The sequence below is a fragment of the Streptomyces glaucus genome (assembly GCF_039533365.1).
Lineage (GTDB): Bacteria > Actinomycetota > Actinomycetes > Streptomycetales > Streptomycetaceae > Streptomyces > Streptomyces glaucus.
In genome coordinates this window covers 1-109,834 of the sequence record NZ_BAAATK010000009.1, presented here as the reverse complement: position 1 = coordinate 109,834, position 109,834 = coordinate 1, and the positions used below count along the sequence as shown (strand labels likewise).

At 72.9% G+C, this 109,834-nt stretch carries 116 protein-coding genes, 1 tRNA gene, 1 rRNA gene and 1 pseudogene (1 of these 119 cut by a window edge); 63 read left to right on the top strand and 56 right to left on the bottom strand.

Going from position 1 to position 109,834, the window contains the following annotated elements:
* Positions 1-370 carry the 3' portion of a flavin reductase family protein gene (locus tag ABD363_RS09650; RefSeq protein WP_344601825.1) on the top strand. 185 nt of this gene lie to the left of the window's left edge, so the window shows 370 of its 555 coding nt (coding positions 186-555); its start codon lies off the left edge, out of view; the stop codon is at positions 368-370.
* Positions 371-396: 26 nt separating this feature from the next.
* On the opposite strand, the gene arfB is transcribed toward ABD363_RS09650, so the two are convergent.
* Positions 397-849, bottom strand: a complete 453-nt coding sequence (arfB, locus tag ABD363_RS09645; RefSeq protein WP_344601685.1) for an alternative ribosome rescue aminoacyl-tRNA hydrolase ArfB — start codon at positions 847-849, stop codon at positions 397-399.
* A gap of 161 nt (positions 850-1,010) precedes the next feature.
* Between arfB and ABD363_RS09640 the strand changes: the two genes are divergently transcribed.
* Positions 1,011-1,586: a TerD family protein gene (locus ABD363_RS09640; protein WP_344601683.1), complete on the top strand. Its 576-nt coding sequence runs from the start codon at positions 1,011-1,013 to the stop codon at positions 1,584-1,586.
* A gap of 154 nt (positions 1,587-1,740) precedes the next feature.
* Here the strand turns inward: ABD363_RS09640 and ABD363_RS09635 are convergent, their stop codons facing one another.
* Complete coding sequence (locus ABD363_RS09635) at positions 1,741-3,198, bottom strand: M1 family metallopeptidase (RefSeq protein WP_344601681.1); 1,458 nt, start codon at positions 3,196-3,198, stop codon at positions 1,741-1,743.
* A gap of 6 nt (positions 3,199-3,204) precedes the next feature.
* Here ABD363_RS09635 and ABD363_RS09630 point away from each other — a divergent pair, with 6 nt between their 5' ends.
* Complete coding sequence (locus tag ABD363_RS09630) at positions 3,205-3,705, top strand: hypothetical protein (RefSeq protein WP_344601679.1); 501 nt, start codon at positions 3,205-3,207, stop codon at positions 3,703-3,705.
* 21 nt (positions 3,706-3,726) lie between these two features.
* On the opposite strand, the gene ABD363_RS09625 is transcribed toward ABD363_RS09630, so the two are convergent.
* A complete protein-coding gene (locus ABD363_RS09625; protein ID WP_344601677.1) occupies positions 3,727-4,404 on the bottom strand; it encodes a pentapeptide repeat-containing protein in 678 nt (225 codons plus the stop codon).
* Between the two features lie 138 nt (positions 4,405-4,542).
* Between ABD363_RS09625 and ABD363_RS09620 the strand changes: the two genes are divergently transcribed.
* Positions 4,543-5,703: an FAD-dependent oxidoreductase gene (locus ABD363_RS09620; RefSeq protein WP_344601675.1), complete on the top strand. Its 1,161-nt coding sequence runs from the start codon at positions 4,543-4,545 to the stop codon at positions 5,701-5,703.
* Positions 5,704-5,765: 62 nt separating this feature from the next.
* Entirely contained in the window at positions 5,766-6,749 is a 984-nt protein-coding gene (locus tag ABD363_RS09615) for a zinc-binding dehydrogenase (protein ID WP_344601673.1), read from the top strand.
* Between the two features lie 589 nt (positions 6,750-7,338).
* On the opposite strand, the gene ABD363_RS09610 is transcribed toward ABD363_RS09615, so the two are convergent.
* The 3 genes from ABD363_RS09610 to ABD363_RS09600 all read right to left on the bottom strand — a co-directional run bounded on the left by ABD363_RS09610 (position 7,339) and on the right by ABD363_RS09600 (position 8,929).
* Entirely contained in the window at positions 7,339-7,749 is a 411-nt protein-coding gene (locus ABD363_RS09610) for a VOC family protein (protein ID WP_344601671.1), read from the bottom strand.
* 76 nt (positions 7,750-7,825) lie between these two features.
* A complete protein-coding gene (locus ABD363_RS09605; protein WP_344601669.1) occupies positions 7,826-8,185 on the bottom strand; it encodes a helix-turn-helix domain-containing protein in 360 nt (119 codons plus the stop codon).
* A gap of 357 nt (positions 8,186-8,542) precedes the next feature.
* Positions 8,543-8,929: a hypothetical protein gene (locus ABD363_RS09600; protein WP_344601667.1), complete on the bottom strand. Its 387-nt coding sequence runs from the start codon at positions 8,927-8,929 to the stop codon at positions 8,543-8,545.
* Positions 8,930-10,349: 1,420 nt separating this feature from the next.
* On the opposite strand from ABD363_RS09600, the pseudogene ABD363_RS32755 reads away from it, so the two are divergent.
* A pseudogene (locus ABD363_RS32755) lies at positions 10,350-10,730 on the top strand (tyrosine-type recombinase/integrase); the annotation flags it as partial.
* Positions 10,731-10,973: 243 nt separating this feature from the next.
* Here the strand turns inward: ABD363_RS32755 and ABD363_RS09590 are convergent.
* Together ABD363_RS09590 and ABD363_RS09585 are read right to left on the bottom strand one after the other, a co-directional pair.
* Positions 10,974-11,639 carry a YdcF family protein gene (locus tag ABD363_RS09590; protein ID WP_344601665.1) on the bottom strand — a complete coding sequence of 222 codons (666 nt, stop codon included), beginning with the start codon at positions 11,637-11,639 and terminating at the stop codon, positions 10,974-10,976.
* A complete protein-coding gene (locus ABD363_RS09585; protein WP_344601664.1) occupies positions 11,636-12,430 on the bottom strand; it encodes a GntR family transcriptional regulator in 795 nt (264 codons plus the stop codon). Before ABD363_RS09585 ends, ABD363_RS09590 begins: the two co-directional genes overlap by 4 nt.
* 434 nt (positions 12,431-12,864) lie before the next feature.
* Between ABD363_RS09585 and ABD363_RS09580 the strand changes: the two genes are divergently transcribed.
* The 9 genes from ABD363_RS09580 (at position 12,865) to ABD363_RS09540 (ending at position 18,785) form a co-directional block, all read left to right on the top strand.
* On the top strand, positions 12,865-13,134 hold the full coding sequence (locus ABD363_RS09580; RefSeq protein WP_344601663.1) for a DUF6284 family protein: 270 nt from the start codon (positions 12,865-12,867) through the stop codon (positions 13,132-13,134).
* Entirely contained in the window at positions 13,131-13,448 is a 318-nt protein-coding gene (locus ABD363_RS09575; RefSeq protein WP_344601661.1) for a hypothetical protein, read from the top strand. The genes ABD363_RS09580 and ABD363_RS09575 overlap by 4 nt, the downstream gene beginning before the upstream one ends.
* Positions 13,445-13,891, top strand: a complete 447-nt coding sequence (locus tag ABD363_RS09570) for a Pycsar system effector family protein (RefSeq protein ID WP_344601659.1) — start codon at positions 13,445-13,447, stop codon at positions 13,889-13,891. The genes ABD363_RS09575 and ABD363_RS09570 overlap by 4 nt, the downstream gene beginning before the upstream one ends.
* The gene (locus tag ABD363_RS09565) at positions 13,888-15,015 is read left to right on the top strand and encodes a conjugal transfer protein (protein WP_344601657.1); all 1,128 of its coding nucleotides are present in this window, start codon (positions 13,888-13,890) and stop codon (positions 15,013-15,015) included. The genes ABD363_RS09570 and ABD363_RS09565 overlap by 4 nt, the downstream gene beginning before the upstream one ends.
* Positions 15,015-15,362, top strand: coding sequence for an RRQRL motif-containing zinc-binding protein (locus ABD363_RS09560; RefSeq protein WP_344601655.1), 348 nt, complete (start codon positions 15,015-15,017; stop codon positions 15,360-15,362). The genes ABD363_RS09565 and ABD363_RS09560 overlap by 1 nt, the downstream gene beginning before the upstream one ends.
* A complete protein-coding gene (locus ABD363_RS09555) occupies positions 15,363-15,680 on the top strand; it encodes a hypothetical protein (protein ID WP_344601653.1) in 318 nt (105 codons plus the stop codon).
* Positions 15,674-15,883, top strand: a complete 210-nt coding sequence (locus ABD363_RS09550; RefSeq protein ID WP_344601651.1) for a hypothetical protein — start codon at positions 15,674-15,676, stop codon at positions 15,881-15,883. Before ABD363_RS09555 ends, ABD363_RS09550 begins: the two co-directional genes overlap by 7 nt.
* A gap of 109 nt (positions 15,884-15,992) precedes the next feature.
* Positions 15,993-18,119 carry an ATP-binding protein gene (locus ABD363_RS09545; RefSeq protein ID WP_344601649.1) on the top strand — a complete coding sequence of 709 codons (2,127 nt, stop codon included), beginning with the start codon at positions 15,993-15,995 and terminating at the stop codon, positions 18,117-18,119.
* A 204-nt stretch (positions 18,120-18,323) separates the two neighbouring features.
* Positions 18,324-18,785: a hypothetical protein gene (locus ABD363_RS09540; RefSeq protein ID WP_344601647.1), complete on the top strand. Its 462-nt coding sequence runs from the start codon at positions 18,324-18,326 to the stop codon at positions 18,783-18,785.
* 4 nt (positions 18,786-18,789) lie between these two features.
* Here the strand turns inward: ABD363_RS09540 and ABD363_RS09535 are convergent, their stop codons facing one another.
* Positions 18,790-19,725 carry an HNH endonuclease gene (locus ABD363_RS09535; RefSeq protein ID WP_344601646.1) on the bottom strand — a complete coding sequence of 312 codons (936 nt, stop codon included), beginning with the start codon at positions 19,723-19,725 and terminating at the stop codon, positions 18,790-18,792.
* A 101-nt stretch (positions 19,726-19,826) separates the two neighbouring features.
* Between ABD363_RS09535 and ABD363_RS09530 the strand changes: the two genes are divergently transcribed.
* The 7 genes from ABD363_RS09530 (at position 19,827) to ABD363_RS09500 (ending at position 25,100) form a co-directional block, all read left to right on the top strand.
* Positions 19,827-20,522: a class I SAM-dependent methyltransferase gene (locus tag ABD363_RS09530; protein ID WP_344601645.1), complete on the top strand. Its 696-nt coding sequence runs from the start codon at positions 19,827-19,829 to the stop codon at positions 20,520-20,522.
* The gene (locus ABD363_RS09525) at positions 20,519-21,169 is read left to right on the top strand and encodes a class I SAM-dependent methyltransferase (RefSeq protein WP_344601644.1); all 651 of its coding nucleotides are present in this window, start codon (positions 20,519-20,521) and stop codon (positions 21,167-21,169) included. Before ABD363_RS09530 ends, ABD363_RS09525 begins: the two co-directional genes overlap by 4 nt.
* Complete coding sequence (locus ABD363_RS09520) at positions 21,166-22,089, top strand: bifunctional DNA primase/polymerase (RefSeq protein ID WP_344601642.1); 924 nt, start codon at positions 21,166-21,168, stop codon at positions 22,087-22,089. Before ABD363_RS09525 ends, ABD363_RS09520 begins: the two co-directional genes overlap by 4 nt.
* Before the next feature lie 161 nt (positions 22,090-22,250).
* Entirely contained in the window at positions 22,251-22,433 is a 183-nt protein-coding gene (locus ABD363_RS09515; protein ID WP_344601641.1) for a hypothetical protein, read from the top strand.
* Positions 22,430-23,575: a DUF3631 domain-containing protein gene (locus tag ABD363_RS09510; RefSeq protein ID WP_344601640.1), complete on the top strand. Its 1,146-nt coding sequence runs from the start codon at positions 22,430-22,432 to the stop codon at positions 23,573-23,575. Before ABD363_RS09515 ends, ABD363_RS09510 begins: the two co-directional genes overlap by 4 nt.
* A 185-nt stretch (positions 23,576-23,760) precedes the next feature.
* Complete coding sequence (locus ABD363_RS09505; protein WP_344601638.1) at positions 23,761-23,961, top strand: helix-turn-helix domain-containing protein; 201 nt, start codon at positions 23,761-23,763, stop codon at positions 23,959-23,961.
* On the top strand, positions 23,961-25,100 hold the full coding sequence (locus tag ABD363_RS09500) for a site-specific integrase (RefSeq protein WP_344601636.1): 1,140 nt from the start codon (positions 23,961-23,963) through the stop codon (positions 25,098-25,100). The genes ABD363_RS09505 and ABD363_RS09500 overlap by 1 nt, the downstream gene beginning before the upstream one ends.
* Positions 25,101-25,178: 78 nt before the next feature.
* Here the strand turns inward: ABD363_RS09500 and ABD363_RS09495 are convergent.
* Together ABD363_RS09495 and ABD363_RS09490 are read right to left on the bottom strand one after the other, a co-directional pair.
* A tRNA-Thr gene (locus ABD363_RS09495) sits at positions 25,179-25,252 on the bottom strand.
* A gap of 59 nt (positions 25,253-25,311) precedes the next feature.
* A complete protein-coding gene (locus ABD363_RS09490) occupies positions 25,312-25,761 on the bottom strand; it encodes a DUF3224 domain-containing protein (protein ID WP_344601634.1) in 450 nt (149 codons plus the stop codon).
* A gap of 138 nt (positions 25,762-25,899) precedes the next feature.
* Between ABD363_RS09490 and ABD363_RS09485 the strand changes: the two genes are divergently transcribed.
* The 4 genes from ABD363_RS09485 (at position 25,900) to ABD363_RS09470 (ending at position 29,690) form a co-directional block, all read left to right on the top strand.
* Positions 25,900-26,979 carry a helix-turn-helix transcriptional regulator gene (locus tag ABD363_RS09485; RefSeq protein WP_344601632.1) on the top strand — a complete coding sequence of 360 codons (1,080 nt, stop codon included), beginning with the start codon at positions 25,900-25,902 and terminating at the stop codon, positions 26,977-26,979.
* 110 nt (positions 26,980-27,089) lie between these two features.
* Entirely contained in the window at positions 27,090-28,178 is a 1,089-nt protein-coding gene (locus ABD363_RS09480) for an ABC transporter ATP-binding protein (RefSeq protein WP_344601630.1), read from the top strand.
* Between the two features lie 242 nt (positions 28,179-28,420).
* Positions 28,421-28,876: a hypothetical protein gene (locus tag ABD363_RS09475; RefSeq protein WP_344601629.1), complete on the top strand. Its 456-nt coding sequence runs from the start codon at positions 28,421-28,423 to the stop codon at positions 28,874-28,876.
* Between the two features lie 82 nt (positions 28,877-28,958).
* Entirely contained in the window at positions 28,959-29,690 is a 732-nt protein-coding gene (locus tag ABD363_RS09470; protein ID WP_344601627.1) for a nucleotidyltransferase family protein, read from the top strand.
* Positions 29,691-29,789: 99 nt separating this feature from the next.
* Here the strand turns inward: ABD363_RS09470 and ABD363_RS09465 are convergent, their stop codons facing one another.
* From ABD363_RS09465 to ABD363_RS09440, 6 genes are all read right to left on the bottom strand, one after another.
* Positions 29,790-31,484 carry a DoxX family membrane protein gene (locus ABD363_RS09465; RefSeq protein WP_344601625.1) on the bottom strand — a complete coding sequence of 565 codons (1,695 nt, stop codon included), beginning with the start codon at positions 31,482-31,484 and terminating at the stop codon, positions 29,790-29,792.
* A gap of 118 nt (positions 31,485-31,602) precedes the next feature.
* Positions 31,603-32,544: a 23S rRNA (guanosine(2251)-2'-O)-methyltransferase RlmB gene (gene rlmB, locus ABD363_RS09460; protein ID WP_344601623.1), complete on the bottom strand. Its 942-nt coding sequence runs from the start codon at positions 32,542-32,544 to the stop codon at positions 31,603-31,605.
* Positions 32,545-32,651: 107 nt separating this feature from the next.
* On the bottom strand, positions 32,652-34,049 hold the full coding sequence (gene cysS / locus ABD363_RS09455) for a cysteine--tRNA ligase (RefSeq protein WP_344601621.1): 1,398 nt from the start codon (positions 34,047-34,049) through the stop codon (positions 32,652-32,654).
* Positions 34,050-34,168: 119 nt separating this feature from the next.
* Positions 34,169-34,663, bottom strand: coding sequence for a 2-C-methyl-D-erythritol 2,4-cyclodiphosphate synthase (gene ispF / locus ABD363_RS09450; protein WP_344601619.1), 495 nt, complete (start codon positions 34,661-34,663; stop codon positions 34,169-34,171).
* Positions 34,653-35,405 carry a 2-C-methyl-D-erythritol 4-phosphate cytidylyltransferase gene (gene ispD / locus ABD363_RS09445; protein ID WP_344601617.1) on the bottom strand — a complete coding sequence of 251 codons (753 nt, stop codon included), beginning with the start codon at positions 35,403-35,405 and terminating at the stop codon, positions 34,653-34,655. Before ispD ends, ispF begins: the two co-directional genes overlap by 11 nt.
* 330 nt (positions 35,406-35,735) lie before the next feature.
* Positions 35,736-36,218, bottom strand: a complete 483-nt coding sequence (locus tag ABD363_RS09440) for a CarD family transcriptional regulator (RefSeq protein WP_003953493.1) — start codon at positions 36,216-36,218, stop codon at positions 35,736-35,738.
* A gap of 623 nt (positions 36,219-36,841) precedes the next feature.
* Between ABD363_RS09440 and ABD363_RS09435 the strand changes: the two genes are divergently transcribed.
* Positions 36,842-37,510, top strand: coding sequence for a copper chaperone PCu(A)C domain-containing protein (locus ABD363_RS09435; protein WP_344601615.1), 669 nt, complete (start codon positions 36,842-36,844; stop codon positions 37,508-37,510).
* A 77-nt stretch (positions 37,511-37,587) separates the two neighbouring features.
* Here the strand turns inward: ABD363_RS09435 and phoP are convergent, their stop codons facing one another.
* On the bottom strand, positions 37,588-38,268 hold the full coding sequence (gene phoP, locus ABD363_RS09430; protein WP_344601613.1) for a two-component system response regulator PhoP: 681 nt from the start codon (positions 38,266-38,268) through the stop codon (positions 37,588-37,590).
* Positions 38,265-39,596 (bottom strand): two-component system sensor histidine kinase PhoR, encoded by a 1,332-nt coding sequence (gene phoR / locus ABD363_RS09425; RefSeq protein ID WP_344601611.1) that lies wholly within the window; start codon positions 39,594-39,596, stop codon positions 38,265-38,267. The genes phoP and phoR overlap by 4 nt, the downstream gene beginning before the upstream one ends.
* Before the next feature lie 301 nt (positions 39,597-39,897).
* Between phoR and phoU the strand changes: the two genes are divergently transcribed.
* The 4 genes from phoU (at position 39,898) to ABD363_RS09405 (ending at position 43,920) form a co-directional block, all read left to right on the top strand.
* Positions 39,898-40,587 (top strand): phosphate signaling complex protein PhoU, encoded by a 690-nt coding sequence (gene phoU, locus ABD363_RS09420; protein ID WP_344601609.1) that lies wholly within the window; start codon positions 39,898-39,900, stop codon positions 40,585-40,587.
* 145 nt (positions 40,588-40,732) lie between these two features.
* Positions 40,733-40,888, top strand: a complete 156-nt coding sequence (locus tag ABD363_RS09415) for a hypothetical protein (RefSeq protein ID WP_344601607.1) — start codon at positions 40,733-40,735, stop codon at positions 40,886-40,888.
* A 293-nt stretch (positions 40,889-41,181) separates the two neighbouring features.
* Positions 41,182-43,509, top strand: a complete 2,328-nt coding sequence (locus ABD363_RS09410) for a hypothetical protein (protein ID WP_344601605.1) — start codon at positions 41,182-41,184, stop codon at positions 43,507-43,509.
* Positions 43,510-43,518: 9 nt separating this feature from the next.
* Positions 43,519-43,920, top strand: coding sequence for a DUF5955 family protein (locus tag ABD363_RS09405; protein ID WP_344601603.1), 402 nt, complete (start codon positions 43,519-43,521; stop codon positions 43,918-43,920).
* Between the two features lie 536 nt (positions 43,921-44,456).
* On the opposite strand, the gene ABD363_RS09400 is transcribed toward ABD363_RS09405, so the two are convergent.
* Positions 44,457-44,921 (bottom strand): hypothetical protein, encoded by a 465-nt coding sequence (locus tag ABD363_RS09400; RefSeq protein WP_344601601.1) that lies wholly within the window; start codon positions 44,919-44,921, stop codon positions 44,457-44,459.
* Positions 44,922-45,352: 431 nt separating this feature from the next.
* The gene (locus tag ABD363_RS09395) at positions 45,353-46,114 is read right to left on the bottom strand and encodes a phosphoglyceromutase (protein WP_344601600.1); all 762 of its coding nucleotides are present in this window, start codon (positions 46,112-46,114) and stop codon (positions 45,353-45,355) included.
* 189 nt (positions 46,115-46,303) lie between these two features.
* On the opposite strand from ABD363_RS09395, the gene ABD363_RS09390 reads away from it, so the two are divergent.
* The gene (locus ABD363_RS09390) at positions 46,304-47,626 is read left to right on the top strand and encodes an MDR family MFS transporter (RefSeq protein WP_344601598.1); all 1,323 of its coding nucleotides are present in this window, start codon (positions 46,304-46,306) and stop codon (positions 47,624-47,626) included.
* Between the two features lie 41 nt (positions 47,627-47,667).
* On the opposite strand, the gene ABD363_RS09385 is transcribed toward ABD363_RS09390, so the two are convergent.
* Positions 47,668-48,099 carry a DUF2000 family protein gene (locus ABD363_RS09385; protein WP_344601596.1) on the bottom strand — a complete coding sequence of 144 codons (432 nt, stop codon included), beginning with the start codon at positions 48,097-48,099 and terminating at the stop codon, positions 47,668-47,670.
* 50 nt (positions 48,100-48,149) lie between these two features.
* Between ABD363_RS09385 and ABD363_RS09380 the strand changes: the two genes are divergently transcribed.
* Together ABD363_RS09380 and ABD363_RS09375 are read left to right on the top strand one after the other, a co-directional pair.
* The gene (locus ABD363_RS09380) at positions 48,150-48,968 is read left to right on the top strand and encodes a helix-turn-helix transcriptional regulator (protein WP_344601594.1); all 819 of its coding nucleotides are present in this window, start codon (positions 48,150-48,152) and stop codon (positions 48,966-48,968) included.
* Between the two features lie 56 nt (positions 48,969-49,024).
* Positions 49,025-49,534, top strand: a complete 510-nt coding sequence (locus tag ABD363_RS09375) for a hypothetical protein (protein WP_344601592.1) — start codon at positions 49,025-49,027, stop codon at positions 49,532-49,534.
* 143 nt (positions 49,535-49,677) lie between these two features.
* On the opposite strand, the gene ABD363_RS09370 is transcribed toward ABD363_RS09375, so the two are convergent.
* A complete protein-coding gene (locus tag ABD363_RS09370) occupies positions 49,678-50,196 on the bottom strand; it encodes a type III secretion system chaperone family protein (protein WP_344601590.1) in 519 nt (172 codons plus the stop codon).
* Complete coding sequence (gene mshA / locus ABD363_RS09365; RefSeq protein ID WP_344601588.1) at positions 50,189-51,526, bottom strand: D-inositol-3-phosphate glycosyltransferase; 1,338 nt, start codon at positions 51,524-51,526, stop codon at positions 50,189-50,191. The genes ABD363_RS09370 and mshA overlap by 8 nt, the downstream gene beginning before the upstream one ends.
* A gap of 351 nt (positions 51,527-51,877) precedes the next feature.
* Between mshA and ABD363_RS09360 the strand changes: the two genes are divergently transcribed.
* From ABD363_RS09360 to ABD363_RS09350, 3 genes are all read left to right on the top strand, one after another.
* The gene (locus tag ABD363_RS09360; RefSeq protein WP_344601823.1) at positions 51,878-52,663 is read left to right on the top strand and encodes a class I SAM-dependent methyltransferase; all 786 of its coding nucleotides are present in this window, start codon (positions 51,878-51,880) and stop codon (positions 52,661-52,663) included.
* Positions 52,664-52,943: 280 nt separating this feature from the next.
* On the top strand, positions 52,944-54,026 hold the full coding sequence (locus ABD363_RS09355) for a C40 family peptidase (protein WP_344601587.1): 1,083 nt from the start codon (positions 52,944-52,946) through the stop codon (positions 54,024-54,026).
* A 399-nt stretch (positions 54,027-54,425) separates the two neighbouring features.
* Complete coding sequence (locus ABD363_RS09350) at positions 54,426-55,763, top strand: PP2C family protein-serine/threonine phosphatase (RefSeq protein ID WP_344601585.1); 1,338 nt, start codon at positions 54,426-54,428, stop codon at positions 55,761-55,763.
* Between the two features lie 108 nt (positions 55,764-55,871).
* On the opposite strand, the gene ABD363_RS09345 is transcribed toward ABD363_RS09350, so the two are convergent.
* The 5 genes from ABD363_RS09345 to ABD363_RS09325 form a co-directional block, all read right to left on the bottom strand.
* A complete protein-coding gene (locus ABD363_RS09345; protein WP_344601821.1) occupies positions 55,872-56,204 on the bottom strand; it encodes a DUF2516 family protein in 333 nt (110 codons plus the stop codon).
* A 129-nt stretch (positions 56,205-56,333) separates the two neighbouring features.
* Complete coding sequence (locus tag ABD363_RS09340; RefSeq protein WP_344601583.1) at positions 56,334-57,017, bottom strand: hypothetical protein; 684 nt, start codon at positions 57,015-57,017, stop codon at positions 56,334-56,336.
* 69 nt (positions 57,018-57,086) lie between these two features.
* Positions 57,087-57,737 (bottom strand): helix-turn-helix domain-containing protein, encoded by a 651-nt coding sequence (locus tag ABD363_RS09335; RefSeq protein WP_344601581.1) that lies wholly within the window; start codon positions 57,735-57,737, stop codon positions 57,087-57,089.
* Positions 57,738-57,930: 193 nt separating this feature from the next.
* Positions 57,931-58,083: a hypothetical protein gene (locus ABD363_RS09330; protein ID WP_344601579.1), complete on the bottom strand. Its 153-nt coding sequence runs from the start codon at positions 58,081-58,083 to the stop codon at positions 57,931-57,933.
* Positions 58,084-58,150: 67 nt separating this feature from the next.
* On the bottom strand, positions 58,151-58,882 hold the full coding sequence (locus tag ABD363_RS09325) for a DUF4097 family beta strand repeat-containing protein (RefSeq protein ID WP_344601578.1): 732 nt from the start codon (positions 58,880-58,882) through the stop codon (positions 58,151-58,153).
* A gap of 558 nt (positions 58,883-59,440) precedes the next feature.
* Here ABD363_RS09325 and ABD363_RS09320 point away from each other — a divergent pair.
* Positions 59,441-60,019: a TetR/AcrR family transcriptional regulator gene (locus ABD363_RS09320; protein ID WP_344601576.1), complete on the top strand. Its 579-nt coding sequence runs from the start codon at positions 59,441-59,443 to the stop codon at positions 60,017-60,019.
* A gap of 292 nt (positions 60,020-60,311) precedes the next feature.
* On the opposite strand, the gene ABD363_RS09315 is transcribed toward ABD363_RS09320, so the two are convergent.
* The gene (locus ABD363_RS09315; protein WP_344601574.1) at positions 60,312-60,665 is read right to left on the bottom strand and encodes a winged helix-turn-helix transcriptional regulator; all 354 of its coding nucleotides are present in this window, start codon (positions 60,663-60,665) and stop codon (positions 60,312-60,314) included.
* A 50-nt stretch (positions 60,666-60,715) separates the two neighbouring features.
* Between ABD363_RS09315 and ABD363_RS09310 the strand changes: the two genes are divergently transcribed.
* Entirely contained in the window at positions 60,716-61,603 is an 888-nt protein-coding gene (locus tag ABD363_RS09310) for an NAD(P)-dependent oxidoreductase (protein ID WP_344601572.1), read from the top strand.
* A 19-nt stretch (positions 61,604-61,622) separates the two neighbouring features.
* Here ABD363_RS09310 and ABD363_RS09305 read toward each other — a convergent pair whose 3' ends face one another.
* The 4 genes from ABD363_RS09305 to ABD363_RS09290 all read right to left on the bottom strand — a co-directional run bounded on the left by ABD363_RS09305 (position 61,623) and on the right by ABD363_RS09290 (position 66,759).
* Entirely contained in the window at positions 61,623-63,683 is a 2,061-nt protein-coding gene (locus tag ABD363_RS09305) for a HelD family protein (RefSeq protein ID WP_344601570.1), read from the bottom strand.
* A gap of 48 nt (positions 63,684-63,731) precedes the next feature.
* Positions 63,732-64,346 (bottom strand): TetR family transcriptional regulator, encoded by a 615-nt coding sequence (locus ABD363_RS09300; RefSeq protein WP_344601568.1) that lies wholly within the window; start codon positions 64,344-64,346, stop codon positions 63,732-63,734.
* A gap of 310 nt (positions 64,347-64,656) precedes the next feature.
* Complete coding sequence (locus ABD363_RS09295; RefSeq protein ID WP_344601566.1) at positions 64,657-65,913, bottom strand: GNAT family N-acetyltransferase; 1,257 nt, start codon at positions 65,911-65,913, stop codon at positions 64,657-64,659.
* Between the two features lie 195 nt (positions 65,914-66,108).
* A complete protein-coding gene (locus ABD363_RS09290) occupies positions 66,109-66,759 on the bottom strand; it encodes an RsiG family protein (RefSeq protein WP_344601564.1) in 651 nt (216 codons plus the stop codon).
* A 179-nt stretch (positions 66,760-66,938) separates the two neighbouring features.
* Between ABD363_RS09290 and dtd the strand changes: the two genes are divergently transcribed.
* Positions 66,939-67,364 (top strand): D-aminoacyl-tRNA deacylase, encoded by a 426-nt coding sequence (gene dtd, locus ABD363_RS09285; RefSeq protein WP_344601562.1) that lies wholly within the window; start codon positions 66,939-66,941, stop codon positions 67,362-67,364.
* 4 nt (positions 67,365-67,368) lie between these two features.
* On the opposite strand, the gene ygfZ is transcribed toward dtd, so the two are convergent.
* Genes ygfZ through ABD363_RS09270 form a run of 3 tightly spaced genes read right to left on the bottom strand, consistent with a single transcriptional unit; the run spans position 67,369 to position 69,388 of the window.
* Positions 67,369-68,334 carry a CAF17-like 4Fe-4S cluster assembly/insertion protein YgfZ gene (gene ygfZ / locus ABD363_RS09280; RefSeq protein WP_344601560.1) on the bottom strand — a complete coding sequence of 322 codons (966 nt, stop codon included), beginning with the start codon at positions 68,332-68,334 and terminating at the stop codon, positions 67,369-67,371.
* A 9-nt stretch (positions 68,335-68,343) separates the two neighbouring features.
* Entirely contained in the window at positions 68,344-68,781 is a 438-nt protein-coding gene (locus ABD363_RS09275) for a Fur family transcriptional regulator (protein WP_344601558.1), read from the bottom strand.
* Between the two features lie 31 nt (positions 68,782-68,812).
* On the bottom strand, positions 68,813-69,388 hold the full coding sequence (locus tag ABD363_RS09270; protein ID WP_344601556.1) for a heme-binding beta-barrel domain-containing protein: 576 nt from the start codon (positions 69,386-69,388) through the stop codon (positions 68,813-68,815).
* A 261-nt stretch (positions 69,389-69,649) separates the two neighbouring features.
* Between ABD363_RS09270 and ABD363_RS09265 the strand changes: the two genes are divergently transcribed.
* The gene (locus ABD363_RS09265; RefSeq protein ID WP_344601554.1) at positions 69,650-70,012 is read left to right on the top strand and encodes a DsrE family protein; all 363 of its coding nucleotides are present in this window, start codon (positions 69,650-69,652) and stop codon (positions 70,010-70,012) included.
* Between the two features lie 140 nt (positions 70,013-70,152).
* On the opposite strand, the gene ABD363_RS09260 is transcribed toward ABD363_RS09265, so the two are convergent.
* The 8 genes from ABD363_RS09260 to ABD363_RS09230 all read right to left on the bottom strand — a co-directional run bounded on the left by ABD363_RS09260 (position 70,153) and on the right by ABD363_RS09230 (position 75,698).
* Positions 70,153-70,410 carry a DUF3099 domain-containing protein gene (locus ABD363_RS09260; protein ID WP_344601552.1) on the bottom strand — a complete coding sequence of 86 codons (258 nt, stop codon included), beginning with the start codon at positions 70,408-70,410 and terminating at the stop codon, positions 70,153-70,155.
* Positions 70,411-70,556: 146 nt separating this feature from the next.
* Positions 70,557-70,844, bottom strand: coding sequence for a DUF1416 domain-containing protein (locus ABD363_RS09255; protein WP_028421436.1), 288 nt, complete (start codon positions 70,842-70,844; stop codon positions 70,557-70,559).
* A 46-nt stretch (positions 70,845-70,890) separates the two neighbouring features.
* On the bottom strand, positions 70,891-71,730 hold the full coding sequence (locus tag ABD363_RS09250; RefSeq protein ID WP_344601550.1) for a sulfurtransferase: 840 nt from the start codon (positions 71,728-71,730) through the stop codon (positions 70,891-70,893).
* 116 nt (positions 71,731-71,846) lie between these two features.
* A complete protein-coding gene (locus ABD363_RS32600; protein ID WP_425577959.1) occupies positions 71,847-71,927 on the bottom strand; it encodes a putative leader peptide in 81 nt (26 codons plus the stop codon).
* Positions 71,928-72,195: 268 nt separating this feature from the next.
* A complete protein-coding gene (locus tag ABD363_RS09245; RefSeq protein ID WP_344601549.1) occupies positions 72,196-72,936 on the bottom strand; it encodes an LmeA family phospholipid-binding protein in 741 nt (246 codons plus the stop codon).
* 126 nt (positions 72,937-73,062) lie between these two features.
* Positions 73,063-74,505, bottom strand: a complete 1,443-nt coding sequence (locus ABD363_RS09240; RefSeq protein WP_344601547.1) for a hypothetical protein — start codon at positions 74,503-74,505, stop codon at positions 73,063-73,065.
* 3 nt (positions 74,506-74,508) lie between these two features.
* Positions 74,509-74,763: a MoaD/ThiS family protein gene (locus ABD363_RS09235; RefSeq protein WP_344601545.1), complete on the bottom strand. Its 255-nt coding sequence runs from the start codon at positions 74,761-74,763 to the stop codon at positions 74,509-74,511.
* 38 nt (positions 74,764-74,801) lie between these two features.
* Positions 74,802-75,698 carry an alpha/beta hydrolase gene (locus ABD363_RS09230; protein WP_344601543.1) on the bottom strand — a complete coding sequence of 299 codons (897 nt, stop codon included), beginning with the start codon at positions 75,696-75,698 and terminating at the stop codon, positions 74,802-74,804.
* Positions 75,699-75,969: 271 nt separating this feature from the next.
* Here ABD363_RS09230 and ABD363_RS09225 point away from each other — a divergent pair, with 271 nt between their 5' ends.
* From ABD363_RS09225 to ABD363_RS09205, 5 genes are all read left to right on the top strand, one after another.
* The gene (locus tag ABD363_RS09225; protein WP_344601541.1) at positions 75,970-76,749 is read left to right on the top strand and encodes a response regulator transcription factor; all 780 of its coding nucleotides are present in this window, start codon (positions 75,970-75,972) and stop codon (positions 76,747-76,749) included.
* Between the two features lie 51 nt (positions 76,750-76,800).
* Positions 76,801-77,823 (top strand): LacI family DNA-binding transcriptional regulator, encoded by a 1,023-nt coding sequence (locus ABD363_RS09220; RefSeq protein ID WP_344601539.1) that lies wholly within the window; start codon positions 76,801-76,803, stop codon positions 77,821-77,823.
* Positions 77,824-78,032: 209 nt separating this feature from the next.
* Entirely contained in the window at positions 78,033-79,145 is a 1,113-nt protein-coding gene (locus ABD363_RS09215; RefSeq protein WP_344601537.1) for a S1C family serine protease, read from the top strand.
* 152 nt (positions 79,146-79,297) lie between these two features.
* Entirely contained in the window at positions 79,298-80,032 is a 735-nt protein-coding gene (locus tag ABD363_RS09210) for a response regulator transcription factor (protein ID WP_344601535.1), read from the top strand.
* A complete protein-coding gene (locus ABD363_RS09205) occupies positions 80,029-81,486 on the top strand; it encodes a sensor histidine kinase (RefSeq protein ID WP_344601533.1) in 1,458 nt (485 codons plus the stop codon). The genes ABD363_RS09210 and ABD363_RS09205 overlap by 4 nt, the downstream gene beginning before the upstream one ends.
* 10 nt (positions 81,487-81,496) lie before the next feature.
* Here ABD363_RS09205 and ABD363_RS09200 read toward each other — a convergent pair whose 3' ends face one another.
* Together ABD363_RS09200 and ABD363_RS09195 are read right to left on the bottom strand one after the other, a co-directional pair.
* A complete protein-coding gene (locus ABD363_RS09200) occupies positions 81,497-81,718 on the bottom strand; it encodes a DUF397 domain-containing protein (RefSeq protein WP_344601531.1) in 222 nt (73 codons plus the stop codon).
* Entirely contained in the window at positions 81,702-82,541 is an 840-nt protein-coding gene (locus ABD363_RS09195; RefSeq protein ID WP_344601529.1) for a helix-turn-helix domain-containing protein, read from the bottom strand. Before ABD363_RS09195 ends, ABD363_RS09200 begins: the two co-directional genes overlap by 17 nt.
* A 137-nt stretch (positions 82,542-82,678) precedes the next feature.
* Here ABD363_RS09195 and ABD363_RS09190 point away from each other — a divergent pair, with 137 nt between their 5' ends.
* Complete coding sequence (locus tag ABD363_RS09190) at positions 82,679-82,939, top strand: hypothetical protein (protein WP_344601528.1); 261 nt, start codon at positions 82,679-82,681, stop codon at positions 82,937-82,939.
* Positions 82,936-83,229: a hypothetical protein gene (locus ABD363_RS09185; protein ID WP_344601526.1), complete on the top strand. Its 294-nt coding sequence runs from the start codon at positions 82,936-82,938 to the stop codon at positions 83,227-83,229. Before ABD363_RS09190 ends, ABD363_RS09185 begins: the two co-directional genes overlap by 4 nt.
* A gap of 188 nt (positions 83,230-83,417) precedes the next feature.
* Here the strand turns inward: ABD363_RS09185 and ABD363_RS09180 are convergent, their stop codons facing one another.
* Complete coding sequence (locus ABD363_RS09180) at positions 83,418-85,229, bottom strand: bifunctional metallophosphatase/5'-nucleotidase (RefSeq protein WP_344601524.1); 1,812 nt, start codon at positions 85,227-85,229, stop codon at positions 83,418-83,420.
* Between the two features lie 142 nt (positions 85,230-85,371).
* Between ABD363_RS09180 and mshD the strand changes: the two genes are divergently transcribed.
* The 8 genes from mshD to pstB all read left to right on the top strand — a co-directional run bounded on the left by mshD (position 85,372) and on the right by pstB (position 94,872).
* The gene (mshD, locus tag ABD363_RS09175) at positions 85,372-86,301 is read left to right on the top strand and encodes a mycothiol synthase (protein ID WP_344601522.1); all 930 of its coding nucleotides are present in this window, start codon (positions 85,372-85,374) and stop codon (positions 86,299-86,301) included.
* A 274-nt stretch (positions 86,302-86,575) separates the two neighbouring features.
* Positions 86,576-88,942 carry an RNA degradosome polyphosphate kinase gene (locus ABD363_RS09170; protein ID WP_425577957.1) on the top strand — a complete coding sequence of 789 codons (2,367 nt, stop codon included), beginning with the start codon at positions 86,576-86,578 and terminating at the stop codon, positions 88,940-88,942.
* The gene (locus tag ABD363_RS09165) at positions 88,923-90,017 is read left to right on the top strand and encodes a CHAD domain-containing protein (protein WP_344601519.1); all 1,095 of its coding nucleotides are present in this window, start codon (positions 88,923-88,925) and stop codon (positions 90,015-90,017) included. The genes ABD363_RS09170 and ABD363_RS09165 overlap by 20 nt, the downstream gene beginning before the upstream one ends.
* Positions 90,014-90,469, top strand: coding sequence for an NUDIX hydrolase (locus ABD363_RS09160; RefSeq protein ID WP_344601517.1), 456 nt, complete (start codon positions 90,014-90,016; stop codon positions 90,467-90,469). Before ABD363_RS09165 ends, ABD363_RS09160 begins: the two co-directional genes overlap by 4 nt.
* Positions 90,470-90,708: 239 nt before the next feature.
* Positions 90,709-91,836, top strand: coding sequence for a phosphate ABC transporter substrate-binding protein PstS (gene pstS, locus ABD363_RS09155; protein WP_344601515.1), 1,128 nt, complete (start codon positions 90,709-90,711; stop codon positions 91,834-91,836).
* Between the two features lie 133 nt (positions 91,837-91,969).
* Positions 91,970-92,974, top strand: a complete 1,005-nt coding sequence (gene pstC, locus ABD363_RS09150; protein WP_344601513.1) for a phosphate ABC transporter permease subunit PstC — start codon at positions 91,970-91,972, stop codon at positions 92,972-92,974.
* Entirely contained in the window at positions 92,971-94,044 is a 1,074-nt protein-coding gene (gene pstA / locus ABD363_RS09145) for a phosphate ABC transporter permease PstA (RefSeq protein ID WP_344601511.1), read from the top strand. The genes pstC and pstA overlap by 4 nt, the downstream gene beginning before the upstream one ends.
* A gap of 51 nt (positions 94,045-94,095) precedes the next feature.
* Positions 94,096-94,872, top strand: coding sequence for a phosphate ABC transporter ATP-binding protein PstB (gene pstB / locus ABD363_RS09140; RefSeq protein ID WP_344601509.1), 777 nt, complete (start codon positions 94,096-94,098; stop codon positions 94,870-94,872).
* Positions 94,873-95,190: 318 nt separating this feature from the next.
* Here pstB and ABD363_RS09135 read toward each other — a convergent pair whose 3' ends face one another.
* Both ABD363_RS09135 and ABD363_RS09130 read right to left on the bottom strand, forming a co-directional pair.
* Positions 95,191-96,189, bottom strand: a complete 999-nt coding sequence (locus tag ABD363_RS09135) for an inorganic phosphate transporter (RefSeq protein ID WP_344601507.1) — start codon at positions 96,187-96,189, stop codon at positions 95,191-95,193.
* Between the two features lie 9 nt (positions 96,190-96,198).
* Complete coding sequence (locus ABD363_RS09130; protein WP_029382179.1) at positions 96,199-96,819, bottom strand: DUF47 domain-containing protein; 621 nt, start codon at positions 96,817-96,819, stop codon at positions 96,199-96,201.
* Positions 96,820-97,058: 239 nt separating this feature from the next.
* Here ABD363_RS09130 and ABD363_RS09125 point away from each other — a divergent pair, with 239 nt between their 5' ends.
* The gene (locus tag ABD363_RS09125; RefSeq protein WP_344601503.1) at positions 97,059-97,427 is read left to right on the top strand and encodes a metal-sensitive transcriptional regulator; all 369 of its coding nucleotides are present in this window, start codon (positions 97,059-97,061) and stop codon (positions 97,425-97,427) included.
* A 3-nt stretch (positions 97,428-97,430) separates the two neighbouring features.
* On the opposite strand, the gene ABD363_RS09120 is transcribed toward ABD363_RS09125, so the two are convergent.
* The 4 genes from ABD363_RS09120 to ABD363_RS09100 form a co-directional block, all read right to left on the bottom strand.
* Positions 97,431-97,607 (bottom strand): hypothetical protein, encoded by a 177-nt coding sequence (locus ABD363_RS09120; protein WP_344601501.1) that lies wholly within the window; start codon positions 97,605-97,607, stop codon positions 97,431-97,433.
* Between the two features lie 110 nt (positions 97,608-97,717).
* Positions 97,718-98,557, bottom strand: a complete 840-nt coding sequence (locus ABD363_RS09115) for an SCO4651 family lipoprotein (RefSeq protein ID WP_344601499.1) — start codon at positions 98,555-98,557, stop codon at positions 97,718-97,720.
* Between the two features lie 466 nt (positions 98,558-99,023).
* Positions 99,024-99,731, bottom strand: a complete 708-nt coding sequence (locus ABD363_RS09105) for a phosphatase PAP2 family protein (RefSeq protein ID WP_344601495.1) — start codon at positions 99,729-99,731, stop codon at positions 99,024-99,026.
* A 222-nt stretch (positions 99,732-99,953) separates the two neighbouring features.
* Positions 99,954-100,955: a C40 family peptidase gene (locus ABD363_RS09100; protein WP_344601493.1), complete on the bottom strand. Its 1,002-nt coding sequence runs from the start codon at positions 100,953-100,955 to the stop codon at positions 99,954-99,956.
* 693 nt (positions 100,956-101,648) lie between these two features.
* Here ABD363_RS09100 and ABD363_RS09095 point away from each other — a divergent pair.
* From ABD363_RS09095 to ABD363_RS09070, 6 genes are all read left to right on the top strand, one after another.
* Complete coding sequence (locus ABD363_RS09095; protein WP_266399602.1) at positions 101,649-101,957, top strand: hypothetical protein; 309 nt, start codon at positions 101,649-101,651, stop codon at positions 101,955-101,957.
* 242 nt (positions 101,958-102,199) lie between these two features.
* Positions 102,200-103,030, top strand: a complete 831-nt coding sequence (locus tag ABD363_RS09090; RefSeq protein ID WP_344601489.1) for a DUF8175 domain-containg protein — start codon at positions 102,200-102,202, stop codon at positions 103,028-103,030.
* Positions 103,020-104,348: a hypothetical protein gene (locus ABD363_RS09085; RefSeq protein WP_344601487.1), complete on the top strand. Its 1,329-nt coding sequence runs from the start codon at positions 103,020-103,022 to the stop codon at positions 104,346-104,348. Before ABD363_RS09090 ends, ABD363_RS09085 begins: the two co-directional genes overlap by 11 nt.
* The gene (locus ABD363_RS09080) at positions 104,345-105,901 is read left to right on the top strand and encodes an SCO6880 family protein (RefSeq protein ID WP_344601486.1); all 1,557 of its coding nucleotides are present in this window, start codon (positions 104,345-104,347) and stop codon (positions 105,899-105,901) included. Before ABD363_RS09085 ends, ABD363_RS09080 begins: the two co-directional genes overlap by 4 nt.
* Positions 105,902-105,914: 13 nt before the next feature.
* Entirely contained in the window at positions 105,915-107,324 is a 1,410-nt protein-coding gene (locus ABD363_RS09075) for an ATP-binding protein (RefSeq protein WP_344601484.1), read from the top strand.
* Positions 107,325-107,337: 13 nt separating this feature from the next.
* Positions 107,338-108,819: a type IV secretory system conjugative DNA transfer family protein gene (locus tag ABD363_RS09070; protein WP_344601482.1), complete on the top strand. Its 1,482-nt coding sequence runs from the start codon at positions 107,338-107,340 to the stop codon at positions 108,817-108,819.
* A gap of 90 nt (positions 108,820-108,909) precedes the next feature.
* Here ABD363_RS09070 and ABD363_RS09065 read toward each other — a convergent pair whose 3' ends face one another.
* Positions 108,910-109,455 carry a GNAT family N-acetyltransferase gene (locus ABD363_RS09065; RefSeq protein WP_344601480.1) on the bottom strand — a complete coding sequence of 182 codons (546 nt, stop codon included), beginning with the start codon at positions 109,453-109,455 and terminating at the stop codon, positions 108,910-108,912.
* Positions 109,456-109,622: 167 nt separating this feature from the next.
* Positions 109,623-109,739 (bottom strand): 5S ribosomal RNA (gene rrf, locus ABD363_RS09060).
* Between the last annotated feature and the right edge of the window lie 95 nt (positions 109,740-109,834).

Here is a 109,834-nt window from a genome sequence, read left to right as displayed (position 1 = left end):
GTCCCTCGATCCGCCGCTGGTGCTGGTCGGCCTGCGCGAGGGCTCCCGCATGGACGACCTGCTCGCCGAGCAGCCGCTGTGGGCGGTCTCCGTGCTCTCCGAGGGCCAGCGGCACATCGCCGGCCGCTTCGCCATGAAGGGCCGCGTCAGCGACCGCCTGCTGTTCCAGGACCTCGGGTACGTCCGCGGCGGGCACACCGGCGCCCCCCTGGTGGACGGCGCCCTGGCGACCCTGGAGTGCCGCACCGAGCAGCGGGTGCCGGCCGGGGACCACACGCTGGTGATCGGCCGTGTCCTGGCGGCCCGCACACCGAGCGCGGACGCGGGGCCGCTGACGTACTTCCGGGGGCGGTACCGGCACCTGGCGTGAGCCGGCCGAAGCGGCCGGGGGCGGCCCTAACCGGGGTCGCGGCGGGTCCAGTCGCGGCCGGAGCGGCCCCGCTTGGTCTCCGCGCGCTGCTTCTTCTCCCGCAGCCGGCGCTCGTTGATGCCGCGCGGGACGCGGGTCGGCCTGCGCGGCTTCGGCGGGGGCGCGGTGGCCTCGGCGAGGAGCGCGGCGAGCCGGACGGCGGCGGCCTCGCGGTTGCGCCACTGCGAGCGGTGCTCGGAGGCGCGGACGGTGACGACCCCGTCCACCAGGCGCCCGGCCAGCCGCTCCAGCGCCCGCCGCTTCCACGCCTCGGGCAGCGCCTCGGTGCGCGCCAGGTCGAAGCCCAGCTCCACCTGGGTGTCGCTGGTGTTGACGTGCTGGCCGCCGGGCCCCGACGACCGCGAGAAACGCCACCTGAGCTCGGCCTCGGGCAGGACGACGGAACCGCGGATGAGGTAGGGACCGGACATGGGGTCCATGTTCCCGGCTCCGGCCGGTGCGCGTCACCCCGATTGTCGCCGGGCCGGGAAAGCCGGGTAAAGAAAGTAAAGGGACCCGGAACCCCGTGCGCCCCCCGGTGCGTTCCTAGGGGTAGCTGTAGCTTCTTGCCATACGCACACGAGGGAAGGGACTCCCGACAATGGCTGTAAGCCTGTCCAAGGGTGGCAACGTCTCGCTCACCAAGGAGGCTCCGGGCCTGACCGCCGTCACCGTGGGCCTCGGCTGGGACGTCCGCACCACCACCGGAACCGACTTCGACCTCGACGCCTCCGCGATCGCGGTCAACGCCCAGGGCAGGGTCTACTCGGACGCCCACTTCGTCTTCTTCAACAACAAGCAGAGCCCGGACAACACGATCGTCCACACCGGCGACAACCGCACCGGCGAGGGCTCCGGCGACGACGAGGCGATCAACGTCGACCTCGCCGCGCTGCCCGCCGACATCGACAAGGTCGTCTTCCCGGTCTCCATCTACGACGCCGAGAACCGCGGCCAGAACTTCGGCCAGGTCCGCAACGCCTACATCCGCATCGTCAACCAGGCCGGCGGCACCGAGATCGCCCGCTACGACCTGTCCGAGGACGCGGCGACGGAGACGGCGATGGTCTTCGGCGAGCTGTACCGCAACGGCGCCGAGTGGAAGTTCCGCGCGGTCGGCCAGGGCTACGCCTCGGGCCTGGCGGGCATCGCCCAGGACTTCGGCGTGAACGTCTGACGGACCCCGGCACCTCGAGGAGCCCCCGGCCGGCCGGGCCGGGGGCTCCTCGCCCTGCGCGCGGGGCCGCGCACGGGGCGGTGCGGCACCGCCGTCCCGGCAGCGGCGGGCGGGCCCGGCCGGACGCGGCCGCCCGGCCCCGCCCCGGGGCCGGTCACGGCAGCTTCGGCCTGCCCTCCCCGTACAGCCACTCCTCCCAGATCGCGCCGAAGTCCTCGCCCGGCGCGCTTTTCTCGACGTAGGCCGTGAAGTCGCCGGTGTCCGCGTTGCCGTGGCGGTGCTCGGCGGCCCAGCCGCGCAGCAGGGCGCGGAAGGCGTCGTCGCCGACCGCCTGGCGGATCCTGTGCAGGACCATCGCGCCGCGCTGGTAGACGGGCGGGTCGAACAGGTGCGCGGCGCCGGCCGGGCGCGCGGGCGGGAACGCCCAGATCCGGTCGCCGGGCGCCGCGTACAGCGCGTCGAAGATCTCCTGCGCGGTGTCGCCGCCGTGGTCCTCCTCCCACAGCCACTCCGCGTACGTGGCGAAGCCCTCGTTGAGCCACGTGTCCCGCCACGTCCGGGGGGTGACGGAGTTGCCGTACCACTGATGGGCGAGTTCGTGGACCAGGAGCCGCGGGCCGGGCGCGCCGGGGAAGAAGGGCCGGTCCCGGGTCTCCAGGGCGTATCCGGCGTCGCCCGCGCGGTCGACGATCGCGCCCGTGGAGGAGAAGGGGTAGGGGCCGAAGAGATCCTCCGCCCACTCCACGACGTCCGGGATCCGCGCGAGCACGGCCCGGGCGGCGGCCGCCTGCCGCGGATCGACGGCGACGTACACGGGCAGTCCCTCGCCGGTCGTGGTGCGGCGGACGGCGAAGTCGCCGATCGCGACCGTGGCGGCGTAGCTCGCCATCGGCTCGGCCGCCCGCCAGCGGAAGGTGGTGCGGCCCCGGGCGCTCGTCTCGCCCCGCGGCTCCCCGTTGGACACGGCCCGCAGGCCCCGCGGCACGGTGACGGAGATGTCGTACGACGCCTTGTCGGACGGGTGGTGGTTGCCGGGGAACCACGCCATCGAGCCCGTCGGCTCGCCCAGCGCCAGCGCCCCGTCCGCGGTGGGCAGCCAGCCCTCCGCGGAGCCGTCCGGGTCGGTGATCGTCTCCGGGACCCCGGAGTAGCGGACGGTCACCCGGAAGGTGCGGCCCTCGCCGAGGTCGTCGGCGGGGCGGACGGTCAGTTCCTGGCCGGCGCGGTTCCACCGGGCCTCCCGGCCGTCGACGGTGACCCGCCCGACGTCCAGGCCCTTCAGGTCGAGGCTGAGGGCGGACAGGTCCCGCGTGGCGCGGGCGGTGAGGGTCGCCGTGCCGGTGAGGCGGCGGCTGCCGGGGGTGTAGGAGAGGTCCAGGGCGTAGTGGGCGACGTCGTAGCCGCCGTTGCCCGCCTTCGGGAAGTACGGGTCGCGCACGCCGGTGCCGCCGGGGGTGCCGTCGACACCGCCACCGCCGCCGCACGCCGTCAGCGCGCACACCAGCAGGACGCGGACGGCGGCCAGGCGCGGGAGCCGGAAGGGGGCGGACTCGGCCGGGACGAGGGGCGCGGATCGGGACACGGTCGCGATCCTAGGCGGGCGTGACACCATCACTACGTGCTCGACATCGGCTACGCCCTCTCCACCCGCTTCCCGGACCCCCCGCAGACGGACTACCGCCGCGCGGACGTCCACGCCCTGCGCCACGACCTGTTCTGCGGCGACGTGTACCTCGCCGACACCGAGACGGACCGGGAGATCTCCACCGCCTGGGGGTGGGTGCCGGTGCTGGACTTCGCCTGGGCCCTGTGCGACATCGTGGAGCACCTCGACCGCGACCCGGCCGGCTCCCGCGCCGCCCGGCCGCGCCACGCGGAGCTGGACTTCACCGAGTCCACCGACCGCCTGCTGTTCGAGCGCCGCTTCGGCTGGGTGGACATCGAGGCGGAGTGGCTGCCGCCGGCCGAACCGCCCCTGACGTTCTCCCACGGGGAGCTGCGCCGCGAGGCCCGCGACTTCCTGCACGACCTGCTCGCCGACCTGATCGACCTGCACGAGGACCTGGGCGAGAACCCGGCGGTCTGGACCCTCCAGGCCCGCTTCCCGCGCGTGCCGTGAGCGCCCCGCCCGCCGGCGCCCTCACCCCTCCACCCGCACCCCCAGCGCCGCCGCGAACACCGGTGCCAGATCCACCAGCTGGGCCGGGCTGATCACCGCTCCCGCCAGCCGGTCCACGCCCCGCGCGAGGTCCAGCGCGGCGGCGCCGCGCAGGTCGACGTCGGTCAGGGTCGCCGCGTGGAAGTCGGCGCCCCTGAGCGTGCAGCCGGCGAACCCGACCCGCTCCAGGCGGGCGCCGCCGAAGTCCGGCTCCACCAGGACGCAGTCCTCGAAGACGACGTCCGTCAGACGGGCCGCGCGCAGGTTCACGTAGTCGATCCGGCCGCCGCGGATCAGCACGCGCTCCAGCGCGGCGCCGTGCAGCCGGGTGCCGCCGAGGCGGGCGTCGGCCAGTTCGACGTCCCGCAGCGTCGCCTCGGCGAGGTCGGTGCCGACCCCGCGCACGCCGGTGAGGACCGAGTCCAGCAGGCGGGCGCGCGGCAGCCGCGTCCCGTCCAGCGCGCACCCCGTCAGCGCGCAGTCCAGGAAGCGGGCGCCCGCGCCGTCCTGCCCGGTGAGGTTCGCCCGGCCGAAGTCCAGCCCGTCGTAGTCCCCGTCCGGCTCCAGTCCCCCGTCGTACGGCCGGAGCGGGGGCAGCCGCAGCTCCGGCCGCCGCGCCGCCCGCACACCCCTGCCGCCCGCCGCCGCTCTCCTCATCATGGCCCCATGCTGCACCCCGCCTCCGGCCATCCCCGCCGGCCCGCGCGAAACCGGCCGTGTCACGTTCCGCGCGGCCGGACCGTCGTCCCGACGAAACAGGAAACCCGAGGCGACCAGCACGACAGGAGGACTTCCGCCATGCCTCACCTCACCGTCGTCGGCGGCGGTTTCGCCGGGCTCACCGCCGCCATCGCCGCCGCGGAGGCGGGCGCCGCGGTCACCGTCCACGAGGCCCACCACACCCTGGGCGGACGGGCGCGCACCGCCGACGGCCCGTACCGGACGAACGAGGGCCCGCACGCCCTCTACAGCGGCGGCCCGCACTGGACCTGGCTCAGGCGGCGCGGCCTGATCGGGCCGCTCGCGCCTCTGCCCCCGTGGGCGGTGGCCCGGTTCCGGCTCCGGCACCGCGGCGTCCTGCGCCGCACCCCGCCCCTGGCGATGCTCCGGCTGCTGCGCCGCGGGACCGGGCCGGCCCCCGTCGACGCCGACTTCCTCACCTGGGCCGCCGGCGTCGCCGACGAGGAGGGCGCCCGGGCGGCCGCGCACTACGCGGCCGTCGCCCTCTTCCACCACGACCCCGGGTCGCTGTCCGCCGCGTTCGTGCAGGAGCGGCTGCGGCGCGCGACCAGGCTGCCGCCCGAGGCGCGCTACCCGCGCGGCGGCTGGGGCGCCCTCGTCGGCCGGATGGCCGCCCACGCCCGGAACCTGGGTGTCCGCATCGAGACCCGGTCCCGGGTCGACGCCCTCCCCGCCGGCGCCCCGGTCGTCGTCGCCACCTCCCTGGACGCCGCCCGCCGCCTGCTCCAGGACGCCTCCCTGACCTGGCCGAGCGGCCGGGCCGCCCTGGTCGACCTCGCCGTGCGCACCCGGCGCGGGGACGCCTTCGTCGTCTCCGACCTGGACGCGCCGGGCTGGCTGGAACGGTTCACCGCGCAGGACCGCACCCTCGCCCCGGCCGGCGAGCAACTGGTCCAGGGACAGATCCCGCTCGCCCCGCACGAGTCGGGCGCCGACGGGACCGCCCGCGCCGAGCAGCTGCTGGACCTGGGCTTCCCGGGCTGGCACGAGCGCGTGACCTGGCGGCGCGAGGCCGTCGCGAACGGCCGCACCGGCGCCGTCGACCCGCCCGGCGCCACCTGGCGCGACCGGCCCGCCGTCGACCGCGGCGACGGCGTCTACCTCGCCGGCGACCAGGTCGCGGCCCCCGGTGTGCTGTCGGAGGTCTCCTTCAACAGCGCCCTGACCGCGGTGTCCCTCGCGCTGGGCCGCAGCGCCCTTGACCTCAAGCGGACTTGAGGAAGAAGAATGGCGCACGCACACCACGCAGACCGCACACGGCGCACTTCCGGGGGGACCCCATGCACGCCATCCGCCTGCACGCCTTCGGCCCGGCCGAGAACCTCGCCTACGAGGAGGTGCCGGACCCGCGGCCGGGCCCCGGCCAGGTCCGCGTCGCCGTCCGCGCGGCCGGCGTCCACTTGCTGGACACCGCCCTGCGCCAGGGGTTCCGGGGCCCCCTGCCCGAACTGCCCGCCCTGCCCACCGTTCCCGGCCGGGAGGTGGCGGGCGTCGTCGAGTCCCTCGGCGAGGGCGTGGCCGGCCACTGGCTCGGCCGGCGCGTCGTCGCCCACCTCGGCCTCGCCCCCGGCGGCTACGCCGAACTCGCCGTCACCGACGCCGGCCGCCTGCACGAGATCCCGGCCGGCCTGGACTTCGCCGCCGCCGTCGCCATGATCGGCACGGGCCGTACGGCGATGGGGATCGTGCAGTTCGCCGAGCTGGGCCCGGACGCGGTGGCCGTCGTCCTGGCCGCGGCGGGCGGCCTCGGCACCCTCCTGGTGCAGTACGCCAAGAACGCCGGCGCCACCGTCGTCGGCCTGGCCGGCGGCCCGGAGAAGACCGCCCGCGTGCGGGCCAACGGCGCCGACCTCGCCGTCGACTACCGGGACCCCGACTGGCCGGACAAGGTCCGCGCCCACCTCGGCGGCCGGGCCGCCACCGTGGTCTTCGACGGCGTCGGCGGCCGAAGCGCCCGCGAGGCCGTCGCCCTGCTCGGGCCCGACGGCAGGCACCTCGTCTTCGGCTGGTCCAGCCAGGGCATCCGCGACGAGGGGCGGCCCCACCTCGTCGAGGGCGTCTCCCAGCAGGTCCTCGGCCCCGTGATGCTGGAGAGGGCCGGCGGGCCCGACCCGATGCGCACCCTGGAGCTGCGCGCCCTCACCGAGGCCGCCGAGGGCCGCCTCACCCCGGCCGTGCAGCGTTTCCCGCTCGCCGAGGCCGCCGCCGCCCACCGCGCGCTGGAAACCCGGGGCACCACCGGAAAGGTCGTCCTGGAACCCTGACCCGGCACGCTCGGCGCCGCCCGGCCACCCGGCCACCCGGACCGCAGGCCGGGCCGCCCGCGCGGCCCCGCCCGCCGGTCCGCCGGCCGGCGGGCACCGTCCGGGCCGGGCACGCCCGGCCGGCGCGGCCGGGCCGCCGACGGTGAGGAACAGCGCCGAGACGGCGGTCGCCGGCCCGGCCGTGAGGAGGTTCTTCCCGCGGTTCATCTCTGCCCCCGTGAGCTCGCCTCCGTGTGCGCCCGCCCTCCCGGTGAAGGGCCGCGCGCCGGCCGCCCCCGGTGAAGGGCGCGGGAGCCGGGGCGGGAACCCGGACATCCGAGGGTGGCCGCGGCGGCGGAGAAAAGCCCAGGCCGGAAGCGGGTCCGGTCTGGGCTGTGGCCGAGCCCCCTGTCGGATGCGAACCGACGACCTTCGCTCTACGCGTTCGACCTGTCCGGGCCGACTCGTTCCGGGGACGGAGTCGGCTCCTGCCCCACCACGACGGCGGGCCCCACGGCCGACCAGGCGGGCGCGCACCGCTGTAGGCCCATGAGGCCGTGCACCTCTGTCGTCCGTTGCCGAACGGGTGCAGTCAAGTGCCGGAGTGTTCTCAGACCTTCGGCTGGGTGAAGCGGATGCGGTTGCCGAAGGGGTCGCGCAGACCGCAATCGATCCCGTACGGACGCTCGGTGGGTTCCTCGGTGAACTCCACCCCCTTCTCGAGCAGCGTCTCGTAGGTCTTGCGGCAGTCGTCCGTGGTGAAGATGAGCCAGCCGCCCATGGCTCCCTTGGTCACCAGTTCACGCACCTGCTCCGCCGTCTCCTCCGACATCGCCGGCGCGCCCGGCTTCTCCAGAAGGATCTGTCGCTCGGGGTGGCCGGGGACGCTGACGGTCAGCCAGCGCATGAATCCCATGTCGACGTCCGCAGTGACCTCCAGGCCGAGCTTGCCGACGTAGAAGTCGATGGCCTCGTCCTGGTCGAGGACGTATATCTGTGATTGCGTGATGGCGTTGAACATGACACCGACCCTAACGATCGGCCAGGTTGGAAACTTATCCAAAACTGCTCGGTTGCCAGGGCGTTCTGTCGGCCGGTCAGGTATGCGGACGGGCCCATGCCATCGTGAAGCACGTCGGTACGCCCGCGGCGACCGCTTCCTTGCGGTACGCCCGCGGCGACCGGCCGACGATGTCGCGGAACGTGCGGCTGAAGGTGCCCGGGCTGGTGAAACCGACCTCGAAGCTGATGTCCGTCACGCTGTGGTCGGTCTCCCGCAGCAGGAACATCGCCCGTTCCACGCGGCGGCGCTGCAGGTAGCGGTGTGGTGTCTCGCCGAACGTGGCCCGGAAGGTCCGCGTGAAATGCGCCGGTGACACATGTGCGATGCGGGCCAGGGCCGGGACGTCCAGCGGCTGCGCGTAGTCACGGTCCATCACGTCACGCGCTCGGAGCATACGGCGATTGGTCTCTTCCACGGCGCGGCTCACGGCACCATCTCATCACGGTCCACCCGGGCAGGCCCCGGGTGGCGGACCTTCCGGCACTCCCCCGTGCGCACCACGGCGGACCCGCGCCCGGGAACGGCGCTCTCCACATCCCGGTGCCGGCCGATCCCCCGTCGGAGGCACCGTTCCAACCCCGGCCGTATCGCCTTGGCCCAGCCCCGGCCTGGTCCTCGCCTCCTCACGGGCGCGTGCGGGCGGCGGCGCGCGGCCCCGGTGACGGGGGCGAGGAGGGGCGGTCCGGCGCCTTCGATCTCCGGTGGACCGTTCTCGTTCCTCACCACGCGTCGGCGTGAGGTTGGAAAGCGTTCACTGGATCAGGTCGGTGTGCGGATGCTCCGGAGACGTCGGACAGTCCGCGTACGAGCTGTCCACACCGACATCGGCTGCCTGCCATCTGTCCCAGTCCCCCCGTAGCTGCCGCACTTCCGCGCTCAGATCGAGGATCCTGGGGTACTCGGTGATCCGCTCCGGCGCGAGCAGGCACGGCTCCGGCACGTAGCCGTCGCAGGCCGTCTCATACGGTTCCGGTGGTGGGGCGAGGACGTCGACGACCGCGGCGGCGGACCGCCGGAACAGCGCGGTCGCGGGCTTGCGATCCGGTTCGTGGTCGTAGGGGCACCAGAGAACCTGGAACAGATCGCTCCGGCCGGGCGGACGCAGCAGGGGTATGTCGCGCAGATACAGCTGGGCCACCGGCAGCATGGGGACGGGGCACTCCGCGGGCCACGGGGGCCGGCCTCAAGGCGCTCCATGAACACCGCGTCGTTTCGCTCCCTGATCGCTTCCTCCTCGGGCGTGTACCGAGGACCATGGGGATCACGATGCAGTCGGGCCCGCCTGCGCCGCTCCAGCCTTACTGCCGCAGGGGACGTGGATGTACCACTGTCCAGGTGCGAGCCGTCGCAGTGCGGCACGGCTCGTCAGCGGGCCACAGCAACGGCCCCCCAACCGAACTCTCGAACACCGAAGGCGACCCGGCACGGGGATGCAGTTGAATCGCCGCCCGCGCCAACGGAGCCAACTCAGGGAAAACCGCGGCGACATCGACCGGCCGCGGCGGAGTGGTGCGAACAAAGTTCATGCCGGCGATCCTGCCACCGGCCACCGACAGCCCCGGCCGCCTCAACCGGCCCCACCGCGAGGATCCGCGCCCCTGTCAAGCAGGCCATCGCCACCCTCGAGTCCTGGCGGCTCCGCAAACCGCGGTGCTCGACCACCCGCGTCACGAGCCTCGCCCAAGCCGTCCTCTGCCTGCATCTGGCCGGCTCGGACCGAGGGTGGAAAGCCCTTCTCGGCTGATCGCCCGTCGCCGTTCGGCGGTGGTCGGCGCTGCCCGCACCTGTTGGTGTCAGCCGGCCGGCTCCCTCTCGACGGGCCTGCTGCCAGTTCTTCCGAAGTGGTGACCCGATTCGCTCATGTGCGGCCAGTCACCGTAGCCGACCGTGTGACCTGCGTGAACGCCGCGACCAGTGGTCCTCGTCCGTCAACGTCGGTCCGCCTCGGACGACCCGGAGACCGCCCAGGACGGGGGGAAGCTCCGGCACTCGCCCGCCGCCGCTTCCGAAGGCGATGCCTGTGCGCCGTTCCCGCGGGTTCAGCACTGCTTCTTCAGCACTTCGTAGAAGTCGTCGGCAAACTCCTCGTTCGTTTCCGCTGACTGGTGCGTGGGAACTTCAATGGGGTGCTGCGGGTCGTGCTTGCTGTAGGCATCGCAGTACGCCCGGCGTTGCTCCGGGGTGCTCGTGTGCCAAGCTGCCTCCGCCGCCGACCTCGTGGGGTGTGTCGGCTCGGGCTCTCCCTGGGCGCACGCTGCGAGCAGGGCAGCCGACAAGAGAGTCACGGCGGTCACGGGCAGGCGTCTCACACGTTCTCCTGAGGTCGAGGCCGGCGGAGCGGCTTCGGGCTGAAGCGCTCCGGGGCGAGTAATCATGGCCCGTAAGTCTCCAACGCGTCGGGCAGTCCGTGGACCTGCCCGGTAGAACACGGCGTCGGGGCCATGATCTCAGAGACCCGTCCCGAAGCGGCTGCCCTAAGCCGCGGAGCCGACCGCCCCGGCCACGACATGTTCCGACCCCGTGCTGCCGGCCGGCCTTCACCGGGCGCGCCCCGCGCCCTCCCCCTGATCTGCCGCGCGGCGCTCCGTCGGCGCCGGATGCGGCAGGCCGAGGCGGCGCGGCGCAGGGGAGTCGCGCTCTCCCCTCCTCGTACGTCCTCACCACCCGCACCGGCCGCCCGATCGACCCGCGGAACGTCGACCGGTCGTTCCTCCGCGTCACCGACGCCGCCGGTCCTCGGCGCATCCGTCCGCACGACGCCCGGCACGGCTGCGCCACGCTCCTGACCGCGGCCGGTGCCGCGCCCCCGCGTCGTGCTGGAGGTCCTGGGGCACAGCCGGATCAGCATCACGACGGACGTCCACCCGCACGTGGCGTCGGACCCCCGGCGCGCGGCCATCAGCCGCACGGACCGCCCGCCCAGGCACCGCCTCGGCCGTGACCGACCGCCCGGGCCGATGTCACCCGTGGACGCCGAACGCCCCGGACCGATCACCGGCCGGGGCGTTCGCGCTGTTCAGTGAGAGAGCCCCCTGTCGGATTCGAACCGACGACCTTCGCTTTACAAGTTCCGGCCGCCGGTTGAGGGGCCAGCCATTCGGTTCCTCAGCCTGCCGGGAGGGGTGCGCGGCAGGCTTTCCCGGTGCGGCAGCGTGCGCCGGTGTTGCCGTCAAACTCTGCCGTCAGTCGCGCGCTGCGGGCGCCGGGACGAGACGGCTGGTGAAGCCGGCGGAGACGAGCCGGTGATATGCCGCCTCGACATCAGCCGGGATGTCCTGCCGGATCATGAACCCTTGCTCCGGATAGACCATCAGCCGTTGCTGCGCCCCGACGAGCATGTCAATGACCAGGCGCGCATCGCCGATGGAATCGATGTACTCCATGAAGGCCATCGGTGCGGAAGCGCAGACCCATTCCACGTCGGGCCAGAGCTTCCGCGCCGTCCCGTACGCCCGTCGCTCCTCATACGGCTTGCAGACGAGCAGAGCTGACGTGACGTGGGTACCGCGGTCGGCAAGCAGCGCACGCGAGAACGTGATGTTCTCCCCGGTGTTCCGAGCGTTGGGCTCCACGAGGATGGCATCCGCCGGCACGCCGAGGTCGATGGCCCGCTCTCGGTAGTGCTCCGCCTCGCCGCGCGGCATCCGCTCACGGGTCGTCCTGCTGGTGGCCCCGGTGAAAACGATCAGTGGGGCCATGCCCCGGTGGTACAGGGCAGCCGTAGTGTCGGCGACTCCGAGATCGTGACTGCCCAGGCCGATGGCTACCGAACACGGGTGCACCCGATGCCCCATCTGCTGGAAGTCCCAGAGACGGCGCGCGTCCTCCCATGACTGCTGCGGGATCACTTCTTCGCTCCGCCTTCCGCTGCCGAGTCGGGCACCTTGAAGTCGTACGTCCACGAGAAGCGAGTGGCCGCGTGCACGCCGAGGGCGAATTCGACGACCGTGCCGTCAGCCGTGAACGTCGTACGGTGCAGCTCGACCACCCACTCACCAGGCGCGAGCTGTAGGAGCTGTGCCTCTTCTGCGGTGGGCACTCGCGCGAACAGCGTCTCCCGCATGTGGTCGATCTCGTATCCGGCGTCGTAGAGCACACGGAACCCTCCGCCCCTGCCGGCCGGTCCCGGAGACGGATCGACAATCCGCGTTCCTTCCACGTGTTCCGGACGGTAGTAGCTGGTCAGCGTGTGCGTAGGCTGCGTGCCCTCTTTGACCAGCCGCGCACGGGCGTAGACCTCAGCACCTTCGGGTAGGCCGTGCGCGGCCGCCACTACGGCTGGTGCCGGGACCTTGCTGACCGTCTGCGTCTGCTCATTACGCCGGTAGGAGCGACCGGACGCCACGCGGTCGGCGATGAACGCGACTTCGTCGCCGTCCCTCCACTTCGCCTTGTCGTATCGCTCGATACCGAGTCGCTTGAGCGGCGGCCGGTCACGGACGACTGTGCCGTGGCCACGCGAAGACGTCACCAGCCCTTCGGCCTCCAGCGCCTTGTAGGCCGCGTGAACAGTGGACTTGGACCCCTCACCGGCTTCAACCAAGTCCCTGATCTGCGGCAATTGCTCGCCCGGGGCGTATTCGCCGGACCGGATCTTCTCAGCGATCCGATCCGCAAGCTCCCGCCACTTCGGCGCCATGCAGGACCTCCCGTCGACATCAACCAGTGAAGCACAGTCCCAGGACTGTTGACAGTCCTGGGACTGTGCGCCATTGTCTTCTCAGGCGCTCCGCAGTCCCAGGACAGCGAGCGGGTCGCGGCTCTTTGAGCTGCGCGAAAGCGCCCGGAGGAAAGCCCGCAGGGGTGACTACGAAGGAAGCGCCGGTTGGTTGAGAACTCAACAGTGTGATGAGGCCGCCGCCTCCTCCGATAAGGCGGTCGGCACGGGGCTACGGCGCCCGTGCGCTCTTCAACCTCTCCGCAGCTCACCTGCTGCGGCCGGTTGCCTCCGCTGCTCGTCTCGCACGAGCAGCGCCGAGGGGAGCCGGAATCGACTCCGACGGCGAGCGGTCCCCGGGGTGCCACCCGGGGACCGCGTTCGGGCCGTTCACCCTTCGAGAGGAACACGACCCAATGAGTCACATCGTCACTGTTCAGGACGCTGTTACCGCGTTCGCCGACTGGCGTGAGCCGACGGCCGCGGAGCTGGAGGCGATCGAGGAGGAGATGCCCGTCATTCTGGCGGACGTCGACCTGCTGGACGCGCAGATCATGACGCTGGACCGCATGCCGACCGAGCTGGACGTCCGGCGTATCCGCCGGGCCCGCCGTCGGGCGCTGGCCGCCCGGGTCGCGCTGCTCAACCGCGCGGCCGACACGAGCCTGCCGGGGGGTGCCGCGTGAGCATCCAGCCGACCGAGTGGCCGCAAGGTGTCATCGCCCGCTACCTCACCGTCGGCGGTGCGCTCGTCGACCTGATCGAACAGCCCGGCTACACGCACGTCTCCCAGAACACCGAGACGACCGCGAAGTGCACGGGGTGCCACGACAACCACACCGAGGACTGGGGCTTCGACTTTTGGGCCAATGAGCACGGCGAGCCGCAGCCCCCCTCGTTCGACCGAAACGGCGAGTGGGCGACCCGGAAGGCGCGTACCTGGGCCCAGGCCCACGCGGAGAAGTGCCGCGCCCTGCCCCGTCCGGGAGGTGCCGCGTGAGCGCCACCGACCGGACCCTGACCACCGCGCACGCGGAGGTGAAGGCGGAGATCGCGCGGACCGACGCCAAGACGGCGCTGCTGCTGGCGTTCGTCGGCGCGGTGCTCGCCGGAAGCTGGACGGTCGCCCGCGACCTCTCGCTGAACCTCCCCGCCTACATCGCCGGCGGCATCGGCCTGGCGCTGCTGGTCGGTGCGGCCGGTCTGCTGCTGCGGTCGGTGCGCCCGAACCTTCGCGGTCGGCACGGCTTCCCACTATGGGCCACCCTCACCGCCGACGAGATCGGTGATGCCGTCACCTCGGATCTGGCCGCCGACATCGCCGGGTTGTCCCGGCTGGCGGTCGCGAAGTTCACCTGTCTGCGCCGCGCGGTCGACCTGACCATGACCGGCGGCGCCCTGCTCATCGTCGCCGCCCTGCTCACCGCCGGGGGTGCCCGATGACCGGCGCGAAGCTGACCCGCGTGCAGATCGGGGTGCTGACCGCTGCGTTCGTGCCGATGCTGGCCACGGGCGTGTTCGGCGGAATCGGCACCTACAGCAACATCGGCCACGCCTACGGCAAGGGCACCGCCCTCGGTGCGCTCGCCGCCGGTGAAGGCGCAACCGCCGTGCTCGCCTTGGTCCTGCTCGGGCTGACCATGCTGGGCCAGTCCTCCCCGCGCATCGTTCGCATCGGGCTGTGGGCGCTGCCGGCCGCCGCCGCCGTGATGGGCGCGATGGCCGCCCCCGACCCGGGCCGCACCGTGATCTACGCACTGACCCCGATGGGCATGTCCGTCTCGGCCGAGGGCATGGCGTTCCTGGCCCGGCGGATCGTGGTCCACACCGACGGCCGCGACGCGGAGAACGAGCGTCGCACCGCCGATCTGGTGCAGGCCCTCGCCTACCACCGGGCCCGTGCCACCCAGCATCCCAGCGACCGGGTGCGCAAGCGGTCGGATCGGGCATCGTGGCGGCTGGCCCGCAAGGTCGGGGTCGGGGACGTGGCGCTGGGATCGAGGCTGCTGGATGTGCAGCGCGACCGCGTCACCGCCGGCGCGGACGCCGCGCTTGCCTCGATGTTCGGTGCCTCCCTCCCTGCCCCCGCACTCGATCCCGCTCCGGATACGAATGCGGAGGAATCCACCGAGACCATCGCGAAACGGTCTATGGCTGACCTCGCGGTATCGACTCCGGACCCGGTGGTGACGCTGACCCGGTTGCCCCTGCCTGATCCGGTTGCCGTCGACCTGGGCAAGTCGACCCTCCCCGCCAAGCCGCTCCCCTCGATCGCTCCGGCCACCGTCGCGCCGATCAAGTCGATCGAGCGGCGTGCGGTGGCGGCGGAATCGACTCGGCCGCGCCGCGCCACCGGCCGCGTGCCGGACGCGGCCAAGCCGACCCGGCCCAAGCGCACCCCGGAGCAGCTGCTCGCCGAGGCACGGGTGGTGACGGCCGACTGGCCGGACGCGAAGGTGACCGCCGAGGGCATCCGCCGCGAGGTGCGCACCTCGCCGGCGAACGCCCGGATGCTGCGGGACACCCTGCTCGCCGAGCGGTCCGCCACGGCGGCTGAGGCCGCGTGATGGGGGCGCTGCCGGTGTTCCGGTGGCGCCTGGCCCCGGACGGCTACGCCACCCGCCGCCAGCTTCGGGCCCGCGGGCTGCGGCCCGGCGGGCAGCCGGTGGCCGCCCAGCTCGAACGGCCGCGGCGGCGCCGCCCTCCGCTGGTCGCCTACCTCTACCGCGTCGAGGACGCCAAGCCGGTACGGCCGATGACGTCGGCGAAGTGGGCGGCGCTCGCCAAGGCCAATGCAGCCCGCCGCACCTGCCCCGTCTGCCGGCGCGATGCCGGATACGTCATCCCCGCCGCGTTCGGCATGTGTGTGCCGTGCGCCTACCCCGGCCCGCACGGGCCGGAAGGGAGCCCTTGAGTGAACAACGCCGACCTGCGCCGCCTGGACCGTGAGATCCGGGCCACACAGAAGAAGCTGGAGGCCGTGCGCCGGGGTGAGTGGTGGCCGCTGACCGGCCGCGAGCGCCGCGCGATGGCCCGGGCCCTGGCCGGCGGCGCCTACCGCACCGTGCGGGGCCGCAACACCGGCCGCGCCGAACAGCAGATGGACGCCACCGGCTCCGCCGCCGAGACGCGGCTGAACGCCGAGCTGATGGCCCTGCACGGGGAGCGGCAGCGGCTGATCACCGAGGCCGCCCGCGCCAAGGCCGCCAAGAAGTCGAAGGGGTGGTGGTGACCGTGCCCCGCACCACCGGCAGGGCCCTGCCCGTCCTGGACGCGCACTTTCACTGCCCGGACTGCGGGCCGCTGGTGTTCGGCGTGACCCGGGCCATCTGCGGCCAGGTCATCCCCGCACCGGTCGTCGGCGACGGGCCCGAGCGCAAATGCCCCGCCTGCAAGGCGGCACGGCGCGCCCACAAGGCCAGCCACCGCCGCTGACCCCCAGCACGTTCTGCTGCCCCGGGGTGGCCGTCCCTGCCACGGACCCGGCCACCCCGGCTCTCCCTCACTCCCGCCCCCGTAGGGGGCAGTCAGGAGAACTTCCAGCATGTCTGAGAACGTCGTCCACCTCCACAAGCCCACCGACCCGCCGCCCCCGGAGACGGCCCCCACCGTGCTGACCGTGGTGCCCGACCCGCCCGCGCCAGCCCCGGTGCCGTTGTGGGTGCGCTCCGGACGCGCCGTGAAGCGGGCCGTGACCGACGAGCGGACGAAGACGGTCGTGCGGGCCACGGCCCGGCACGGCCTCTACACCTTCAACGGGGGCCGGATCGTGGCCCGCCGTGCGTGGGACGGCCGTACCGGTGCCCGCTACGAGCGGATGATCCGTGCGGCGGAGGCCGCGGGGAACCTGGAAGCGGCCGAGGAGTGGGAGGAGCGGTTGCAGCGCTTCCGCGCCGCCCGCCACCACCGCCGCATGGACCTGCTGCACTCCCCCGTCGAGGTTGCCAAGGGCGCCGCCGTGGGCGCGGGCATGAGCATCGGTGTCCTGGTCGCCCTCGGCGTGGCCCTGGCCATCAACACCGGCCAGGTCGGCGACGTCATCACTCCCCTGTCGGCCACCATCGACTTCATCGCCCTGCTCATCCGCATCGTGCAGATCGTCTGGGGCCCGGCCCTGACCATCAGCCCGCTGCTCGCCCTGCTCGCCCTGTGGTCGGTCGGCCGCAAGCAGCACGCCGCACCCGCCTGGGCCCTCCCGGCCAACGCCCGCTCCGGGGAGGGAGAGCCGATCACCCCGTCCATCGTGGTCAAGGCCCTGCGCGACCTCGGCATCCCCGCCCTGCGCAACGCCATTAAGGAGATGGGCGACGCCGGTGCGAGCATGCTGGGGCCGATCCGGATCGCCGGATGCGGCGTCGAGGTCGACGTGACGTTGCCGTCGGGGGTCTCGACGGTGGAGGTGCAGCAGCGGCGCCGCAAGCTCGCCGAGAACCTCACCCGGCATGAGCACGAGGTATTCATCACCATCCCGCAGGCCGCCCGCACGGTGCGGCTGTGGATCGCCGACTCCGGAGCGCTGGACGAGCCGATCGGCCCATCCCCACTGGTCACCGACGAGACCCTGACCGCCGACTACGCCAAGGGCAAAGCCCCCTGGGGCCAGGACCTGCGCGGCGACGCCGCCGCCTTGAGCCTGTACCAGCGCCACCTGCTCATCACGGGTCTGTCCAACCAGGGCAAGACCGCCGCGCTGCGGGCGCTGGCCCTGTGGGCGTGCCTGGACCGCCGGGTGGAATTCCGGATCGCCGACCTCAAGGGCGCCGGCGACTGGGCCATGTTCGACGGACTCGCCACCATCCTCATCCAAGGCCCGGCCGATGAGCAGGTCATCGAAGCGACCGAGATGGTCGAGGGCCTGGTGGAGGAGATGAACCGCCGCATCGAGGTCCGCCGCACCGACCCGAACGCCGCCTTCCCGCCGCTGATCGGGATCGTGGACGAAGCGCAGGTGGCGTTCATGTGCCCGGTCAAGGACGACGAGGGCCGCCCCTACGGCGGCTCCAAGGCCACCTCCCGGTACTTCATGGCGGTGCGCAAGGTCCACAACCAGGGCCGTGTGGTCGACGTGATCCTGTGGGAGGGCACCCAGGACCCCACCGACCAGAACCTGCCCAAGCTGGTGCGCGAGGGCGCCCACACCCGCGCCTCCCTCGCCCTGGGCACCGAGTCCCAGGCCCGCATGGCGCTGGGGGACAAGGCCGTGGACGGCGGGGCCGCGCCGCACCTGCTGCGCCAAGGCTTGGACAAGGGCACCCTCGTGGTCGCCTCGGACGGCATCGCCATCCCGGCCGGGCAGGCGTCCCTCACGGTGCGCACGCACTACATCAACGACGAGCAGGCCACTACCATCACCGACCGGGCCAAGGCCCTGCGCGGGGATGTGGCCACCGTGCACGCCATCGACCGCGGCGAGCAGCGCGACCCGCTCGCCGACATCGCCACCGTCCTGGGCAACGACTCTCGCGTCCGCACCCAGGAAGTCATCACCCGCCTCGCCGCGCTGGACGCCGGTGCCTACGGCGGCTGGTCGTTCATCGACCTCAAGCGCGTCCTGGACGCCGTCGGCGCCGAGCCCTACAAGTCCGACGGCCGCATGGTCGTCTCCCGCGACCGCGTCGCCACCGCCCTCGCCAACCGCGACACCGAGGGTTCCGCTTCCGCTGCCCAGTGACAGGGAAGTGACCCCACCCGGGCCAGGGAGGCAGGGAGAACTCCCTACACCCCTCCCTGCCCCGCCTCCCTGGCTCTGACCTGCGCAAATGACCCATCAGGGAGGCAGGGAGGACAGCAGGTCACACCCCCCAGACACCCCGCCACGAGGCGCCCCGAAAGGGGTACCTCAACCTCCCTGGTCAACGTCCGGAAGGGATTCCGCATGTACCCCGACCACCCCCACGGGCCCGCCCAGAGGGTCGTGGAAGTTCACCAGCCCATCCCGCTCCCGCGCCTTCCTGTCCACCCGGCACCGGCCGTACCCATCCAGCCGGGCACGGTGTCGGCGGTGGCGAGCATCGTCCTGCCGGACGGCCGCGTGGTCACCGGCTACGCCGTCGACCCCGCCCAACCGGCGCCGGTCACCGCCAAGCCGGCCGTCTCCCGCACAGCCGTGAACATCGCCCTCGGCGGCGTCGGATTCGGCGCGGTCTGCGGCGGGCTGTTCCTGCTCACGTCGTTCATCGCCGCGCTAACCGCGTTCATCACCCAGCTCATCATCCTGGCCGCCGTCATCTTCGGCGGCTTCATCGCTGTCCAGGTCCTCGGCGCCGGCGACCGACGCAGCGGGACCACGGTCAACATCCGCAAGGCCGTCATCAAGCGCAGCCACTTCCACGGGTGAGCCGTTACGTGGAGGACCGCTTGCTGAGCCAGTGTGCTTGGAGCCAGACACGGTGCTCGGGCCGTAGCTGCACGGCCAGGGGCTGGCCGTGCAGCTGCGCGTAGAGCGGATAGGCACGAAGGCTTGGATCGACGTCAATCAGATCCGAGGCGGGATCAACGGTGATCTTGCCGCTGTCGAAGAGTCTGTGGATGTCGCGCCGGAGCAGCAGGCCCCCATAGTCGTGGTGTTCGCCGGATTCGGCATAACTGTAGAGGTGAGCAGCCTCCAGCACGGCTGCTGGAGCAGCACCGGTCATGGCGCACCGCTCGCCCTGCTCGCGCAGGAGACGCTTACGGAAGGCTTCCTGCCCTAACCTCACCCGGACTTTGGCCACCTTGTGGCCGCCCGGGATGGGGGTGGTGGGCTCGTCCTCTTCGAGCTCGAGCGGCAGCTCTTCGCCGATGACCTCGAAGAGGGCGTCCCGCAGTCTCTCCCAGCGGAAGGGTCGCATGCTCAGCTGGGAGTCTGGCGAGTCACACAGGGCCCGCAGTTCAGCGCCTGTCAGCAGCCCTCGCCCAGGGATCCAGTTGATCCCATGTCGTGACCGGTAGGTCGTCACGGTCTTCGTCTTGCGCCCCGGCGTATCGAAGAGTGCTCCGCACTGGTTGCAGCGACATGCCGGTGTCAGACGGCTGCGGCGCTTGAAGTCGGCCCGCTTGCACTCGGGACAGAAGTAGAGCGTCTTCGTCGCGGTCCCGGTGTCAATGCCGTGGATGACCGAGACCCCGATCAGCTCATTTTTATCCCAGAGCGCGATTACGTCGCCCACGGCCACGCGGGCGTGGTTGGGGACGGTGCTGTCCCAGCTGTAGTGGTAGCGCGGGTTGTCGTCATAGCCGTCGTTTCCCCCGTGCTGCCGCTTATCGCCCACGGCCAGCATCAGCCAACCAGTCGTCACAGAAACCCTCCCCGAACGCACATGCCGGGGCAGCCGCCCTCTCGCCAAAGACCGCGGCTGCCCCATGTCCAGCTCCCTCAAAGAACTGGAGACCACCCAGAATGACCCATACCACTGACATCCGGCGAGTGCGCGGCCATCGGCCGCGGCTGCTGGATTTGTTCTGCTGCCAGGGCGGCGCCGGCAAGGGCTACGCCGATGCCGGATTCGACGTGACCGGCGTCGACATCGCCCCGCAGCCCCGCTACCCGTTCCGGTTCGTGCAGGCGGATGCGATCGCGTTCGCCTTGGAGCACGGTGCGGAGTTTGACTTCATCCACGCTTCCCCGCCGTGCCAGCACGACAGCGAATGCCAGCGTCTCCAGGGCAACGACCATCCCGACCTGATCGCCCCCACCCGCGCGGCGCTGGAGACGGCCGGGCGGCCGTGGGTGCTGGAGAACGTGCGTGGTGCGGTGCCCAAGCTGCGCGCTCCGGTGATGCTGTGCGGGCAGATGTTCGGTCTGGCCAACTACCGGCACCGGTTTTTCGAGACCGGCGGCGGCTTCCGTCTCGCCCAGCCCGGTCACCCCGCGCACCTGGTGCCGCAGGCCAAGATGGGCCGCCCCGTCCCGCCCGGCCACTACGGGCAGTTCGTCGGCAACTTCTCCGGCGTCAACCTGGCCCGCAGGGTGCTGGGGGTGGAGTGGATGAACCGCGACGGCATCCGCGAATGCATCCCCCCGGCCTACACCCAGCACATCGGCGCCGCCGCGCTGGAGCTGCTGGCCGCTAGCGGCCTGAAGGTGGCCGCATGACCGGCCGTGTGCTGCCCCTGCGCCGCCCCAACGGGCTGCGCGTGCTGGATGTGTGCTGCGGCGCCGGCGGGCTGTCCATGGGCTACTACCTCGCCGGGTTCGACGTCGTCGGCGTCGACATCCGCCCGCAGCCCAACTACCCCTTCCCGTTCATCCAGGCCGACGGGCTGGAGTACTGCGCCGAACAGGGCCACGCCTTCGACCTGGTCCATGGTTCCTGGCCGTGCGAGCGCTACGCCACCGTCACCCGCTGGCGGGGCAACCCCGACGCTCATCCCGACCTGATCGGCCCCGGCCGGGAGGTCATGCAGGCCACCGGCCGGCCGTGGGTGATGGAGAACGTGCCTGAGACGGCCGCCGCGGGCCTGCTGCGCCCGGACTACCTGCTGTGCGGGACCCAGTTCGGCCTCAACGTCCGCCGCCACCGCGTCTTCGAGACCTCGTGGGGCGGCGGCGGGGACCTGGTCCCGCCCTGCTGGCACCGCAAAGACCTGCTCGCCTTCGAGCACAAAGGCGAGCGCGCCTACGCCGACGCCATGGGCTGCACCTGGATGACCAGCCTGGAGGCCCGCAAGGCCGTCCCCCCGGCCTACACCCACTGGATCGCCACCCAGTTCCTCGCCCTGGAAGGGAGGACCGCCGCATGACCGCCCCCATGACCACCGACCTGGCCCACCTGGAGCTGCTGGCGTGGGCGATCGAGGCCGCCGGCCGTGGCTGGCGGGTCTTCCCGCTGCGCCCCGGCGACAAGCGCCCCGCCGGGCACGCCGAGAAGCGCTGCCCGGGCACCGGGCGCTGCGCAGACGGCCACAAGACGCCCGAGCAGCGCGCCACCACCGACATCAACCTGATCACCGCCGCCTGGACCCACCAGCCCTACAACGTGGCCATCGCCACCGGCCCCTCCGGGCTGCTCGTGGTCGACCTGGACGTGCCCAAGCCGCACGAACCGGAAGGAACGCCTGACGGCGTCGCCAACTTCCAGGCGCTCTGCGAGCGCGCCGGGCAGACCGTCCCCGACACCTACCGGGTGCGGACCGCGAGCGGCGGAGAGCACCTGTACTTCCTCCAGCCGCCCGGTGCCCGGCTGCACTCCACCGCCGGACGCCTCGCCAAGAAGATCGACACCCGGGGTTGGGGCGGGTACGTCGTCGCCGCCGGCAGCACCACCCCCCACGGTCCCTACACCGTCATCGACAACCGCCCACCCGCCGTGCTGCCCCAGTGGCTGCACGAGGCCCTCACACCGCCGCAGCGGCCCAACTACGCCATGGCGAACTTCATGGAGCGCCGCAGCGGGTACGCGGCGGCAGCGCTGCGGGGCGAGGTGCGCAACGTGGCCACCGCCGCGGACGGCACCCGCAACGCCACCTTGCTGCGCGCCGCACGGGCACTGGGGCGGCTGGTCGCATCCGGCGACCTGACCCGCGCGGAGGTCGAAGAGGCTCTTAGTAGGGCGGCGGCGAGCAACGCCACCCAGTCGCAGCGCTACTACGACGACGTGATCCGCCGGGGTCTGGACTGGTCCATCGCCCATAACCCGGCCGGCAAGCGGGAGGCGGCATGACCCTCCCCCCGCCTTCTAAGAGCCTCCCCGCCACCCACCGACCGACGGCCGCCGCACCACCTGCGGGCCCGGCGGCCGTGGGCGAGCCGAAAGGCGCCGCCCGCCAGGGCGTCCGAACTGCTCTTCGCCCTGACCCGCGCCCGACCGACGGGCGGTTCCCCGTGGCGTGGCTGCACATCGTCGCCCCCGGCCGCGCCGTGCCCACCGCCACCTCGAGGTGCGAGTGCGGCCGTGACCGCAGCGCTGTCGGCCGCGCCCGCGTCCTCGCCCTGATCGCCGACCCCTCCACCCACCGCACCGCCTGCCCGTTGCGCAACCCCCAGGAAGGAAGGGCCGCCGCATGACCACGTCCATCGACGGGGCCGCGCTGCTCGATGAGGTGGAAGCCTTCCACCGCCGGTTCAACGTCTTCCCCACCGACGCCGCGTTCGTCGCGGTTGCCCTGTGGGACGCGCACGCGCACCTGCTGGACTGCTTCGACTCCACCCCCCGCCTGGCCTTCCTGAGCCCGGAGCCGGGGTCGGGCAAGACGCGGGCGCTGGAGATCGTGGAAACCCTCGTCCCGCAGCCCATGACGGCGGTGAACGCCTCCGCCGCCGCCTTGTTCCGGTCCGTGTCCGCAGGCACCGCCAAGCCGACCATCCTGTTCGATGAGATCGACACCGTCTTCGGTCCGAAGGCCGGGGACAACGAGGAACTCCGCGGCTTCCTCAATGCCGGGCATCGCCGTACCGGGGTGACCTACCGGTGCATCGGCGATGGCGGCCAGCAGAGCGTGCAGGCGTTCCCCTCGTACTGCGCGGTCGCCGTCGCCGGTCTCGGCTCGCTGCCCGACACAATCCTGTCCCGCTCGGTCATCATCCGCATGCGCCGCCGCGCCAGGAACGAGCGCGTGGAGCCCTTCCGGGCCCGCGTCCACGAAGCCGAAGGGCACAAGCTCCGTGACCGGCTCGCCGCCTGGGCCGAGCAGGTCCGCGACGTGGTCATGGGGGCGTGGCCGGAGATGCCGGACGGGGTGACCGACCGGCCCGCCGACGTGTGGGAACCGCTGATCGCGGTCGCCGATGCCGCCGGCGGCGCCTGGCCCGAGCGGGCCCGCGCCGCCTGTGTGGAGCTGGTCACCGCCTCCAAGGCCAACGACAAAGGCAGTCTCGGGGTGCGGCTGCTGACCGACCTGCGCGACCACGTCATGGTCGGCATCGACCGCCTGCCCACTGTGGCCATCCTGGACCGGCTCAACGCCCTGGACGACGCCCCCTGGGCCGACCTGCACGGCAAGCCGCTGGACAACCGGCGCCTGTCCAAGATGCTCGCCGAGTACATGACGGCCGACAACGAGCCGATCACCTCCCGCAACATCAAGACGGCCGGGAGCGTGCTGAAGGGCTACTACGCCGCCGATCTCGCCGACGCATGGGCCCGCTACTGCCCCCCACCCCCGGAAAGTCCGCTACCTCCGCTACCCGACACCGAAAACGCCGCTTGACCAGCACTGATGCGGTAGCGGCAACCGGCTGCGGCTGCCGCTACCGCCCCGCTACCCATCCGCTACCGCTACCCCCTCCCGCTACCTCCAACAGGCCCCTGACCTGCGAGGTAGCGGAGGTAGCGGAAGTAGCGGACTTCCAGAAGGGGGCCGGACGCCCCCGCCCCTTCCCGGAGGTTTCCGACGTGCTCACCGTCGTTCCGACCGAACCGCAGGCACTGACCGTTCCGGAGGTCATGGCCGCGCTGCGCCTCAGCCGCAGCAAGGTCTACGACCTCATCCGCACCAAGCAACTCCCGAGCTACACGTCCGGCCGGTCCCGCCGCATCCCGGTCGACGCCGTACGCCACTACATGCACAGCCGACTGGAGGAGAACGCAGCCTGATGGCACCCCGCAAGAGGAACCCGAACGGCGCCGGCAGCATCTGGCAGCGCAAGGACGGGCGCTTCGAGGCGCGCGTCTACGTCCCCCAGCCCGACGGCACCCGCAAGCGCAAAACGGTCTACGGCGCCACCTGGGAGGAGTGCGACGAGAAGCGGCAGGAACTGGTGCGCCGCGACCGGCAGGGCATCCCGACGCCGTCCCGGTCGGCGAAGCTCTCCGAGTGGCTGCCGTACTGGCTGGAGGAGTACGTCCGGCCGCACCGGAAGCGGACGACCTACGTGAAGTACGAGATGCACGTGCGGCTGTACCTCGTGCCCCTGCTGGGCAGTCGACGGTTGGAGTCGCTGACCACGGCGAACGTCCGGCAGATGATCTCCAAGGTGACCGCGCAGGCGTCGGCCGCGACCGCGAAGGAGGCGCACCGGGTCCTGCGTACGGCGCTCACGGCGGCGTGCCGTGAGGAACTGATCAGCCGCAACGTCGTCCAGTTGGTTCCGGCCCCGCAGGTGGAGCCGCGTGAGCTGCGCCCCTGGTCGCTGGACGAGACGCTGACGTTCCTGGAAGCCGCACGGGTGGATCCGCTCTACGCCGCGTTCGTCCTGGCGGTCGTCCTCGGGCTGCGACGAGGGGAGATCCTCGGGTTGCAGTGGCGGGACGTGGACCTCGACCGGCAGACCCTCACGGTCCGGACCACGCTGCACCGGGGCGGCAAGGAGCTGTACCTCGACACGACGAAGAACCGGCGCGCGAGGGTGATCCCGGTGCCGCGGATGTGCGTCGCGCCGCTCCGGTGGCAGCGTCTGCGGCAGGCGGAGCAGCGTGCGGCGGCCGGCGCGGACTGGCACGAGAGCGACCACGTGTTCACGACCCGCAGCGGCCGGCCGATCGAGCCGCGGAACCTCTACCGGTCGTTCCTGCGGATCTCGGAGTCCGCCGGCCTTCCGAAGGTGCGTCTGCACGACACCCGCCACGGTTGTGCGTCCCTGCTCTTCGCCGCGGGCGTCGCGCCGCGGACCGTGATGGAGATCCTGGGGCACTCGCAGATCGCGGTGACGATGAACGTCTACACGCACGTGAGCGACGGCGACCGGCGGGAGGCCATGGGACACATGGACCGGCTGCTGAAGCGGCGCCGTTAGTCGGGACTGCCGTCAAAATCTGCCGTCAACGCCCCCACGATCTTGGACCGTGGGGGCGTTGACCCAGGTGGAGCGGTGAGCCCCCTGTCGGATTCGAACCGACGACCTTCGCTTTACAAGAGCGGCGCTCTAACCAGCTGAGCTAAGGAGGCGCCGCGCACGGCGGCGCCGTGCGCGAGGGCTGCTCCACTGTACACAGAGCGCGTTTCTCCTATCCATGAAGTTCCGCTCCCCGGCGCTCCGGCTCCCCGGGCTCCAGCTCGTACTCGAAGGCGTACGGCACGGCCGCCTGCCCGTGCCGCGCGGTGAAGTCGCCGCGGCCCCGCAGCCCGGTCAGTTCCCCGGTCCCCGAGCCGGGCACCACCTCGAACGTGCAGTGCACGGTCCCATCGGCGTCGAAGGAGCCCCGCTCCTCGACCGCGAAGGCGCCCTCGCGCCCGTCGAGCCGGCCCGCCAGCACCTCCATGCCGGCGAAGGAGCCGGCCCTCTCCGTCACGTACACGATGGAGTACTCGCAGAGCGTGGCGGCGGCCTCGATGCCCCCGGAGAAGGTGTTGGTGACGGAGGCGTGGGCGAACCGGGGGTTCGCGTCGGCGGGGCCGACGGGCTGCTCCTTCCAGTCGGCGAAGGTGAAGTGGCCGGTGGTCCGGGTGGTGGGCATGGCTGTCCTTTCGTTCCGCGGCACGGCCCGCTGCCGTGCGCCCGCGGAGACCACCCTGGGCGCCGTACCTGACATCTCCTGTCAGGTACGGCCGTACGGTCGCACGGCCCGGCTGAGGCGGGGCGAACAATGAGCGCCATGCGTGCCGACCGTCTCCTCGCCCTGCTGTTGCTGCTGCAGAACCGCGGCCGGATGACCGCGGCCGAACTCGCGGCCGAGCTGGAGGTGTCGGTCCGTACCGTCTACCGGGACGTCGAGGCGCTCGGCGCGGCCGGTGTGCCGGTGTGCGCCGACCGCGGGCCGCTCGGCGGGTACCGGCTGGTCGGCGGGTACCGCACGCGCCTGACCGGGCTGACCGACGCCGAGGCCAGCTCGTTGTTCCTCGCCGGGGTGCCGGGGCCGGCGCGCGACCTGGGGCTGGGCGCGGTGCTCGCGACGGCCCAGTCCAAGGTGCAGGCCGCCCTGCCGGCCGAGCTCGCCGAGCAGGCCCGGCGGATGCAGGAGCGGTTCCACCTGGACGCGCCGGCGTGGTTCCGGGACGCCGATCCGGTGCCGCACCTGGAGACGGTCGCGCGGGCGGTGTGGGAGCAGCGGGTGGTGCGGGCGCACTACCGGCGGTGGCGCGGCGAGGTGCGCCGGGAACTGCGCCCGCTGGGCCTCGTCCTCAAGGGCGGCATCTGGTACGTGGTGGCCCTGGCGGACGGGGCGGAGACGGTACGGACGTACCGGGTCTCGCGCCTGCTGGAGGCCGAGATGACGGACGAGCGCTTCGAACGGCCCGGCGGTTTCGACCTGGCCGCCCACTGGGCGGAGTCCTCCCGGCGCCTGGAGGCCGCGGTGCACCGGGGAACCGCCCGGCTGCGGATCTCCCCGCGGGCGCGGCGGCTGCTGCCCATGCAGTTCGGCGCGGCGGGGGTGCGCGCCCTGGAGGGCGCCGGGCCGCCCGACCGCGAGGGCTGGGTCGTGGTGGAGCTGGCCGTCGAGACGGAGGCGGTCGCGGTGGGCGACCTGCTGCGGCTCGGCACGGAGGCGGAGGTGCTGGGGCCGCCCGCGCTGCGGCGGGCGGTCGCCGGGGCCGTGGCCGTCCTCGCGCGGCGCTACGCGCGGCACGAGGAGGACACCGCGCCGCCCCCGCCCCCGGACCGGATCGAAAATTTCGGCGAAGTTCACTCGTCCACAGGTGCTGACAGATCAGGTGAACGGCAGGTACCGTCCTGATCCGGTTCACCTGTGTGGACTACACCACAACGGAGCCATCCGTCGTTGCACCACCTTCCTACAACGGATCGTCCGGCACGTTCCTGCCGGTAGAAGGGGGCCCATTCACCATGGCCACTGTCACGTTCGACAAGGCGACCCGGATCTACCCGGGTTCCGACAAGCCCGCCGTCGACGCCCTGGACATCGAGATCGCGGACGGCGAGTTCCTCGTCCTGGTCGGCCCGTCCGGCTGCGGCAAGTCCACCTCCCTGCGGATGCTCGCGGGCCTGGAGGACGTCAACGCCGGCGCCATCCGCATCGGCGACCGCGACGTCACCCACCTGCCGCCCAAGGACCGGGACATCGCCATGGTGTTCCAGAACTACGCCCTCTACCCGCACATGACGGTCGCGGACAACATGGGCTTCGCGCTGAAGATCGCGGGCGTGCCGAAGGCGGAGATCCGGCAGAAGGTCGAGGAGGCCGCGAAGATCCTCGACCTCACCCAGTACCTGGACCGCAAGCCGAAGGCGCTCTCCGGCGGTCAGCGCCAGCGCGTCGCCATGGGCCGCGCCATCGTGCGCGAGCCGCAGGTCTTCCTCATGGACGAGCCGCTGTCCAACCTGGACGCCAAGCTCCGCGTCTCCACCCGTACGCAGATCGCGTCGCTCCAGCGCCGCCTCGGCATCACCACGGTCTACGTCACCCACGACCAGGTCGAGGCCATGACGATGGGCGACCGCGTGGCGGTCCTCAAGGACGGTCTGCTCCAGCAGGTCGACACCCCGCGGAACATGTACGACCGGCCCGCGAACCTCTTCGTGGCCGGCTTCATCGGCTCCCCGGCGATGAACCTGGTCGAGGTCCCGATCACCGACGGCGGCGTGAAGTTCGGCAACTCCGTCGTGCCGGTCGACCGCGACGCGCTGTCCGCCACCACCGACAAGACGGTCACCGTCGGCGTCCGTCCCGAGCACTTCGACGTGGCCGGCGCCGACTCCGACCGGGGCCTGGCGGTCACCGTGAACGTCGTCGAGGAGCTGGGCGCCGACGCGTACGTCTACGGCACCGCGACGGTCGGCGACGCCTCCAAGGACCTGGTGGTCCGCGTCAACGGCCGGGACGTCCCGGAGAAGGGCAGCCGGCTGCACGTCGTGCCGCGCTCCGGCGAGACCCACGTGTTCTCCACCTCCACGGGCGAGCGGCTGTCCGACTGATCCCGCCCGCCGGGGCCGGGCGGCCCCGGCGGGTCCCGGCACGCCCGGCCGGTCCGCCCGGATCGACGAAGAGGGCCCCGCAGCCTGCTGCGGGGCCCTTCCCGTTGTCGACGGACACCCCGGCACACCGGGACGTTTCGAACAGTGTGCGTCAACCCGCTACCCGTTTCCGGGCGGTTCCGCATCCCCCGAACCGGTGACTGAATGTCGCCAAATCACTACCGGACGCTACCCTCACTCGCGTGAAGCACACCACCACCCCACAGACGCGACACGGCCGGGGCCCCGCCCGCCGGATCGGCCGCTCCCTCGCCCTCGTCCTGCCCGTCGTCCTGGTGCTCTCCGGGACTCTCGCGGTCACCCGGGTCGACTGGTCGGGGAACTCCTCGAACCCGGTGCTCGCCGCCGCGGACGCGTCCCGGCCCCAGGCCGGCCCGGGCGCCGCGGCCCGCGCCCCGCAGGACGTGCTGCGCGACCGGCTGCTGACCGAACTGCAGGAGAAGGACCCGGGCGTCGCCCTCACCCACCTCCAGGAGGCCGTCAACGGCCGCCCCTCGCTGGCCCGGCACTGCGCCTCCATCGCCCGCGCCCTCGGCCGCGCCGCGGTCCGGGTCTACGGCCCGACGCGCGCCCAGTCCTACGCGCGGCCCGTCTGCGACACCTCCTTCGCCTCCGGCGTCACCGCCGCGCACCGCTGAGCGCGGCCCTGCCGGGCACCGCACGGCAGGGCCGCACCGGACGACCGGCGGCCGCCGGCGGGACGCGACGTACAGTTCGGTCATGACCGATCCGCGCGCAGCGTCCCGCCCCGTGCAAGCCGTCATCCTGGCCGGTGGCCAGGGCTCGCGGCTGCGGCCGTACACCGACGACCGGCCCAAGCCGATGGTCGAGATCCCCGGGACGGGGACGCCGATCATCGGCCATCAGCTGTCCTGGCTCGCCGCGGAGGGCGTGACGGACGTGGTGATCTCCTGCGGCCACCTCGCCGAGGTCCTGCAGAAGTGGCTGGACACGGCCGACCTGCCCGTCTCCGTCACCACCGTCGTCGAGACGGAGCCCCTCGGCCGCGGCGGCGGCCTCAGGTACGCCGCCGCGCACCTCCCCCGCCCCGACCGGCCCTGGTACGCCACCAACGGCGACATCTGGACCCGGTTCTCGCTGCGCGACATGGCGGACTTCCACACCGAGCGGGACGCCGTCGCCACCCTCGCCCTGGCCCGCCCGCGCCTGCCGTGGGGCGCGGTGAAGACGGACGGCTTCGGCCACATCACCGACTTCATCGAGGCCCCGCCGTCGACCTTCGAGATCAACGCGGGTGTGTACGTCTTCTCCCCCGGGTTCGCCGACCTGCTCCCGGAGCGCGGCGACCACGAACGCACCACGTTCCCGCGCCTGGCCCGCGAACGCCGCCTGGCCGGCTTCCCGATCCCGCAGGGCTCCTACTGGCGCGCGATCGACACCGCGAAGGACCTGACGGAGGCGGCGCGGGAACTGGCGGCACTCGGCCGCTGAGGACTCCGGCCTCCCGGGCGCCCGGACACGCCGACGGGGTCCCGCACGGATGACGTGCGGGACCCCGTCGGCGTACGGGCGGGCCCTGTCCGAGAAGCCCTATCCCAGCAGGCCGCCCACCAGGCCCGGCTGCCCGGAGGAGGAACCGCCGCCGGTACCGCCGGCGCCGCCCCCGGTGCCGGTGCCGCTGTCGCCGGACGAGCCGCTGTCGGTGCCGCCGGTCGCGATGCCGGCGGAGGCCGGGCCGGAGCTGGTGCTCGGGGCCTGCCCGGCCGGGGAGGACTGCTGGGGCGGGGCCTGGCCGACGGTGCCCTGGGTCTGGCTGGGCGCCCCGCCGCCGGTGGCGGTACCGGTCTCCCGGCTCGCGCCCGGGGTGGTCGCGGCGCCGGTGGGCGGGGTGGCCGTGCCCGCGGTGGCGCCCTGGGTGGGCGAGGTGGAGGCCGACGGGGTCCGCTTCCGCCGTTCGCCGGGCTCCTGCGGGAGCGGGGAGCCGGGCAGCTCGTTGCGCGGGGCCTCGCCGGGGCCGGGGACGACCACCCGGTCGGCGTCGCGGACGGCACCGCCGAGCAGCGAGCCGACGAGCAGGGTGAGACCGGTGACGAGGCCGGTCACGAGGGCGCCGCGGCGCAGCACGTACCGCCGCAGCTGCCAGATGCCGGCGCGGGGGCCGAGCCGGCGCCAGGCCCCGGCGGCGAGGCGGCCGTCGACGGAGTAGACGGGGGCGCCGGCGATGACCAGCGGGGACCAGGCGGCGAGGTAGATGATGTCGGGGGCGTCGTAGACGGGGACGCTCCGCCAGCTGACGGTGACGAGGAGCGCGGCCGAGAGCCCCGCGCCGACCACGGCGACGACCCGCTGCCAGCAGCCGAGGACCGTCAGGACGCCCACAATGACCTGGAGGAAGGCAATGACCAGGCCGGATCCGACGGGGTGCGCCAGGGCGAACTGGCGCAGCGGCTCGGCGACCTCCCACGGGTGCAGGGTGGTGAGCCACTGCACCATGGACCCGCGCTTGCCGCCGTCGAAGTAGACGGGGTCGCAGAGCTTGCCCATGCCGGCGTAGACGGAGACGGAGCCGAGGAAGACGCGCAGCGGGAGCAGGACGACGCCGAGGTTCATGCGGCGGCCGGGGTAGTAGGCGTGCCGCGCCGGGTCGTCCGCGTGCCGTCGGGCCGGCCGCCCCGGCTCGTCGTCCGCCGCCGGGTGGGCGCCGGTGTCCTCGAACGCGTCGTCGCCGTGGCCGGGCCGGTCGTAGGCGGGGTCGTCGTAGGCGCTGCCGACGGTGCGCATGGGGGGCAGCAGCCGGGTGCCGGCGGTGTGGGGGGTGCGCTGGCGGCCGACGACGGGGGTCTCGAGGGTCTGGGTGAGGTCGTCCCGGGGGGCGTCGCCGACGCGGGGGATGACCTGGGTGGCCCCGGCGTCGAGGGACTGCTGGTCGGTGCGGTCGGCGCCGGCGCCGCGCACGGCCTGGAGCAGCCGGTGGGCGCCGGTGTCGTCCGGATCGGACCGGCCGCTCCAGATGACCGGCCGGCGGCGGGCGCCCGCGCCCGCCGGTGCGGCGGCGCCGACGACGGGCATGCGGGCGGTGTCCTCGGTGGCGCTCAGGTGCCGTGCGATGCGCGGGGACCGGATGCGCCGTGCCGAGGCGCCCAGCTGCACGCGGAAACTCGCGTGACTGACGATGACCTGCGCCGGATCGCTCGGCACCTTCACCATGCTCAGCGCGGGAGCGTCGTCGATTCCCGACGAGCGGTCCCCCGTGGGAGTGCGGGGTGTTCTGGTGTCCACACTCATCTAACCGAGTGACGTGTCGTTAGGACACTGCCGTGACCCGCCGGATCTGTCCGGACCGCGTCAAGCTCGCCCTGGACACGGGGAACACCCCGAGCGGGTGAGGGCGCCGAACGTCCGTTCAGGCACGCCTGCGGGCCGCCTCGTACAGCACGACGCCCGCCGCGACACCGGCGTTGAGCGACTCCGCGCCGCCCGGCATCGGGATCCGCACCCGGAAGTCGCAGGTCTCGCCGACCAGCCGGGACAGCCCCTTGCCCTCGCTGCCGACGACGATGACGACGGGCCCCTCCAGCGCGTCCAGCTCGCCGACCTCGACCTCCCCGTCGGCGGCCAGGCCCACGACCACGACGCCGGCCTTCTTGTACGCCTCCAGGGCGCGCGTCAGGTTGGTGGCGCGGGCGACCGGCGTCCGCGCGGCCGTGCCGGCGGAGGTCTTCCAGGCGCCGGCGGTCATGCCGGCCGCGCGCCGCTCGGGCACGACGACGCCGTGGCCGCCGAACGCGGAGACCGAGCGGACGACGGCACCGAGGTTGCGCGGGTCGGTCACCCCGTCGAGGGCGACGATCAGCGGGTCCTCGCCCTCGTCGGCGGCGGCGTCGAGCAGGTCCTCGGGGTGGGCGTACTCGTACGGCGGGACCTGCAGGACGAGGCCCTGGTGGTTGAGCCCGCCCGTCATCCGGTCGAGTTCGGGGCGCGGGGCCTCCATGAGGTTGATCCCGCCGCGCTCGGTGGCGAGCTGCAGCGCCTCGCGCACCCGCTCGTCGTTGTCGATGAACTGCTGCACGTAGAGCGTGGAGGCGGGCACGCCCTCGCGCAGTGCCTCGACGACCGGGTTGCGGCCGACGACGAGCTCGGCGGCCGACCTGCCGCCGCCGCGCCGGGCCTGCGCCCGCCCGTGGGCACGGCGCGCCTTCGCCTGGGCGGCGCGCTGCTTGGGGTGGCCCTTGCGCATCTCGGCGGGGGGCGTGGGCCCCTTGCCTTCCAGGCTCCGGCGCCGCTTGCCGCCGCTGCCGACCTGCGCGCCCTTCTTGCCGGACATGCGGCGGTTGTTCGCGGCCATGAGTTACCAGTCTCCGCTTCTGTTACGGGAGTGTGTGCGTACGTACGTGTCTGCAGTGTGCCGCCCGGAGGGCCGGACGGCACAGTCGATCACCGGGCCGGCCGGGCTCAGCGCGGCCCCAGGCTCCAGCGCGGGCCCTGCGGGCTGTCCTCGATGACCAGGCCGGCCTGGCCCAGCTGGTCGCGGATGGCGTCCGCGGTGGGCCAGTCCTTGCGGGCCCGGGCGGCCTCGCGCTGGTCGAGGACGAGCCGTACCAGGCTGTCGACGACGCCGTGCAGGTCCTCGCCCCGGTCGCCCTCGCCGGCCCAGTGCGCGTCCAGCGGGTCGAGGCCCAGCACGCCGAGCATGGCGCGGACCTCGGCGAGGCGCGCCACGGCGGCCTCCTTGTCGTCGGCGGCCAGCGCGCTGTTGCCCTGCCGGACGGTGGTGTGCACCACGGCGAGCGCCTGCGGCACGCCCAGGTCGTCGTCCATGGCCTCGGCGAACGCGGGCGGCACCTCGGCGGCGGGCTCGACCTCGCCCGCCTTCTCCACCACGCGCTGCACGAAGCCCTCGATGCGCGCGAACGCGGACTCGGCCTCGCGCAGCGACTCCTCGCTGTACTCGATGGTCGAGCGGTAGTGCGGGGTGCCCAGGTAGTAGCGCAGCACGATGGGCCGCCACTGCTTGACCATCTCGGAGACGAGCACCGAGTTGCCCAGCGACTTGGACATCTTCTCGCCGCTCATGGTGACCCAGGCGTTGTGCACCCAGTACCGGGCGAAGTCGTCGCCGAACGCCTTGGCCTGCGCGATCTCGTTCTCGTGGTGCGGGAAGATCAGGTCCAGCCCGCCGCCGTGGATGTCGAAGGCGGAGCCGAGGTACTTGTGCGCCATCGCCGAGCACTCCAGGTGCCAGCCCGGACGGCCCCGGCCCCAGGGCGTCTCCCAGTCCGGCTCGCCGGGCTTGGCCGCCTTCCACATGGCGAAGTCGCGCGGGTCCCGCTTGCCGGTGATGCCCTCTTCGGCGGGCTGCCGCATCTCGTCCAGGTCCTGCTTGGACAGCTCCAGGTAGGAGGGCCAGGACCGGACGTCGAAGTAGACGCTGCCGTCGGCCTCGTAGGCGTGGCCGCGCTCGATGAGCGTGCGCATCATCTCGATCATCTCGGTGACGTGGCCGGTGGCGCGCGGCTCGTAGGTGGGCGGCAGGCAGCCGAGGGCGGTGTAGGCGTCGTCGAACGCCCGCTCGTTCTCGTAGCCGATGGACCACCAGGGACGGTTCTGCTCCGCCGCCTTCCTGATGATCTTGTCGTCGATGTCGGTGACGTTGCGGACGAACGTGACGTCGTGGCCGCGGTACTCGAACCAGCGGCGCATGATGTCGAAGTTCAGGCCGGAGCGGATGTGCCCGATGTGCGGTGCGGCCTGCACGGTGGCGCCGCACAGGTAGATCGAGACACAGCCCGGCCTGAGCGGGGTGAAGTCACGGATCTGCCGGGCGCTGGTGTCGTACAGGCGAATAGTCACGGGTCCAGGGTAGTGGGCGAAGGGGCGTGCGGCGGACGGACGGGCCGAAGCGGGGGGCGGGCGCGTTGTCCCGTGCGGACGCGCCGGGGTCCGCGCCCCCGCCCGCCGCGCCCCCGCTGTCAGGCCGTCCGTACGACCAGGGCGGTGGCCACCGCCATCAGGCCCTCCTCGCGGCCCGGGAAGCCGAGGCCGTCCGTCGTCGCGCCGGAGACCGACACGGGGGCTCCGGCCGCCTCCGAGAGGACCTTCTGGGCCTCGTCGCGACGCTTGCCGATCTTCGGGCGGGGTCCGACGACCTGGACCGCGATGTTGCCGATGCGGAAGCCGGCCTCCCGCACGATCCGCGCGGCCTCGGTCAGCAGCGTCACCCCCGACGCGCCGGACCACTCCGGGCGCCCGGTGCCGAAGTGCTGCCCGAGGTCGCCGAGCCCGGCGGCGGAGAACAGGGCGTTGCAGGCGGCGTGCGCGACGACGTCCGCGTCGGAGTGACCGGCCAGCCCGGGTCCCTCGCCCTCCCACTTCAGGCCCGCGCACCACAGCTCGCGGCCCTCCTCGAAGGCGTGGATGTCGGTGCCGATGCCGACCTGGGGCAGCACGGGCTGCTCAGAAGCCATCGTTGAGCCTCCTGCGGGCCAGGACCGCCTCCGCGAGGACCAGGTCCAGGGGGCGGGTGACCTTGAACGCCTCCTCGTGGCCGGGCACGGCCACGACCGGCTGCCCGAGTTGCTCGACCATGCTCGCGTCGTCGGTGACGTCGCCGGTCACCGTCTCGTGGGCGCGGACCAGCGTGGCCCGGTCGAAGCCCTGCGGGGTCTGCACCGCGCGCAGCCGGGAGCGGTCCGGGGTGGCGACGACCGGCTCCGGGTCGCCGGGGGCCGGCGCGGGCTCGACCTGCTTGACGGTGTCGGCGAGCGGCAGCGCCGGCACGACGGCGGGGGCGCCGTCGCGGACCGCCTCGATCACGGCGTCCACCGTGTCGACCGGCACCAGCGGCCGGGCCGCGTCGTGCACCAGCACGATGTCGTGACCGGGCGGCAGCGCGGCCAGGCCGAGCCGGACGGACTCCTGGCGGGACGCGCCGCCGGGGACCACGAGGAAGTCGGTCCGCTCCGGCAGCGCGTGCGCGTCGAGCAGCGACCTCACCTCGGCGGCGCCGTCCGGCGGGGCCACGACGACCACCAGGGAGACGGCGCGGGAGGCGGCCATCGCGCGGACCGCGTGGATGAGCATGGGGGTGCCGCCCAGCGCGCGGAGCGCCTTGGGAGCGCCGGGACCGAGGCGTACGCCCCGGCCGGCGGCCGGGATCACGGCCGCGACGGCGGACGGCGCGGGGGACGGACGTGAATCGTCAGACATCGGTTCCTGTCAGGTTTGTGTGCTCGGTCCGGGTGGGTATGGCCTGGGCGTGCCCCCTGCTCCCGGAGTCCGGGAAGTGCCGGGCGCGGCGCCTTGACCGGACCCTTTCCGTGACCCGGGTCGAGCCGGCCGCCCGGACCCGGCACACAGTAGCGGGGAGGCATGATCGTCCCCGACGGGGACATACGTACCGCGTACGGCGCCCGGGGACATACGTACGGCGTCCGGGGACGAACATGCCGCAGCGCCCGGCGACAGGAGACGTGTCATCGGGCACCGCGGCATCGCGCTGGGCTGAAACTGACCGACCTGAGCGGTCTGCGCCTCGGATCAGGAAGCGAGAACCTCGTCGAGCAGGGCCTCGGCCTTGTCCTCGTTGGTGTTCTCCGCGAGGGCGAGCTCGCTCACCAGAATCTGGCGGGCCTTGGCGAGCATGCGCTTCTCACCGGCGGAGAGTCCGCGCTCGCGCTCACGGCGCCACAGGTCACGCACCACTTCCGCGACCTTGATGACATCGCCGGAGGCGAGCTTCTCCAGATTTGCCTTGTAACGACGCGACCAGTTCGTGGGCTCCTCGGCGTACGGCGCGCGCAGCACCTCGAAGACCCGGTCCAGCCCGTCCTGACCGACCACATCACGCACGCCGACGAACTCCGCATTGTCCGCTGGCACACGCACCGTCAGGTCACCCTGGGCGACCTTCAGCACCAAGTAGGTCTTGTCCACGCCTTTGATCTGGCGAGTTTCGATGGCCTCGATCAGCGCGGCCCCGTGATGGGGATAGACCACGGTGTCGCCAACCTTGAACGTCATGTGACAGGTACCCCTTCCGTGGCTATCCAGGGTAACACGGATACGGCGTCTTCTGAATGGCGTTTTCGCAGGTCAGGGCATATCTCGGGGCTTGACAACAGCATCGGGGGCGTGCTTCGCCGGGCGAGCGGACGAAGGTATTCGCAGGTCGGAGCCGTTGTCCGGGGCGAGCGAAACGCGGCCGTCACACACATCCGGAGGGTCGCTCGAGAGACGAAACATCCTGATATGTCCGCTTCCAAGGGTTGGACTTCCGCTACTCCGTTCGGTGTCCGAAGCCGGGTTCCGGACGATTCCGGAATTGATCACGGGGCGCCCGAGCCGAACCCGCGGTGATCCCCAGGTGATCAATTCCGAGGCGGGCGCGCATTCCTTCACGGAAATTTCGCGCGTCCGGAGCGGGGTATGCCACGGCACTTATGTGAATGCCGGACGAGCACCGGCACCAATGTGACCCACCCGTCACTTACCGGGGGCCGACCGGGCTGCTCGGGGGAAGCCGGGGGCCTCAGGGGAGGGTCGGGTGCGGCGGCTCGGGAACGGCTCGGTAACCTATGGCCGCTGACAGACACTTAGCACGGCTTTATCCGCCGTCTCGCTCAAGTCAAGGAGTTGCCGCCGCCGTGAGCAGCAGCCTTCGACGCGGCGCCCTCGCCGCCGCCGCCATCGCGTTCTCGATCGCCTCGCTCGCCGCGTGCGGCGCCGGTCACAAAGCCCAGACCCTGCAGGTCAAGCCGGACAACGCGGCGACGACCGTCGGCGACATCCAGGTCCAGAACGTCGCCTTCATCACCCAGTCCGACCAGGAGACGGCGGGTCCGGTCGCGCTCTCCGCGACCGTGTTCAACAACGGCCGGACCGACCAGAAGCTGGAGTCGGTCAAGGTCGCCGGCGCGGGCGAGGCCGTCGAGCTCACCCCCGCCGAGAGCGGGAGCCTGACCGTCCCGGCCGGCGGTTCGCTCATCATCGGCGGCGAGGGCAACGCCTCCGCCGTCCTGTCCGAGGGCCGCCAGGTCATCCAGGACGGCAACGCCCAGAAGGTCACCTTCACCTTCGACAAGACCGGCGACGTCCACCTGTCGGCGCTCGTCGTGCCGGCCGAGCACTACTTCGCCTCCTGGGGCCCGTCCGCGGTCCCGGCCACGCCGGGCGCCGGCGCCACGCCGGCGCAGGGGGCCTCCGGGCAGCCGTCCGCGTCCGCGTCGGGCACGCCGGCCACCACCCCGACCGACGCCGCCTCCGCGAGCGCGACGGCGTCCGAGTCGGCCGAGGAGCACGCGGCCGGTCACTGAGCGGCCGCGACGACGTGAAGAAGGGCGGGACCCCTCCAAGGGGTCCCGCCCTTCTTCACGTCGTACCGCCGTCCGGCCTACGGCTCGAACTTGTAGCCGAGGCCGCGGACCGTCACCAGATAGCGCGGCGCCCCCGGGTCCGGCTCGATCTTGGCGCGCAGGCGCTTGACGTGGACGTCCAGGGTCTTGGTGTCGCCGACGTAGTCGGCGCCCCACACCCGGTCGATGAGCTGCATCCGGGTCAGCACCCGGCCGGCGTTGCGCAGCAGCATCTCCAGCAGGTCGAACTCCTTCAGCGGCAGGTCGACCTTGGTGCCGCCGACGGTGACGACGTGCCGGTCGACGTCCATCCGGACCGGACCGGCCTCCAGGGCGGCCGGGGCCACCTCCTCCGGCTCGCCGCGGCGGCGCAGCACCGCGCGGATGCGGGCGACCAGCTCACGCGAGGAGAACGGCTTGGTGACGTAGTCGTCGGCTCCTATCTCCAGACCGACCACCTTGTCGATCTCGCTGTCCTTGGCGGTGACCATGATCACGGGGACGTTGGAGCGGCTGCGCAGCTGGCGGCACACCTCGGTGCCCGGCAGCCCGGGCAGCATCAGGTCGAGGAGTACGAGGTCGGCGCCGTTGCGCTCGAACTCGTCGAGTCCGTCGGGCCCGGTGGTCGCGACGGCGACCTCGAAGCCCTCCTTGCGGAGCATGTACGACAGGGCGTCGGAGAAGGACTCCTCGTCCTCGACGACGAGCACACGGGTCACGGAAGGACCTCCGGAGCGGGAAGCGTTTCGTACGGGGATGTGTGGGGGGAAGTCGTGGACCGCCCGGCCTCGCCGTCGAGACCTGCGCGTTCCGCGCGGGCGGAGACCTGCTCGGCGCGGTCGCGGGCCGCTCCCGCCTCCGGCAGCCGCAGGGTGAAGGTGGAGCCCTGGCCTTCGGCGCTCCACACCGTGACCTCCCCGCCGTGCGAGGCGACCACGTGCTTGACGATCGCCAGCCCCAGCCCCGTGCCGCCGGTGGCACGGGAGCGGGCCGGGTCGACGCGGTAGAAGCGCTCGAAGATGCGCTCCTTGTCCTTGTCGGATATGCCTATGCCCTGGTCGGTGACGGCGATCTCGATCATGTCGCCGCCGGGTGCGCCGACCCTGCGGGCGGCGATGCCGACGCGGGTGCGGGCGGGCGAGTAGTTGACGGCGTTCTCGACGAGGTTGCCGAGCGCGGCGGCGAGCTGGCCGCGGTTGCCCCACACGTGCAGGTCCGCCGCGCCCGCCCGGCGCCCGCCGGCGCCCTCGGCGGAGGGTTCCTCGGCCCCCTTGATCGAGGCGGCCATGGTGATCTGCTTGGTGCCGGCCGCATGCCGGCAGCGGTCGATGGCCTCGGCGACGAGCTCGTCCACGCGCACCGGCTCGGCGTCCTCCAGGGGATCGTCGTTCTGCACCCGGGAGAGGTCGATGAGCTCCTGCACGAGGTTGGTCAGACGGGTCGCCTCGATCTGCATGCGGCCGGCGAAGCGCTGGACCGCCTCGGGGTCGTCGCTGGCGTCCATGACGGCCTCGGAGAGCAGGGAGAGCGCGCCGACCGGGGTCTTCAGCTCATGGCTGACGTTCGCCACGAAGTCGCGCCGCACCGCCTCGATGCGGCGGGCCTCGGTGAGGTCCTCGACCAGCAGCAGCACCAGCCGGGAGCCGAGCGGCGCCACCCGCGCGGAGACGGCGAGGGCCTCGCCCCGTCCGGTGCCGCGCCGGGGCAGGTCCAGCTCGACCTGCCGTATCTCCCCGTCCCGCCGGGTGTCGCGGGCCATCTGCAGCATGGGCTCGACGGCGAGCTTGCCGCCGCGGACCAGGCCGAGGGCGTAGGCGGCCGAGCTGGCCTTGACCACGGCGTCCGCCTCGTCGAGCACGACGGCCGAGGAGCGCAGCACGGAGAGCACCGTGTCCACGCCCGGCGGCAGCACGGGGTCGGTGTGCAGGGAGGTGCGGGTCGGGCGCTTCTGCTCCCGCTCGCTCCAGCGGAACGCCAGCATGGCGATGACACCGGTGAGCACACCGGCGATCGCTGCCGCTGCGGCGACCGCCGCGTTCACGTCCATGCGTCCAGGTTAGGCACGGGGTACGACATCCCCACAGCAGTCAGGGGGCGACCTCGAACACTCGTCGCCCAGAGTTCACCTTGGAGCCAGTATTGGTTCATTCGGGATGCCGGAAACGGTCGCGTACGGGCCGGAACGTGGAACCGTGGGGGTACGGACCGGCCCGGTCACGGCCGGCGGCCGCGGTTGCCGCCGCTCCCGGCAGGGCACCGGCGGAGCTGCGGCAGGACACTGACAGGGCACCGATACGGCCGGGCACCGGCGCCCGGACCCCCGAACGACACGTACGAGAGGAACCCTGATGCGGGACGCGTACCACGAGGAACTGGACTCGATCGGCGACGGTCTGGTGGAGATGGCCCGGCTGGTCGGGTCGGCGATCGGGCGCGCCACGACCGCCATCCTCGACTCCGACCTGAAGCTGGCCGAGAGCGTGATCGAGGCCGACCAGAAGATCGACGAGCTCCAGCACGACCTGGAGGCGCGGGCGATAGCCCTGCTGGCGCGGCAGCAGCCGGTGGCGACGGATCTGCGGATCGTGGTGACCTCGCTGCGGATGTCGGCCGACCTGGAGCGCTCCGGCGACCTCGCCCAGCACGTGGCGAAGCTCGCCCGGCTGCGCTACCCGCAGCGCGCGGTCCCGCAGGACCTGCACGCGACCATCCTGGAGATGGGCCAGCTCGCCCAGCGCCTGATGGCGAAGGCCGCCGAGGTGATCATCACCAAGGACATCGACCTGGCGCTGCAGCTGGAGCAGGACGACGACGCGATGGACCTGCTGCACCGCACGCTCTTCCAGCACCTGATCGACGACCGCTGGAAGCACGGCATCGAGACGGCCGTCGACGTGACGCTGCTCGGCCGCTACTACGAGCGGTACGCCGACCACGCCGTCGCGGTCGCCAAGCGGGTGGTGTACCTGGTGACGGGCGAGCACGCGGACGAGCTGCAGCCGGACATCCAGCCGGTCGCGCAGGTCGAGGGGGCCTGAGGGGCCGGGCCGAGCGGGGCCGCGGCCCGGCCCGGCCCCGGCGCGAAGGGGCCGGAGCGAGGCGGGCGCAAGCCACTGTGCGCCGTTGATGCGCCCAGCGGAGCAGGCGTCCAATGGGCCCAGGCACCAGCCTCGAGGAGGGACCATGGCCGAATCCCCCAGCACGACGCCCGACCCCGCGCAGGAACGCCGGACCGAGCAGCCCGCCGAGATCAGGAACCTCACGCTGATCGGCGCGTGCGGCTGCGGATCGGGCTGCGGCTGCGGGTGCCAGTCGGGCGCGCCCTGTCAGTGCGGCTGACGGCGTACGCCGCCACCGGTCGCGTACGACCCGAAGGGCTCCGGTGCCGACGCCGGGGCCCTTCGGCGTGCGGTCGCCCTCGCGGACGCGGACGGGCCGGGGGCCGGGAGGGCCTGGGACGCCCGAGGGCGCTCACGCCCGACCGGCAACAGTGCCCCCTCGTCCCAGCTCCCCCGGAAACCACACCAACCTCCCGCTCTCTCAAGGAAGTTCGCGGATTCACGGCTGCCTCGAAGGGGGATTGCCATAAGGTGCGGCCACGGAATCCGGGGAGCGGCGACGGGGGGACCCCAGTGTCCTTGTCCAGGCGGAGTGCGTCCGGGACGCGTTCGTCCTTACGCGGGCGCGTCACGCTGCTGTGCCTGCTCCTCCTGGTCGTGGGCAGCCCCTGGGTACAGGAGCACGTGCTGGACCTCTACGTGGCGCAGTACGGGAACCACCCCGTGCGATGGCTGGTCGAGGGGGCGTTCGTCCCGGGGTGGGCGGTGTCCCCCGACGAGTACCTCAGCGCGTCCGTGGTGGTCGTGAACGACCTCAGCGTCCTGGTCCTCGTCGTGGCGCTCGCCTCCGCCACGACGTGGCTGGCGAACCGCGGGGCCCCGGGCCGGTTCGCCTGCCTCGTCGTGGGCGTGCTGGTGTCCGAACTCGTGGCCCTGCTGCAGTGGGGCCTGTTCGAAGTCTTCGTCGACGAGGCGGACCTGTCCCTCGGCGACCTGCGGAACCACCTGCTGCACGCGCCCCTCGCCTTCGGCCTGGTAGCAGGGGTGCTCCTCGCCCTCCTGGTCGCCGGGCCGCCGCGGGCCGGGGGCTCCGGGTTCACCGGCCCGCGCCGCGCCGGATCCGCCGGCGCCGCCAAGGCGCCGCTCCGTCGGAGGAAGGGAGAGACCGGTATGGCGGCCTCGCAGGTGCACACGCCGGTCGGGAGCGCGCCGGGAGACGTCACCCGGTATCTGTGCGCCGCGGCCCACGTCGACGAGAGGTTCGCCGACCGGGTGGTGGAGGACGTCCTGGCCGACGAGACCGGCGCCGTGGCGCCCTCGCCCGATGTCGACCTGGTGGCGGTGGCCCGCCACTGCCTGGCGGCCCGGGAACTCCGTCACCGCCGCGACCTGCGGCTGGCGGGGACGTTCGGGGTGGTGGCGGTGCTCGCACCGCTCTGGCTGGTGTTCACCGCGGTGCTCCTGTCGCTCGTCACGGCGGCGGACCGCTCCCGGCCGGGCCGGGCCACCCGTGGCCGTCTCCAGCCCGGCGGCGGGGTGCTGGTGAACGCCGGCGTCAGGGCCGGGGCGGCGGCGCTCGGCGCCTTCCTCCTCGGCACCGCCGTCGCGTCGCTGCCCGTGTCCGGTTTCCCGGGCTGGCTGCTCGGCGCCTACCTGGCCGGGGTGCCTGCCGCGCTCGCGTCCGTCGGCGCGATGCTGTTCGCGTACGTGACGGTGGCGCGGCACGAACTGGACACCGACCGGCTGCTGCGCACCACCATGACCCGCGAGGCGTTCGCGCGGCAGTCCCCGCCGCCCCTGCCCCGAGGGGAGTGGCTCGCCGACCGGCTGGCGGCCGTCGAGCGGGCGCGGGACGGGAACGTCACCGTCTACAGCGGGTTCTCCCCGTTCATCGGCTACGCGGAGACCGTCTCCAGCTGGTCGATCGCCGTGCCGCTGCTGCCCGCCGACGACCCCGTCGACACGGGGGCGGGCCCCGGTGAGCCGGAGGCCTTCACCGTCGTCGAACTCGTCGGCCACCTGCGCGCACGGCTCCGCGCGATCGCCGCGCGCGGCGACGCCGGGGGGACGGCCGACGCCGACCCGGAGGCCCTCGGGTCCCTCGTCGTCGAGGACCGGATCTTCGCGAACGGCACGATCGTCGGCGGCGACAGCCGGTTCACGGCGCCCGACGGCCTGGCCCCGGCCGCACGGCTGTCGCCCGAGACGGTCGAGGAGATCATGCTGCGCCCGACCGGCGCGGTCCGCCACTGCCTGGCGGTCCACGTGCCGCTGTGGGGCGGGGACGTGGTGCCGAGCGTGTTCCTGCACTTCGCCGCCGCGGGCAGGACCCTGCACCTGCACTGCGACGTCCATGTGCTCGGCCCCGTGGACGCCGCCTACCACGTCGTGGACCACCTGAGCGATCCCCTCACCCCCGAGCGGCGGCGCGGGCTGCTGGTGACCGCCCTCTCCCGCACCGGTCCCGCGTTCCTCCGCGCTCCGTCCCGCGCGCTGCGCCACGCCCGCTTCGAGGTCCGGCACACCCGGCGGACGGTGGACGAACTGACCGCCATGGAGCAGGACCCGCTCTTCGACCAGGGCGCCCGGCTGAGCGTACGGGAGATGGCGCTGAGCCCCGAATACCACAACTACTTCCAGGTCGTGGACGCCGGACGGATCACGTCCGCGGTGGAACGCCACGCCCTCGCCGCGATCCGCGCCTTCCTCGACGCCCGCGGCTACGACACCACCGACTTCCGCAGTCAGCAGCAGACCATCCTCAACCAGGGCCTCATCCAGCAGGGCGGCATGAGCATCATCGGCAACCAGGCGATCGGCGCCGGGGCCAGCGCCACGCAGCACGTCACGCAGCAGCCGGGACCGGCCGCCGCCGGTGCCGCCGGCGGCTCCGGGAAGTAAGGAGTTCCCATGGGCAACGACGACGGCCGTCACGACCCTCCCGTCAACAACGGCCTGGTGATCAAAGGCGGCACCCACTACGTGGGCAACCAGGCGATCGGCCACCGCGCCCAGGCGTTCTCCGGCTCGGTCGGCTTCCGGGCGCAGGACACCGGGCAGGCCGCCCGCATCGGCGAACTCCTCGCGCAGATCGAGCAGTTGCTGGAGCAGCACCGCTCGGAACTGGCCGACCCCGACGCCACCACCACGGAACTGCGGCGCCTGCGCGAGGAACTCGACGAGGAGGAGCCGCAGCCCCCGGTCCTGCGCCGCGCCCTGGACCGCCTGACCGCGTTCGCCCAGCCGGTGGCCCCGCTCGCCGTCGCGGTCGGGGAACTGGCGCAGGCGGTGCGGGGAGTGCTGGGGGCCTGACGGAGCGTCCGGGCGACGGCGGCGAACCGGCCGCCCCTGCTCGCGGGACGACCGGACGGCTGCCCCGCGCCGTTCCGGAGACGGCCCGCAGGCGGCGAAAAGCCCCCCTCCCGGCGGGGAACCCGCCCAGGGACGGCCCAGCCCTGCCCGCGCAGGACCGTCTGGCCGGCGCCGAGGTCTTCGATACGGTGTCTGAACCTCAGCCGACGAAAAACAACCACGACGGCGAGTCAGCCGGCCGGCCAGGCACGCGTGTGCCTCGCTGCACCCCCACCGGCCTCGGCCACGCTGCCGTTGCCGTCGACCGGAGCAACCCGTAACGGCCGGCCCGTGACCACAGTGCCCGAGCCCTCGGCTCGGGAAGCTGCGCGTCTTTGGGGCCGGCCCCGGCGCTGACCTGGATGAGCGGTTTGCTCGGGGCCTCGACGGGCGCTGCCCCGGTCACCGCGGTCGCCCGCTGTTCCCCGCGCGATCCGGTGCGGTTGTGGTGCGGTCCGTCGGCGTTCTGAACCAGCCCAGGGACCTGGGCAAGTACCTCAAAGGTGCTGCTTCGCTGCGCCGACGAGTCGGCTGATGTCGTCGCGGGTCCGTGCTCTCAGCTCGTCCAGCTCAGCCCTGGCGTCCGCCTTCGACAGTTCCGTGATGTCCGCCAGCACGTCTTCCGCGGTCCGGCTCAGCCTGTTGTCATCCGTCAGCATCTGCACCCGGAACAGGGCCTCCTGGGCGCTGGAGCGCAAGTCGTAGGCGCGGATGCGCACCGCGTCGGGGTCCTCCGGTGGCGGCTGCTCATGCTCACAGAACCACAGATGGATCAGACAGCGGCGATAGTTGACCAGTGCGCCGGCGTAGGCGGAGTAGGCGTCGAGTCGCTCCTGCCGAAGCTTCTCGCGGCGGGTGAACTGATGGCTCCTGTCGGTGGTGCGCTGCTGGAACGCCAGAGTGATCCCCGACCCAAGCAGGGTTCCAAGAACGGCTATGGCGCTGGCGATGATGGACTCCACGCCTCAAGCTGATCACGTCTCGCCGCCATGGGTGGGCCGCCGGCCCAACTTTGGCGCCAAGTCGGCGATGCCCTCGGCATTCCTGGTGGGGGGTGGCTCTCGTCTCCGTCGGTGCATCGCGGGGATCCGTGGCGGGATACCGGAACGCGCAGCTGGACAAGGGCATGTGGTCACGCCCTGCCTCGCGTTCTGCCTGGCCCCCGGGAGCTCCCGTTCGTCCTCGTCGGCGGCGCGATCGGCGCCCCCGGTGTCTGGTCCCGCAGCACCGAGGGTGGCCCCTGCCGTGACGGTGTTCCTGCCGGCCTTCCAGGTGGAGGTCAGGATTCTCACGAAGCCTCGCTCGTAACCGGACACGGCCCGCGACGGCCCAGAGGTAGCGAAAAGCCCCCTCCCGGCGGGGAACCCGCAGGCAGGGGGCTTGTTCGGGGCGGTTACTTCTTCTTGCCCTGGTTCTTGACCGCTTCGATCGCCGCCGCGGCGGCCTCCGGGTCGAGGTACGTGCCGCCGGGGTTGACCGGCTTGAAGTCGGCGTCCAGCTCGTAGGAGAGGGGGATGCCGGTGGGGATGTTCAGGCCCGCGATGTCCTTGTCGGAGATGCCGTCGAGGTGCTTGACCAGGGCGCGCAGGCTGTTGCCGTGGGCGGCGACCAGGACCGTGCGGCCGGTCAGGAGGTCGGGGACGATGGCGTCGAACCAGTACGGCAGCATGCGGACGACGACGTCCTTCAGGCACTCCGTCTGCGGGCGCAGCTCCGGCGGCAGCGTGGCGTAGCGCGGGTCGGAGAACTGGGAGTACTCGGCGTCGCGGTCCAGCGGGGGCGGCGGGGTGTCGTAGGAGCGGCGCCACAGCATGAACTGCTCCTCGCCGAACTCGGCGAGCGTCTGGGCCTTGTCCTTGCCCTGGAGGGCGCCGTAGTGGCGCTCGTTCAGGCGCCAGGAGCGCTTGACCGGGATCCAGAGGCGGTCGGCGGCCTCCAGCGCGAGCTGCGCGGTGCGGATGGCGCGCTTCTGGAGGGAGGTGTGGACCACGTCGGGGAGCAGACCGGCGTCCTTGAGCAGCTCGCCGCCGCGCGTCGCCTCCTTCTCGCCCTTCGGGGTGAGGTTGACGTCCACCCAGCCGGTGAACAGGTTCTTCTCGTTCCACTCGCTCTCGCCGTGGCGGAGGAGGATCAGCTTGTACGGTGCGTCGGCCATGTCTCAGAGCGTAATCCAGGTGTTCGCCCTCGCGCGTGGCCGCCCGGCAGCCGGACGTTTGACGGCATCTGTTAATTGAGTGGTGCCCCGATCACCCCTGCTCGTAAGTTGTGGATGCCGCCTGGGACGCTTACATCTTCCGCGTCTCCCGCGTTCCTCGCACCTCTTCTCACATCCGGGGGGACCTCCATGCCGCTCGCCCAGCTGAGACGTGCCGCGCACGAGACCGTCGCGGGGCTGCCCCGGGCGTTCTGGTGGCTGTGGACCAGCACGCTCGTCAACCGGCTCGGCGGTTTCGTCGCCACCTTCATGGCGCTGTACCTGACCCTCGACCGCGGCTACTCCGCCTCGTACGCCGGTCTCGTCGCCGCGCTGCACGGGCTCGGCGGGGTGATCTCCTCCCTGGGCGCCGGGGTGATGACCGACCGGCTCGGGCGGCGGCCGACGCTGCTGCTCGCCCAGGCGTCCACCGCGGTGTCCGTCGCCCTGCTCGGCTTCGTGCAGCACCCGGTCGCCATCGCGGCCGTCGCCTTCCTGGTCGGCATGGCGAGCAACGCCTCCCGGCCCGCCGTGCAGGCGATGATGGCCGACATCGTGCGGCCCGAGGACCGTATCCGGGCCTTCTCCCTGAACTACTGGGCCATCAACCTCGGATTCGCCGTGTCCTCCATGGCGGCCGGGTTCATCGCCGAGGTCAGCTATCTCGCCGGGTTCCTGATCGAGGCGGGGATGACCTTGGTCTGTGCCGTCGTGGTCTTCCTGAAGGTGCCCGAGTCGCGGCCGGCCGCCGCGCCGGGGGACGCGGAGGGCGAGGACCCGGTCGGCCTCGGCACCGTGCTGCGCGACGGGCGGTTCATGAGCGTCGTCGGGCTGTCCTTCCTCGTCGCGCTCGTCTTCCAGCAGGGGTCCGTGGGGCTGCCGGTCGCCATGGGCGAGGCCGGGTTCACCCCGGCCGACTACGGTCTGGCCATCGCCGTCAACGGTGTGCTGATCGTCGCGCTGCAGATTCCCGTCACCCGGTTCGTCGAGCGCCGGGACGCCCGGCGGCTGCTCGTGGTGTCGTCGCTGCTCGCGGGGTACGGCTTCGGGCTCACCGCCTTCGCCGGGTCGGTCTGGGTCTTCGCCCTCACCGTCTGTGTGTGGACCCTGGGCGAGATGGTCAACGCGCCGGTGCAGACCGGGCTCGTCGTCCGGCTCTCCCCGCTCCGGGGGCGCGGCCGCTACCAGGGCATGTACACGCTGTCCTGGTCCGTCGCCGCCCTCGTCGCCCCGCTGATGTCCGGCTTCGTCATCGACCGGCTCGGGGCGGAGTGGCTGTGGGGGATGTGCGCGGTGATCGGCACGGGGGCGGCGGCCGGGTACGCGGCGCTGATGCGCCGGCTGCCCGCCGAGGAGACCGGGGAGGCCGAGGAGACCGGAGAGGCCGGGAAGGCCGGGGGGACCGGGAAGACCGGCGAGGCGGCGCCCGCGCGGCCTCCGGCGGCCCGGGCGGAGGAGGTCGGCGCGGCGTGATGCCGCCGGCCTCCCGGCGCCCGGGAGGCCGGCGGGCACGCTCACGGGTGCATCCGCGCCCCCTTCAGCACCTTGTCCACCGCGTTCTTCGGCCCGTACACCGCGAGCCCCACCAGGTCCAGCTCCTCCGTCCGCACGGCCCGCACCGCCGCCCGGTTGTCGCGGTCGTTGCCCGTGGTGAACAGGTCGCTCGTGAACAGGGCGCGGGGCAGGGACCGGGACAGCACGCGCGCGTGGGCCCGGGTCAGCGTCTCCTTCGTGCCCTCGAAGACCAGGACCGGCTGGCGGAACATCGGCAGGTAGGACACGCCGTCCGCGTCCTCGTACGGCTCCCCGATCACCTCGGGGACCTGGGTGCCCAGGCCGCTGACCAGGAAGGCGGTGACGTTGAGGCGCTGCCAGGGCTCCAGGTCCTCGCGGAGCAGGACGGCGATCTTGGTGTCGAAGCGGATGGGCTCGGCGTGGTCGTTCATGCGCCCCACACTGCCGACGGGCCCGCCGCGGCGTCTTGTACGTTCTTTGCATGGCCGCGCAACGGGAGGTCTCCGCCTGGCGCCCGCAGATCCCGGGCGTCGTGGAGGTCTTCCACGCCCGCTTCACGGAGTACGCCTACCCGATGCACGTCCACCAGGCCTGGACGCTGCTCATCGTCGACGACGGCGCCGTGCGCTACGACCTCGACCGGCAGGAGCACGGCACCCCGCACGACACGGTGTCCCTGCTGCCGCCGCACGTGCCGCACAACGGCTCCCCCGCCACCCCGGACGGCTTCCGCAAGCGGGTGCTGTACCTGGACACCTCGCTGCTCGGCACCGACCTCATCGGGCCCGCCGTCGACGCCCCCGACCTGCGCGACCCCCTGCTGCGGCGGCGCGTCGGCCGGCTGCACACCGCGCTGGCCCGGCCCGGGGAGGAACTGGAGGCCGAGAGCCGCCTGACGCTCCTCGGCGAGCTGCTGCGCGCCCGGCTGCGGCCCCGCTCGGCCCCGCCCGCCCCGCGCCCCGACCCGCCCCTCGCCCGCCGGCTGCGCGACCTCCTCGACGAGCGGCTCGTGCCGGGGATCACGCTGACCGAGGCCGCCGCCCTGCTCCAGGCCCATCCCGCCCATCTCGTACGGGCGTTCAGCGCCGCCTTCGGCATCGCGCCGCACCAGTACCTGAACTCCCGCCGCGTCGACCGTGCCCGCCGGCTGCTCCTCGCCGGCCGGCCGCCGGGCGAGGTCGCGGCGGAGACCGGGTTCTTCGACCAGTCCCATCTCACCCGGCACTTCCGGAGGCTGGTGGGGGTCACGCCGGGGCGGTACGCGCGCGGGGCGGGTGACCGGGCCGGCGCGGCCGGCTGACCGGGGAATCCGCGGAAGCCGTCCCTCCGGCGATCCCGCCGGATAGCGTCGCCTCCATGGAGGATTCACGAAGTACACGGAAGGCACAGGAATTCCAGGATTCCGGCACCGACTCGCGCCCCCCGCGCGCCGGACGGGCCGGACGCGTCTCGGCCGCCGTCGCGGGGGCGGCGGCCCTGGTGGCGCTGAGCGTGGGCGTCGCCCTCGCGGACGGCGCGGAGGACGAGCGGCCTTCCGGCCCCACCCCGTCGGCCGGCGAGCCGTTCCCGGACCCGTCGCCCGAGGAGGGCACCGCCGTCCCCGGCGACGGCACCGGCGGCTCGACCGACGGCGGCACGGGCGGCTGGGACCCGGGCCCCCCGCCCAGCCCGAGCGACGCACCGAGCCATCCGCCGACCACCGGCGAACCCGCCCCCGGCGAGCCCTCGGCCGGCCCCTCCGCGCCGGCCGACCTGGCGGAGCTCGACCGGCGCATCGCGGAACTCGACGAGAAGGTCGACCAGTTGCCCACGAAGAAGGAGCTGGCCGACGCCCTGCGCGCCTTCGCCGACGAACTCGACGGCTAGGCGGACGGACGAGCGGGCGGGACGGGCAGGAGAGCAGAGGACGGGAAGCGGGCGAACCGCGCGGGGCCCCCGGGCCGTTCGCCCGCCCGGGTCCGACGGGACCCGGCCGGCCGCGGGCGGCCCCGGCGGGCTCTCCTCCTGGCTTACTCCTGGGTCCGCCGCGTGAGGTGCGCGAAGGCGTCCAGGTTGCGCGTCGACTCCCCCCGCGACACCCGCCACTCGTACTCCTTGCGGATCGCCGACGCGAAGCCCAGTTCCAGGAGCGTGTTGAAGGCGCCGTCCGCCGCCTCCAGGACCTGGCCGAGCAGGCGGTCGATCTCTTGCGCGGTCACGGCGGACAGGGGCAGCCGGGCGGTCACGTAGACGTCGCCGAGCCGGTCGACGGCGTAGCTCACGCCGTACAGCTTCAGGTTGCGCTCCAGGAGCCAGCGGTGGACGGCCGCCTCGTTCTCGTCGGGGTGGCGGATCACGAAGGCGTTCAGGGAGAGCGAGTGCCGGCCGACGATCAGGGAGACCGTCGTGGAGAGCTTGCGGGTGCCGGGGAGCTTGACCACGTAACTGCCGGGCGCGGGGCTCTCCCATTCCAGTTCGGCGTCCTCCAGGACGGCCTCGACGGTCCGCGCCGCCGTCTTCTCTCCGTCAGCCCTGTCTCGATCAGCCATGGGGGGAGCGTACGCGACGGCGGTGGGCGTGCACGGCGGCCATGTAGACGTCGGCGGTGGCGGCGGCCGCGGTGTCCCAGCCGAAGGACTGGGCGTGCCGGGCGGCCGCCGCGCCCAGCCGGGCGGACAGCGTGGGGTCGTCGGCGAAGTCGCCCAGTACGCGCGCGTAGTCGGCGGGGTCGTGGCCGCGCACCAGAAAGCCGGTCTCCCGGTCGCGCACGGCCACCGGGAGGCCGCCGACCGCCGCGGCGAGGACGGGCGTGCCGGCCGCCTGCGCCTCTATGGCGACCAGTCCGAAGGACTCGCTGTAGGAGGGCATCACCAGCACCGAGGCGGCCCGGAACCAGTCCGCGAGCCGGTCCTGGCCGACGGGCGGGCGGAACCGTACGACGTCGGCGATGCCGAGCCGCGCGGCGAGCTTCTGCAGTCCCTCGGGCTTGGCGAGGCCGCTGCCGCTGGGGCCGCCGACGACCGGGACGACGATGTTCGCCCGCAGCTCGGGGCGCTGGTCGAGCAGGACGGCGACCGCGCGGAGCAGCACGTCGGGGGCCTTCAGGGGCTGTATGCGGCCCGCGAAGAGCGGGATCAGGGCGTCCTGCGGGAGACCGAGCCGGGCGCGGGCGGCGGCCCGGCCGTCGGCCGGGCTGAAGCGGTCGAGGTTCACGCCGGGGTGCACCACGGCGACCCTGGCGGGGTCGGCGGAGTAGTGCCGGACGAGTTCGCCGGCCTCCTCGGCGGTGTTGGCGATCAGCCGGTCGGCGGCGGCGACCACCTGCGTCTCGCCGATGACCCGGGCGGCGGGCTCGGGGGTGTCGCCGTCGGCCAGGTTGGCGTTCTTGACCTTGGCCATGGTGTGCATGGCGTGCACCAGGGGGGCGCCCCAGCGCTGGGCGGCGAGCCAGCCGACGTGGCCGGAGAGCCAGTAGTGCGAGTGCACCAGGTCGTAGTGGCCGGGGCGGTGACCGGCCCACGCCTGCATCACGCCGTGCGTGAAGGCGCACAGCTGCGCCGGCAGGTCCTCCTTGGCGAGGCCCTCGTAGGGGCCCGCGTCGACGTGCCGGACGAGGACGCCGGGGGCCAGTTCGACGGTGGGCGGCAGGGCGGCGGTGGTCGCGCGCGTGAAGATCTCGACCTCGATGTCGATCGCGGCGAGCCGCTGGGCGAGCTCCACGATGTAGACGTTCATGCCGCCGGCGTCGCCGGTGCCGGGCTGGTGCAGCGGGGAGGTGTGCACGGAGAGCATGGCGACCCGGCGGGGACGCCGGTGCAGCCTGAGCCGCGGGGGGGACGCCGGGGAGCGACGCCCGAGCCTGCTGACGTACTGGCTCACGTGGCGTTCCTCCTTGCTGCGGGCGGGCCTTGCGGGGGCACACGGCACCCCCCGGAGGGATGCAACACCGGAGGGCGGCACTCCATTTCCCGGTTCACGGGCTTTGCCGAATCATTACCAGCACTCGCTCAACTGTTCGGGCGCAATCCGCGTGGCGGGTGCGCGGCGGGCGGGGCGCGGTCCTGTGCGGAGGCTGCCGCGCGGACGGTGCCGAACGGGAAGGAGCGGGGGATCGAGCGGGGCGCGCGGCGGGCCCGGCCGCACGGGTACCCGCCTACCCTCGTATCCATGACAGCCCGCGCAGCGCCCCTCCCCCGCTCCCGGCCTCGCCCGAACAGGGGGACCCCCGTGGTGGGGACGGTCACGCGCGGGACGACCAACCCGAACCGGCTGCGCCGGATGGACCGCTGGATCGCGGCCGTGCACGGCGCCGAGCTGCGCCGCGCCGCCGACCCCGTCGTCGTCGACCTCGGATACGGGGCGGCCCCCTGGACCGCGGTCGAGCTGCTGCACCGGCTGCGCGCGGCGGCGCCCCGCACGCGCGTGGTGGGCGTCGAGATCGAACCGGCGCGGGTCGCGGCGGCCCGGCCGTACGCGCGTGAGGGGCTCACCTTCCGGCACGGCGGCTTCGAGATCCCGATCCCCCAGCGGCCGCTGCTCATCCGCGCCGCGAACGTGCTGCGCCAGTACGAGGAGGGCGAGGTCGCCGGCGTCTGGGAGCGGCTGTGCGCCCGCCTGGCCCCGGCCGTCGGGCACTCCCGCGGCGGGCTGCTGGTGGAGGGGACCTGCGACGAGATCGGGCGCCGGCACGTCTGGGTCGCCCTCGGCCCCGAGGGGCCGCGCACGGTCACCTTCGCGACCCGGCTGGGCTCCCTGGAGCGCCCCTCCGACCTCGCCGAGCGCCTGCCGAAGGCGCTGATCCACCGCAACGTCCCCGGCGAACCGGTGCACGCCTTCCTGCGCGACTTCGACCGCGCCTGGGCCGCCGCCGCGCCCTACGCCTCCTACGGCGCCCGCCAGCGCTGGATCCGCGCGGTGCGGGACCTCACGGGCCACTGGCCGGTGACGGACGGGCCGGCGCGCTGGCGGCAGGGCGAAGTGACCGTGCGGTGGGAGGCGTTGGCGCCGCGCGGCTGACGGCGTGGCGCGCCGGGCGCCGGGCGCGGCGCGCGGGGAACGGGGCGCGGGGAACGGTCGCCGCGGGCCGTTCGTCACGGCGGGGGGATCGCCGGGCGGACGGGCCGGGACGTCGGAGGCGGGGAGGGGGGCCGGGCGGGCGGCGGGGAGCGCCGCCCCCGTACGGCCGTCGCACGGCCCTGCCGCCGCGCGCACGGCCTCTGTCGTTCTGCGCGCCGGCATGGCACGATCCCCCCGGCGACCCGGGCTGCCGGCGGTCGATCAGTGGGGGGACACGGGTATGGGAACGGGCAGGCGTGGCCTGATCACGGCGGCCGTGGCCGTGCTCTGCGCGGTCACCGCGACGGCACCGGGCACGGCGTTCGCCGCACCGGCTCCGGCGCCCTCCCCGAGCGCCTCCGCCGGCGCCTCCGCGACCGCCGCGCCCGGCGAGGACCTGGAGGCCGTGCGCGAGCGGCTCGACACGCTCTACCGCCAGGCGGCCCGCGCGACGGACCTGTACAACGCCGCCGAGGAGAAGGTCCGGAAGCAGTCCGCCGAGCTGGCCGGACTGGCGAAGAAGACCGCCGAGGGCCGGGCGAGGCTGGCCGGGCTGAGAGACCGCGCGGGCGCCGCCGCCCGCGCCCAGTACCGCACCGGCGGCCTGCCGGACGAGGCCCGCCTGATGCTCAGCGACGACCCCCGGGAGTTCCTCGACGGCACGGGCCGGGTGCTCCAGGGCGAGCGGGCGGCCGACGGCCTGATCGGGGAACTGAACCGCGCCCAGGAGGACTTGGAGCTGTACGCCCGGGACGCCTCCGCCCGGTGGCGGAAGCTGGAGGAGAGCCGCAGGGCCGAGGCCGAGGCGCGGAAGCGGGTCGAGAAGCGGATAGAGGCCGCCGAGAAGCTGGAGTCCCAGCTGGAGCAGGAGGAGAAGGAGCGCCTGGCCCGGCTGGAGCGGGAGGCCGCCCAGCGGGCGCAGACCGCCTGGCTCGGCTCCGGCGTCCTGCGGGAGATCGACGGCGCGGCGTCCGAGCAGGGCAGGAAGGCGGTGGAGTTCGCCACCGCCCAGGTGGGCAAGCCGTACGAGTGGGGCGCCGAGGGGCCGGAGACGTTCGACTGCTCCGGGCTGACCTCCCGGGCCTGGGCGGCGGCGGGGCTGGCCGTTCCGCGCACCTCGCAGCAGCAGTGGCGGCAGCTGAAGCGCGTCGACGTCGGGGCCATGCGCCCCGGCGACCTGATCGTCTACTTCGCCGACGCCAGCCATGTGGCGCTGTACGTCGGCGACGGCACCATGGTGCACGCCCCGCGCCCGGGGCGGACGGTGACGACGGCGGGAGCGGGATCGATGCCGATCCTGGGAGTGGTGCGGCCGGACGCGTGAGGGCGGCGGGCGGACGGGCCCCGGGCCCGCGGCGTCGCGCGCCCGGGGCGGTCCGGGGCCGCGGAACCGGCCGTACGGGCCCCGGCCGCCGGACGCGCGGGTCCCGCCCGCGCCGCGCGCCCTGTGACGCACTCCACGCCGAACCGGTCGCCAAACCCGTTCAGGACGTGACGTTCGTCATCCCCGCCCCCGGCCGGGACGCCCAACTGCCGTGCGGGAAGCGGCAGATGACGGCGGTGGACGGGCCGACGGCGTGCGTCGCGTCATTCCGCCGCGGTATCGGCACCCGCTATGGTCCCGGCTTGGGGCATCCCCGCTCGACCGGACCGGAGAGCTCGGGGAAGGGCCGAGACCCTCGCCCCCGCCATGCCCTCGGGGGGAGGGAAGGAACCCGAGAAGATGCCCGTACCCGTACCGCGGCAGAGAGCGATCCCGGCCGTGGAGAGCGGTCAGGCGCAGGCCGCGTCCCCAGCCGCCGGGCCCTCCGGGGAACGCTCCGCGGAAGGGGCGCACCGCGCGGACACCGCCCGGACCACCGCGGACAAGACCGGGAACACCACTCACGCCCATCTGACGCTGCTGCTGATCGAGGACGATCCGGCCGGCTCGCCCATCGTGCCCGACCTGCTCGACCAGGCCGGCAAGCCGATCCGCGTCCGCACGGCCCGCAACCTCACCGAGGCCGAGCGGCTGCTGACCGACGACGTCCACTGCATCCTGCTGGACCTCGCCCTGTCCGCGCCGGGCCGGGCGGGCGACGAGGACGACGAGCTGGCGGTGCTGCGGCACGTGCTGGAGCTCGCGCCCCGGCACGCCGTCCTCGCGCTCACCGCGTCCGGCGACGCCGAGCGCGGCGCGGAGGCGGTGCGGGTGGGCGCCCAGGACTACCTGTTCCGCGACGAGCTGGACGGCCGGCTGCTGAGCCGGGCGATCCGGTACGCCGTGGAGCGCAAGCGCTCCGACTCGGCCGAGCGGCGGCTCGCCGAGAGCCGGGTGCGCGCGCAGGAGAACCGCCGGCTGCAGCGCGGCCTGCTGCCCACCCCCCTGCTGGAGGGCTCCCCGCTCCGCTTCGCCGCCCGCTACCGCCCGGGCCGCTCGCGCGCCCTGCTCGGCGGCGACTTCTACGACGTCGTCCGCACCGCGGACGGCACCGTGCACGCCATGATCGGCGACGTCTGCGGCCACGGACCGGACGAGGCGGCGCTCGGCGTGGAGCTGCGCATCGCGTGGCGCGCGCTGACCCTGGCCGGGCTCTGCGGCGATCGGCTGCTCGGCACGCTGCAGGAGGTGCTGGAGCACGAACGGGCGGACGACGAGATCTTCGCGACGCTGTGCACGGTGGACATCGCGCCGGACGGCCGCCGCGCCGGCCTGTGTCTGGCGGGCCACCCGGCGCCGCTGATCGCCGGTCCGGACCGGCCCGCGCGGCTGCTGCCGTACGAGAACAACGGCCCGGCGCTCGGGCTGCTGCCGGGGGCCCGCTGGCCCCGGATGCAGGTGGAGCTGGGCGCCGAGTGGAGCCTGATGCTCTACACCGACGGTCTGATCGAGGGCCGCGTCGGCGCGGGCCGGGAACGGCTCGGCCAGGAGGGCATGGTGGCGATGGTCCGCCGGCAGATCGCCTCCGGCCTGCGCGGTGAGGAGCTGCTGCGGGCGGCGGTGAACGAGGTCCGCGACCTCAACGGCGGCGAACTGGCCGACGACGTGGCGGTCCTGCTGCTGGACCGGGCGCGGTGATCCCGCCGGGCCGGCGGCCCGGACGCCGGGACCCGGCGGCTGCCCGGGCCGGTTCCGCCGGGCCGGCGGTCCGGGTTCCGCGGGCCGGGAACCGTCCCGGCGGGCGCCTCACCGTCCGCCGTTCCACGGCCCGTACGGCCCGTCGCTGCTGGAGCCGCGGCGGCTGCGGCCGCCGCCCGGGAGGCCGCGCAGGGCCGGCCGGACGTCGACCATGTACACGATCGTCGCGATGAGACCGATGATCGGCAGGAACGACAGGATGTTGAAGATCAGGTTCACCACGAAGGCGAGCCCGAGGATGATCAGCCAGAAGGGCTTGGTCTGCTTGTCGGCCGCGCGGTAGGCGTCCTCCCGGCGCGTGGCGGCGTCGATCAGCGCGAAGCCGCTGAAAAGGATCAGGGCGATGCTCAGCAGCCACATGAACCCCGCGAACCCCTGCATCAGCACAACGTCCACCACCAGACTCGGGTCGTCCTCTACGCGGTCACCGTACCCGCAAGCGCAGGTCCGCTACCCGCAGAACGGGCCGGGCACTCCCGAAGTGCCCGGCCCGCGCGGGGCGCCGCCGTGTCACTCGGCGGACGTCGTCCTCCTGGGGGTGGCCTTGCGCACCGGGGCCTTCTTGGCGGCGGCGGCCTTCCCCTCCGAGTCGTCGTCGGTCCCGGTCCCGCCGGCCCCGGTCCCGGCGGGCTTGACCCCGTTGGTCCCGGCGGGCTTGGTCTCCTCCTTGGCCTCGGCCGGCTCGGGGTCCGGCTCGACGGCCACGGCGAGTTCCTCCACGCCCTGGGCGAGGTCCTCGATGCTCTCGGCGGCCTCGCCGCGCCAGGTGCGCACGGCCTTCTCGCCGTGCTCGGCGACCTTCTCGTAGGTCTCCCGGGCCTTGACGGCGTACTCGGCGGCGACACCGACCCCGCGCAGCGCGAGGTCCTGGGCGGTCTCGCCGAGCTTCTTCAGGTCCGCGTCGAAGTTGCTGCCGAGCTTCTTCAGGTCGGTGTCGAGGGTGTTGAGGAACCCGCCGACCTTGGCCTGGAGGGCCTCCTGGGTCTCCTTGACGCGGGCGGTCGCCTTCTCCTGGACGGCCTTCGGGTCGGTGTTGCGCACGGCCTCGATCCGGGCCGGGGCCTCGGCGCGCAGCTGCTCCACCAGGGCGGGCACCTTCTTGGCCTGCCGCAGGGCCAGGTCGGCGGTGCCCGCCGCGAAGTAGAGCGGGGTCGGGTCGCTGAGGGTCTTGCGCAGGTCGTCGGTGATGGCCATGGTGCTGGTCCTCCGGATCGTTCGGCTGGGGGTGGTGTGGGTCCCGCGCTGGAGGCCGGCTGCTCCTGCTCAGCCGGCCGGCTGCTGCGGGCCGGCGTCGTCGCCGGTCGTGCGGGGGCGACGCGCGGCGGTCGCGTGCCCGGCGGTGCCGCCGCCGTCGCCGCCGCGCGTGCGGCGTATCGCGGTGCCGTCGCCACCGGCCGTGCGGGGGCCGGCCGCGGCGGCGCCGCTGTCCGGGGCGTCGTACCGCGCGTCCGCCTCGTCCCGGACGGATGCCTCGTACCGCGCGTCCGCCTCGTCCCGGACGGATGCCTCGTCCCGAACGGGTGCCTCGTCCCGGGCCGTGTCGCCGGCCCCGTCGGGGGCGATCCCGAACCCGTTCTCCTTGCGGAAGGACTCGTAGATCTGGAGCAGCACCTGCTTCTGCCGCTCCGTCAGCGTGGGATCGGCGAGGATGACGGCGCTGGTCTCCACCTCGTCCCGATCCCGTTCGGCGTCGAGGATGCCGGCCCGCACGTACAGCGTCTCGGCGGAGATCCGCAGCGCCTTGGCGACCTGCTGCAGCACCTCCGCGCTCGGCTTGCGCAGTCCGCGTTCGATCTGGCTCAGATACGGATTGGACACCCCGGCGGCATCGGCGAGCTGCCGGAGCGACAGCTGCGCGGTGCGCCGCTGTTCGCGCAGGTACTCACCGAGATTGCCGACGTTGAGCGATGCCATGTCTCCACGATGCCCCACCGTGCTAACTCTTGCAAGCGACCGCTTGCAAGAGTGCGCCACATGGGTGGTCCGGCGGGCGGCGGCGTGCCCGGACGGCTGTCCGTTCCCCGTGGAAACGAGTGGTTCCCGCCCGGCCTGACCGGCGAAGTGAACGGGTCCCGGTCGTTCTGATCGCCGGGGGCCGGCCGGCGTCTCAGCCGGTCGGTGCGCCGATGCGGGTGCGGGTGCGGGTGTACGCGGTGAAGCCCGTGGACTCGTGGAGCCGCTCGGGGACGGGACGTGCGGCGTCGCCGCGCGAGTGGACGACGGCGCGGTGGCCGTCGGCGTCGGCGAAGGCGTGCGGCACCGCGATGCGGGCGGCTCGGGCCAGGCCGGGGTGGGTGCCGACGGACTCGAACTCGCCGGCCCCCTGGTCAGGAGTTCTTGACAGTGATGTCCCCGTTGCTGCTCTTCAGCCGGAGCCGGTACTCACCCGACGGGTCGTCGGCGACACCGATGGCCTTGTCGCCGTTGTTCGTGTCCGCCGTCACCTGGTAGCCGGCCTTCGGCAGGGTCAGGGTGATGTCCCCGTTGGAGGTCCTGGCCTGCACGTCCAGCGGTGTTGCCGGGGTCAGGCTGATCGCGCCGTTGGAGGTCTGTGCCCGGATCCGCGTGCCCTTGATGTCCTCCCCGGTGATCCTTCCGTTGGAGGTCTTCACCTCCACCGCGCCGGAGACGCCGTTCATCTCGATGCGGCCGGAACTGGTGGTCACCTTCACCGCCCCCACCTTGTTCAGGTGGATCCCGCCGCTGGACACCTCGCCGCTCACCGGGACACCGGCGGGAACGTCGACGGTGTAGTCGACCGAGCAGCGGCTGCCGCAGCCGCCGAGGATCAGCACGCCGTTCTCGATCCGGTGGGTGACACCCCGCGGCTTGTCACCGCGGTATTCGACCTCCCGGCGCAAAGACAGCTTTCCGCCGTCCTCCGTGCCGTTGACGGTGACGCCGCCCGATCCGTTCTCCAGCCTCACGGAGGCGATCTCCCCGGACAGTGCGCTGCTGTCCTCGAAGGTCTCGCCCCCGACCAGACCGCAGGCAGCGAGTCCGCCGGCTGCGAACACGGCCGCCGCCGAACCCCCGAGGCAGCGGAGTTGCTGACGCATGGATGTCCCCCAATTCCCGGAGAGTCGCCTGAACAGGCCCGAAGAAAGCGCCGGCCCGGATCCCGCTTCGGGTTCATCGGGTTATCGGGTTCGACGTTCCTCGACGTTATGGCTGCCGCCGTCACGCGACCATGGGGCAAACCCCCGGATCGGCCGAGGGCTGTCCTCACTCCGGACGCTCCGGTCCGCAAGGTCCTGACGCGGAGCCGGCCGCTCCTCGGCAGTCCGCCGGCCGCTCCCCGGCAGTCCGCCGGCGGGCCGGGGCGGAGCCGCCGGCACGTTCGCCCGGGTACGGCGTGCCTCCCCCGGCACCCGCATCACCGGGTGACGGCTCGACCGGCCGGACGCGCACGGACCGCCCTTGCCGACCCACGGGGCCGGCGGCTCCGCAAGCCGCTGGGCAGAGCCGACGAAGGCCGGCGCAAAGGCGCCTCATCGATCCGGATCTCCCGGGAGCGGACGCGGGCGGCCGCACCGCCCCGTCCCCGGCCGCTTGCCTGGATCGTTCAGGCGATTACACAATCGGTCGCGTCAGCGGAGTCGGCGGAGAGGACGGTCATGGCGCGCGCCGGCCTGACCCCGGAACGCCTGACCCGCGCGGGAGCCGAACTGGCCGACGAGGTCGGTTTCGAGCAGGTGACCGTCTCGGCGCTCGCCCGCCGGTTCGACGTCAAGGTCGCGAGCCTGTACTCGCACCTGAGGAGCTCCCGGGACCTGAAGACCAGGATCGCCCTGCTCGCCCTGGAGGAGCTCGCCGACCGGGCCGCCGGCGCCCTGGCCGGGCGGGCCGGCAAGGACGCGCTGGCCGCCCTCGCGAACGTCTACCGCGACTACGCCCGCGAGCACCCCGGCCGCTACGCCGCCGCCCGGTTCCGGCTCGATCCGAAGACGGCGGCCGCGAGCGCCGGCGTCCGGCACGCGCAGCTGACGCGGGCGGTCCTGCGCGGCTACGACCTGGCGGAGCCGGACCAGACCCACGCGGTCCGGCTGCTGGGCAGCGTCTTCCACGGTTACGTCACCCTGGAGCTGGGGGGCGGTTTCAGCCACAGCGCCCCGGACACGGACGAGACCTGGTCCCGGATCCTGGACGCCCTCGACGCCACGCTGCGCAACTGGCCCGCGCCCTCCGCCTCCTGACGGACACGCCGGAACCGGGCCCGCCGGACTCCCCCGGATCGTCCCGCCCCTCACCCGGGAGATTCCCGCGCGGGACCCCGGCCTGGAGCGGGCCGGGCACGGCGGGCGGCCGCACCGACTGCCCGCTCGTGGCCGGTGCGTCGGCCCGCGGCCGGCCACGGCCGGGGCGCCGCGAGGCGTCCCGCGTACGCACTTTTTTGTGCGTACTTGGCAGCGGTCCTCCCTTCGCCGAACCTGGACCCGGGCGAGGGGTGGGGCGCCGGACGCACGAGGGACGGAGGTGACACGCGCGTCAGGGGACCGGCTCGGCGGCCGTCCCGGCCAGCCTCTCCAGCCGCCGGTGGCCCCAGTCCGAGAGGGGGGCCAGCGCCTCGGCGAGGTCACGGCCGAAGCCGGTCAGCGAGTACACGGTCTTCAGCGGCAGCACGTCGTGCACCTCCCGGTGCACCAGGCCGTCCGTCTCCATCTCGCGCAGCGACTGGGTGAGCACCTTCTCGCTGAGGCCCGGCAGCCGCCGGCGCAGCTCCGCGGGGCGGTGCGGTCCGGACTCCAGCAGCCAGAGCAGCGAGGTCTTCCACTTGCCGTCGATCACGGCGATCGCGGCGGTCACTCCGCAGACGTTCGGATCCTGCCGCCGGCGCGTCATCGTTCGCCCCATTCGTCGTCGATCGTGTTTTTCCATCAGGGAGTTGAGCCATGTCCACGTCTTCCGGCCAGTCTGCCGTCACCGTCCTCGGTCTGGGCCCGATGGGCCGGGCCCTGGCCGGCGCGTTCCTGGAGGCGGGTCTGCGGACCACGGTCTGGAACCGTACGCCGGGCAGGGACCGGGAACTGGTCGCGCGGGGCGCCACGGCCGCGCGGTCGGCGGCGGAGGCGGCCGCCGCGAGCGAGCTGGTCGTCGTGTGCGTCGTCGACTACGACGCCGTGGACGCCGTCCTGCGGCAGGAGCGGGTCGCCGACGCCCTCGAGGGCCGCACGGTCGTCAACCTGAGCGCCGACACCCCCGCCCGGGCCCGGGCCACCGCGCGGTGGGCGGACCGGCACGGCGTCCGCTACCTGGACGGCGCGATCATGACGCCGACCACGACCATCGGCACGCCCGACGCGGTGTTCCTGCACAGCGGCCCCGAGGAGCTCTACCGGCGGCACCGGCCCGTCCTGGACGCCCTGGGCGGCACCCACACCCACCTCGGCGAGGAGATCGGCCGGGCCGCGGCCTACGACATCGCCCTGCTCGACGTCTTCTGGACGGCGATGGCGGGTTACGCGCACGCCCTGGCCGTGGCCCGCGCCGAGGGCATCACCGCCCGGGAGCTGGCTCCCTTCGCCCGGGGCATCGGCGCGATCCTGCCGCCGCTGTTCGAGGAGACCGCGCGGGACGCCGACGAGGGCACCTGGTCCGGCGAGGGCAACCCGCTCACCTCCGCGGTGTCGTCCATGGCGCACATCGTCCAGGTCTCCGAGTCCCACGGCATCGACGCGGGCGTGATGCGCGCCGCGGAGGGCCTGGCCCGCCGCGCGATCGGCCTCGGCCACGGCGGGGACGGCTTCATCCGGATCGCGGAGGTGCTGGGCAGGCGCTGACCCCGGGAGCCGGACGGCCTCAGAACGGCAACGGCCGCGCGTGCACCACGTCCAGCCGGGACACCGCCCGGGTCAGCACCACGTACAGCCGGTGCGGGCCTCGCTCCTCCGCCTCCGCGACGGCGGCCGGCTCGACGGCGACGACGTGGTCGTACTCCAGTCCCTTGACGGCGCTCGCCGGGACCACGGCCACCCGGGCGCCCAGGTCCCCGGGGCCCGCCGCGTCGATCCCGGCCGCCGCCAGCACCTCCCGCACCCGGGGCGCGTCCGCGTCCGCGGCGACGACGCCGACGGAGCCCTCCCGGTCCAGCGCGCCGCGCACGGCGGCCACGACCGCGGCGGGCACCTCCTCCGGCGCCGTCCGCCGGAGGCGCAACTCGCCGTCCCCGCGCAGGGAGCGGGCCGGCGGGACGTCGACGTCCAGTCGCCGCAGCAGCCGGTTGGCGAGCGCGACGACCGCCCGCGGCACCCGGAACCCGGTCGTCAGCTCCACCACGGCCGCGTCCGGCTTCCCCAGGTGCGCCAGGGTCGCCGCCCAGGACCGCGCCGCCCACGGGGTGGTGCCCTGCGCCAGGTCGCCGAGGACGGTGAGCGAACCGAACCGGGACCGCCGGGCGATCGCCCGGCACTCCATCGGGGAGAGGTCCTGCGCCTCGTCGACGACGACGTGGCCGTACCCCTCGGGGTGTTCGATCAGCCCGGCGGCCTCGTCGAGGAGGACCAGGTCGGCGGCCGACCAGCGCGCCGACCGCCACGACCGCGGCGGCCTCGCCCACCGCAGCGCCTCCTGTTCGCCGGCGTCCAGCAGCCCGTCGGCCGCCGCCGCCAGCGCCTCCGGGTCGCCGAGGAGCCCGGCGACGACCTCCTCGGGCCGCACCCGGGGCCAGACGGCGTCGAGGTACGCGCCGACCGGCCGGGCCCGCTCGATCCTGCGCAGCCAGGCGGTGGTGCGCGGTCCGCCCCGCCGCTCGGCCTGTTCCCGCAGGCCCGCCACGATCCGGCTGCGCACCCGCTCCCGCCCGACGGCGTACGGCGGCTCTTCCCGCCGCACGTCCGCCACGATCCGCGCCAGTTCCTCCGCCCCGATCCGCCAGCGGTAGGAGCCGTCCGGCACGGCGAGGGAGCCGGCGCCGTCGGTCCGCACCCGCGCGTACAGCGCCCGGCGCAGCACCTCGGCCGTCCGGGCGTCGTGCTTGACGGCGGCGGTCCGCTCGTCGTCGGTCCCGGTGACCGGGTGCCGGGCGATCTCGTCGGCGAGGGTGGACTGGCGCACGCCGGTCTCGCCGAGCGCCGGGAGGACCTGCGCGATGTACGACAGGAAGGTGCGGTTGGGGCCGAGGACCAGCAGTCCGCCGCGGTGGACGCGCTGCGGGTGGGTGTAGAGCAGGTAGGCGGCGCGGTGCAGGCCCACGGCGGTCTTGCCGGTGCCCGGCGCGCCCTGCACGCACACCGACACCGTCGGCTCCTCCCGTACGAGGTCGTCCTGCTCGGGCCGGAGGGTGGCGGCGATGTCCCGCATGGGGCCGACGCGGGGCCGCTCGATCTCCCGGGCGACGATGTCGCCGGGCCCCTCCTCGCCCCGGGCCAGGTGCTCGTCCTCCAGGCTCGTCAGGTCGGCGGAGTCGCCCCGGCTGCCGGGCGCCCACCCGAAGCGCCGCCGCACGGCCACGCCCTGCGGGTCGCGCGCGGTGGCCTGGTAGAAGGCGCGGGAGACGGGGGCGCGCCAGTCGACGACGAGGGGCGGGGCGGCCGGGTCCTCGGTGATCCGCAGCCGTCCGATGTGCAGGGTCCGGTCGGCGGCCGCCGGCCGCGGGCGCCCGGAGTCCTCGCCGTCGCTCTCCGCGAAGTCCAGCCGGCCGAAGAACAGCGGCCCCTCGGGCAGTGCGCGCAGCGCCCTGGCCCGGCTGCGCAGCCGGTACCCGAGCACTTCGGCGTCGGCGCCGGACGCGGAGACGTCCTCACCGGTGACGACCTGTTCCCGGGCCTCGTCGACCATGGCGGCGAGGGCGGCGCGGCAGTGGTCGTGGTGGGCGCGTTCCCGGTCGAGTTCGTGGTGGAGGGCGGGGTCGGTCGGTGTCATTCCACCGAGCGTACCGAAAAACGTAACTCAGTTAAATTCTTTACTCGGTCACGTCCGAGTGAGGTGCGGCAGTCCGCCCGCCAGCGCCTCGAACGCCCGCTCCGCCGCCGCCACCGCGTCCGCCCGCACGTCCGCCACCCGCTCCCCCGCCGCGATCCGCCGCCAGTTCTCCTGCGCGAGGATCCGCTGCACGGCGACGATCTGCCCGGCGGCGAGCCGGGCGTCCAGCCCGCCCCCGAGGGCCTCGGCGAGCGCGGCCTCCGACCGCTCCAGGTGCCCGTACAGGCGGGCGACCAGGGCGGGAGTCCCGTAGAGCAGGGCGTGGAAGGCGAGCACGTCGGGGTCGTCGTTGAGCCCGGTGACGGGGTCGCACCGCTCCAGCCCGGCCAGGAAGTGCCGCCGCAGCGCCTCGACGGGCGCCGTCGCCGCCCCGGCCACCACCCGCGCGGCCTCGTCCTCGTGATCGGCGATCCGGTACAGGACCAGGTCCTCCTTGGCCGGGAAGTACCGGAAGAGGGTCGGCTTGGAGATCTCCGCCGCGGCGGCCACCTCGGCGACGGACACCGCGTCGAACCCCCTCTCCACGAAGAGCCGGACGGCGATGTCCGACACGGCCTGGTACATCCGCTGCTTCTTGCGCTCACGCAGCCCGGGCTCGCTCATGCCGGTGAGCCTACGCAGCGGACCGGCCGCAGGGACACGCGCGAGCGCCGGTCCGCCCGGTCACCCGCATCGCCAAGCCGTCCACCCCGCCCGGCCGTCCGGCCCGCCCGCCCAGCCGTCCGGATGGTCCGCCCCGGCTTGCGGACCGGGTCGTCCTCACAAGCCGCCGGCCGGGCCCCTCCCCGAGGAAGCCGGGGACCCGGCCGGTCGGCGCCACCGCACAACGGCCGTCACCGCAGCCACCGCCGCAACCACCACCGAGAAGCACGCCACGGACACGCCCACCCGTCGCCGTCGCGGAGGAGCGCCCTCAGAACAGGTCCGGGCACCACGGCCGCCTGGACGTACGCAGCAGGGCGTCGGCCCGCCGGGCGGCGCCCGCTCGTTCCTCCCGCACCCGGCCCAGCGCCGCGAGCCGCACCGCCGACTCGTCCCCCAGCCACAGCGCCGCCAGCTCGCCGGCCCCCAGCGTGAGATCGGCGCTCCCACCGGTCGGCGCGCAGGACGCCCCGTCGGGGCCCGCCTCCAGCCGGTACCGCCCGCCGGCCGGCCCGCCCTCGTCCACGACCTCCAGCACCAGCGAGCCCGGCCCGCCGTACGTCCGCGCCTCCAGGGCCCGTACGACGTCCAGGATCCGCACCCACAGCCAGTCGGCCTGCGTGGTGACGCGGGCCGCGCGGGGGTCCGGCAGGAAGAGGGGGAGCAGGTCGTCGGGGGCCCGCCGGCCGCTCTTCACCCGCGTGATCCAGTCGATCGAGCAGAGGTAGTGCCACAGGGCGCGCTCGGCGGCCGGGGTCACCCCGATCAGCCAGTTCACGCTCGCCGTGGTCAGCGGCTGCTTGTTCTCGCCCCACCGGTCGTCCGCCTCGTACGACACCATGCCCTCGACCTCGCCGGACGCCGAGCGGTACACGGCGTAGAAGGGCTCGGTCCACGACGGCTCGAGGCGGACGACGCCGGTGTTGACCTTCCACCACAGCTCGTCGCGGCTCACCGCGCCCGGCTGGGCCCGGCGCAGCCGCTCGTGCAGCTCGGGACCGAGCTTGCGGACGTCCTCGCCGTCCACGAGGTCGACCCGGCCGCCGTCCTCCGGGCCCGCCCGGCGCGGGTCCAGCCCGGCGCGCGGCACGTCGACGGTCCACTCGGCGGTCCAGGTCGCCGGGCCGAAGCCGTACCGGCCGTAGATCGGGTACTCGGCGGCGATCAGCGTGGCGACGACGTCCCCGCGCTCCTTCGCGGCCGCCAGGTCCCGGGTGATCATCCGGGTGAGCAGGCCGCGGCGGCGGTGGGTGGGGCTGACGGTGACGCTCGAGACGGCGTCGGCCGCCACGGGCCTGCCGCCGACGGCGGTGATCTCCTGCGCGAAGGAGCGGAGCGTCGCCACGCAGCGGCCGTCGTCGAAGGCGCCGAGGAGCCGGCCGGGCACGAACTGGTCGCGCCGCGCCCTCACCTGTTCCTCTGTGACGACGGGCTCGCGCAGGAAACCGGTGTGCCGGGCGCGGATCCACTCGGGCAGCTCGGCCTCGGTGACGGCGCGTACGTCGGTGTCGGAGTGCGGACGGCTCATGGGGCCACCGTAGGTGCCGCGCGGGGAGGCGGTCGCGGGATTATCACCGGGGCGCCCGGAAGCCGGACCACCGCCCGGAAGGCGGGCCGTCGGCACCGCCCGGTCCCCACCCGCGGCCCGGAAGCCGGACCACCGCCCGGGAGGCGGGACGTCGCCGGGGAGGTCACCCGCGGTCTCCCGTGGTCCGGCGCGCCGTCACCCGAGCAGGTCGTCGACTTGTGCTTCCCCGTCACGGTACCTGCGGGCGATCTCCGCGCCGCAGCCGTCGGCGGTCCGCTGCAGCCGCTGCCGTCTGCGCGACACCCGCTGCTCGTACCGCGCGAGCCGGTTCATCGCGGTGTTCAGCTCCAGGTCCGTCCGGGCCGCCAGGTCCGACAGCTCCACCTCGGCGAGCATCTCCGCCGCCAGCCGCCGGGCCTCCTCGCCGTGCGGGGTGTCCAGCGTCACGTGGCGGGCCGAGGAGCGGTGCCGGGCCGGGGCGTCCCGCAGGATCTCCGCGAGCCGCTCGACCACGGACGTCCCGCCCGCGGCGGAGGAGGCCGCCTCGGGGGAGCGCCGGGCCAGCTCCGCCCGCAGGATGTCGATCCGCCCCTGCAGCAGCCGCCGTACGTAGCTCAGGTCGGCCTCCTCGCGCTGGGCGCTGCGGCGCAGGGCGCGCAGTTCGGGCAGGCTCAGCGCGGCCAGGTCGGACGGCTGGGGGCGGTCCCCGCCCGACGGGCTCGGGGGAGGATCCGGGGGCAGGTGCGGGCTGTCGGTGCGCTGCACGGGGGGCCGGGGCATCTCCCGCCCGACCGCCTGGGCCAACGAGACAGCCCCGAGGGGCTGTCCCATGCTCGGTGTGCTCATCTGTCTCAACCGTCCCCTCGACCGGCTATTGGGAGCATCGTGCCACCCCGGGTGGACAAGAAGTGACCGAGTGCGCCCGATCCGCCCCGGATGGGGGGTTACGGAGTGAAAAGAAAGCTAAAAGATCATCCGTACGGGCCGCCCGGCAAGCGCCCGTGACGGCACGGCATCATGGCCGCATGCGTGCAGTGGTACAGCGGGTGGACGGCGCGAGCGTCGTCGTGGACGGCGAGACGGTGGGGGCGTTCGAGGGCGAGGGCCTGTGCGTCCTGGTCGGCGTCACCCATGAGGACACCGAGGAGACGGCGGCCCGGCTCGCCCGCAAGCTGTGGACGCTCCGCATGCTGCACGACGAGCGGTCGTGCAGCGACACGGGCGCGCCGCTGCTGGTCGTCAGCCAGTTCACGCTCTACGGCGACGCCCGCAAGGGCCGCCGCCCCACCTGGAACGCGGCCGCCCCCGGCGATGTCGCCGAGCCGCTCGTCGACGAGGTCGTCGCCCGGCTGCGCGCGCTCGGCGCGACGGTGGCGACGGGCCGCTTCGGCGCCCGGATGCGGGTGTCCCTGACGAACGACGGCCCGTTCACGGTGCTGCTGGAGATCTGAGGTCTCAGGGCTCGACGACGACTTCCTGCGCCGCCGCCGTGTCCCCCGCCATCAGCCGCGCGTCCACCGGGACGTTCCGCTTCACCAGGGCGAGGGCGACCGGGCCCAGCTCGTGGTGGCGTACGGAGGTGGTGACGAAGCCGACCCTGCGGCCGTCGGCGCCGTCGTCCGCGAGGCGGATCTCCGTGCCGGGCGGCGGCAGGTGCACCTCGCTGCCGTCGAGGTGCAGGAAGACCAGCCGGCGCGGCGGCTTGCCCAGGTTCTGCACCCGGGCCACGGTCTCCTGTCCCCGGTAGCAGCCCTTGTGCAGGTGCACGGCCGTGCCTATCCAGCCCAGTTCGTGCGGGATGGTGCGGTGGTCGGTCTCGAAGCCGAGCCGCGGCCGGTGGGCCTCCACGCGCAGCGCCTCGTACGCCAGCAGCCCGGCCGGCGGGCCCGCCTGCCGCGCGTACGCCGCCAGCTCCGCGCGCGGCAGGAACAGGTCACGGCCGTAGGGGGTCTCGCGGACGACGACGCCGTCCGGGGCCTCGGCGATGGAGCCGGCCGGCAGGTGCACGACCGCGAACTCGTCCGTCCGGTCGGCGACCTCGACCTTGTAGAAGAACTTCATCGACTCCAGGTACGCGATCAGCGCGTCCTGGGTGCCGGGCTCGACGTGGGCCCAGACCGTCTCGCCGTCGTCGACGAGGTAGAGCGCGTGTTCGATGTGACCGTGGGCGGAGAGGATGAGCGCCTCGGTGGCCTGGTGCGGCGGGAGGTCGCTGACGTGCTGGGTGAGCAGCAGGTGCAGCCAGCCGAGCCGGTCCTCGCCGGAGACGGTCACGACGCCGCGGTGGGAGAGGTCCACGAACCCGGTGCCGCCGGCCAGGGCACGCTGTTCGCGGAACAGGTCGCCGTAGTGGGCGGCGACGCCTTCGTCCACGCCCTCGGCGGGGACGGCGCCGGGCAGGGACAGCAGAGGGCTCTTCATATGCCTAGCCTACGACTCGGTACTTGAACCCTTCAGGGAACAGTCCTTGCACCGGCCGAAGATCGCGAAGTGCTTCATGTCCGTGTCGAAGCCGAACGTCTCGCGCAGCTTGGCGGTGAACTCGGCGGCCACCTCCAGGTCCGCCTCGATCACATGGGTGCAGTCGCGGCAGACCAGGTGGATGTGGTGGTGCCGGTCGGCCAGGTGGTACGTCGGCGCCCCGTGCCCCAGGTGCGCGTGGCTGACCAGCCCCAGTTCCTCCAGGAGCTCCAGGGTCCGGTAGACGGTGGAGATGTTGACCCCCGACGCCGTCTTGCGCACTTCGCTGAGGATGTCGTCGGGGGTCGCGTGCTCCAGGGTGTCCACGGCTTCGAGCACGAGTTGCCGCTGCGGGGTCAGCCGGTAGCCGCGCTGCCGCAGATCGCTCTTCCAGTCGGTGCTCACCACACGGAGAGTCTAGGCCGACCGGCGCCGGAGCTCACTTGAAGAACGCGATCCCGTCGTCCGGCAGGTCGTCGGGAAGGGCCTTGGCCCAGCGTTCGACCTCCTCCGGGGTGACGACCTTCTTCAGGTGGGCCGACATGTAGGGGCGCAGGCCGACCTCGGGGGTCTGCTTCTCGCCGACCCACATCAGGTCGCTCTTGACGTAGCCGTACAGGCGCTTGCCGCCGGTGTAGGGGCGGGAGGCGGCGGTGCGGGCCACCGCGTCCGTGACGAGGTCGATCTGCGGCTTCTTGTCGGCCAGTTCGCCGTACCAGATCTCGACGACGCCGTCGTCGCGGGTCATCGTCACCTCGACCTTGCGGTCGGCGTCGACGCGCCAGAAGCCGTGCTCGGTCTCCAGGGGCCTGACCTTGTTGCCGTCCTTGTCCAACACCCAGGTGTGGGAGTGGTACTCCAGGAAGTCCCGGCCGTCGTGCGTGAAGGTGACCTCCTGCCCGAAGTTGCACTTCTCGGCGCCGGGGAAGTCGTGCACACCCGCGCCGGCCCAGTTGCCGAGCAGGAAGGCGAGGGGGACCAGGTCCTTGTGCAGGTCGGACGGAATCTCGATCATGAGCAGCTCAAGGGTCTCGTACGTCTGTCGGGGCGGTTCAGCGCTGGCCCTGGAACAGCTTCTTCACGGTCAGTCCGGTGAAGGCGAGGACGCCGACGCAGACCAGGACCAGCAGGGCTTCGAAGAAGATCGTCACGGGTGCTCCTCGATTGAGCGGTGCGGTGCGTGCGCTACGTGCACAGGGCCGGGCCCCAGCTTACGCGGCCGGGGCCCGGCTCTCCCTGTGAGGTGCGCCCCGCCCCCGGGCCGTACGATTCCGGCATGGCGAAGAAGCTCGTGATCAAGGTGACGGCGGGGGCCGACGCCCCGGAGCGCTGCTCGCAGGCGTTCACGGTGGCGGCCGTGGCCGTGGCCAGCGGTGTCGAGGTCTCCCTGTGGCTGACCGGGGAGTCGTCGTGGTTCGCCCTGCCGGGCCGGGCCGCCGAGTTCGAGCTGCCGCACGCCGCCCCGCTGCCGGACCTGATCGACTCGGTGCTGGCGGGCGGCCGGATCACGCTGTGCACGCAGTGCGCGGCCCGCCGGGGGATCACCGAGCGGGACGTCGTCGAGGGCGTGCGGATCGCGGGCGCGCAGGTCTTCGTCCAGGAGGCGCTGGCGGACGACACGCAGGCGCTCGTCTACTGATCCCGGCCCTCGGCCGCCGGTCACGCAGGCGCTCGTCTACCGATCCCGGCCCTCGGCCGCCGGCTCACGGGGGTCCGGCGCGTCCGGCGTCGCCGCGGCGGGACGCGTCCGCTGCCCCTCGCGCGAGCGGTGCCGCTCGCTCAGTGCCGTTTCCTTCCGTCCAGTTCGTCCCACCACTCGTCGGACTGCGGGTCGCCGGAGGGGTCGTCCCACCAGCGGTCGTCGGGGCCGCGGCGGTTGGCGACCACCGCGGCGACCGGCGGGATGACCATCGCCACCAGGCACATGCCGACGGCCGCCGGCACCGACCAGATGCGCACGACGCCCCAGGCCAGGACGAACAGCGCCAGGCAGGTGCCCATCAGGGCGAAGTACATGTGCCGCCGTCGTGCGTACATGTGTCCAGCGTAGGCCCGGGGAAGGCGGTCGCACGCCGGGGACGACGAGGGGCGGGAACGGCGACGGGCCGTGTCCCCCGAGTCGTTCGACTCGGGGGACACGGCCCGTCGGCCGTCGTCCGGCGCGGGCGCCGGACGACGGGCCGTCAGACGGCGATCGCGACCTCGGCCAGGCCGCCCTTCTGGGCGACGACCGTGCGGTCGGCGGTGGCGCCGGGCACGAGGGCGCGGACGGTCCAGGTGCCCTCGGCCGCGTAGAAGCGGAACTGTCCGGTGGCGGAGGTCGGGACCTCCGCGGTGAACTCGCCGGTCGAGTCCAGCAGACGGACGTAGCCCGTCACCGGCTCGCCGTCGCGGGTCACCTGGCCCTGGATCGTGGTCTCACCGGGCTTGATCGTCGAGGCGTCCGGGCCGCCGGCCTTCGCTCCGCACATGTCGTACTCCTGAAGAGAGGTCCTGAAAGGTCGGTCGGGTGGTGGGTTACTTGCCGGTGCCGAGCTCGATCGGCACGCCGACGAGGGAGCCGTACTCGGTCCAGGAGCCGTCGTAGTTCTTGACGTTCTCCACGCCCAGCAGCTCGTGCAGGACGAACCAGGTCAGCGCGGAGCGCTCACCGATGCGGCAGTAGGCGATGGTGTCCTTGGACAGGTCGACGTTCTCCTCCTCGTAGAGCTTCTTCAGCTCCTCGTCGGACTTGAACGTGCCGTCGTCGTTGGCGTTCTTCGACCACGGGATGTTGCGGGCGGTCGGGACGTGGCCCGGGCGCTGCGACTGCTCCTGCGGCAGGTGCGCCGGGGCGAGCAGCTTGCCCGAGAACTCGTCGGGGGAACGGACGTCGACCAGGTTCTGCGAGCCGATCGCCGCCACCACGTCGTCGCGGAAGGCGCGGATGGCGGTGTTCTGCGGCTTGGCCTTGTACTCGGTCGTCGGGCGCTCGGGCACCTCCTCGACCAGCTCGCGGGCGTCCAGCTCCCACTTCTTGCGGCCGCCGTCGAGGAGCTTGACGTTCTCGTGGCCGTACAGCTTGAAGTACCAGTACGCGTACGAGGCGAACCAGTTGTTGTTGCCGCCGTAGAGGATCACCAGCGTGTCGTTGGCGATGCCCTTGGCCGACAGGAGCTTCTCGAAGCCCTCCTGGTCGATGAAGTCGCGGCGGACCGGGTCCTGGAGGTCCTTGGTCCAGTCGATCTTGATCGCGTTGCGGATGTGGTTCTTGTCGTACGCGGACGTGTCCTCGTCGACCTCGACGATCGCGATGTTCGGGTCGTCCAGGTGCTGCTCCAGCCAGTCGGCGTCGACCAGGACGTCGCTGCGGCTCATGCTCTTCTCCTCCGGGGCAGTTGCGGCGGGGCGTGCGAGTGAGGGGTGCGCGCTCGGACGAGACGGCGCACGGATGCCCTGAGCAGGGCGGGGGATGCGGAAGGCGGGGCTTCCGCTCAGAAGGCGCGACAGAGCATGGCGGCAACGCGGCACAGGTCCACTGCCCGCCGCTTCGTGAGATCCGCCTGTCGCTCCATGGTCCCGATCGTAGGGACGGACCGGCGGACGTGTCACCGGCGTGTCGCATCGTGAGACGGGATTGTCCGGAATGCGGGACGAAAACCCGTGCGACCAGGGGCCGCGCGGCTCCCGGGCGTCCGGGTCCGCGGGTGCATCTGCGGTACGGACAGCACGTCTCGCCTGTCGGACGGGGCGCGGGCCCGCGCCGCCGGTCCCGGACGGCCGGCCGTGGCCGCCGGCGCCCGCGCTCGCGTCAGCCGTGCTCACGGCGGCCGCGGGACGTCCTTACCCCACCAGCCTGACGTTCGAACCCCGCACCGTGATCTCCACGCCGTTCCGCGCCGGCTCCACCTTGTCGAGCCGGACGCCGCCCGGCAGCCGGCCGATCTTCTGCTCGAAGTCGGTGACGGCCCGCACCCGGGACTCGGCGAGCTGGACGCCGCCGAGCCTGGGCAGCTCGCCGGCCTGCACCCGCACGGTGTCGCCGTCGACCACGCTGACGGTGCTCAGCACGTACACCGGCTCCGGCAGCTCGGTGCCCAGCACCGTCGCCTCGACCTCGACCTTGATCTTGCCGTTGCCGCCGTCGGAGAGCCCGACGACGTCGGCGGTGACCCCGGGGGCCACCTGGGTGGGCTCGGGCTTGGCGGTCTTCAGCAACTCGTCGTAGGTGATGAGGGCGGTTCCGGCGGCGTCGGCCGCGGTGACGGAGCCGAAGTCGCCGGAGAACTCCACGCCCCTCATGTCCGCCCGGAGGTCGTCGATACGGATCTTCCCGGCGCCGTCGCCGGTGGCGGCCTCGTAGTCCTGGATGCCGACCTCGACCTCGTCCAGTTCGCCGCCGGCCACCTGGGTGAGGAAGGGGAAGCCCTTGATGGACACGTCCGGGGCGGCGCTCAGGTTCTCGGCGGCGCGCAGCCGGTCCGCCGCCTCGTCCTCCGCGAAGCCGACCGCCAGGCGGTCCAGGGCCACGAAGAGGCCGCCGAGGATCACGACGAGGATCAGAAGTATTCGCAGTGCGCGCATGTGCTGCTCTCTCCCGGCCGGGCGGTCGACGGCGGCGGTCCTGACGACCGGCGGCCGTCCTGCGCGAGGGTAACCCCGCCCGTGACGGCCGCCCGGGAATTGTCGATCACCTGTGACACCGCGTGGCTAGCCGAGCGCCCGTCCCAGCACGTAGACGAGCGGCGCCGCGCACGCCAGCGGCAGGGCCACGCCCGCCGTGAAGTGGACGAACCGGGACGGGTAGTCGTAGCTGGCGACGCGGTGGCCGATCAGGGCGCACACCGCCGCGCCCGCGCCGAGCAGCGCGCCCGGTGTCCCGAGCCCCGTCGCCGCGCCCACCGCGATGCCCGCGCCCGCCGCCGCCAGCAGCGCGACCACCACGGACACCGGCGTCGGCAGCGGCAGCGCGCGGGCCGGGACGGCCACCGCCACGGCGGCCGCGCCGACGGTCACCGCGTCCGCGTCGGCGGCGAGGTAGCCGCCCGCGACGATGGCCAGCGCCGCCGCGGCCACGGTCGCCATCAGGCCGTACATCCGCTCGTCCGGGTCGGCGTGCGAGCGCAGGTGCAGGACCAGGGAGAGCAGCACCCACACCCCGAGCGTGCCGAGGATGGCCGCCGGGGAGCGTCCGGAGACCAGCAGCGCCGCGTCCGCGACGAGCGCTCCGGCGAAGCCCAGCGCGATGCCCTGCCGGGCGGGCCACATGCCGTTCAGCCGGAACCAGCCGGCGGCGGTGACGGCCTGGAGGACGGCGAGCGGGACGAGGAGGGCGTACGTGCCGATCGCGGCCGTGCCGGCCAGCAGCAGCCCGAGCAGCGCCGTGAGCGCGGCCGGCTGCAGGCCCGGCTCGATGATCGGCGAACGGCCCTCGGCCCGGGCCCGCTGGGCGTCCGTGATCCGCGCGTTGCCGCCGAGGGTGGCCGGGCCGTACTCCGGGACGGCCTCGGGGGACGCCGGCGGGGTGGGCGGCTGCGGCTCGGGCTGGGGCTGCCGCCGGGGCCGGGGCTGGGCCTGGGGCTGGAAGTGCGGGGCGGACGTGTGGTGGGCCCCGGTCGGCTGGGGCTGCTGGTACCGCTGCGGCTCGGCGTACGGCGGCTGCTGATGCCCGTAGGACTTCTGCGGGCCGCGCGGCTGCTGATAGGCCTGCTGCGGCTGCGGCTGCCGGTGACCCTGCTGGGGCTGCTGGTAGGCCTGCCGCGGCTGCTGGTAAGCCTGCTGGTGCCCTTGCGCCTGCTGGTACGTCTGCGGCTGCGGGTACGCCTGTGACTGCTGATAAGCCTGCTGCGGCTGCTGGTAGACCTGCTGCGGCTGCTGGTGGGCCTGCTGCGGCTGCTGGTGGGCCTGCTGCGGCTGCTGGTAGGCCTGCTGCGGCTGCTGATACGTCGGCCGCGGTTCCCCGTGGCCCTGCGCCGGCGGGTACGCCGTCTCCGCCGCCGGGACCGGCGGCTGCGTCTGGGTCTCCCAGGTCTGGCCCTGCCACTGCTGGGTGTGCGGCTCGTCGTACCCCTGCTGGGGCCAGGCCTGGGGCTGCTGGGACTGGTGGGGCTGCTGCTGGTACGGGTCGTGCCCCTGGTACGGCTGGTTCGTCACTGGTCACCCTCCTGCGAACGGCGGGAGCACCTCGACCGTGCCGCCGTCGGCCAGCCGTACCGTCTCATGCCCGCGGGTGCCCACGGGGTCACCGTCCACGAGGAACGAGCACCGCCGCAGGACGCGCGCGAGTTCGCCGGGGTGCCGCTCGCGCACCGCGTCGAGCGCCTCGGCGAGCGTGGCCGCCTCGTACGGCTCCTCGGCCGTCCCGGCCGCGGCCTTCGCGGCGGCCCAGTAGCGCACCGTGACCTTTGCCATCTGGTTCCTCAATCGATCGGACGGTGGACACCGTCAGGCTAGCCCGCCCGGGTGACCGCCCAGTCCCCGATCCGGTGCAGCAGCTCGTCGCCGGCCGCGTGCTCGGCGTGGCCCATGCCGGGCTCCAGCCAGAGTTCGCCGTGGTCGCCGGCGGCCTCGGCCAGCATCCGGGGGTGGTCGACGGGGAAGTAGCCGTCCCGGTCGCCGTGCACGATCAACAGCGGGGTGGGCGCGATCCGCTCCGCCGCCTCCACCGGCGACAGCGGCACCGGGTCCCAGTCCCGGTGGTGGATGCGCGTGCGGAAGCCGTAGCGGCCCACCACCCGGCCCGCGGGGCGGGTGACCAGCCAGTGCAGCCGGCGCATGGGGGCCGTGCCCCGGTAGTACCAGCGCGCCGGCGCGCTCACCGACACCACGGCGTCCGTGCGCGCCTGCGGTCGCGCTCCCCTGCTCCCCGCGTGCTCCCGCTCCTCCTCGGGCGGGTTCGCCCCGTACAGCGCCGCGTGCCGCAGCACCACCGAGCCGCCCATCGAGAAGCCGACGGTGACCACGCGGGTGTGTCCCAGCTCGCGCGCCCACGTCACCGCCGCCGCCAGGTCGAGCACCTCCCGGTCGCCGACCGTGGACCGCCCGCCGGACGCCCCGTGGCCCCGGAACGAGAAGGTGACCACGGCCCCGTGCCGCGCGAACGCCCGCGCCACCCGCCGCACGTGCGGGCGGTCCGCGTCGCCCGTGAAACCGTGCGCGACCACGAACACCGGGCCACGGACGGGTGTACGGGAGGCGTCGTGCACGGCCGCGCCCGGTTCGTATACGGAATCGATCCGCACCCCGTCGGCGGTGTACAGAAACGTCCGCAAAGGTGCGCCTGTGCGCGTCTCGGATTCCGGACGAAAGGCGGATCGGGTCCCATGACCTGCCGAAGGGGTGCTCATGTCGGCTATTGTGCTGCGCATAGGACTCGGGCAACGTAGCCCCCGGGTCCTTTTGTGCTTTCGGAAGCGTTGTATACGAAGCGGAAAACCGCAGGTGTACGGGCCGTCGAACGCATAGCGGCTCCCCGGAGCCGCCGCGGGTCCCAGGGGCGCGGGATTCGCACCGTACGAAGCAGTGCCGCAACGTCCTCGTAGGGACCGAGGAGGAACCAGACGTTATGGGCGAGCGAACCGTGCACGAATGGACGACGACCCGGGCAGGTGGAGTGCGATGAGCTCTCTGCTGCTCCTGACCAACGCCCTCCAGCCGTCGACGGAGGTGCTTCCCGCCCTCGGCCTGCTGCTGCACAACGTGCGGGTGGCCCCGGCGGAGGGCCCCGCACTCGTCGACACCCCCGGTGCCGACGTCATCCTCGTCGACGGGCGGCGCGATCTGCCGCAGGTGCGCAGCCTGTGCCAGCTGCTGCGCTCCACCGGCCCCGGCTGTCCCCTGGTCCTCGTCGTGACGGAGGGCGGCCTGGCCGCCGTCACCGCCGACTGGGGCATCGACGACGTCCTCCTCGACACCGCCGGGCCGGCGGAGGTGGAGGCCCGGCTGCGGCTGGCCATGGGCCGGCAGCAGCTCGTCGACGACGACTCCCCCATGGAGATCCGCAACGGCGACCTGTCGGTGGACGAGGCCACGTACAGCGCCAAGCTCAAGGGCCGGGTCCTGGACCTGACCTTCAAGGAGTTCGAGCTGCTGAAGTACCTCGCCCAGCACCCGGGCCGGGTCTTCACCCGCGCCCAGCTGCTGCAGGAGGTGTGGGGGTACGACTACTTCGGCGGCACCCGGACCGTCGACGTCCACGTGCGGCGGCTGCGCGCCAAGCTCGGCCCCGAGCACGAGTCGCTGATCGGCACCGTCCGCAACGTCGGCTACCGGTTCGTCACCCCGGAGAAGCCGGAGCGGGGCGACCGCGCCGCCGAGGAGGCGAAGTCCGCGTCCGCCCCGGCAAAGGCGGAGAATGCGGACGCGCCGGCCGCCGCCGAGGTCACGGCCGAGGCGTAGGAAGCGGCGTACGCCCTGCCCAGGGGCGTTCCATCCGCGTAGACTCCGCGCGTGGCCAAGGTGACTCGGGATGACGTGGCACGACTGGCGGGGACGTCCACCGCCGTCGTCAGCTACGTCATCAACAACGGACCCCGGCCGGTCGCCCCGGCCACGCGCGAGCGTGTCCTCGCCGCGATCAAGGAGCTGGGCTACCGGCCCGACCGGGTCGCCCAGGCGATGGCGTCGCGGCGCACGGACCTCATAGGCCTGATCATCCCGGACGCGCGCCAGCCCTTCTTCGGGGAGATGGCGCACGCGGTCGAGCAGGCCGCCTCCGAGCGCGGGAAGATGGTCCTGGTCGGCAACACCGACTACATCGGGGAGCGCGAGGTCCACTATCTGCGCGCCTTCCTGGGCATGCGCGTCTCGGGCCTGATCCTCGTCAGCCACGCCCTCAACGACCTGGCCGCCGCCGAGATCGACGCCTGGGACGCCCGCGTGGTGCTGCTGCACGAGCGCCCCGAGGCCATCGACGACGTCGCCGTCGTCACCGACGACCTGGGTGGCGCCCAGCTCGCCGTGCGCCACCTGCTGGAACACGGCCACGACTACGTCGCCTGCATGGGCGGCACCGCCGAGACGCCCGCCGTCGGCGACCCGGTCTCCGACCACGTCGAGGGCTGGCGGCGCGCGATGCGGGAGGCCGGGCTGTCCACCGAGGGCCGCCTCTTCGAGGCCCCGTACAACCGCTACGACGCCTACCGCGTCGCCCTGGACGTCCTGGCCGGGCCGCACCGCCCGCCCGCGATCTTCTGCTCCACCGACGACCAGGCGATCGGCCTGCTGCGCGCGGCGCGCGAGCTGCGCATCGACGTGCCGGGCGAGCTGGCGGTGGCCGGGTTCGACGACATCAAGGAGGCCGCCCTGGCCGACCCGCCGCTGACCACCGTCGCCTCCGACCGGTCGGCGATGGCGCGGGCCGCCGTGGACCTGGTCCTGGACGACGGGCTGCGGGTGGTGGGCTCCCGGCGCGAGCGGCTGAAGGTGTTCCCGTCGCGGCTGGTGATCCGCAGGTCGTGCGGCTGCGCCTGAGGTGACGCCGGGCCTCCGGCGCCTCGCGGGCGCGCCGAAGGCCCGTGGAGCGGCCGGGACCCGGGTCCTCGCCGGGGCCTTCCCGAAGCCGCCCCGAGAGGCCCCCGCGCCACCGCGAGGCGCCTGTTCATATCGGGCACAGGCGGTTCTGCCGGGCTTCTCAGGGAGCCCTCAGGGGACTCTCATCCTCGGGCGGCAAGCTCGGGGACATGACCGAGAGCATCCGCCGCAGCGGCGAGTACGACACCCCGTACACGAACCCCTACGAGGGCGCCCCGCAGCACGCCTCCTCCCCCGTGGACCCCGGGTGGCCGGCCCCGCCGGCCCGGCCGCCCGCCCAGCCGGGCACCGCGGTGTGGCCCGGCCAGGGCGGCGCCGGGGACGGCGGCCCCGGCGGAGGCACGGCCCCGGCGGTCCTGCCGGCCGCCCCCGCGGCCCCTTCCGGGCCCGCGCCGGGGAAGCGCGCCCGGGGCCCGGTGGCCCTGCTCGCGGCCGTGGCGATCGTCGCGGCCGCCATCGGCGGCGGCACCGCGTACGGCATCCAGGAGCTGACCGGCAACGACACCGTCACCACCAGCTCCACCAGCACCAGCGTGGTGCCCGCCGGCCAGAAGGGCACGGTCGCCGGGGTCGCCAAGGCGGTCAGCCCGAGCATCGTCGAGATCAACGCCACCTCGAACGCCGGCTCCTCCACCGGCTCCGGCGTGATCATCACCGGCGACGGCGAGGTCGTCACCAACAACCACGTCGTCTCCGGCGCCTCCTCCATCACGGTGACGACCAGCGACGGCAAGGAGTACACCGCCCGGGTCGTCGGCACCGACAGCAGCAAGGACCTGGCGCTGATCGAGCTGGCGGACGCCTCCGGTCTGAAGGCGGCCACCCTCGGCGACTCCGACGGGGTGCGGGTCGGCGACGAGGTCGTGGCGATCGGCTCCCCCGAGGGCCTGACCGGCACCGTCACCAGCGGCATCGTCTCCGCCCTCGACCGTGACGTCACGGTCTCCACGGACGAGGGACAGCAACAGCAGCAGCGGGGCGGCGACTGGCCGTTCGAGTTCGGCGGCCGGCAGTTCAACGGCGACACCGGCTCGTCCACGACGACGTACAAGGCGATCCAGACGGACGCCTCCCTCAACCCCGGCAACTCCGGCGGCGCGCTGATCGACATGAACGGCAACATCATCGGCATCAACTCCGCGATGTACTCCGCCGCGGGCAGCTCCTCGGCGGACGCGGGCAGCGTCGGCCTGGGCTTCGCCATCCCGATCAACACCGTCAAGTCCGACCTGGCCCAGCTGCGGGCGGGCTCCGGCAGCTAGGGCCCGCCGTCCGGACCGTCCGGCCCGCGCGCCGCGCCGCCACCGCCCGCCGCCGTACCGCACGGGACCGGCCCGTCCCGGCGGCGCACCCGGACGTGCGAGGCTGAGAACGTCAGACCCCGCCCACTCCGCACCCGAGGAACCGCGAGCCCATGAGCCCCGCAGAAGGCGACCGTGCCCCCCAGCGCATCCTGATCGTCGACGACGAGCCGGCGGTGCGCGAAGCCCTCCAGCGCAGCCTCGCCTTCGAGGGGTACGGCACCGAGGTCGCCGTCGACGGCGCCGACGCCCTGGAGAAGGCCGCCGCGTACCGGCCCGACCTGGTCGTCCTCGACATCCAGATGCCCCGCATGGACGGCCTGACGGCGGCCCGCCGCATCCGGGGCGCGGGCGACACCACCCCGATCCTGATGCTGACGGCCCGCGACACGGTCGGCGACCGGGTCACGGGGCTGGACGCCGGCGCCGACGACTACCTCGTCAAACCGTTCGAACTGGACGAGCTGTTCGCCCGGATCCGCGCCCTGCTGCGCCGCAGCTCCTACGCGGCGACCGTGGCGGGCGCGACCGAGGACAGCGACGTGCTCGCCTTCGCCGACCTGCGCATGAACCTCGCGACCCGCGAGGTCACCCGGGGCGGGCGGCCGGTGGAGCTGACCCGCACCGAGTTCACGCTGCTGGAGATGTTCCTGGCGCATCCGCGCCAGGTCCTCACCCGGGAGCAGATCCTGAAGGCGGTCTGGGGCTTCGACTTCGAGCCGTCCTCCAACTCGCTGGACGTGTACGTGATGTACCTGCGCCGCAAGACCGAGGCGGGCGGCGAGCCGCGGCTGGTCCACACCGTCCGCGGCGTGGGGTACGTGCTGCGGCAGGGCGGCACGGAGTGAGGAGGGTCCTGCGCCGGTTCCGCTCGCTCCCGATCCGGGCGCGGCTGTCGCTGCTGGTGGCGGCCGCGGTGGCGTTCGCGGTGGCGGCGGTGTCGGTGACGTGCTGGTTCATCGTGCAGGGAAAGCTGTACGGCGAGATCGACGACGATCTCCGGTCCGGGGTGCCGCCCTCGCTGCCGGCGAGCGACGTGCGGACCACGCTCAACACCTGCCCCCAGTCGCCGTCGGAGGCCTTCCCCTTCGGCGCGCGGGTCAACGGCTACGTCCAGATCGTCCGGGCCGACGGCGGTGCCTGCCTCTACGGCAACTCCACCGCCCTGGTGAAGGTGGCCGGCAGCGACAGGAGCGTGGCCGAAAACCCCGCGCTCGGTGAGGGCACGCTGCGCAACGGCACCGACAGCGACGGCAACCGGGTGCGGGTGCTGACCACGGCGCTGGTCGTCAGCGGTCCCGACGGCCGGTACCTGGCCGACGACGCCGCCCTCCTCATCGCCGTCCCCCTCGGCAGCACCCGGTCCACCCTCAACGAGCTGGCGCTGATCCTCCTCGCCGTGTCCGGCGTGGGCGTCCTCGGCGCCGGGGCCGCCGGCCTCGCGGTCGCCCGCGCCGGCCTGCGCCCCGTCGACCGGCTCACCGAAGCCGTCGAGCACGTCGCCCGGACCGAGGACCTGAACGTCCGCATCCCCGTGGAGGACGACAGCGAGGACGAGGTCGCCCGCCTCTCCCGGTCCTTCAACTCCATGACGTCGGCGCTGGCCAGCTCCCGCGAACTGCAGCAGCAGCTCATCGCGGACGCGGGCCACGAACTGCGCACCCCGCTCACCTCGCTGCGCACCAACATCGAGCTCCTCACCCGCAGCGAGGAGACCGGCCGGCCGATCCCGGAGGCGGACCGCAAGGCGCTGCTCGCCTCGGTGAAGGCGCAGATGACGGAGCTGGCCGCGCTGATCGGCGACCTCCAGGAGCTGTCCCGCCCGGAGCAGGACCAGCACGCCGGCCGGACGCGGATCGTCGCCTGGCAGGACGTCGTCGAGTCGGCCCTGCGCCGGGCCCGGCTGCGCGGCCCGGAGCTGACGATCACGGCGGACGTGGAGCCGTGGTACGTACGGGCGGAGCCGTCGGCGCTGGAGCGGGCGGTGGTCAACGTCCTGGACAACGCGGTGAAGTTCAGCCCCGCGGGCGGCACGATCGAGGTCCGGCTCACCGGCGGCGTCCTCACGGTCCGCGACCACGGCCCCGGCATCCCCGTCGAGGAACTCCCCCACGTCTTCGACCGCTTCTGGCGCTCCCCCTCGGCGCGCGCGCTGCCGGGTTCGGGGCTGGGCCTGTCGATCGTGGCCCGGACCGTCCAGCAGGCGGGCGGCGAGGTGACGCTCGCCCCGGCGGAGGGCGGCGGCACGGTGGCGACGATCCGGCTGCCGGGGGCGTCCGCGCCGCCGCCGGAACTTCCCTGACCTGCCCTGCTCAGCGGAGGCGTTCCGCGCCGGCGGGACCGGCGATCCCGGTGAGGAACGCCTCCCACGAGGCCGTGCCGAACACGAGCACCGGGCCGTGCGGGACCTTGCTGTCCCGCACGGGGACTATGCGGGGGTGGCCGGCGGCGACCTCGACGCAGTCGTTGGCACCGCCCTCGCTGTAGCTCGACTTGCGCCAGACGATGGTGCTCAGATCAGGGGTGTGCGTCATGGTGTCTGTGCTCCTTCAGTACGGCCCTGATGAACGCGAGCGAGTCCGACGGGGAGAGTGCCAGGTCGCGGAGGCGATCGTAGGACAGCCGGTAGCGCAGGACGTCCTCCGGACTCTCGTCCAGCTGACTGCAGCCGTTGCCTTCCTTGTAGGCAACGGCGCTTCCGTCCTCCTGCCAGAGCAGTGTCAACGACCCGGTCATATGGTGATGGGCTCCCGCGGAAAACGGCAGAACCTGGAGAGCCAGATTGGGCCACAGCGCGGCGGCCTCAAGATGAAGTAGCTGATCACGCCACGTTCTGATGTCGGCAGCCGGACGCCGGAGCGCGAACTCGTCCATGACGATGCGTACATCGGGCTCCGGTTTCTGTCTCAGCCGGTACTGCCGCCCCAGCCGCGCCGCTACCTGTTCCTCGATCACCTCGTCGCCGTCGACCGTTGTCTGGGCCCTGGACAACACCTCCCGGGCGAAGTCCTCGGTCTGCAGCAGTCCGGGCACGGCCGGTGTGAACACGTGCATGACGCGTGCGGTCGTCTCCAATTTCATGAACCGCTTGTACTGATCCTTGAACGCGTCGAGCCGTGCCACCTGCCAGTGCCTTACCAGCAGGTCACCGGCTTTGTAATAGCTGTCCAAGTCCTCCATGACCGCCATCTTGGACAGTCGCTCGCCGGACTCCAGGCGGCTCAGATAACTCTTGTCGTAACCGGTCTCCTCAGCCAACTGCCCCAGGGTCTTCCCTGCTTGTTCCCGGAGGAACTTCAGGGTCCGCCCGAGTACGGCCCGCCCCGACTCCCCCTCGGCGTCAACCACTTCGCCCACGTCACCCCTGTCCGTTGTCCGGGGTCCCGGGCAACGCCGGGCCCCTTCCGCAGCGTACGCGCAAGCGGTGACCATCGGGACACGAACGGTAACCGCCGCTCGTCGCATCTGTTGCACCTCCTGGAAGGGACACCTCCATGCGGCTGCGTCTGCGCCTCGCCGAATACTGCGAGACGGTCCTGCTCGCCCTCGTCCGGCTCCTGCTGCCCGCCGAAGGACGCCATCGGTGCACGGCGGTCCCACCACCGCCGGTCTCCCCCCACTCCCCGCCCGCACGCCCCCACCGCCCCGCCCGGGCGCGGCCCTTGCCGGACACCCCCCTCGTGCGCCCCTGCCTCCCCACCCCGGAGGAACACCACGCACGGCGGCTCGTCCGCACCGCGGAGGTGTCCGCGTGAGGCTGCTCCCCTGGACCGGAGCCGACGGCAAGCCCTGCTACCTCAGCACCGACCGGCCCGACAGCCCGCTCTCCCGGCTCGCCGACGACATCGAGGAGGCCCAACTGGCCTCCGCGCGCCAGGTGCGGGCCGGCGCCGAGGCCGTGCTCGCCGATCCCCGGGCGGGTGAGCGCGCGGTGCGCTTCGCGCTGGCCAGAACCCTGGAATGCCTGGCCGACGTGGTGCGGATCGCGACGAGCCGGGTGGACGCGCCCGCTCCCGGCAGCCCTCCCGCGCCGGGTGACGACTGACCGGCACCCGTCCCCGCGCGGAATGGATCCGCCTGATGAGCGAGCCGCACGGCGAGCCCCGGCACCGCGGAAGCGGGACGGCCCCGGCCGACGCCCGGGACACCCCTCCCGCTCGATCGACGAAGGGCGGTGCGCACGGTCCGCCGACCGTGCGCACCGCCCTCACGCGGATGCCGCTCGCCTGCCGCCTAGCTCACGATCGTGATCCGGTCCGCCTTCGGCGGGGCGATCGGGTTCGTGGGCGAGGAGTTGGCCGTCAGGTACTCCTCCAGCGCGGTCAGGTCGTCCGCGCCGACCAGGTCGTCGGTCCCCTGGCCCAGCGTCGGGAAGCCGTCGCCGCCGCCCGCGAGGAAGCTGTTGCTCGCGACGCGGTAGGTGGCCGCCGGGTCGATGGCCGCGCCGTTCAGCCGGATGGAGTCCGTCACCACGCGGTCCGCGCCGGTCTTCGTCAGGTCCAGCGTGTACGTCAGCCCCGAGGAGACCTGCAGGATCTTCGGCGCGGCCTGGTTCGGGCCGCTGACCTGCTCCTTGAGCACCTGGATCAGCTGGGCGCCGGTGAGGTCCTGGAGGTTCACGGTGTTGGCGAACGGCTGCACGGTGAAGCCCTCGGCGTACGTCACCACGCCGTCGCCCTCGCCGGCCTTGGCCGCGTACGTCAGCGGGGCCCGGATGCCGCCGGGGTTCATCAGCGCCAGGTCGGTCTCCGGGTCCAGCTTCCTGCCGTGGGCGAGCTGCGCGTCGGCGATCAGGTCGCCGAGCGGGGACTCGGTGCCGGAGTTGCCGATGTCACCGGAGATGTAGCCGATCGGGCGGTTGCCGATGGGCGCGGCGAGGGTGTTCCACCGGCCGATCAGCTCGGTCATGTCGGCCGCCCTGGGGACGTCCCGGGTGACCACGTGGTTGGCGGACTTCACGGCCGTACGGGCGATGTCGCCCGTCCACCGGTCGTAGGTCAGCGTGGTGTCGGTGTAGAGGCGGCCGAAGGACGCGGCCGAGGTGACCGTGCGCGGCTTGCCCGCCGGGTCGGGGATCGTGCACACGTACGCGTTGTGGGTGTGGCCGGTGACCAGCGCGTCCACCTGCGGCGTGACGTTCTTGGCGATGTCGACGATCGGGCCGGAGATCCCGTCGCCGGCGCCCGGGGAGTCGCAGTCGTAGTTGTACGACGCCGAGGCCGGGAAGCCGCCCTCGTGGACGAGCGCGACGATCGACTTCACGCCCTGCTTCTGCAGCACCTTGGCGTACTTGTCGATGGTCTCGACCTCGTCCTTGAAGGTGAGGCCCTTGACGCCCTCGGCGGAGACGATGTCCGGCGTGCCCTCCAGGGTGACGCCGATGAAGCCGATCTTGACGTCCTTCTTCTTCCACACCCAGTACGGCTTGAGGACGGGCCTGCCCGTCTTCTCGTCGAGGACGTTGGCGGCGAGGTAGGGGAAGTCGGCGCCCTCGAACTCCTCGTCGGTGTAGCAGCCGTCGGCCGGGTGGCAGCCGCCGTTCTGCAGGCGGGCCAGTTCGCGCGCGCCCTCGTCGAACTCGTGGTTGCCGACCGAGGTGACGTCCAGCTCGAGCCGGTTCAGCGCCTCGATGGCCGGCTCGTCGTGGAAGAGGCCGGAGAGCAGCGGCGAGGCGCCGACCAGGTCGCCGCCGGCCGCGGTGATGGAGTACTTCTCGCCCTCGCGGGCCTGGCGCAGGTGGGTCGCGAGGTACTCGACGCCGCCGGCGTCGACCGTCTTCGTCGTGCCGTCCGCCTGGAGCTCGGTGACCCGGCCGGAGGAGCCGGCCGGCGGCTCCAGATTGCCGTGCAGGTCGTTGAAGGACAGCAACTGGACGTCCTGGTAACGGCTCGTCCCGTGACCGCCCGGCTTGTGGCCCGCGCCGGCGGACGCCGGCAGCGCGGCCGCGGTGAGCGCGCCGACGGTGGCGGCGCCGGCGGCGAGCGCGAGAAGACGGCGCGTACGGCGTCCGCGACGCCGGCGGTCCGACTGGGAACTGGCTGGCATTGACTCCCCTGTGTTCGGCTCAAGGTGGTGGCCCGTCCGGCGCAGCCTAGAGTCGACGCGCGTAGCACAACAGAGGGTCGAGGGTTACATCCTGGTTGCTTCTTTCCCCCGCCGGGCGGTTCCGGCCCGTACCCTCGTACGCATGACCAGCGACGACGACATCGCGCCGACCGGCCGCACCCGCTCGATCGAGACCTGTGCCGCGCTCTCCCCGGACCGGACCGGGGCCGTCCTCGCCCTGCTCGACGAGGCCGCCCGCGTCGACGGGCGGCAGGCGGTGTCCGAGCAGGGGCGGCTGTACCTGCGCGGCGGCGAACGCCAGGGCGTCTCCCACCTGTTGCTCACCGCGGGCGGCGAACTCGTCGGCTACGCCCAGCTGGAGGACACCGACCCGGTGGAGCCGCCGGCCGCCGAGCTGGTCGTGCATCCCGCGCACCGGGGGCGGGGGCACGGGCGGGCGCTGGGCGCCGCGCTGCTCGCCGCGTCCGGCAAGCGGCTGCGGGTGTGGGCGCACGGCGGGCACTCCGCCGCCCGGCACCTCGCGCAGGTCCTCGGCCTCACCCTGTTTCGCGAACTGCGGCAGATGCGGCGGCCGTTGACCGGGTTCGTCCTGCCGGAGCCGGTCCTGCCCGAGGGCGTGACCGTCCGCGCCTTCGTGCCCGGGCAGGACGACGCGGCCTGGCTCGCCGTGAACGCCGCCGCCTTCGCCCACCACCCCGAGCAGGGCTCCCTGACCCAGCGGGACCTCGACGACCGCAAGGCCGAGCCGTGGTTCGACCCGGCGGGCTTCTTCCTCGCCTTCCGCGGCGGGGAGCTGATCGGCTTCCACTGGACGAAGGTGCACGCCGCCGAGCGGCTCGGCGAGGTGTACGTCCTCGGCATCCGCCCCGACGCGCAGGGCGGCGGCCTGGGCAAGGCCCTCACCACGATCGGCCTGCGGCACCTGGCGGACCGGGGACTGCCGACGGCGATGCTGTACGTCGACGCCGACAACAAGGCGGCCGTGTCCGTGTACGAGCGGATGGGCTTCACGACGTACGAGACCGACCTGATGTACCGCACCGAGACCTGACGGCCCCCTCCCGGGCCCGGCACCCCGGGCCCGGGGGCCCGCGCGCCGGGCGGACTCCGGCACGGCCGGGCGGCGCCCCGTCGCCGCCCCGGTCCTCCCGGACCGTCCCTGCCCGCTCCCGCCCGGCACCGGCCGGCACCGGCCGACGCACCGGCCCGGACGCGTCCGCGCCCCGGGCCGCGCCCCGCCGTGGACGCCCGCGATCCGCCCCCCGCTATCCCATACGTCATGTCTCCGTAACCGCCGATTCAGACAGGCTTGCGACGCTCGGCGAATGAAGCCCGCCGTGCCAGAGCCTTCGCCACCCTCCGGGGGGAGCGCGGGGAACAGGGACACGCGCCGTGCCGCGACGCGCCCGCCCTCTGCTTCCGACGCGCCCGTAACGCCCCGTGCGCGGAAGAATGGGTTCATGAGCCAGCAAGAGACCCAGGCGCCGGTCCAGCACGCACAGCCCTCCGTGGGTTCCATAGCCGCCCACCGCGCTCGCACCGTGGCCGGGTCGGTCTCCGACCTGGAACCCGACCTCGACGCCGACCTCGACACCTACGAGGAGTCGCACCCGGACGGCGCCCCGCTGCCGCAGGGCCGGTTCCTCGACCGGGAGCGCAGCTGGCTGGCGTTCAACGAGCGCGTCCTCGAACTCGCCGAGGACCCGAGCACGCCCCTGCTGGAGCGCGCGAACTTCCTCGCGATCTTCGCCAGCAACCTCGACGAGTTCTTCATGGTCCGGGTCGCCGGCCTGAAGCGGCGCATCGCCACCGGCGTGGCCACCCGCTCCGCCTCCGGGCTCCAGCCCCGCGAGGTCCTGGAGATGATCTGGGCCCGCTCCCGCGAGCTGATGGCCCGGCACGCCGCCTGCTTCCACGAGGACGTCGCCCCCGCCCTCGCGGAGGAGAACATCTGCCTCGTCCGCTGGAACGAGCTGGCCGAGAAGGAGCAGGCCCGGCTCTTCACCCTGTTCCGGCACCAGATCTTCCCGGTGCTGACCCCGCTGGCGGTCGACCCCGCGCACCCCTTCCCGTACATCTCCGGCCTGTCCCTGAACCTGGCCGTCATCGTGCGCAACCCGGTCAACGGCCACCGGCACTTCGCCCGCGTGAAGGTGCCGCCGCTGCTCTCCCGCTTCCTGGAGGCCTCCCCGGGCCGGTTCGTCCCGCTGGAGGACGTGATCGCCGCCCACCTGGAGGAGCTCTTCCCCGGCATGGAGGTCCTGGCGCACCACACCTTCCGGGTCACCCGCAACGAGGACCTGGAGGTCGAGGAGGACGACGCCGAGAACCTGCTCCAGGCTCTGGAGAAGGAGCTCATGCGGCGCCGCTTCGGCCCGCCGGTGCGCCTGGAGGTCGAGGAGTCCATCGACCGGGAGGTGCTGGACCTGCTGGTGCGCGAGCTGAAGATCAGCGAGGCCGAGGTGTACCCGCTGCCGGGCCCGCTCGACCTCACCGGCCTCTTCCGCATCCACAGCCTGGACCGGCCCGAGCTGAAGTACCCCAGGTTCGTCGCCGGCACCCACCGCGACCTCGCCGAGGTCGAGTCGGCCTCCCCGCCGGACATCTTCGCCGCGCTGCGGGAGCGGGACGTGCTGCTGCACCACCCGTACGACTCCTTCTCCACGTCGGTGCAGGCCTTCCTGGAGCAGGCGGCCGCCGACCCGGACGTGCTGGCCATCAAGCAGACCCTGTACCGGACCTCGGGCGACTCCCCGATAGTGGACGCCCTCATCGAGGCCGCCGAGTCCGGCAAGCAGGTCCTCGTCCTGGTCGAGATCAAGGCCCGGTTCGACGAGCACGCCAACATCAAGTGGGCGCGCAAGCTGGAGGAGGCCGGCTGCCACGTCGTCTACGGCCTGGTCGGCCTGAAGACCCACTGCAAGCTGTCGCTCGTCGTCCGCCAGGAGGGCGACACGCTGCGCCGCTACTGCCACGTCGGCACCGGCAACTACCACCCGAAGACGGCCCGCCTGTACGAGGACCTCGGCCTGCTCACCGCCGACCCGCAGGTCGGCGCGGACCTCTCCGACCTCTTCAACCGGCTCTCCGGCTACTCCCGCCGCGAGACCTACCGGCGCCTGCTGGTCGCCCCCAAGTCCCTGCGGGACGGCCTGATCGCGCGGATCGGCAAGGAGATCCAGCACCACCGTGCCGGACGCCCCGCCCACATCCGCATCAAGGTCAACTCGATCGTCGACGAGGCGGTCATCGACGCCCTGTACCGCGCGTCCCAGGCGGGCGTGCCGGTCGACGTGTGGGTGCGCGGCATCTGCGCGGTGCGCCCGGGCGTGGCGGGCCTGTCGGAGAACATCCGGGTCCGGTCCGTGCTCGGCCGTTTCCTGGAGCACTCCCGGATCTTCGCCTTCGGGGGCGGCGGCGAGCCGGAGGTGTGGATCGGCAGCGCCGACATGATGCACCGCAACCTCGACCGCCGGATAGAAGCTCTCGTCCGGGTCACCGACCCGGCCCACCGGGCCGCGCTCAACCGCCTGCTGGAGACCGGCATGTCCGACTCCACCGCCTCCTGGCACCTCGGGCCGGACGGCGAGTGGACCCGGCACGCGACCGACGCGGACGGCCATCCCCTGCGCAACGTCCAGGAAATGCTCATAGACGCCCGGAGGCGCCGGCGTGGCAACGCAGCACCTTGACCCGACGGACCCCACGGCCGGCCCCGTGCCCGCGGACGCCCTGGCGGGCTATCTGCGGGCGCAGGCCACGGAGTTCCTCCGCGCGCTGCGCCTGCACCGGGAGACCGGCGCGGGCGGCCCGGAGGAGTCCGTGGACGCGGCTCGCGCGCTCCGCCGCTCGGCCCGCCGCATCAGCGGCAGCCTGCACACCTTCCAGGCCCTGCTCGACGCCGACTGGGCGGAGGACATGCGCCCGGAACTGGCCTGGGTGTCGGGCACGCTGGCGCTGGAACACGCCTACGCGTCCCGGCTGGAGCGGCTGCTCCAGGCCCTGCACCGGCTGTCGGGGGCGCCGGTGTTCTCGGCGCGGCCGGCAACCGACGTGGCCGTGGCCGGCGGTTCCGCCGCGAGCGGCCGCTCCGCGGCACCGGGCGGCGCCGGCCCCGCCGCCCCCACCGCCACCGCGGAACGCGGCAACCTCACCGTGGGCGCGGCGAAGGCGGGCGCCCTGCTGGAACGGCAGCTGACCCTGGCCCGCACCCGGGCCCACTCCACCGCCCTGCAGGCCCTGGGCTCCTCCCGCTTCCACGCGGTCGCCGACAAGGTCGCCGTGCTGGCCAGCGAGGTCCCGCTGGCCGACGGCGCGGCCGGCGCCGATCTGCGCCCCCTCGCGGCGGCGGCCGAGGAGCGGCTGACGGACGCGATCGCCGCCCTGCCCCTGGTCACCGCCGGGCACCCGTACAACGCGGAGGCGCTGGTGCACGGCCTGTCCCCGGACCCGGTCCCGCATCCGCAGGACGCGCCCTGGCACCAGGTCCGCCTGCTGCTCCGCCTGCACCGCTACGCCCGCGAGGTCGTCCACGGCGCGCCCGATCCCGCGGACGTACGGCTGCTCACCGCCGGCGAGGCGCTCGACCGGCACCGCGACGCCTCGGAGGCGGCGGCCGCCGCGGCCCAGGCCGCCCGTACGCCGCGCATCGCCCCGGCGACGGCGTACGCGCTCGGCGTGCTCCACGCCGACCAGCGGCACGAGGTGGAGGCGGCCCGGTACGCGTTCCGGCACTGCTGGCAGAAGGAAGCCGTCGGCACGTCGTGACCCCATCCCCAGGAGGCGGTGAGCACCCGGTGAGCACCCCCGGCGACGGCACCGTCCAGGCGGCCGGCTGCGTCCTGTGGCGCCGCTCGCCCGTCGACGGCGGGCTGCAGATATGCCTCGTCCACCGGCCGAAACACGACGACTGGTCCCACCCCAAGGGCAAGGTGGAGCGGGGCGAGGAACCGCTGGCGGCGGCCCTGCGCGAGGTCGAGGAGGAGACGGGCTACACCGCCGCGCCGGGCCCCGCCCTGCCCACCCTGCGCTATGTCGCGAACGGCCGCCCCAAGCAGGTCCGCTACTGGGCGGCCGAGGCCGTCGCCGGCGCCTTCACCCCGACCGACGAGGTCGACCGCATCCTGTGGCTCTCCCCCGCCGCCGCCCGGCTGCGCCTCACTCAGTCGAGGGATCGCGCCCTGATCGACGCCCTGCTGGACACCCCGCACCTGCCATAGTCGCAGCAGTCGGAACAACACCGTGTCCTCGACGTGAGCCTTCCGTTACCTAACCACACCGTCCACAGGGGTTCACCCTCCGTTCACTTCCGGCCATAGGCGGCTTCACCTGTTCTGCCTAATTTCGGCCTCACCCGATGCGAATCGCGACTCGACGGATCTCGACCACGCGGCCGCATCGTCCAGTCTTCGCACGCCGCCACGTCTGGGACGGCGGCTCCTGGAAGGAACTCCCGAAAGTGAAGCTTCAGCGCATGAACCGGCGGGCCCTCGCCCTCGGCGCACTCGCCGTCTCCGGCGCCCTGGCCCTCTCGGCGTGCGGCTCGGACGACACCGGCGGCTCCAACGGTGACGAGACCTCCAACACCCAGGCCGCCGGCAACATCGAGTGCGGTGACGCCAAGGGCCAGCTCCAGGCCTCCGGCTCCTCCGCCCAGAAGAACGCGATCGACGCCTGGGTCAAGCAGTACACCGCCGCCTGCAAGAACGTGCAGATCAACTACCGCCCCGACGGCTCGGGCGCGGGCATCACCGCGTTCACCCAGGGCCAGACCGCGTTCGCCGGCTCGGACTCCGCGCTGAAGCCCGAAGAGGTCGAGGCGTCCAAGAAGATCTGCTCCGGCGGCCAGGGCATCGACCTGCCGATGGTCGGCGGCCCGATCGCGGTCGGTTTCAACGTCCCGGGCGTGGACACCCTGGTCCTCGACGCCGCCACGCTGGCCAAGATCTTCGACAGCAAGATCACCAACTGGAACGACAAGGCCATCGCGGCGCTCAACCCCGACGCCAAGCTGCCCGACCTGAAGATCCAGGCCTTCCACCGCTCCGACGAGTCCGGCACCACCGACAACTTCACCAAGTACCTCAAGGCCGCCGCGCCCAAGGACTGGAAGTACGAGCCGGGCAAGTCCTGGGAGGCCGAGGGCGGCCAGTCCGCGCAGGGCTCCTCCGGCCTGGCCCAGCAGGTGAAGCAGGTCTCGGGCGCGATCTCGTACTTCGAGCTCTCCTACGCCAAGGACGGCATCAAGACCGTCGACATCAAGACCGAGGCCGCCGAGCCGGTCAAGGCCACCATCGAGAACGCCACCGCGGCCATCGGCGCGGCCAAGGTCGTCGGCACCGGCAAGGACCTGGCGCTGGAGCTGGACTACACGCCGTCCGCCGACGGCGCCTACCCGATCGTCCTCGTCACCTACGAGATCGTCTGCGACAAGGGCAACAAGGCGGACACCCTGCCCGCCACCAAGTCCTTCCTGAACTACATCGCCTCGGAGGAGGGCCAGGGCCTGCTGGAGCAGGCCGGCTACGCCCCGATGCCCGACGAGATCATCACCAAGGTCCGCGAGACCATCTCGGGTCTGAGCTGACCCGAGCGTGCGGTCCGGCCCCTGCCCCGGGGCCGGGCCGCACCGTCCGGTGCACCGCCGCCAGGAGCCCCCGACCCGCGGGCGGCTCCGCCGGAGCCGCCCCGCACGGCGGCTCCGCAGACCGGAGATCCCGATGGACACCACCACACAGAACACCGCCGCTCCTCCCGCACCCCAGCCGTCCGAGGCCGAGCAGAAGCGCGCCGCCCGCGGCGCCACGCGACCCGGCGACCGGATCTTCCTCGGGCTCTCCCGCGGATCCGGCATCCTCGTACTCGTGATCATGGCCGCCATCGCGGTCTTCCTGACCTACCGCGCCGTCCTCGCGATCAGCAAGGACGAGGCGAACTTCCTCACCACCTTCGAGTGGAGCCCCAGCGGCGTCCCGCCGCAGTTCGGCATCGCGGTGCTGGTCTTCGGCACGATCGTGTCGTCGATCATCGCCATGGCCATCGCGGTCCCGATCGCGGTCGGCATCGCCCTGTTCCTCACGCACTACGCCCCGCGCCGCCTCAGCGGCCCCATCGCGTACGTGATCGACCTGCTGGCCGCCGTGCCGTCCATCGTCTACGGCCTGTGGGGCGCCCTGGTGCTGGTACCGCACCTGTACGGGCTCTACGGCTGGCTGGACGACTACCTCGGCTGGACGGGCATCCTCGCGTGGAACCGCGACGAGCCCCGCTCGCTGTTCACCGTCGGCATCCTGCTGGCGATCATGATCCTGCCGATCATCACCAACGTGAGCCGCGAGGTCTTCCGGCAGGTCCCGCGGATGCACGAGGAGGCGGCCCTGGCCCTCGGCGCCACGCGCTGGGAGGTCATCCGCATGGCCGTCCTGCCCTTCGGCCGCTCCGGCGTGATCTCCGCCTCGATGCTCGGCCTCGGCCGCGCGCTCGGCGAGACCATGGCCGTGGCCATGGTCCTCTCCCCGATCTTCGACATCAAAGCCAGCCTGCTCAACCCGGGCGGCGGCACCTTCGCCCAGAACATCGCCAGCAAGTTCAACGAGGCCACCCCCATGGGCCGGGACGCCCTCATCGCCTCCGGTCTGGTGCTCTTCGTCATCACCCTGCTGGTCAACGGCGCGGCCCGACTGATCATCGCCCGCCGCAAGGAGTACTCGGGGGCCAACGCATGAGCCACTCATCCCTCGCGGAGAAGTCCGCCAAGCCCGCGAGCAGCCTGCGCGGTGCGACCCTGCCCAAGTGGTTCCCCTGGGCGGTCGCCGCGGGCTCGATCGCCCTGGGCCTGGGCATCAGCTTCGTGGCCGGACTGGAGAGCGACATCCAGTGGGCCCTGATCGCCGCGGTGCTGTTCGTCCTCGGCTCGTACGGCATCTCCGCCCGGATCGAGGGCCGGCGCCAGGCCAAGGACCGGGTGGCGACCAGCATGGTCTGGGTCGCGTTCCTCCTCGCCGTCGTCCCGCTGCTCTCCCTCCTGTGGGAGACCGCCCGGCAGGGCGTGAAGGTCCTCGACGGCTACTTCCTCTCCCACTCGATGGGCGTCGTCCCGGACACCGAGCCCGGCGGCGGCATCTACCACGCCATCCTCGGCACCCTGGAGCAGGTCGGCCTCGCCACCCTGATCTCCGTGCCGATCGGCGTGCTGACGGCGATCTACCTGGTCGAGTACGGACGGGGCGGCCTCGCCCGCGCCGTCACCTTCTTCGTCGACGTCATGACGGGCATCCCGTCGATCGTGGCGGGCCTGTTCATCCTCAGCCTGTGGATCGTGATCCTGGACATGGGCTACTCCGGCTTCGCCGGTTCCCTCGCCCTGTCCATCCTGATGATCCCGGTGGTCGTCCGCTCCACCGAGGAGATGCTCAAGCTCGTGCCGAACGAGCTGCGCGAGGCGTCGCTGGCGCTGGGCGTGCCGAAGTGGCGGACCATCCTGAAGGTCGTCGTGCCGACGTCGATCGGCGGCATCACGACCGGTGTGATGCTGGCGATCGCCCGCATCACCGGCGAGACCGCCCCGGTGCTGCTGCTGGTGTGGGGCACGAACTTCATCAACGCGAACCCCTTCTCCGACCCGCAGGCCTCGCTGCCCATGTACATCTACCTCCAGTACACGAACAGCGGCGGTTACGGCGCGGCGTACGACCGCGCCTGGGCGGCGGCCCTGACGCTCATCGCGTTCATCATGATCCTCAACCTGGTGGCCCGCGGCATCGCCCGCTGGAAGGCCCCGAAGACCGGTCGCTGACGCGCGGCCACGGACAAGACCGTCAGCGACCCGAAAGAAGCAGTGATTCACATGGCCAAGCGCATCGATGTCAGCGGCCTCAACGCCTACTACGGCTCCTTCCTGGCCATCGAGGACATCTCGATGACCATCGAGCCCCGTTCCGTGACGGCCTTCATCGGCCCCTCCGGCTGCGGCAAGTCCACCTTCCTGCGCACGCTCAACCGCATGCACGAGGTGACGCCGGGCGGACGGGTCGAGGGCAAGGTCATGCTCGACGACGAGAACCTGTACGGGCCCGGGATCGACCCGGTGGCCGTGCGGCGTGAGGTCGGCATGGTCTTCCAGCGGCCGAACCCGTTCCCGACGATGTCGGTGTACGACAACGTCGCGGCGGGGCTGAGGCTGAACGGTTCCTACAAGAAGTCCGAGCTGGACGACATCGTCGAGAAGTCGCTGCGGGGCGCCAACCTCTGGAACGAGGTGAAGGACCGCCTGAACAAGCCGGGCTCCGGTCTGTCGGGCGGCCAGCAGCAGCGGCTGTGCATCGCGCGGGCGATCGCGGTCGAGCCGAACGTGCTGCTGATGGACGAGCCCTGCTCGGCGCTGGACCCGATCTCGACGCTGGCGATCGAGGACCTGATCGGTGAGCTGAAGGAGCGCTTCACGATCGTCATCGTGACGCACAACATGCAGCAGGCGGCGCGGGTGTCGGACCGTACGGCGTTCTTCAACCTGGCGGCGGTCGGGCAGCCCGGCAAGCTGATCGAGATCGACGACACGGAGCGGATCTTCTCCAACCCGTCGGTGCAGGCGACGGAGGACTACATCTCCGGCCGCTTCGGCTAGGCCGGCGCCGGTCTGCTCGAAAGACCCCTCGCGGTGCTGCATGGCGGTGCCACCGCGAGGCCGAGAAGGGCCCGCCCTCCGGCTCCCGGAGGGCGGGCCCGTCGGCGTTCCGGCCGGGACGCCCGCCCGCACCGGCCCGTACGGGGTGCGGGGGCGGAGGCGGACGGCGCCCCCGACGCCCTGTACGAGGCGCGGGGCGTGTGGAGCGCGACCCGTGCGCGTGGCGCTCGGCCGCGCCGTCGAGCCGGTGCCGCCGAGCCGCGGGCAGGGGCGGCGCCGGGCCGCGCGTCCCGTCCCGGAGCGCGGCCCCCGGCGCCGCTACAGGAACGCCAGATGCACCAGGCCGAAGGCGCACGCGGCCACCGCCGCCGCCGCCGGCATCGTGATGAACCAGCCGAGGACGATGTTCTTGGCGACGCCCCAGCGCACGGCGTTCACCCGCTTCGTCGCACCCACGCCCATGATCGCCGAGGTGATGACGTGGGTGGTGGAGATCGGCGCCTTGAACAGGAACGCCGTGGTGAACATGATCGACGCGCCCGTGGTCTCGGCGGCGAAGCCCTGGGGCGGGTCCAGCTCGATGATCTTGCGGCCCAGGGTGCGCATGATGCGCCAGCCGCCCGCGTACGTGCCGAGGGACAGCATCACCGCGCAGGCGATCTTCACCCAGACCGGAATCGGGTCGCCGTACTCCTCGACATCGGCGATGACCAGCGCCATCACCACGATGCCCATCGTCTTCTGGGCGTCCTGGAGGCCGTGGCCGAGGGCCATTCCGGCGGCGGAGACGGTCTGTGCGATGCGGAAGCCGCGCTTGGCCTTGTGCGGGTTGGTCCGGCGGAAGATCCACATGATCACCGTCATCACCAGGTAGCCGGCCAGCAGGCCCACCACCGGCGACACGAACATCGGGATGACGATCTTCTCCAGGACGCCGTGCCAGTACACCGTCGTACCGCCGGCCAGCGCCGCCCCCACCATGCCGCCGAACAGCGCGTGCGAGGAGGAGGAGGGCAGGCCGAAGTACCAGGTGACGAGGTTCCAGACGATCGCGCCGACCAGGGCCGCGAAGAGGATGCCCATCCCCGTCGAGCCCTCGGGCGTCTGGATCAGGCCCTCGCTGACGGTCTTGGCGACGCCGGAGCCCAGGAAGGCGCCGGCGAGGTTCATCACCGCGGCCATCGCCAGCGCCGCCCTCGGCGTGAGGGCGCGCGTGGAGACGGACGTGGCGATCGCGTTGGCGGAGTCGTGGAAGCCGTTGGTGTAGGTGAAGAAGAGCGCGACCAGGATGGTCACGACCAGAGCGAAGGTGTCCATGGACGGGCCTCAGGACTCCTTGACCGCGATGGTCTCCACCGTGTTCGCCACGTGCTCGAAGGCGTCGGCCGCTTCTTCCAGTACGTCCACGATCTGCTTGAGCTTGAGGACCTCGATGGCGTCGTACTTGCCGTTGAAGAGGTGCGCGAGCAGCTTGCGGTGGATCTGGTCGGCCTGGTTCTCCAGCCGGTTGACCTCGATCCAGTACTCGGTGAGGTTGTCCATCGTCCGCAGATGGGGCATCGCTTCGGCCGTCAGTTCGGCCGCGCGCGCCAGCACTTCGATCTGTTGTTCGACGCCCTTGGGCAGTTCCTCGATGTTGTAGAGGACGACCAGGTCGACGGCCTCCTCCATGAAGTCCATGATGTCGTCGAGGGACGAGGCGAGGGAGTAGATGTCCTCGCGGTCGAACGGCGTGATGAACGAGGAGTTCAACTGGTGGAAGATCGCGTGCGTGGCGTCGTCACCCGCGTGTTCCGCTGCCCGCATACGCTCTGCGATCTCGGCCCGGGCGGAGGCGTCCGCCCCGAGCAGTTCCATGAGGAGTTTCGAGCCGGTGACGATGTTGTCCGCGGATGCGGCGAACATGTCGTAGAAGCTCGTCTCCCTGGGGGTCAGACGAAAGCGCACGTGGGGTCCTCGGGATGCATCGGTTTCGGTCAGGCTGATGCTAGGCGCATCATCCGGCCACGGCTAATGGGCCGCCCTCCAGTGTCGCCCATCGAACACAGTGATGAGCAGGGGGGCGGCCGAGGACCCGGACCGGCCGCTGCGCACGGCATCGGCCAAGGGGCATATACCCAGCAGAATTCGTTACCATATACCCACCAGGGGTATATGTCGGCTGTCTGCTCACACAGGAGGACGCGATGACGACCACAGAGGCCGGCGCCGGGGCGCCCTCCACGGCCGTGGAGAGCGACGGGACGGACGTGGTGACCGACCACGACCGGGGCGTGCACGGCTACCACAAGCAGAAGGACGAGCACCTCAAGCGGCTGCGGCGGATCGAGGGCCAGATCCGCGGGCTGCAGCGGATGGTCGACGAGGACGTCTACTGCATCGACATACTCACCCAGGTGTCCGCCTCCACCAAAGCCCTGCAGTCCTTCGCGCTGCAGCTCCTGGAGGAGCACCTGCGCCACTGCGTCGCCGACGCGGCCCTGAAGGGCGGGGCCGAGATCGACGCGAAGGTGGAGGAGGCCACGAAGGCCATCGGGCGCCTGCTGCGGACCTGAGGATCAGTGGCCGGTGACGCGTTCCCGCTCCTCGGCCACCTTCAGCACCTTGTCGATGCTCTCCAGGCTGAGCCGCTCCCGGGCGGCCGAGGCCGCGATGATCAGCTCTCCGCACAGCTCGATCTCGGCGAGGGCCACGTGGTCCTGAACCGCCGTACCGCCGACCGGAGCCACGCGCATCACCTCATCCCTGCCGTCACCGGCTTCCTAGAGTAGGGAGCGGCCCACGCCCCGCGCATGGCACGGACGGGCTAGTTCTCGGCGTCCGGTGTGCTTGCGCACGCGGGCGGTCAGTGCTCGGCGATCCGGCCGGCGTAGATGTCCCCGGCCTTCGGCAGCCGGACGCGCGCGGGGGTGCCGAAGTCGTACAGCAGCGTCGTCGACGCGACCGCGACGGCGGTCTCCCGCTGCCCGTTGACGAAGCTGAACCGGTGCCTGACCTTGCGGATCCGCCCCTGCTCGTCGAGGTAGGCGTCGAACGGGACCACGGCGGTGGCGAACCCCTTCGCCGCCGCCGCGAGGGGCCCGCCGTTGCCGGCCGGGGCCTTCTTCGCCGCCGCCGCGAGGTCGGCGGTCCCCCGGTAGTGGCGCACCTCGGTCCCGGCGACCTCGGCCCGTCCCAGGTACGTCGCCTGCCGCGTCCCGCGCAGCACCTCGGCGGCGGCGAGCGGGTCCGTGGCGCCGCCGGTCACCAGGTTGCCGTCGGAGAGCGTCGCCGTGTCCACCCGGACCCACTTGTCGGCGGGCACCCCGGCGCCGCGGTTCTTCATGAAGAGGGCGCCCGGCGCGAGGAGTTCGGTGATCGGCCGGTTCCCGCTGGTTCCGGCCGGGTCCTGGGGGAGCAGCACCGTCAGCCGGCCGAGCCGCTCCCGGTAGTCGTACACGCCCTCGCCTCGGATGGTCACCCGGGTGCCGCCGATGGCCATCTCCATCGACGTGCGGGTCCGGGAGCTGCCCGCGTGCACCAGGCGGTCGGCGGCCCGGCGCAGCGCCCCGACCGGGTCGTCCGCGCGGGAGGCGCCGATGGCGGCACCGCTGCCGACGCAGCCGCCGGCGCCGAGACAGACGCAGGCCACGACGCCCGCCACGACCGCCGTCCCGCCGGACCTCCTGTGCTGCCGCCCGGTCATCGTCTGCCTGCCCCCAGCCGCCGTGTTCGTCCCGGACCCCGTGTCGTTCCGGTTAACGACGGGTAGGTGAGGCCGTCACGCGGCTCGTGCACACGGCGTTCACCCGCCCCCGCTAACGTTGCCGCCGTGGCGCAGCAGGACGACACGGAATCCTCCGGGAACTCCCCGGAACACCGCACGACGACGGTGGAGAGGGGCCATTTCGCCATGGCCCGCTGCACCTGCGGCTGGCGCGGCCCCGCCCGCAGGGCGAGAAGCTCGGCGCGAGCGGACGCGGAGGCCCACGGCGCGGCCGGTCCCGCCGGTCCGTGAACCGCGCCCCGCGCGGCCGTACGCCTCGAACGCCGCCTGCCAGAACCGCCCGGGCCGGGCGGACCGGCGGAGGACCTGTCGCGAAAGGAGGCGGGCCGGGCCGTACGGCCCGGACCGCCTCCTCGACCGCCCGCGGAAACCGCGGGTGCCCGCCTCAGGCGGCCAGATCACGCTCCTCGGCCCCGGCCGCCTCCCTGCGCGCTCCCGGGATCAGGGCGTCCCGTCCCGCGTACGCTCTTCCCCGCGCCCGGATCAGCCACCCCGCCCTCGGCGACCGCTCGACGGCCTTCGCCACCGGCGTCAGCAGGGCCATGGCCGGCGGCGACAGCAGCAGCGCCACCGCCGTGCCGAGCGCGAAGCCGCCCACGACGTCCGTCGGGTAGTGCACGCCCATGTAGACCCGGCAGAACCCTTCCAGCAGGGCCAGCGCGATCCCGGCGACGCCGAAGCCGCGGTGGACCACGAAGAGGGCGACCCCCATCGCCATGGTGATCGTCGCGTGGTCGCTCACGAAGGAGTAGTCGGTCTTTCCGGCCACGAGGACGTCCAGGCCCTGGTGGTCGAGGAACGGCCGCCGCCGCTCGACGAATCCGCGGATCGGCACGTTGACCAGGACCGCGACGCCCGCCGCGAGCGGTGCCCAGACCAGCCCGGCCACCGACGAGGCGGTCTCCTCGCCGGGCCGTCGGCGCACCGACCACCAGCACCCCAGCACCAGCAGCACCAGGGCGAGCAGCAGTCCGTACTCGCCGACGAACTCCATGACCCGGTCGAACCAGTGCGGTGCGTCCTTGGCCAGGCCGTTGATGTCGTAGAGCAGCTCGACGTCGGGGTTCGACCCGGATGCGGCGAGTCCAGCCATGGTGCTGCTGCCCCTTCGTCCTCTTCCGTCGGCGCGCCCGGTGCGCGCCGCTCCTGCCACCCCCGTGGTGTAGATCCGCTTCCGTGTCCAGACGTCCGCTCGGCTACGTCAACAGGAACGCACGGCTTTCGTCGATACGTTCCACACTCCACGGAATGATCACGTAGACGTTATCGAAGAGAGATACATCGCCGCAGCTCAGGGGAGGGGTTCACGCTCGGTTCACACCCTGGTGGGGAGTGCTTTCGCGCCATCTTCGGTGACCCGGGTGGCCCCGAAGTAGTCCGGGGTGTCGATCGGGTCGAACCGGATGACCGCGCCCGTGCGGGGCGCGTCGATCATGTACCCGCCGCCGACGTAGATGCCCACGTGCCGGATGGCGCGCGAGTTGGTGAGATCGTCCGAGAAGAACACCAGATCGCCCGGGAGCAGCTCGTCCCGGTCGGGGTGCGGCCCGGCGTTGTACTGGTCGTTGGCGACGCGCGGCAGCTCGATCCCGACACTGGCGTACGCGGCCTGGGTCAGCCCCGAGCAGTCGAAGCGCCCGCCCTGCGCGGCGGTGCCGGTACCGCCCCAGAGGTAGGGCGTGCCGAGCTTCTTCTGGGCGTAGTTGATGGCCCCGGCGGCCTGCTCGGAGGGGTCGACCCGGCCGACGGGCGCGGCGAAGCTCTCCGCCAGGGTGGTGATCCTCCGGACGTAGTTCCGCGTCTCCTCGTACGGCGGCACGCCCCCGTACTTGATCACCGCATAGGCCCCCGCGTTGTAGGAGGCCAGCATGTTTTCGGTCGGGTTCCCGGCCACGTCCTTGACATAGGAGGCGAGCGTGCAGTCGTACTTCGCCGCCGAGGGGATCGCGTCCTTCGGGTCCCACACGTCCCGGTCGCCGTCGCCGTCGCCGTCGATGCCGTGCGCGGCCCAGGTGCCGGGGATGAACTGCGCTATCCCCTGCGCCGCCGCCGGGCTCTGCGCCCGCGGGTTGAAGCCGCTCTCCTGGTACAGCTGGGCGGCCAGCAGGGCCGGGTTGATGGCGGAGCAGAGGTTGCCCCACTTCTGCACGAGATCCTGGTACGCGGCCGGCACCGCCCCCTTGGCCAGCGTCTTGACGCCGCCGCCGACGCCGCCCGCGAGGTTTCCGGCGACGAGGTAGACGCCGACGACGAGCAGCATCACGAAGGCGAGCCCGGAGCCCACGACAGCGGTCCCCACGATCCATGCCTTACGCATCGTCAACCGCTCCTCATCGTCCGGGAGTCCGTCGCCGTCGTCAGTGTAGGGGCGGCTCGCGCGCCACGGAATGATCACGTGCGCGGCGGGAACGCCCTCCGGCCACCTCCCGGCACGGCCGCGCGGCCCGGACCGGCCCGGCACGGCCCCGTCACGGGCGCGGGCCCGCACGGTTCCGCCGCGTTCACCGCCCACCGTCGGCGGACTGCCCGCCCCGCGGCAGGGCCCGGACGGCGTCGGGGACCCGGCCACGCCCTCCCGCGGCCCTCTCCCGCGGCCCGCCGCCGCGCCTGTGAGCCCGCGTCACCCGATTCCGCGTCACCGGCGGGCGCCGGCGGCGCCGGGTAGCCTTCACCCCGGCACACGGACGCGGCCGTTCACCCGATCAACCGTCAGAAAGCGACCACAGACCGTAAAAGGGCACAACGACGGAACCACCCGGCAGGTTTCGCCGCCACCTCATTGCCCGGCGTGACCTGCCGTGATACACAGAGTGACCATAGGGCCTTTCTTGTTCCCCGTTCCACGCCTCCCCGAGCGGCCGGCGCGGACAGGTGGCAAGGTATTCGTACGAAACCCGCCCACCAATGACGCCAAGTCGACATACGACAGCGGCATTGTCGGCGAGAATGAGCCTGACCTCTGCACGACCGCAGAGGACGCGGAACTACCCAACCAGGGGCGGTGACTTACATGCTCTTTGCGGCCGACAAGGGAGACATCAACACCATCATCGGCGGGATCGCTCCGGACTGGGGCCCCTTCGGCAGCCTGGGCAACGAGGCCAAGGTGATGATCGAGGTGGTGATGGCGGTCGCCATCCTGCTCTGCCTCGCCATCGCCATCTGGGGCGCCGCGAAGCAGCGCATCGGGGCCACCGCGCTCCGCGACACCTTCAGCGCCGAGCAGGGCAAGGGCCTGATCATCGCGGGTCTGACGGGCGTCTTCATCATCGGCTCGCTCGGCACGCTCTTCACCATCGTGTACGGGATGGCCGTGTAACCGGGCCACCGGCGTGCCCGGCGCGCGGCGCACGGTCGGCATCGTCAGTCCGCCAGTCCCGTCCGGGCACGCCCGGCTCCCCCTCCGTCCCACCCGCCCGTCGTGCCCACCGGCTGAGGTTGCGTTTCCCTGATGTCGAGTCACCACACCGCGCCCGCGCGGGAACCAGCACGGCTACCGTCGTACTGCTACGGCATTCGGTACGCGGTGTTTCCGCACGACGTCGAGGGGGCGCACGCGGCATGAGTCTCGGGGACGAGCACGAGGCCTCCGGCGGCTACGGCGGCACGGGGCAGACACGGACGCGGCTGCCCGACACCGGCGCCGACCTGTACGGCGGCGCGCGGCGCGCCGGCCGGTCGTCGTCGCGCAGCCTGGTCACGGTGGTCGGCGTGGTGGTCCTGCTCATCGCCGCGATCGCCTTCGCGAACCGCGGCGGGGACGGTGCGCCCGCCGACGGCGGCACGCGGGAGAAGCCGGAGGCGGCGGCCACCGCGCCCTCCGGGAAGCAGCCGGTGCGGACGAAGGCGGACGGGATCCCGACGGGCTTCGCCCGCGACCGGCAGGGAGCCCAGAGCGCGGCGGCGAACTACGCCGTGGTGCTGTGGTCCGACCGGATGCTCAACGCCGGGGAACGCCACCGGATCCTCGAGACCACCGCCGACCCGAGCGCGCTGGACCGCCTCAGGTCCGGCTTCGACGCCAACTACTCGGCGGACTTCCTCGAGAACGTCGGCCTCGACGAGGACGGCAACGCCCCCCGGGGGCATACGCTCGTCAACCGCACGCTGCCCGTCGGCACCAAGGTCACCTCGTTCAGCACCGCCACGGCCACCGTCGAGGTGTGGTGCAACGGCCTGTTCGGCCTGGCCGGCGAGGACTCCACCACCCCGGTGACCAGCGGCTGGTTCACCGTCACCTTCAAGCTGAACTGGCGCGACGGCGACTGGAAGATCCTGGAGGCGAGCCAGCGGACCGGCCCGACCCCCATCACCGGAGACGACCCCGTCTCGGGCGCCGAGGAGATCGGCGAGGCTGTCAAGGAGTTCGGAGGGTTCACCTATGCGCGCTGACCGGCACCGCGTGCTCCAGCTCACCGGCCTCGTGGCCGTCGCTCAGGCGTCCGCCGTCCTGCTGGCCCAGGGCGCGCTCGCCGCGCCCACGCCGACCCCCACGCAGAGCTTCGACTGCTCCCTGCTCGCCCCCGCGGCCAGGAAGCACTGCGAGGAGCGCGGCGGCTCCGACAGCGGCGGTTCCTCCGACGGCCCGCTCGACCCCACCTCCGCCCTCGACCCCCTCTCCTCCCTCGCCAAGGGCTTCGCCAAGGCCGCCTCCTGGACCGTCGACCAGCTCAGCGCCGCCGTCGAGGACACCGCGAGCGTCGACTTCACCAACCTGACGTTCCTGAAGCACTACGCGGTGGTCTTCGCGGCCTCGACGATCCTGACGCTCCTCCTCTGGCTGCTGGCGGTGGCCAAGAGGGCCGTCCGGGGCGTTCCGTTCGCGACGGCCCTGTCGGAAGCCGTCGGGTTCCTCTGGCTCACGGTGCTGGCCTCGGCCTTCACACCGCTCGTCCTCTACACGGTCGTCTCGGCGACCGACGCCGTCAGCGACGTCCTCGCACAGGCCACCGGCAACCAGACGGACGCGTTCTTCGGCACGTTCTCCGAGGCCCTCAGCAGGGGAACCGACATCGGCGGCGGCCCGATCATGCTGATGCTGGTGTCGCTGGTCTCCATCGTCGCCGCGGGCGTCCTCTACCTGGAGCTGTACCTGAGGGCGGTACTGCTGTACGTCGGCGCCCTGCTCGGCGTCGTGGTCTACGCGGGCCTGGTGGACAAGGACCTGTGGGGGCACGTCCGCCGCTGGGTCGGCATCATGATCGCGGTCATCCTCGTCAAGCCGGTCATCGTCATCGTCCTCGGCCTCGCCGGCGCCCTGTCCGCCGAAGAGGGGCCGGACTCCCTGGCCGCCGTCGTCTCCGGCCTCGCCATCATCCTGCTCGCCATCTTCGCCTCGGCGATGATCTACCGCTTCGTCCCCGGCTTCGGCGACGAGATCGCCGGCTCCCGCAACAACCGCATCATGCGGAACGCCGAGAGCAAGGCCGCCGCCGTCATCAGCTCCCCGGCCACCCTGGTCGCCCAGGGCATCAAGACCCACAGCTCCCGGGCGGACAACACCGGCGGCCAGGCCGCCGCGGGCTCCGCCCCCCGCCCGACGAACCCCGCCTCCGGCGGAGTCGCCGCGCACAGCACGCGCGCCTCGAACGGCGGCGGACCCGTCCCCTCCGCCGCACCCGCCCCCCGTTCGAGCAGCCCGGTGAACACTCCGCACGCCAGCAACACCCGCAACAGCAGTACCAACCGCACGGGAGGTGAAGGGCGTTGACGACCGAGTCCCACGCGTCCCATCCGGTCACGCCCCGCCGTACGTATCTGATCGGCCGCGCCCGGCCGAACGCGATCATCGGCCGGAACCGCGAGACCGGCGAGATCGCGCTCATCGTCGTGGGCGCGTTCCTCGGCATGATGTGCGGGCTCCTCGTCCCCGTCCTGTCCCTGCGCATCGTGCTGCTGGCGGGCTTCCCGATGCTCGCGCTGGCGGCGGTCTACGTGCCGTACAAGCGGCGGACGTTCTACAAGTGGTTCGAGATCAACCGCAGCTACAAGCGGACCCTGAAGCAGGGGGCCGTCTACCGCTCCACCGCGATGGAGGCGGGCACCCGGCTCGACGGGCGAGAGGTCGAGATCGGGCCGCCGCCCGGCATCGGCCGCATCACCTGGCTGTCCGCGCCGTTCGGCCCGGACGAGATCGCCGTGCTCCTGCACGCCGACCGCAAGACCGTCACCGCCGCCATCGAGATCGAGGGGCCCGGCGTCGGCCTGCGCGACTCCGAGGACCAGGAGGCCCTGGTCGACCGCTTCGGCACGCTGCTGAAGCACGTCGCCAACGGCGACGGCTTCGTGACGCGGCTGCAGATGCTGGCCCGCACCCTGCCCGCCGACCCCGACGCCCACGCCAAGGACGTCGCCGCCCGCGGCGACGACCGGTCCCCGGCATGGCTGCAGCAGTCCTACGACCAGCTGCTGTCGATGGTGTCGACCAGCAGCGAGCAGCACCGGGCCTACCTCGTCGCCTGCATGCACTACACGCGCGAGCTCGCCGCGGAGGCCCACGCGATGGCGCGGGCGGCCCGCGCGCACGGCGGCCGGGTGGACCGGGACGCCGGGCTCGCCGTCGTCATGGCCCGCGAGCTGACCGACATCTGCTCACGGCTGCAGGAGGCGGACATCCGGGTGCGCCAGCCGCTCGGACAGAGCCGGCTGGCCTCCCTCATCCACTCCATGTACGACCCGGACCACCCCATCGACCACATCCAGGCGATGAGCAAGCGCAACGCCTGGCCGGCCGAGCTGGACGCCACCGAGCCCACCTACCTGATGGCCAAGACCCGGGAGTCGTCCACCCGCGCCCCCTGGTGCCACGCCACCGCCTGGATCAAGGAGTGGCCGATGACCCCGGTGGGCGTCAACTTCCTCGCACCGCTCCTCGTCCACACCCCGGACGTCATCCGGACGGTCGCCGTGACGATGGACCTGGAGCCCACCGAGGTGGCCATCGAACGCATGCTGACCGAGAAGACCAACGACGAGGCCGAGGCCTCCCGCGCCGCCAAGATGAACCGGACCGTGGACCCCCGGGACATCGCCGCCCACAACCGCCTCGACCAGCGGGGCGAGGACCTCGCGAGCGGCGCGGCCGGCGTCAACCTCGTCGGCTACATCACCGTCTCCTCCCGCTCTCCCGAAGCCCTGGCCCGCGACAAGCGGACGATAAGAGCCTCGGCCGGCAAGTCGTACCTGAAACTGGAGTGGTGCGACCGCGAGCACCACCGCGCCTTCGTGAACACTCTTCCGTTCGCCACCGGCATCCGAAGGTAGGGGCTGAGTCCTGATGCGGGATCCGCTGTCCGTCCTCACCGAGGCCTTCACGTCCTTCCTGTTCGGGAAGGTCGAGACGACCCGGCTCCCGGTGCGCACCTCCACGGGCCAGGCCCAGGCGGTCTACCTGCCGACCGCCGCGCCCGGCCTCGGCGACTCCGGCGTCATCATCGGCCGCGAGGTCTACTCCGGGAAGGGCTACATCTACGACCCCTTCCAGCTGTACGGCCAGCAGCTGCCCGCCCCGCACTGGCTGGTCCTCGGCGAGTCCGGCAACGGCAAGTCGGCGCTGGAGAAGACGTACGTGCTGCGCCAGCTCCGCTTCCGCGACCGGCAGGTCGTGGTGCTGGACGCGCAGGGCGAGGACGGGGTCGGCGAGTGGAACCTGATCGCGCAGGAGCTGGGGATAACGCCGATCCGGCTGGACCCGATGGCCGCCCTGGACCACGGCATCCGGCTCAACCCGCTGGACCCGTCGATCACGACCACCGGCCAGCTGGCCCTGCTGCGGACCATCATCGAGGTCGCCATGGGGCACGGCCTCGACGAACGCTCCGGCTTCGCGCTCAAGGTCGCGCACGCCTACGTCAACGCGACCGTCGCCGACCGGCAGCCGGTGCTGTCCGACATCGTCGACCAGCTGCGGCATCCCGAACCGGAGTCGGCGCAGGCGATGAACGTCGACCTGGACGACGTACGGGCGTGGGGCCTGGACGTGGCGCTGGTGCTGGACCGGCTGGTCGACGGTGACCTGCGGGGCATGTTCGACGGACCGACGACGGTCGGCATCGACCTGGACGCCCCGCTGATCGTCTTCGACCTGTCCCACATCGACCGCAACTCCATCGCCATGCCGATCCTGATGGCGATCGTCGGCGTGTGGCTGGAGCACACCTGGATCCGCCCCGACCGCAAGAAGCGCATCTTCCTGGTCGAGGAGGCCTGGCACATCATCAACAGCCCGTTCGTGGCGCAGCTGTTCCAGCGGCTGCTGAAGTTCGGCCGGCGACTGGGCCTGTCGTTCGTGGCGGTCGTGCACCATCTGTCCGACGTGGTGGACGGGGCGGCGGCCAAGGAGGCGGCGGCCATCCTGAAGATGGCCTCGACCAGGACGATCTACGCCCAGAAGGCCGACGAGGCGCGGGCGACGGGCCGGGTGCTGGGGCTGCCGAGATGGGCGGTGGAGATCATCCCGACGCTGACGCCCGGTATCGCGGTGTGGGACGTCAACGGCAACGTCCAGGTCGTCAAGCACCTGGTGACGGAGACCGAGCGCCCGCTGGTGTTCACCGACCGCGCCATGACCGAGTCGGCCAGCGACCCGGTGGACGACGCCCTGCGCGCCGCCGAGCGGGAGGCGGAGGAGCGGGCGGCGGCCTTCGTGGAGCAGCACCTCGGCGACTCGGAATCGACGGTGGCGTAAGGGGGCGGACGGCGTGAGAGCGGACGAGCGGCGCAGCGGCGGCCAGGGCGGCATCCCCGACGGCCTGCTGATCGGCATCCTCGCCTTCCTCCTCGGCATGACCCTGCTGGTGTGGACGGCGACGGGTCTGGCCGGCTGGTTCGCCCACGGCTCCTGGCCCGCCGGCGTCACCTTCACCCGCACCCCTCTGGCGATGCGCCACCTGATGGGCGCGCCGCACGACGTCCCCGGCGCCTGGCCGGACACCCCGGCGGGCGAGCTGTCGGGGTACGGCCTGTTCTGGGGGCTGTTCATCGGCCAGCTGATGGTGCTGCTCGTGCTGACCGTGTTCGTGATGGGCACGGTGGCCCGCTGGCGGGCCGTACGGCAGAGCCGGCGGGCGGAGCGGCGGGCTGCGGCCACCGAGCGGACGCCCGCGCCACGCCACCGCGAGGCTCCCGAGCCACGCCACCACGAAGTGCCCGCGCCGCGCACGGAGCCGGAACCCGCGCAGTCACCGCACCTGCAGCCCCCGCGGCCGCCCCGGCCCGAGCCGCCCGCCCTCCTGTTCGCCGGGGAGCGCCCGGGCGGTGGGGAAAGGATCCTTCTGGGCACCCGGGAGAGCCGCCAGGCCACCGCGGCCCAGGCCGTACGCGAGGCGGAGGGCCCCGTCCTCGTCGTCACCTCCAACCCGGCCCTGTGGGCGGAGACGAAGGACGCCCGCGCCAAGCTCGGCCCGACCCTCCTGTACGACCCCACCCACCTGTGCGACACGCCCGCACGCCTCCACTGGTCCCCGACCCGCGGCTGCGAGGACAAGCAGACCGCCGCGGAGCGGGCGGCGGCCCTCCTCGCACCGGTCCGCCCCACCGCCCGCCTCGACCAGGCCGTCAGCGACACGGCCGCGACGCTGCTGCGCAGCTTCCTGCACGCCGCCGCCGTCGACGACCGCACGGTCCGCCACGTCCACCGCTGGTGCCAGGGCGCCCAGGTCCAGGACGCCGTGCGCATCCTCCGTACGCACCCCAAGGCGGCCGCCGGCGCGGCGGGCGAGCTGGAAGCCGCCCTCACCGGGCATCCGGAGCGCCGGGACATCGCCCAGGAGCTGACCGGCCGGGCGCTGTCCGCGTTGTCCACGGTCAACGTGCGCGAGGCGTGCACTCCGCATCGAGGTGATGCCCTCGCCCTGGATTCCTTCGCCGCCGAAGGGGGCACGCTTTATGCGCTCGGTGAATCCATCGAGGACCCCAGGACGAACCCGGGCGCGATGCCCCTCCTGACGGCCCTCGTCTCCAGCGTGGTCGAGCGCGGCCGGCGCATGGCCGAACGGTCATCCTCCGGTCGGCTCGACCCACCAATGACGCTCGTCCTGGACGACGTCGCCGCCGTCGCTCCGCTTCCCCAGCTCCCGGAGCTGCTGGCCACGGGAGCGGACCGGGGCCTGCCGACCCTGGCCCTGCTCCGGTCCCGCGAGCAGGGCCGCGCCCGCTGGCCGCACGACGAACTCCCCGTATGACCGGTCGTCCGGCCCCGGTCGCCGGGACGCCGCGGGAAGGCCCGCGGAAAGCGGCCGTACGTCCGGTCCCGGCGCCGGGCGCCCCGGACCTCACCCCCGCTCGATCACGAACTCCAGCTCACGCTCTCCGGGACGCTTCGCCAGCGGCACGATCACCCCACTCGGCTCGAACCCCACCTTGCGGTAGAACCGCAGTGCCCGGCCGTTCTCCTCGTGCACGATGAGCCGCACCCGCTCGGCCCCCGCCGCCCACGCCCATTCCAGGGCCGCGTCGAACAGCACCTCGGTCAGCCCGTTCCCCCGTTCCTCGGGCCGTACGAACACGCCGACCACGTGCCCCTGTTTCCGTTCGACGGGGAACCCGGCCCAGTCGGTCGTCCCCGGCTCCTCCAGCAGCACGGTCAGCGTCCCGACCCAGGTTCCGTCCGGGGCCTCGGCGATGATCTGCTGCGCGCCGGCCGCCCCTTCGGCGACCCTTGCCGTCCGCTCCTGCCAGAAGGAGTCCGGCTTGGCGACGGCCTCGTCGTACGTCTCGAGGAAGGCGAGGTGCGCGACCGGATCCCGCAGCGCGGCGAGTCTCAGTTCCTTCGCGGCGGGCCACTCCTCGGCACGGACGGACCGGATCACATAGTTCATGCGGGCCACCGTAGTACCCCAGTACGGCACCGCTCATCCCGATGGGCAGCCGGTGCGACGTCCGCCGCTCCGCCCACGGCCGGCGGACGCGCCCGCGCCGGCCGGCCGGAAGGGTCCGGAAATGCAGAAAGCCCCGCACCGGAAGGTGCGGGGCTTTCCCACAAATCGTTCGGCGGCGTCCTACTCTCCCACAGGGTCCCCCCTGCAGTACCATCGGCGCTGTAAGGCTTAGCTTCCGGGTTCGGAATGTAACCGGGCGTTTCCCCTACGCTATGACCACCGAAACACTATGAAACTGACAACCGGAAACGGCCGTTCGTGGTTTCAGAACCAACACAGTGGACGCGAGCCTCTATGGACAAGCCCTCGGCCTATTAGT

Excerpts from the sequence above, each read along its gene's own strand:
- ABD363_RS09325 (WP_344601578.1), bottom strand. The coding sequence starts at position 58,882 with ATGCGTCAGCAACTCCGCTGCCTCGGGGGTTCGGCGGCGGCCGTGTTC.
- ABD363_RS09265 (WP_344601554.1), top strand. The coding sequence starts at position 69,650 with ATGGCGAAGAAGCTCGTGATCAAGGTGACGGCGGGGGCCGACGCCCCG.
- mshD (WP_344601522.1), top strand. The coding sequence starts at position 85,372 with ATGACCAGCGACGACGACATCGCGCCGACCGGCCGCACCCGCTCGATC.
- ABD363_RS09480 (WP_344601630.1), top strand. The coding sequence starts at position 27,090 with ATGGCCACTGTCACGTTCGACAAGGCGACCCGGATCTACCCGGGTTCC.
- ABD363_RS09100 (WP_344601493.1), bottom strand. The coding sequence starts at position 100,955 with ATGCGTAAGGCATGGATCGTGGGGACCGCTGTCGTGGGCTCCGGGCTC.
- ABD363_RS09085 (WP_344601487.1), top strand. The coding sequence starts at position 103,020 with ATGCGCGCTGACCGGCACCGCGTGCTCCAGCTCACCGGCCTCGTGGCC.
- ABD363_RS09610 (WP_344601671.1), bottom strand. The coding sequence starts at position 7,749 with ATGTTCAACGCCATCACGCAATCACAGATATACGTCCTCGACCAGGAC.
- pstB (WP_344601509.1), top strand. The coding sequence starts at position 94,096 with ATGGCCAAGCGCATCGATGTCAGCGGCCTCAACGCCTACTACGGCTCC.
- ABD363_RS09340 (WP_344601583.1), bottom strand. The coding sequence starts at position 57,017 with ATGGCCATCACCGACGACCTGCGCAAGACCCTCAGCGACCCGACCCCG.
- ABD363_RS09355 (WP_344601587.1), top strand. The coding sequence starts at position 52,944 with ATGGGAACGGGCAGGCGTGGCCTGATCACGGCGGCCGTGGCCGTGCTC.
- ABD363_RS09500 (WP_344601636.1), top strand. The coding sequence starts at position 23,961 with ATGGCACCCCGCAAGAGGAACCCGAACGGCGCCGGCAGCATCTGGCAG.
- phoR (WP_344601611.1), bottom strand. The coding sequence starts at position 39,596 with ATGGACGTGAACGCGGCGGTCGCCGCAGCGGCAGCGATCGCCGGTGTG.
- ABD363_RS09390 (WP_344601598.1), top strand. The coding sequence starts at position 46,304 with ATGCCGCTCGCCCAGCTGAGACGTGCCGCGCACGAGACCGTCGCGGGG.
- ABD363_RS09270 (WP_344601556.1), bottom strand. The coding sequence starts at position 69,388 with ATGATCGAGATTCCGTCCGACCTGCACAAGGACCTGGTCCCCCTCGCC.
- ispD (WP_344601617.1), bottom strand. The coding sequence starts at position 35,405 with ATGTCTGACGATTCACGTCCGTCCCCCGCGCCGTCCGCCGTCGCGGCC.
- ABD363_RS09640 (WP_344601683.1), top strand. The coding sequence starts at position 1,011 with ATGGCTGTAAGCCTGTCCAAGGGTGGCAACGTCTCGCTCACCAAGGAG.
- ABD363_RS09605 (WP_344601669.1), bottom strand. The coding sequence starts at position 8,185 with ATGCTCCGAGCGCGTGACGTGATGGACCGTGACTACGCGCAGCCGCTG.
- ABD363_RS09465 (WP_344601625.1), bottom strand. The coding sequence starts at position 31,484 with ATGAGTGTGGACACCAGAACACCCCGCACTCCCACGGGGGACCGCTCG.
- ABD363_RS09225 (WP_344601541.1), top strand. The coding sequence starts at position 75,970 with ATGAGCTCTCTGCTGCTCCTGACCAACGCCCTCCAGCCGTCGACGGAG.
- ABD363_RS09200 (WP_344601531.1), bottom strand. The coding sequence starts at position 81,718 with ATGACGCACACCCCTGATCTGAGCACCATCGTCTGGCGCAAGTCGAGC.
- ABD363_RS09385 (WP_344601596.1), bottom strand. The coding sequence starts at position 48,099 with ATGAACGACCACGCCGAGCCCATCCGCTTCGACACCAAGATCGCCGTC.
- dtd (WP_344601562.1), top strand. The coding sequence starts at position 66,939 with ATGCGTGCAGTGGTACAGCGGGTGGACGGCGCGAGCGTCGTCGTGGAC.
- ispF (WP_344601619.1), bottom strand. The coding sequence starts at position 34,663 with ATGGCTTCTGAGCAGCCCGTGCTGCCCCAGGTCGGCATCGGCACCGAC.
- ABD363_RS32600 (WP_425577959.1), bottom strand. The coding sequence starts at position 71,927 with ATGGAGCGACAGGCGGATCTCACGAAGCGGCGGGCAGTGGACCTGTGC.
- ABD363_RS09320 (WP_344601576.1), top strand. The coding sequence starts at position 59,441 with ATGGCGCGCGCCGGCCTGACCCCGGAACGCCTGACCCGCGCGGGAGCC.
- ABD363_RS09105 (WP_344601495.1), bottom strand. The coding sequence starts at position 99,731 with ATGGCTGGACTCGCCGCATCCGGGTCGAACCCCGACGTCGAGCTGCTC.
- arfB (WP_344601685.1), bottom strand. The coding sequence starts at position 849 with ATGGACCCCATGTCCGGTCCCTACCTCATCCGCGGTTCCGTCGTCCTG.
- pstC (WP_344601513.1), top strand. The coding sequence starts at position 91,970 with ATGGACACCACCACACAGAACACCGCCGCTCCTCCCGCACCCCAGCCG.
- ABD363_RS09560 (WP_344601655.1), top strand. The coding sequence starts at position 15,015 with ATGGGGGCGCTGCCGGTGTTCCGGTGGCGCCTGGCCCCGGACGGCTAC.
- ABD363_RS09095 (WP_266399602.1), top strand. The coding sequence starts at position 101,649 with ATGCTCTTTGCGGCCGACAAGGGAGACATCAACACCATCATCGGCGGG.
- ABD363_RS09230 (WP_344601543.1), bottom strand. The coding sequence starts at position 75,698 with ATGAGCACCCCTTCGGCAGGTCATGGGACCCGATCCGCCTTTCGTCCG.
- ABD363_RS09530 (WP_344601645.1), top strand. The coding sequence starts at position 19,827 with ATGACCCATACCACTGACATCCGGCGAGTGCGCGGCCATCGGCCGCGG.
- ABD363_RS09520 (WP_344601642.1), top strand. The coding sequence starts at position 21,166 with ATGACCGCCCCCATGACCACCGACCTGGCCCACCTGGAGCTGCTGGCG.
- ABD363_RS09335 (WP_344601581.1), bottom strand. The coding sequence starts at position 57,737 with ATGGCATCGCTCAACGTCGGCAATCTCGGTGAGTACCTGCGCGAACAG.
- ABD363_RS09370 (WP_344601590.1), bottom strand. The coding sequence starts at position 50,196 with ATGGCTGATCGAGACAGGGCTGACGGAGAGAAGACGGCGGCGCGGACC.
- ABD363_RS09375 (WP_344601592.1), top strand. The coding sequence starts at position 49,025 with ATGGAGGATTCACGAAGTACACGGAAGGCACAGGAATTCCAGGATTCC.
- rlmB (WP_344601623.1), bottom strand. The coding sequence starts at position 32,544 with ATGGCCGCGAACAACCGCCGCATGTCCGGCAAGAAGGGCGCGCAGGTC.
- ABD363_RS09125 (WP_344601503.1), top strand. The coding sequence starts at position 97,059 with ATGACGACCACAGAGGCCGGCGCCGGGGCGCCCTCCACGGCCGTGGAG.
- ABD363_RS09470 (WP_344601627.1), top strand. The coding sequence starts at position 28,959 with ATGACCGATCCGCGCGCAGCGTCCCGCCCCGTGCAAGCCGTCATCCTG.
- ABD363_RS09170 (WP_425577957.1), top strand. The coding sequence starts at position 86,576 with ATGAAGCCCGCCGTGCCAGAGCCTTCGCCACCCTCCGGGGGGAGCGCG.
- ABD363_RS09115 (WP_344601499.1), bottom strand. The coding sequence starts at position 98,557 with ATGACCGGGCGGCAGCACAGGAGGTCCGGCGGGACGGCGGTCGTGGCG.
- ABD363_RS09315 (WP_344601574.1), bottom strand. The coding sequence starts at position 60,665 with ATGACGCGCCGGCGGCAGGATCCGAACGTCTGCGGAGTGACCGCCGCG.
- ABD363_RS09585 (WP_344601664.1), bottom strand. The coding sequence starts at position 12,430 with ATGGCGCCGAAGTGGCGGGAGCTTGCGGATCGGATCGCTGAGAAGATC.
- ABD363_RS09300 (WP_344601568.1), bottom strand. The coding sequence starts at position 64,346 with ATGAGCGAGCCCGGGCTGCGTGAGCGCAAGAAGCAGCGGATGTACCAG.
- ABD363_RS09135 (WP_344601507.1), bottom strand. The coding sequence starts at position 96,189 with ATGGACACCTTCGCTCTGGTCGTGACCATCCTGGTCGCGCTCTTCTTC.
- ABD363_RS09065 (WP_344601480.1), bottom strand. The coding sequence starts at position 109,455 with ATGAACTATGTGATCCGGTCCGTCCGTGCCGAGGAGTGGCCCGCCGCG.
- ABD363_RS09510 (WP_344601640.1), top strand. The coding sequence starts at position 22,430 with ATGACCACGTCCATCGACGGGGCCGCGCTGCTCGATGAGGTGGAAGCC.
- ABD363_RS09305 (WP_344601570.1), bottom strand. The coding sequence starts at position 63,683 with ATGACACCGACCGACCCCGCCCTCCACCACGAACTCGACCGGGAACGC.
- ABD363_RS09190 (WP_344601528.1), top strand. The coding sequence starts at position 82,679 with ATGCGGCTGCGTCTGCGCCTCGCCGAATACTGCGAGACGGTCCTGCTC.
- ABD363_RS09350 (WP_344601585.1), top strand. The coding sequence starts at position 54,426 with ATGCCCGTACCCGTACCGCGGCAGAGAGCGATCCCGGCCGTGGAGAGC.
- ABD363_RS09545 (WP_344601649.1), top strand. The coding sequence starts at position 15,993 with ATGTCTGAGAACGTCGTCCACCTCCACAAGCCCACCGACCCGCCGCCC.
- ABD363_RS09235 (WP_344601545.1), bottom strand. The coding sequence starts at position 74,763 with ATGGCAAAGGTCACGGTGCGCTACTGGGCCGCCGCGAAGGCCGCGGCC.
- ABD363_RS09525 (WP_344601644.1), top strand. The coding sequence starts at position 20,519 with ATGACCGGCCGTGTGCTGCCCCTGCGCCGCCCCAACGGGCTGCGCGTG.
- ABD363_RS09540 (WP_344601647.1), top strand. The coding sequence starts at position 18,324 with ATGTACCCCGACCACCCCCACGGGCCCGCCCAGAGGGTCGTGGAAGTT.
- ABD363_RS09415 (WP_344601607.1), top strand. The coding sequence starts at position 40,733 with ATGGCCGAATCCCCCAGCACGACGCCCGACCCCGCGCAGGAACGCCGG.
- ABD363_RS09260 (WP_344601552.1), bottom strand. The coding sequence starts at position 70,410 with ATGTACGCACGACGGCGGCACATGTACTTCGCCCTGATGGGCACCTGC.
- ABD363_RS09615 (WP_344601673.1), top strand. The coding sequence starts at position 5,766 with ATGCACGCCATCCGCCTGCACGCCTTCGGCCCGGCCGAGAACCTCGCC.
- ABD363_RS09485 (WP_344601632.1), top strand. The coding sequence starts at position 25,900 with ATGCGTGCCGACCGTCTCCTCGCCCTGCTGTTGCTGCTGCAGAACCGC.
- ABD363_RS09380 (WP_344601594.1), top strand. The coding sequence starts at position 48,150 with ATGGCCGCGCAACGGGAGGTCTCCGCCTGGCGCCCGCAGATCCCGGGC.
- ABD363_RS09635 (WP_344601681.1), bottom strand. The coding sequence starts at position 3,198 with ATGGTGTCACGCCCGCCTAGGATCGCGACCGTGTCCCGATCCGCGCCC.
- ABD363_RS09395 (WP_344601600.1), bottom strand. The coding sequence starts at position 46,114 with ATGGCCGACGCACCGTACAAGCTGATCCTCCTCCGCCACGGCGAGAGC.
- ABD363_RS09215 (WP_344601537.1), top strand. The coding sequence starts at position 78,033 with ATGACCGAGAGCATCCGCCGCAGCGGCGAGTACGACACCCCGTACACG.
- ygfZ (WP_344601560.1), bottom strand. The coding sequence starts at position 68,334 with ATGAAGAGCCCTCTGCTGTCCCTGCCCGGCGCCGTCCCCGCCGAGGGC.
- ABD363_RS09440 (WP_003953493.1), bottom strand. The coding sequence starts at position 36,218 with ATGACGTTCAAGGTTGGCGACACCGTGGTCTATCCCCATCACGGGGCC.
- ABD363_RS09295 (WP_344601566.1), bottom strand. The coding sequence starts at position 65,913 with ATGAGCCGTCCGCACTCCGACACCGACGTACGCGCCGTCACCGAGGCC.
- ABD363_RS09090 (WP_344601489.1), top strand. The coding sequence starts at position 102,200 with ATGAGTCTCGGGGACGAGCACGAGGCCTCCGGCGGCTACGGCGGCACG.
- ABD363_RS09310 (WP_344601572.1), top strand. The coding sequence starts at position 60,716 with ATGTCCACGTCTTCCGGCCAGTCTGCCGTCACCGTCCTCGGTCTGGGC.
- ABD363_RS09120 (WP_344601501.1), bottom strand. The coding sequence starts at position 97,607 with ATGCGCGTGGCTCCGGTCGGCGGTACGGCGGTTCAGGACCACGTGGCC.
- ABD363_RS09245 (WP_344601549.1), bottom strand. The coding sequence starts at position 72,936 with ATGCGCGCACTGCGAATACTTCTGATCCTCGTCGTGATCCTCGGCGGC.
- ABD363_RS09405 (WP_344601603.1), top strand. The coding sequence starts at position 43,519 with ATGGGCAACGACGACGGCCGTCACGACCCTCCCGTCAACAACGGCCTG.
- pstA (WP_344601511.1), top strand. The coding sequence starts at position 92,971 with ATGAGCCACTCATCCCTCGCGGAGAAGTCCGCCAAGCCCGCGAGCAGC.
- ABD363_RS09625 (WP_344601677.1), bottom strand. The coding sequence starts at position 4,404 with ATGATGAGGAGAGCGGCGGCGGGCGGCAGGGGTGTGCGGGCGGCGCGG.
- ABD363_RS09255 (WP_028421436.1), bottom strand. The coding sequence starts at position 70,844 with ATGTGCGGAGCGAAGGCCGGCGGCCCGGACGCCTCGACGATCAAGCCC.
- ABD363_RS09620 (WP_344601675.1), top strand. The coding sequence starts at position 4,543 with ATGCCTCACCTCACCGTCGTCGGCGGCGGTTTCGCCGGGCTCACCGCC.
- ABD363_RS09580 (WP_344601663.1), top strand. The coding sequence starts at position 12,865 with ATGAGTCACATCGTCACTGTTCAGGACGCTGTTACCGCGTTCGCCGAC.
- ABD363_RS09180 (WP_344601524.1), bottom strand. The coding sequence starts at position 85,229 with ATGCCAGCCAGTTCCCAGTCGGACCGCCGGCGTCGCGGACGCCGTACG.
- ABD363_RS09250 (WP_344601550.1), bottom strand. The coding sequence starts at position 71,730 with ATGAGCCGCAGCGACGTCCTGGTCGACGCCGACTGGCTGGAGCAGCAC.
- ABD363_RS09565 (WP_344601657.1), top strand. The coding sequence starts at position 13,888 with ATGACCGGCGCGAAGCTGACCCGCGTGCAGATCGGGGTGCTGACCGCT.
- ABD363_RS09490 (WP_344601634.1), bottom strand. The coding sequence starts at position 25,761 with ATGCCCACCACCCGGACCACCGGCCACTTCACCTTCGCCGACTGGAAG.
- ABD363_RS09075 (WP_344601484.1), top strand. The coding sequence starts at position 105,915 with ATGCGGGATCCGCTGTCCGTCCTCACCGAGGCCTTCACGTCCTTCCTG.
- ABD363_RS09210 (WP_344601535.1), top strand. The coding sequence starts at position 79,298 with ATGAGCCCCGCAGAAGGCGACCGTGCCCCCCAGCGCATCCTGATCGTC.
- phoU (WP_344601609.1), top strand. The coding sequence starts at position 39,898 with ATGCGGGACGCGTACCACGAGGAACTGGACTCGATCGGCGACGGTCTG.
- ABD363_RS09345 (WP_344601821.1), bottom strand. The coding sequence starts at position 56,204 with ATGCAGGGGTTCGCGGGGTTCATGTGGCTGCTGAGCATCGCCCTGATC.
- ABD363_RS09290 (WP_344601564.1), bottom strand. The coding sequence starts at position 66,759 with ATGAGCACACCGAGCATGGGACAGCCCCTCGGGGCTGTCTCGTTGGCC.